Here is a 115,343-nt window from a genome sequence, read left to right as displayed (position 1 = left end):
TCAGGGCCCAGCACGACGTTTTCGACCCGTCCCTCCCGCACCCACTGTTTGAATTGCGAATAGGGCACCCGCTCCCGCTGGGGCTCGGCCATGTACCCCTGCAGCCAGGAGATCAAGAGGAGGGCCAGCATGAAGTACCAAAAGGAGAAATGGACTTTCCGCTGGGAGGAATCCTTCTGGGGAGATCCCCCTTCCCCGGAGGCATTTCTAAGGCGTTCCATCAGTTTTTCCAAAGGATTCATCTGTTCGTCGCTCTTCTTTGCCATCTCACCCCTTCCTCCCCGGTCAACAGGCCGGCTGGCAGGCTGAACACTTCCCGGCTCGCACGCCCCCCGTTTCGAAAGAAAACATCTATCAAATTTTCCTGGAATAATATAACAACTGCCAGGATATGCAAAGCTATCCCACCTGCCGTGGCCGACTTTTCCTTGCCAAGCGGGGTCAGGGTGTTAGAATATTTTTTGTCGATTCTGCGGGGTATATTGTGAAACAATTAGGACCTATTCTTCAAGGCTGGGTCCATGGATCGCTTTTTGCTAAGAGTTGTGGTCTACCGGAATTGTCAATTCATCGGGGTGAAGATTGAACCATTATAAGGGGGTAGGTATGCATCCAGCCGTGAAGGTGTCGAGGCTCTCGATCGTGTTGCTCGTGTTTGCACTGTGTACATTGTGGGGAGGAATGCAGGAAAAATCGGGCAGCCCCTTTTCCTTTGCTGCTCCAGCCTTCGCGGCAGAGAATAATAATTATGGGGATGAGGACGAAGAGCCCTTCGGAGAAGATCACATCGCCACGCGGGACCCCCTGGAGCCCATGAACCGGGCATTTTTTCACTTCAACGACAAGCTCTATTTCTGGTTTCTGAAGCCCGTGGGCACCTTTTACGGCAAGGTCATTCCGCCGGGAATTCGCACAGACATCAAGAATGCCTACGAAAACATCCAGTTTCCCATACGATTCGTCAACAACACCCTCCAGGGAAAATTCAAGCGAGCCGGAGTGGAGCTCTCCAGGTTCGTCATCAATTCGACCCTGGGTTTTGGCGGCATGTTCGACATCGCTAACACCCACTTCAACCTGCAACCCTACGATGAGGATTTTGGGCAGACCCTGGGCTTTTATGGAATGAGACCCATGATCTTTATCAACTGGCCAATTCTCGGGCCTTCCACCGGCCGGGACACCATCGGCTTTGCAGCCGATACCTTTCTCAACCCCATCTATTACCTTGCGCCGAATATGGCCGTAAGAGCCGGGGTGCAGGGAGGAGTAAAGCTGAACAACACCTCCATGCGGATCGGAGAATACGAAGACTTCAAGGCTTCAGCGCTGGATCCTTATGTCTCCATGCGTGATTTCTTTCTGAACTACCGGGCGCAGGCAATCAAGAGATAGGCCGGCCGCTCCCAGGGAGAGGCCCGGGTGAAATGTTGTTGCCTCAACGTCACCCCAGTGAAAACCGGGGTCCAGAACGGCCCTATTTTCCCGGATTCCGGCTTTCGCCGGAATGACGAAAGTTGCTTAAATCAACACCATTGAGGCTCGGGGGCAGGCAAGCTCGCACCCGTCGTCGGAGTTCAGGCGGCAAGGATCAGGAGCGTGTCATCCCCTCAAAGTAATCGCGGATGGACTTCACCAAGGCATCAATGGTGTATTCCGAAGGCATGATATGGATGTCCAGCCCGTGCTCCCGGGCCGTTTCAGCCGTAATGGGGCCGATACAGGCGATGGCCGTCTTCCTGAGGAGGGGCAGAATCTCGTTTTTGTCGAACAGGCTGAAAAAGTTGCTGACCGTCGATGAGGAGGTAAAGGTCACGCAGTCAATCCCCCCCTCCTGCAGGTGCTGAAGGATTTCCCGGCTGCCATGTTGGGGCAGGACGGTCTGATAGGCGGGAACGACGTCTACATGCGCCCCCTTCTTTCGGAGTGTATCGGGTAAAATATCACGCGCCACCAGCGCCCTCGGCATGAGGAAGCGTTTGCCGGCGACGTTTTCCCCGGCAAGCCCCTCCAAAACGGATTCTGCCCGATATTCCGAGGGAACCAGGTCGGGGCGCAACCCGAACCCTTCCAGGGCTTCGGACGTCTTGGGGCCGATCGTCGCCAGCCTGAGCCCGCTCAAAGCCCGCGCATCTCTCCCCGCGGCCCGGAGACGCTCCATGAAGAACTTGACTCCGTTCACACTGGTGAAGATCACCCAATGGTAGGTGGACAGCCCGGCCAGAGCGTCGTCCAGAGGCTCCCAGGAATCCGGCGGCTGAATTTCAATGGTGGGAAATTCGATGCAGTGCGCCCCCAACTGACTCAAGACCGCCTTGAAACCGCTGGTCTGCTCGCGCGCCCGTGTCACGACCACACGCCGCCCGAAAAGCGGTCGGTTTTCGAACCAGTTCAGCTCCTTCCTGAGCCCCACCACGCCCCCAACTACCGTAATGGCGGGGGGCTTCAATCCCGCCGTACGGACCTCATCCACGATGGTGGCCAAGGTCCCCGTCACGGTCTTTTGATCGGGCGTCGTCCCCCAGCGGATGACCGCCACGGGAGTTTCCGGGGCGCGGCCGTAGTCCACGAGATTCCGGCAGATTTGCGGGAGATTTTTTACGCCCATGAAGAAGACCAGGGTTCCCACCCCGGTTGCAAGCTTATCCCAGGCGATTTTGGAATCGTCGGAGTCTTCGCGCTCGTGGCCGGTGACAAAGGCCATACTGGCGGTATGATCCCGATGGGAGAGGGGGATACCGGCATAGGCGGGCACCGCGACGGCCGCCGTCACACCCGGAACGACCTCGAAGGGGATACCGGCCGCCACCAGCATCTGAGCCTCTTCACCGCCGCGCCCGAACACGAAGGGATCTCCCCCCTTCAGGCGCACGACGACATGCTGCCTCCCTTTTGCCACCAGGAGGTCATTGATGCCGTCCTGACCGAGGGTGTGATCCCCCCCTTTTTTGCCCACATAGATCTTCTCGGCCTCGGGGGGAGCATATTTCAGAAACTCCTGATTGGCCAAGTAGTCATAAATGACGACTTCAGCCTGCTCCAAAAGCTCTTTGGCCCTCAATGTCAAAAGACCCGGATCTCCGGGTCCAGCTCCCACCAGATATACTTTCCCTTTTCCCACTGACCCTTCCTTTTGTGACAGAAACGCGGCACGCCGGCCGACTTAACTGCTTGCCCCATCGCTGTATATTTCAGCGAGGACCTGCCGAGCCCCACGATCCAGCAGTGCCCGGGCGACCTCACGCCCCAGCACCTCAGCCTCCTGGCGCTCTGCAGAACGGGTGACGCGGAATACCCTCCGACCATCCAACGAGGCCACCAGGCCGGTCAAAGTCACGTGGTCCCCCTGAACAAGAGCATGCCCGCCGATGGGCACCTGGCATCCTCCCTCCAATTCCCTGAGGAGGCTTCTTTCCGCCTCGACCGCGACCGCCGTGTCCGCATCGTGCACCGGTGCGAGGATCTGCCGAACCTCCACATCCGCACTGCGAAGCTCGATGCCGATGGCCCCCTGCCCGATGGCGGGTATGAAGGCATCCCTGTCCAGGTAATGGGAGATTTTATCTTCCCATCCCATGCGGTGGATTCCCGCGGCAGCCAGCAAAATGGCATCGTACATGCCCTCGTGCAATTTTCGCAGGCGGGTATCGAGATTTCCCCTCAAATTCTGAATGTCGAAATCGGGTCGCAGAGTCTTGAGCTGAGCCGAACGTCTCAGGCTGCTGGTCCCTACCCGGGCGCCGGGGGGCAGCGCTTCCAGTCCTTCACCGCTGCGGGTGATAAGAACATCCCGCGGGTCTTCCCTCCTGGGAATAGCCCCGATCTCCAGCCCGGGGGGCAACAATGCGGGCACGTCCTTGATGCTGTGCACCGCCAGGTCCACCTCCTCCGCCAGCAGAGCGTCTTCGATCTCCTTGACGAAAAGCCCTTTCCCTCCGACCTTGGCCAGGGGGACATCGAGGATCTTGTCGCCGGTGGTCTTGATGATGTGGAGCTCCACCCGGAGCCCCGGCCAGAGGCTCTCCAGCGTTTCCTTCACCATCGTGCTCTGCTTCAAGGCCAGCAAGCTGCCGCGCGTTCCAATGCGAAGCGTTCGGTTTGTCAATGCGTCCTCATTTTCTTCCATTGAGACTCTCCCTGCAAAGGGGAGCAATGATATGCCGGACTGGGTGATCCTTCTGGCTGCACCATTTTAATGGCAGGAGCTGCAATTGCCCCCCGCGCATCCTGCACAGGAAGATGCCGTCGTGGACGCCACGCGACTGCTGGCAGCGCCCTTGTCTCCCCCGCTTTTGAATCCACAGACGGACATGACCTTTTGAACGTCCGACGAGTCGCACTTGGGGCAACTGACGGCCTCGTCGGTTCTAAAAACCAGGCACTCAAATTTTTCCCTGCAGCCATTGCACTCGTATTCATAAATAGGCATTTCACATCTCCCATTGTATCGATCCAATCGATTCGCATTGAAACCGAGAGGTCCCCTGCCACATGCCCTTTATTACGGAGCATGCTCCTCGGCGGGACCGAAGAGCATCTCATCCACCAGAAGGCAGAGGATATGGCCCACGGTGATGTGGCATTCCTGGATGCGCGCCGTTACCCGCGAAGGGGCACGCAGGAGGATATCGCAGTATGCGTCCATTTCTCCCCCTCCGGCTCCGACCCATCCCACCGTCTGGACGCGATGCTCCGCAGCCCATTTCAGGGCTTTGACGACATTGGGGGAACGGCCGCTCGTGCTGATCCCCAGCGCTACATCGCCCGGTTGAGCCAGGGCTCTCAGTTGTTTGACAAAAATCTCTTCAAAATCAAAATCGTTCCCGATGCTGGTGAGCACGGATGAATCCACCGTCAAAGCGATGGCGGCCAAAGGAGGCCGCTCCCTTTGAAAGCGATTCACAAACTCCGCCGCCACGTGCTGCGCATCCGCCGCGCTTCCCCCATTGCCGAAAAGAAACAGGCGGTGATTTCCCCGAAAGGCACGGCTGATCATGTCCGCCATATCGAGGATCGTGGCCGTGCTGTCACGCATCAAAGCCTCTTTTACCTCGATGCTTTCGCGCAACCCCTGCTCTGCCATCTCCCGGTAGCGTTCGCGCCGAACAGGATCCATTTCCAAGCTCTTCCTCTATCTTCCCACAGGCGTGAGCACGTCCCGACCGCTGCGCATGTCCTCGTGCATGAGAGCCAGAAATTTTCGAAAGCAGGGACCCGGGCGCCCGTCGCCGATGACATGATCATCGTAGCGCACAACGGGGAGGACATCGAAGGTGGTCCCGAACATCATGATTTCCGCAGCATCGTAGGCCTGCTCGGGGGTTATATCCGTTTCCTCCACACGGGTCAAATCACCCGAAGCCACCAGGGGCGCCACCAGCTCCATCAGGCGCGAAATCGTCGTTCCCCTCAAAATGCGGTGGAATTTCGGGACGAGGAATTCCCCGGTTCGGGAGACAATCCCCACGTTCTCCGTGGAGCCTTCCGCCAGGTGCCCGAAAGCATCCAGCGAGACGGTGAAATCCACTCCGGCATCTTCCGCTTCCTTCTTCATGAGGACATTGGGCAGGTAATTGCAGCTCTTGATCTTGGCGAAGTACTCGGACTTGGTGGGGATGGAGCTGGTCAAGAGGGTCACGCCTTCCTCGTACTTCTCGGGCCGGGGCATGTGAAGAGCCGTCACGACGATATAAAGCTGGCTCGACGGGCACTCATAGGGGCTGGTGGAGAAGCCCCCCGGCCCACGCGAAACAAAGAGGCGCACGAGGCAGTCGGGAGCTCCGGCGCGTCGCACCGTCTCGAGGATGGTCTGAACCAGCGTTTCCCTGCTCAACGGCAGTGAGAGGGCAGGCGCCTTGATGGATTGCTCCATGCGGTCCAGGTGCCGGTCCAGCATATACAGATTCCCGTTCAGGCACTTGAAAGCTTCAAAAATGCCGTCACCCCGGTGAACCAGGTGATCGTCGATGGGAACCATCATGAGGGCGGGATCCGTGATGATGCCCCCGTACCAGCTGGAATACATGGCCAAATAGTTTTGGTGATAGGGTACTTTCAAACGCAGGAGGCGGTCAACCACCTCGTCAAAGCTCAAAGTGCGAATTGTTTCAGACATCCAGGCTCCAGTTCCACTGTCTATGCGATACCATCCAAGCTCAGGCGGGGAAGGCCTCGTGACAAGCAATGATTTTCAAAGAAAACCCGGCAATTTGTTCGGCTCCACCTCGGAATTCCTTGCCCCTTTTGCATTTACATAATATTATTCCTTGCTTAATCAAACCGAAGGAGCGCTCGTAAACATAATCAACGGAACCCGCTTCTGCAAGGGAAAAGGACCGATCTTTCAGGGCAAAAACATGAGTGGATCAGGACTGCACCGACTGGGCTGCATCGTTTTCGATTTCGACGGAACCCTTGCCGAACTGCGACTGGACTTCGGAGAAATGAAGCGCCGTCTGGGACAGGTGGGAAGCCGCTACTTCTCCTTCGATCCCTGCCCCGATACGCTTCCCGCGCTGGAATGGCTGGAGACTCTCGTGGCGCAGCTGCGGAAGATCGATGCCGCAGCCGCCGTGGAGCTCCGGCATCGAGCCCACGCCCTCATTGTCGACATGGAGCTGGAGGCCGCACACCAGGGAGCCCTCTTCCCCTTCACCCGCAACGTGCTCACCGACCTTACAGCGAAGAACATCAAGCCGGTCATCATCACCCGAAACTGCGAGCAGGCGGTGCGTATCGTTTTCCCCGACCTGGACCGCTATTGCCTGGGGCTCCTGGCGCGTGACCACGTTCCGAGGGTCAAGCCCGATCCCGACCACCTTTTCCGTGCGCTGCAGCGCGTGGCAGCCCCTGCCCGCAACGCCCTCATGGTAGGTGACCACCCCCTGGACATTCAAACGGGGAAGCGTGCGGGAATCCTCACCGCCGGTGTCTGGAGCGGCAGGGCCTCGCAGCAGGACCTCATCGACAGCGGGGCTCACTGGACGGCCAGGAATTGCCTGGAGCTGATGCAAACCCTGGAGGCTCAGCAAAGAATCTGATGCCGTTCCGCCTCGCGACAGCCCTGGCTCATGACTTGTGCAATGCAACCCCTCCCGGGGAGAAAGGCCGGTGTAATCTCCGTCATGGACATTCAGACGTTTGTCGACCCGATTCGCATCCGCAGGGCTGTCCTGGGGTTTTCAGGCTGGCCTGACGCCGGCAAGACCATTCAACACGCCTTCGGGGAGCTGAGCAGCGTCTTGCAATGCCGCCCTGCGGCCGCCTGGGACCTGGACGGGTATTGGCACACCGAATCATCACGCCCCCTCGTTTCCGTCCACCACGGACGGATCAAGAGCCTGGACTGGCCCACATACCGTTTCTCTCTCTGCACTCCCCGACAATCGGAACCGATCCTCCTGGGGATGGGGCCGGAGCCCTCCATCCACTGGCGACCCTTTGCGCGAAAGTTTCTCAAGATCCTGGAGGGCTGGGGCTGCCGGGAAATTCTCCTCCTGGGAAGTGTCTACGACGACATTTTCCATGACGAGGTGCTTCTCACGGGCGTCGTGCAGGATGCCGAGGGATACAACCTGGTGCGGGATCTGGGGTGCAGCCAGATCGAATATTCGGGGCCGGGAGCCATTCATGCCGTCATCATGGAGATGGCGGCCGACCTGCAGATGAAAGCCTACAGCATATGGTCTCATTTTCCATCCTACCTGAATGCCTCTCATGAGCTCCTCATCGCACGGATCCTGCGGATGATGGGCGATTTTCTAAAGCTTGAATTCAAGACGGACCACCTGCTGCGGAGCTGGAAGAAGAGGGAAAAGGAGATCGAGGAGCTCATCGAGAATGACGAAGAAGTCCGGCAGGTGCTGGACAGCATCAGGCAGGCCGACACACTCGAGGCGCCGGTTCACACACCCGCCACGGTCATTCAGCTGGATGAGTTCATTCGGAGAAGGCAGGAACGTTTACTCAAAAAAGAGTAGCCGCCATTGCGACACCTCAAGGGGAGGCATCGGATTAGCCACGTCACGCTAATCCGCGAGGAACGGAAAGCGTTTGCCACGAGGAAGTCTATGACCCAGGAACAGGAATCTCTCCTCCAATACACGGTGAGTCACTTCGAGGACATCGCGCGGCAGAACCGGTTTCCCGAAAACGGCTCCATCGCCCACGATAGGGAACGATGTCTCGTCTGCCACCCTGAGCGAGCCACCATCCCCCCGTTTGCCGTATACCTGGAGGTGATCGCTCAGTCCGTCAAAGTGCGACGCCCTTCCCTGGACCAGGAACTGGTGGATGCCATCAACGGCGACAGACAGCTCATGGGCATTTCCAAGGATCTTCCCCTGGAGGATTTCCTCCTGGAGACCTCGGAAGCTCTCGATTGCTGGTCGGACTGGCTGCGGGATGCCCTGAATACCGGACTGAGTCTCCTGTCTATCCACAGCCCCAGCAGCCTGGACTTTGATCTCGATGACCCGGAGCTCGCTGAAGCCTTCAGCGACCTGATCCAGGAGAAAATTCAGGAGATCATGGACCATCAAAAGAGCAGCAGGGCAGCGGGTCCGGTGCCGGAGGCAGGCTTCTAATCCAGCAGGTCTCTCAAAGCCTCGGCGATCTGGGGAAACTTGAACTCAAAGCCTTCATCCAGCAGCTTCCGGGGCACAGCCCGCTGGCCTTTCAGGATGACATCGGCAAAATCCCCCAGCACAATGCGCAGTGTGAAGGCCGGAACTGAGGGAAGAAAAGCCATTTTGTGGAGCGCATCGGCAAGGGCACGGACCAATTCCCGGTTCCTGACGGGATGGGGCGCCGTGCAGTTGACCGGTCCGCTGATGTTCCGCCTTTCCATGAGAAAAACCATGATGCGCAGAAGGTCCTCCTGGTGAATCCAGGGGAACCACTGCTTTCCACTCCCGAAAGGGCTTCCGAAGTGAAGATTGAACGGGGGTACCATCTTACTCAGCGCTCCACCATGGCGGCCGAAGACAATCCCGAAGCGGCAGAGCGCCACGCGCACTCCGAACGAAACCGCCCTCCCCGCTTCTTCTTCCCAGGCGACACCGACCTCCGCAAGAAAATCACGGCCCGGCGGACTCTCTTCGTCCAAAATGGTGTCGTCCAGCCTTCCCCCGTAATACCCAACGGCTGAACCGCTCAGAAGGACCTTGTCTTTCCCCCCGCCGGAAAGGGCATCCACCACGTTCCGGGTGCTCATGACCCGACTTTCCAGGATGGATTGCCTGGTCTTTTTTGTCCAGGGGCTGAAGATGGAAGTGCCGGCCAGGTTGATGACGACGTCATGTTGGGCGACGGTTTCCTGCCATGGGCCGGGAGCCATGGGATTTCCGCTGACATACGAAAGCCCGGAATCCCCTTCGGGAGGCTGCCTCCGGGAGCGTGTGAGCACTGTCACTTCATGACCCAACTGGAGAAGCTCCCTGGTGAAATAACCACCCACAAAACCGGTTCCGCCCGTCATAAAGATTTTCATCATAAGCTCCTTGATCGAGAAGACGGTATTCTAGGCTAGCTGTTAGCTGTTAGCCGTTAGCATCATCAAAAAAATTATAACTTGTGATTGATACTCCAGGGCATCACTCAAACCGTTTAAGCCTGAGTATCGCTTGCAGCTAAAGGCTAAGAGCTAAAGACCAAACCCATGCCGTGTCAGCCCGATGCACTGATTTGACGAAGCGCCTGCGCCGCCACATCGGAGATGCGATAGGCGTTGACCTGCCCGTCTTCAAAAATTTTGACCGGGGTGAGATCGTTCAGTAAGGGCTGGAGGTATTTTTGCGATGCCGGGTCCTTGATGTGTCCCAATGCCCAGGCCGCATACCCTCGATGAACGGCATCCGCGGACTGGAGATAGGGCACGATATGGCGAACGGCCTCCTTCAGCAGATGAGGCCTTGCTTGAGCCAGGCGCCCGATTCCCCAGAGCACCCCCCGCTCCAGCATTCCGTTCTCCAGGAGGTTTCCGTTCTCATCGATATAGGACACCAGGATGCGGTAATACTCTTCCGCCAGTCGCTCATGATCGGCCATGATGGCTCCCATGGCCTCGGGCGAGCCCCATCCGGAACAGCCGCTTTCATCGTTCAGATTCCAGATGAAGCGCCGCATGATGTTGCGGGCGGATTCCATGTCTTCCTCCGCCATGCGGGCCATGACTCTGCCCATGGCGGTCACGGCGCGGCCCTTGATCCCTTCATCCGGGCTGTAGATGAAGGAAAATAACGGGTTGATCACCTGGCGCGCCGGGAACTGCGACCATTCCTCCAAACGTTCCTGGAAATCGTCGGCAGCCAGCATTGCGGCGACACGCCGCCGCAGGCCCACACTTTTCATTTCTTCAGAAGTCAAGGGATTTCTCCACAAATCACCGGCATCAATCCGAATCCTCCCAGGAAATGCAATCCGTCGGACAGCAATTGATGGCCTCCTGGATGCATTCCTCGGGAAAGGAATCGAGCTCAGCTACCTCGATATATCCGGCTTCAGCCATCTTGAACACATGGGGGCACAGCTCCAGGCAGGCTTCGCAGCCCACGCAACGGCCCATATCGACTACCGGGACTTTGGGCATGTCTTTGATTCCTTCCTCTGCAGGGAGCTATTTCTGATTCAGGAGATATTCATAAGCGGACAAAGCAGCCTTCGCGCCTTCCCCCACTGCCACCACCACCTGCTTGTAGGGCACATCGGTCACATCGCCGCAGGCAAACACGCCCGCCATGCCTGTCCGGCATTCCTTGTCCACCAGGATCTCACCCTTTCTGTTCGTGGCCAGCGTGTCGATGAAAATGCTCGAGTTGGGCAGAAGACCGATCTCTACAAAAACTCCTTCCACGTCGATGGTGTGGATCTCACCCGTCTTGAGAGACTGATATTCTATCCCCTGCACCATGTTATCGCCCAGGATTCTCGTGGGCCTGCATTCCGTGAAAATCTCCACTTTACCCGAATGGCGTACCTTTTCCTGGTAAAAGCTGTCTCCGGTCAAGGGAGTCAGAGAGATCAGATAGATTCTCCTGGCAATGTTGACGAGATCGAGCACTGCTTCCAGTGCGGAATTGCCTCCGCCCACCACGGCCACGTCGGCGTCGTCGAAAAGCGGCGCATCGCAGGTGGAGCAATAGGAAACCCCCTTGGCCAGCAATTCCTTCTCACCGGGCACATTCAGGGGCCGATGGCTTCCCCCTGTGGCAATGACCACCGTCTTCCCGTAGTAGGTCTTTCCATCCTCCAGGGTGACCCTTTTGATCCGGCCCGCCAGGTCGATGGCCCCCACATTTTTCCCGATCACCCTTTCGACGCCGAAGGTCTTCACGTGGCTCTCGAATTTTGCCACCAGCTCGGCGGCGTTGACCTGGCTGAATCCCAGATAATTGTCCACATCATTGGTCCAGGTGACCTGCCCCCCGACGTCCTTGCTGATGATGAGGGTTTTCATGAGCTTTCGGATGGTGTAGATGGCGGCGCTCAAGCCGGCAGGACCCGCTCCCAAGATGATGGCGTCATAGAGCGGCGTATCGGACTTCCTCCAGGTCTGCCCGAGCTTTTCGTAAAGCGCACCCGTTGCTTCCAGATGCACCAGATGAGCATACCCGCCTACATTTTCCTCCCCGATAAATATCTGAGGCAGAGAGCCACTCCCGGTTTTCTCCCTCATCCGCCCCCACTCCTCGGAGCCGGGAGTCACGACAATCTCCTGGAACGGGATATCCCTCTCCTGCAAAAAGGCCTTCGCATGCAGGCAGAAAGGACAACCGTACATGGTATAAATGAGAAGGTTCACAGCCGACCTCTATCAACGGCATCAAAGGAAATCATCCCCGCTCCGATTCACTTCAACGCTTTTTCTATTTCCTCACGTTCAAATCCAACAATGACCCAATCGCCGATGGAAATGACAGGCACACTGCGAGCCCCTCCAGAAATCTTTTTCATTTCCTGGAAGGCCGCTTTGTCCGCTCCCACATCGCAGGATTCAAATTCCACTCCCTTTTCGGTCAGAAATTCTTTGGCCTGCTGACAGTAGTGACATCCCGAAGTCGTATAGATCTTTACCTTTTTTTCCATGGAGCGCATCCTCATTTCAAAGGGTCTGTGGGGGGGTGAAGGACTGCCTTTTCGATAGCTCTGTCGCCGGGAAGCTCCGCATGGGAAACGATACAACAAAAGGGTGCGGACTCTGATTTCCCTGCAGACGGGGGATGGAGTCATTGCTCGCAGACCTTTGAGGGACATCAAAGCACCTGCATAGCATCCTGAAACAAACGAGGCGGGAGAAACCCCGCCCCGTATCGTTTAGAAGAAGAAAAAAACGGTGCGGTCCACTAACGGAGCTTGCTCAGATGCAGAGCGAGACGTCTCAGATGCTCCTGCTCTTCCTTCACCAGAGCATTGATCATGGACTTGCCCTTATGTCCCTCGGTGGCATCCTGAACCGTGAGGAAAAAGATGATGGAATCTTTTTCGAAGGTCATGGCCAGCTTTATGGCAGATCTTACATCCTTGACCGCCGCCAGTTGCTTATCGACGCCCTCGCTGGTCACGAAAACGTGCTGATCGGCCATGGCCTTGAGATAGGCATCCAGCTCGTTGTTTGCGTCGAACACAGTGGGCGTGGACGCTGACGCGGGGAGCTCATCCCTCAAAGCCTTGAACTTCGCCTTGTGTTCGATTTCCTGTGCACCCAGGTCTGCAAAAAGTTCTTTCACTTCTTTGTTGTCCACCATTTGCGTGGCGGCATCGTAAAACTTCTTTCCATTTTCTTCGATTTTTATGGCAACGTCGAAAATTTCAGCAGCATTAAAATTAAAGAGCATTCCTTCCTCTCCACTTCAGATCCTGATAGAGGATCATTCCCTTTCATCCACGGCGAACCGTGGCTTGCATAGAGGTACAGGGGTCCAGTGATATTCACGCATCGCATCAACTGCAGCACGGATGGACGTCTCATGGCACGTCCCGAGAGGCAGGGGCAACCCTATTCTTTCTCAAAGTCACTCTTGCCGGCACCACAAATGGGGCAGGTCCAGTCATCGGGCAAATCCTGGAACTTGGTTCCCGGAGCCACACCATTGTCAGGGTCGCCTTTGGCAGGATCATAAACATACCCACAGATCTGACATACATAACGGTCCATCGTATTCCCTCCTGATCATCGTCGGTTCAAAGAATATCCGTACTCTACAACACCCTCATCCGATGCAATCGCATGGCTACTATCGCACATCACGATGCACAATAAAACAAGAACTGTTCTTGAATTGAAAAAAATTTATACCGATCACTGCGCTTTTTGTTTCGACCAGACCCGCCTCAACCGAAGCGCGTTGCTCACGACGGACACGGAGCTCAAGGCCATGGCCCCTGCCGCAAACATGGGATTGAGTAGAATCCCCCACACGGGGTACAAAATCCCGGCAGCGACGGGAATCCCAAGAGAATTATAGAAGAAGGCCCAGAAAAGATTCTGTTTGATGATCCGCATGGTGGAAGCGGAAAGCCGAATGGCCGAAGCCACCAGTCTCAAATCATTCTGTATCAGGGTGATGTCACTCGCCTCCAGGGCAACATCCGTTCCGGCTCCGATGGCGATGCCCACGTCTGCCGCTGCCAGCGCAGGGGCATCATTGATGCCGTCCCCCACCATGGCGACCGTCTTGCCCTCATGCTGCAGCCTGCGAATCTCTCCCGCCTTGTCGGCGGGAAGCACCTCGGCCATGATGGCGCCGATCCCCACCGCCTTTGCAATGGCCTGAGCCGTTTCCACCCGGTCTCCAGTGATCATGGCCACCTGGAGTCCCATCTGCTTCAACCGAGCCACGGCCTCCCCAGCTGACTCCCTCGGAGCATCCGCCACCGCGAAAATTCCGGCCGCCCGGCCATCCACCCCAACATAAACACACGTCTTTCCGGAAGCAAGGAGATCTTCGGCCTTTTTGGCCAGTTCACTCAAATTGATTCCCTCTCCATGGAGGAACTTGCGGCTGCCCAAAAGAACGCGGGCTTCCCCGACACGCCCCCGCACCCCCCTTCCCGATACGGCTTCAAAGGCTTCCACCTGCTCCGGATGGATCCCTTCTTTCTGCCCCTTCTCCACAATGGCGCGGGCGAGGGGGTGTTCCGAAACCGCCTCCAGGGAAACCGCCCACCTCAGAACCTGCTCCTCCTCCAGGGAAGGGGCCGCTACAAAATGTGTCACCTCGGGGGTGCCCCGCGTGAGTGTACCTGTCTTGTCAAAAACGACGGTCGTCAGGCGGTAAGCCTTCTCCAGGCTTTCCCCCCCCTTGATGAGGATGCCGTTTTCCGCTCCCAGGCCCGTCCCCACCATCACGGCTGTCGGTGTCGCCAGGCCCATGGCGCAGGGACAGGAAATGATGAGAACCGACACAAAATTGAGGAGCGCCCGGGTAAAGTCCGCGTCGGGAACCAGGAAATACCATATGCAAAAGGTGAGGACGGCAATGCAGATGACTATCGGGACGAATATGGAGGCTACCTGATCGGCGAATCTCTGAATGGGAGCCTTGGACCCCTGCGCCTCCTCCACCAGCCGGATGATTTGAGCCAGGGCCGTTTCCGCTCCCACTTTGGTGGCTCCGAAGGTGAAGCTGCCGCTGCCGTTGATGGTGCCGGCAAAAACCTCACTGCCCAGCGTCTTGGGGACCGGAACGCTCTCCCCCGTGAGCATGGACTCGTCCACCGAAGAGCGCCCCGATTCCAGGACGCCGTCGGTAGGGATCCTCTCGCCGGGTCGAACGAGGAGCACATCACCCTTCAGGACCTCCTCCAGAGGGACTTCCCATTCCTGGCCGTCACGGAGGACCCGGGCTGTCTTGGGCGTCAGCTTCATGAGCTTCTTGATGGCCTCGGAGGTCCGTCCGCGGGCTTTCATTTCCAGGAGGCGGCCAAGGAGGACCAGGGTAATGATCATCGCCGCTCCGTCGAAATAGACGTGGAGATCGAGGCCCGCCCCCAAAAAATATTCCGGCCAGAAGGTCGCCAGGGTGGAATAGAGGTAGGCAGAAAGACTGCCCACGGCCACCAGGGTGTTCATGTCCGTCGTCTTCTGGCGGGCGGCTTTTAAAGCTCCCACCAGAAAACGGCTTCCCACCCAAAACACAGCCGGGGTGGTGAGTACAAAAAGGATCAAAAACATCTGCTGACGGGGAATGCCGTGGAGGAAGGGAAACCAGTGAGGCATGCTTCCCATCATGGTGAGGACGCTCAACACGGCCCCGACGGAGACTTTTATTTTGAGATCGCGGATCTCGCGCTTCTGGGCCGCTTCAACAGGGTCTTCCTTGGCCTCTTCCAGGAGGCCCAGGTATTGGTAGCCGGCTTCCTCAAGCGCTTTACGAAGCTCGGCCACGTTCAAGACCTGCGGGTCATAAGTCACCATTGCACGGGAAGACGCGAGGTTTACAGCCGCTTCCTCCACTCCGCCCAGGGCTTTCAAAGCATTTTCCACCCGACGCACGCAGGCCGCGCAGGTCATTCCTCCCACCAGGAGTGTCGTCTTCTTCAGGCCGCCTTCGCCGGAGCTCTCGGGCTCCAGGACTTCATAACCGATGTCCCGGACCTTTTCCTCAATGGCGGCCAGGGTGACCAGAGTGGGATCGTATTCCACGGTAGCCTTGGAAGTGGCTAAATTCACCGCTGCCGACTGCACCCCTTCCAGCTCCTGGATTCCTTTTTCCACCCTCCGCACGCACGCGGCGCAGGTCATTCCCTGTATGTGCAGGTCTTTCTTATCCAAGCTCGTAACCCGCCTTTTCAATTCGGTCGCGGATCAAAGCGTCATCCACAGGCTTCAGCTCCTCAAAGGTAGCTTCCCCTTTGGACAGGTCTACCTTTACTCCCTGGACGCCATCGATCCCGCTCAGTGTCTTGCTCACCGCATTGACACAATGCTGACAGCTCATTCCTTTGATTTTAATCGTTCGGGTCATAAGCTCTCCTCGATTCTCTTTATTTTAAGGAATATCAATAATCACCCTTTTCCAGAACGCCATGACGCCTTCTTTTCCAAAGGCCATCTGCACCAGCTCCCATCCACCCCGACCGCGCTCATTGAGAAGGGTTTTCATTTTCTCCACCTGACCTGACGGAATCTGCCCAAGATCGCAGGTTCCGTTTTCCGAACAAAAATAGACAACTTCCCTGAAAGAATCGGCTGGATGACTGGTGATTTCGTATTCGTATCGGCTCATATCGAGGTCCTTCTCTCCCTAACACAAAATAACATTTATTGTCTCCAGGTCCTGCCCAGGCTGCCGACAGGATCATAAGATAGGGCACCCTTTCCATCTTTCAAGGCGCTGCGTATGCAAACATAACAACCAATCCCCCGGGTCTGCAAGCCTCTTTCGGTTGGCAGCCCCTTCCCGAAGGGGGCTTTCGGCTGGGGAAAGTCCCACGCCTGCCGTCCGCAAACGTATCCCCTCCAGCAAATCGACTCAGCCTGGGAAAAATCCACTCAACAAATCAAGGAAACCGTCCGATGAGAAATCTAGCCCATTTTCCATGAAACATCTCGCACTCTCATGTGATTGGTCCTTGTGCAGCCGCTGGATTGCGAGAACAGACGAGGCGGTACCCCGCCAGCGCCCACCGACCAGGGGGTGGTGAATGGACAATACTTCGATTCTTTGCCGATGGAACTGAACGATGCATAAAGAAGCGGAACAACGAGACGACTTCGCAAAAAAATTCGAGCAGCAGGGCATCCTCCTCCAAACCCTCATGGACACCGTTCCCTATCCGATTTTCCATAAAGACCCGACCGGACTCTATGCGGGATGCAACCGGGCCTTCGAAAACCTGGTAGGCTGCAGTCGAGAAGAAGTCATCGGCAAGGAAGTGGGACAGCTTTTCCCTGAAGCACTGGCGAAGGTCTACGAGGCAAATGACCGCAAGGCCATGGAAAACCCCGGGCAGCACGCTTATGAAGCTCAGCTCGACCTGGGAAACGGAAACGTGCGCAGCGAAATCATCAATCTGTCCACGCTCACCGATGGCCATGGATCCGTGGCGGGCCTTCTGGGGGTCATCGTGGACACCACGGACCGCATGCAGATGGAAAAAACCCTCGTCCGCCTGGCGAGCGCCGTGGAGCAGGCCGGTGAAGCGATCTTTATCACCGATGTGGATGGCATGATTCGTTATGCCAATGCATCATTTCTCCAGGAGAGTGGATACGCACGGGCTGAGATTCTGGGAAGGCATGTTTCGGATTTCAAGATATCCATGGACGGGGAAGCGGCGCAGGAATCCCTCACCCCCCTCAAAACCCTGTTTCAGAGTGCATCCGTTTGGAAGGGCCGCTACCGGAGAGGCACAAAGCAAGGCAGCGACTATGACGTCCAGGCCACCATCACTCCCATCAAGAGCGGTCCCCGGGAAATCACGCATTACGTGGTCATCGAGCGCAACCTGACCCACGAGATGCAACTGGAGAGGCGGTTGAGACAATCCCAGAAGTTGGAATCCATCGGGACGCTTGCCGGAGGCATTGCCCATGATTTCAACAATATTTTGACCTCTCTGCTCCTTTACGCCGAACTGGCCCAAAATGAGGTTTCCCCTGGGGGATCCACATGGAAAAAACTGGACCAGATCGTCAAGGCGGGGCAGCGGGCAAGGGATTTGGTCCGGCAGATCCTCACCTTCAGCCGGGAAGGAGAAAAGGAGGTCCGCCCCATCACCCTTGCCGTCATCGTCAAGGAGGCCTCTCACCTCATTCGAGCGACCCTCCCCAGCACCGTTCTCATGCGTCATGACATTCAAGCCCCCAGGGACATGATCATGGCCGATCCGACGCAAATGCACCAAGTGGTCATGAACCTCTGCACCAACGCAGCCCACGCTCTCCGAGATAAGGGCGGCACCCTCCAGGTGACCCTCTCCGCCGTCGAGCTCAATGCAGAGTCGGCATCCTTCCAGCCGGGGCTCAAGCCGGGTCAATATCTAAAACTGACCGTCAGCGATACCGGCCAGGGCATTCCGCCTGAGCTGCTGGGCAAAATCTTCGATCCCTATTTCTCCACCAAGCCCAAGAGTGAAGGAACGGGGCTGGGCCTGGCCGTGACGCACGGCATCGTCAAGAGTCACCACGGCGCCATCAATGTTCAGAGCGTCTTGGGAAAAGGCACGGTGTTCGAAGTCCTGTTTCCCAGGCTCCCCATGCAAACCGCCGTCCAGCCGGAACAGAGCGCTCTTTCCCACCGGGGAACGGAGCGCATTCTGCTCGTCGACGACGAGCCCTGGATCGTCAAGGCACAGCAGGAGATCCTCCAACGCCTGGGGTACCACGTTACGGCAAAAACCAGCCCTCTGGAAGCACTGGAAACGTTTCAAAGCCACCCTCAGGATTTTGATCTCATGATCACCGATCAGACCATGCCGCGCATGACGGGCAAGGAACTGGCTGGAGAGATCCGGAAGACCCGCAGAGACCTTCCCGTCATACTCTGCACCGGCTTCAGCCCTCCCTTGATGCGGGAAGAAATGCAGGAGCTGGGAATTCGGCAGGTCATCCAGAAACCCGCACTGACGCAACAGGTGGCGGAAACGATCCGCCGGGTGCTGGACGGGAGAGAGCCGCAAGGATGAAAACTCTCGGGCGATTCATTCCCTCTCGACGGGAAACGTCAGCTGCGCGCCGAACCATCCGATGATACCGACGAGGGGCGTCAAGGACAGAATGAGTAAAAAATAGATGACGCTCCGCAGGCCAAACACGTTCAGCACGGCCGGATCGGCCACCCTCCATGTAAAAGCGACCATGGAAACGACGAACAGCAGCAGCGAAACGGTCAGCTTGATGATAACGGGCCGGATGGGTTTTGCCATGTAGTTGAGCCACCAGGTAAAAAGGCCCGTCAAGATCACCACGGGAGTGAACAGCACGCCTGCGCCGAGGCAGTGGAGAGCGGTCAGCTCTAAGGAGGAGATACCCGTGAGAAGATAGAGGAGGTTGAAGCAGCTGGTGGCGATCATGAAAACGATGGGGAAATGCACCGTCATGGGATGCGGGTGGCGCCGGAGGATGGGGAAGCGCTGGAGAAGCTGGGAAAGATACTCGGGCATGGGCATATCCAGGGATTTTTCCGGCTTCAGAACGCCCACTTGGGGATATCGCTCCAGGACTTCGACCCCGTGCGGAGCGGCGCCGATATCCACCGAAAGATCCGAAGCGGCATGGTGGCGCTTCATGTGAAGCCCCCCCTTCCACAATTTGCTCTGAGTCACATCGTAGACCTTGCCCCCGTGAGCGATATACACGGGCCTCCCGTCTTTGCCGTCAAACGCGGCCAGTTCGCTGAGATCGAATTCCTTCATGAGCATTTCCCTCGCTGACCAGAGTTGGAATGAGCTTCCGTGAGATTTTCCCGGGGATACCCCACCGCTGTTACCCGGGGACTTCCGGTTCGGTATCCCGACTACGAAACCGCGTTCCATTATAAATGGAGAAAAAATTTTGTCCACTTTTTATAATATTTCAAGATGTTATATGTATCTTGAAATTAGGTTTGTATTTATTTCTCAGTTCTTCTATTATCGACAGCGTATTGAGCATCTTCATTCACAATACGGCTCAACTTCTCCAACGCACTTCAAGAGGCTGTTTTGCTCGCACGAGCGGGATGGTATTGGAGCTGCACTAAAATCGCAGCAGGGGGTTTGCTCGCCAGGCTGGCCGTCGGCTTTTTTGCTGCACTCGATGACAATCATGACAATCCCCCAGTTTTGTTGCGCCAGGCTTCTCAGCACAGGGCAAGAATGCCTGATCGATCCGGCATGGGTGTGCTCACCATTGGGACGGGAAGTTTATGATGGCAGGTTGCAATCGGCGGGATTTTTTAAGGATTATGGGTCTGGCAGGAACAACGGCCCTGGTGGGCTGTTCGTCCGAGTCCGGCCGGACGTTGATTCCTTACATCGTTCCGACAGACGACATCATTCCCGGCCAGGCCACCTGGTATGCCACCACATGCAGGGAATGTCCGGCAGGCTGCGGTATATTGGCCAAGAACCGGGACGGACACGTCATCAAGGTGGAAGGAAATCCCCTCCACCCCGTCAATGCCGGGAAGCTCTGCTCGCGGGGCCAGGCCTCTCTGCACGGGCTTTACAACCCCGATCGGTTCTCCGGCCCCCATAAAATGACTGCATCCGGTGAGCCGGTCCCCATCTCCTGGGACGAAGGGATGGCAATTCTGACCCAGGGACTTGACGGAATCCTGGATCGAGGGAAAAAGGACCGCATCGTGGTGGTGTCCGATCTGGTATCGGGCACACTGAAGGATTTCATCGCCTACTGGCTCGGAGAAATGCGGTCCCGCGAGCACATCCTCTACGAACCCTTCGCTTATGAGCCGCTGCGCCGAGCCAACGCCATGGTCTTCGGCACCGAAGGTATTCCTTCCTATCGCCTGGATCGGGCGGATTTTCTCCTCTCCTTCGGGGCGGGCTTCCTGGAGACATGGCTCTCCAATGTCGAATATGCCCGACAGTTTGCCGCGTTCCGGACACCCCACGACCAGGGGAAAAACCGCTTCCTCTACGTGGGACCCCGCATGTCCCTGACTGCCGCCAATGCCGACTTCTGGGTCCAGGCAGCGCCAGGCGATGAATTCCTGGTAGCGGCGGGCATGCTGATGGTGCTCACGGGGGAGGGCCTTCTTCCAAATATTTCCGCCGAACAAAAAAAATCCGTCGCCTCGCTGGTGAGAGGCCTCACCCTGGAAGCCGTTGCGGCTGGAACGGGAGTTTCGGAGGAGACCCTGCGCCGGATGGCCTTAGAGTTTGCCCGGGCGGAGCACCCCCTCGCTCTGGCGGAAGGGCTTTCCTTTTCCAGTCCCCGAGCGACCGAAACGGCTGCGGCGGCCGGCCTCCTGTGCGCCCTCCACCCCGGGTCGAGGGAAACCATCGACTTCCAGGGCCTTTCGGAGCTGGGCCAGGTCGATTCCACTGCCCGCATGCAGGAGCTGTCGCAAAAAATGCAGGACGGGAAAGTGGAGGCTGTGCTGCTTTTTCAAGCAAATCCGGCTTATTCCCTTCCCCCGTCCTGGAATTTTCACAAGAGTCTCCAGAAGGTTCCCCTGGTGGTCAGCTTCTCTCCTGCCATGGATGAAACAACCCGGAGCGCACACCTCATCCTTCCCGCTCACAGCCCGCTGGAATCCTGGGGAGATTATTCACCCCGAAAGGGCGTCACGGGGATCATGCAGCCCGTCATGGGTCCGGTGTTCGATTCAAGGCATCCGGGAGACATCCTCCTGGCGGCGGGCCGGCAACTGAAGGGACCGGAACGTTTTCCCGCCGAAAGCTTTTACCACATCCTTCGGAATGCCTGGCAGTTGAAGGGGCAGGAACTGGCTCCGGGCGTTCCTCCGGAAACCTTCTGGCAGGAAGCGGTGAAAAGGGGCGGCGTTTGGGATGAAGTTAAAGGAAGCAAAGGAGAATCCTCGGGGAATCCGGTGCGTCCCTCCAAATTTTCATTCCCGCTTGTGGAGCTTGGAAACAGGAATAAAAAGGAGTTTCATTTCACGGGCTTTCCCACCGTGCAGTACTATGACGGCAGGGGAGCCAATCGGCCCTGGCTTCAAGAGATCCCGGACCCCATTTCCCAGATCACCTGGGGCGGGTGGGTGGAAATGCACCCCGACACGGCACGGTCCCTTGACCTGGCCAAAGGAGACCTGGTGGTCATCCGCTCCCCTTATGGCAGCATCGAGGCACCGGTTTTTCCCCTGCCGACGGTGCCGCCCGATACACTGGCCGTACCCATCGGACAGGGGCACAGCCATTACGGGCGTTTCGCCACGGCAGAATACGGAAACCCCATGGGATTGCTGCCGTCGGGCATCGACCCAATGTGCAACGGCCTGCTTCGCCCGGAGTTCAAGGTGACCGTGGAGAAGCTGGGACGGCGTGTTCCCATCGCCCACGTGGACGGCAGTCTCTTCCAGCACGACAGGGAGATGGCCCGTTCCCTGACGCTGGAGGCATACCGTGAGGGCAAAGCATCCGGAGCAAAACCGCATCTCTACCTGCCTTTGCCCGAGGGCTACGACCCAGCCCAAGACTTCTATCCACCCCATGACCATGTGGACTATCGCTGGGGCATGGTGATCGACCTCGACCGCTGCATCGGCTGCGGCGCCTGCGTGGCGGCGTGTTATGCCGAAAACAACGTGGCCGTCGTCGGCCGGGACCAGATCCTCAAAGGCCGTGAAATGTCCTGGCTTCGGATTCAGCGTTATTTCGGGCCTGACGCGGACGGCATCCGCTTTTTCCCCATGCCGTGCATGCACTGCGACAATGCCCCCTGCGAATCCGTCTGCCCGGTGTATGCCCCCCACCACAGCAAGGAAGGGCTGAACAACCAGGTGTACAACCGCTGCATCGGTACGCGCTTCTGCGCCCAAAACTGCCCGTACAAGGTGCGCCGTTTCAACTGGTTCACGTTCACACGCCCCGAGCCCTTGAACTGGCAGCTCAACCCCGACGTGACGGTGCGGCAGAAGGGGGTCATGGAAAAATGCTCTTTCTGCGTGCAACGGATCATTGAAGCGAAGTTCCATGCCAAAGACCAGGGGAGGAAAGTTCAGGACGGAGAATTCACAACGGCCTGTGCGCAGACCTGCCCTGCGGACGCCATCGTATTTGGGAACCTCATGGACCCTGAAAGCCGGGTATCGCGGCTCATCCAGGACCACCGGGCCTATCAGGCGCTGGAGCATCTGAACACCAAGCCGGCAGTATTTTACCTCAAGAAACTGACCCAGGAACCCTTAAAGGCATAGCGGTCTGCCCATGGAAACCATCAGTTACAGCCGTTTCAACGAAGACATTCTGCGCAACATGTCCCCTCCGGGGCGACGGTATTACGTGCTGCTGGCCCTCGCCTTTGCGGGAGTGCTTTTGGGCGCTTCGTGCTGGGCCTATCAGATCGCCACGGGACTCGGGAGCGCCGGCATCAACCTCCCGGTCTACTGGGGAACCTATCTCATCAATTTTGTCTTCTGGGTCGGTATCGCGCACTCGGGCACCCTCATTTCCGCCATCCTCTACCTCTTCCGGGCGCCCTGGCGCACGGCCATCGCACGGAGCGCCGAAGCCATGACGGTATTCGCCGTATCCGTCGCGGGACTTTTTCCCTTCATCCATCTCGGGAGGGTGTGGATTGTCTACTGGATCCTGCCCTATCCCAACCAGCGCAATCTCTGGCCCAATTTTCAGTCGCCCCTCGTGTTCGATGTCATCGCCATTTCCACGTATCTGACGGTCAGCGTCCTCTTCTGGTTCACGGGACTCATTCCGGATCTCGCCGTCGTACGGGACAGTTCCACGGGCCTTCGGCGCAAGATCTACGGCTTTTTCTCCCTGGGCTGGCTCGGCACCCATCGACAGTGGAATCACTATGGCACGGCCTACCTGCTGTTCGCGGCCCTGGCCACGCCTCTGGTCATTTCCGTTCACAGCGTCGTTTCCTGGGACTTTGCGCTTTCCATCGTTCCGGGTTGGCACAGCACCATCTTCGCGCCTTACTTTGTGGCGGGCGCCATTCATTCAGGCCTGGCCATGGTGCTCACCCTCCTCATCCCGCTGCGGCGCGTCTTCAAATTCGAGCACCTCATCACCTTGAAGATCCTGGAAAACATTGCCAAGACCATCATTTTTACGGGCCTCATCGTGGGATACGCCTACGGCGTGGAATACTTCATGGCTCAGTACAGCGGCAATATCGCCGAAAGAGACACCTTCATATGGAGAGCCGTCGGCCACTATGCCCTGGAATTCTGGATCATGGTCCTCTTCAATGCCGTTGTGCCGCTGGCCTTTTTCATCAAGAAGGTCCGCACGGACCTGAGATACCTGTTCGGCATTTCCATCTTGATCAACATCGGGATGTGGTATGAACGGTTCGTCATCATCGTGGGCTCGGCGGCACACCAATTCGATCCGTACTCGTGGGGGTATTACAGTCCCACCTGGGTGGAATTTGGAATCATGATCGGCTCCTTCAGCCTCTTCTTCTTCCTCTTCCTGTTGTTCGCCAGGTTCATTCCCACCATCTCCATGACGGAAATGAAGGAAACCGGGCGGCACTCCAGGAGGGAGAACCCATAGGTGAAAGTTCCAGCAGGGGAAAATCATGGCGCATGAAAAAAAGTTACTGGGCGTCTTCGCCTATCTGGATGAACTGGTGAATGCGCTGAAATTTGCCAGGGAGAAAGGGTTCACAATCCACACGGTTTATTCCCCTTTTCCACACCACGGCATCGAGGAAGCTCTCGGCCTGAAACCGAGCCCCGTTCGCTTTGTGACCTTGACCGGCGGAGTCCTGGGAATCCTGACGGGAATCGCTCTGGTGGTTTACACCTGCGTGCAATGGAAGTTCGTTGTGAGCGGCAAGCCCATCATCCCCCTTGTGCCGGCGGTGGTTGTCGGTTTTGAATTCTGTATCCTTTTTTCGGTCCTGTTCAATTTCGCGGCGATGCTCTTCAAAGCCAGGCTCCCCAAGCTGCACCGCCCGGAGCATTACGACAACCGGTTCAGCCAGGACCATTTCGGTGTCCTGGTGCTCTGTCCAGAAAATGAACGTGAGCACCTTTCCAGCATTCTCAAAGAAGCCGGGGCAAAGGACGTCCATGAAGTCAACGCGTGAGCCTTTTCCAGACTTTCTCGACCGTGTCGTCCGAGCGGACCGGCGCATCCTGATCCTGGCTTTTCTGGGCATGATTCTGGTGGGCGGGGCCTCCTTCTGGTTCGGGATCACGAGTGAAAGTCCTCAACGGACGTGGCAGGCATTTTTGATCAATTTCCTGTTCTGGACGGGTCTGGCATATGGTGCTGTTTTGTTTTCCGCTGCCCTCAACATGACCAATGCCCACTGGGCACGCCCCATGAAGCGACTGGCGGAAGCCCCCGGTGCCTTTCTGCCCTTCTCCTTTGTTTTCTTCCTGCTCCTTTACCAGGGCCGGGAGAGCCTGTTCCACTGGATTCACGAACCGGTGCCGGGCAAAGAATGGTGGCTGAATGTGGACGCGCTTTTTGTTCGGGATGGGTTGGGACTTTTTCTTCTCATGACCCTCTCCCTCACTTTGATTTACTTTTCCATACGGAGCGATTTCAAGTGGAAAGGGGCTCTGCGCTCCAATGCGATCAGCCCCTCCGAGACGCCTGTTCAGCACTCTGAAGCGCTTAGATCTTCTGGGGGATGGCGGGCTCAGCTGGTTTTGTCTCCTGTCCTGGGAATTGTCTACGCCCTGGTGCTGACGCTCATCGCCGTGGACCTCATCATGGCCCTGGATCCACACTGGGTGAGCACGCTTTTTGGAGCCTATTACTTCATCGGCAGTTTTTACTCCGCCCTGGCGGCCTTGCTGTTGATGACCGTCGTCGCCACGCGGTTGGAAGCCTTTGACGAGGTCATCCGTCCAAAGCACTTGCACGATCTGGGCAAGCTCCTCCTCGGGTTCTGCCTGCTCACCGGAGACTTTTTCTACTCGCAGTTCCTGGTCATCTGGTACGGCAACCTGCCCGAGGAAACCCGGTACGTGATTTTGCGGATTGGCCAGAGCCCGTGGGAACCCCTGGCATGGATCGTTCTTTTCGTCTGCTTCGCCATGCCGTTTGTGGTGCTTTTGAACCGCAGGATCAAGATGAAACCCTTTCCCATGCTGATCCTGACGACGGTCATTCTTGCGGGAATGTGGCTGGAGCGGCTCCTGCTGGTGGCTCCAGCCCTGTGGGCGGGGAGCGGCATTCCCCTTGGATTCACGGAGATCTTCATCACGGCGGGTTTTTTTGGCACCATGGCCTTGTGCCTCATGGCGTTTTTCAAGTTTTTTCCGCTGCTGCCCATTTCAGATCCACTTTATCACGAACAGTTGGAATCGACGCGGGCAGACGGCGAGCATTAGAACGACGGTACAACCGGCAGGAAGCCTCATTTGCCCGCCGGTACGGACGAACGGCATTGCATGGAGGCAGCGCTTCACTTCCGCCCATCCCTGGGATCGGGTCAGACATTTCGAGGGAACATGGCTGAAACCAGAGAAAAAAAATGGAACCTTGCCCTGCGCTACAGCGGGGTGGGAGTGGTGTTGCTCCTGGCGGCGACCATGCTCTATTTCTATTTCCTCTATCCTCAGCGGGAGCTGGGTCCCGAGCAGCCGATTCTGTTCAGCCACCGCCTGCATGCCGGAGTGAAGGAGATCAACTGCAAATTCTGCCACCCCTTTGCGGAACGATCCCGAAATCCGGGCATCCCGGAGCTCCAGAAATGCTTTTTCTGCCATGAGCACATCATCACGAAGCACCCGCAAATCCTGAAGGAACGGCAGCACTATGACACTAAAACCCCCGTTCCCTGGGTGAGGATCTTTTACGTGCCGGACCATGTCAAATTCAACCACAAACCGCACATCCAGTATGCGAAACTGGACTGCACCAACTGCCACGGGGAAGTGAAAACTATGGACCGCCTCCAGAAAGTGGATTTCCAGATGCATTTTTGCATCACCTGTCACCAGGAACGGAAGGCTCAGCTGGACTGCTGGCTGGCGTGCCACCATTGATTGTGTCCATGAGGACGGATAGCATCGAGTTGAGAAGAGAGGGGGAATCGCATTGGAATTGTTGAGGGAGGAGCCCCACGGCACCACGAAGGCCTTCTACCTGAGCTCGGCGGTCTGGATGGTTTTTGGAACCCTGGCGGGATTTACGGGGGCGGTGCAGCTCATCGCACCCGAACTGCTGGGGAATATTCCATGGATCGTCTTCGGGCGCATTCGCCCCATCCATACCAATGCAGTCATTTTCGGCTTTGTGGGATCGGCCCTCATCGGGTCCGCCCACTATCTCGTCCCGACCCTGGTGCGCACCCCGCTCTACAGTGAACGCCTGGGCAAGATCACCGTCTGGCTGTGGAACCTCGCCGTCGTCCTGGGGACACTCACCTTATCCCTCGGGTTCTCCCAGAACAGGGAGTATGCCGAATGGATCTGGCCCGTGGATGTCATTGTGATGGCTTCGTTGGGCCTGGGCTTTTACAATCTCCTCCAGACGGTAAAGCGCCGGGAAGAAGAGATCCTGTATGTTTCCGTGTGGTATATCTTCGGCGCCTTTGTTTTCACGGCCTTCATCTATTTTTTCGGGAACGCCATGTGGAACCCTTTCACCGGTTCCATCACGGGCATCCCCGACGGTATTCTGGCCTGGTTTTACGGACACGGCGTCGTGGGATTGTTCTTGACTCCTTTTGCCGTGGCCATCGCCTACTACATCATCCCCATCACCTGCCGGGCCCCTCTTTACAGCCACTCCCTCTCCCTGCTGGGGTTCTGGTCCCTGCTCATGATCTACACACACATCGGGACACACCACATCCTGCAGGCCCCAACACCGACGTGGCTCAAAGTCATCGCCATCACGGGCAGCATTGCCATGCTGGTTCCCGTGGCGGCGGTTTTAATCAATCTGTGGCTGACCATGCGGGGAAGGATCCCTTACATCCTGGGCGACACCGGAGGGAAATTCGTCCTTGCCGGGACCGTCTGGTATCTGCTCACCTGCATTCAGGGGCCGTTGCAGGCCCTGCCGGTGGTGCAAAGAATCACCCATTTCAACAACTGGGTCGTCGCCCATGCCCACATGGGGGTGCTTGGGTTTTCCGGCATCATCGCCCTTGGAGGCATCTATTTCATCCTCCCCCGCATCACGGGGCGCCCTCTTCACAGCAAATTCCTTGCGGACATGCAATACTGGCTGGTTCTCCTGGGTATGTCGGGGTTCTTCACCGTCCTGACGGCAGCCGGTCTGATCCAGGGACACGGGTGGCTGAACGGGGAAACCGTCTACCGGATGCTCCCGGAAATCCATCCTTACATGGTGCTGCGCTTGTCCGTCGGCATTCTCATCGTTTCGGGAGCCTTTATCGGCCTGTATAATATTTACATGAGCCTTTACGGCTTCAAGACCGGGAGGAAGGCCTCATGAAGATGACCCCTCCACTGCTGGTTCTCGGCGGCAGCCTCATTTTCGGCGTAGTGCTTTTTGTGGTGGTCATTCTTCCCTGGGCGACCATGACGGACCAGCCCTCGGACATCCATCGCCCCAGAACGGCTTTGGAGGAGCGGGGCCGGAAGCTTTACGTCAAGAACGGCTGCTCTTATTGCCACTCCCAGTTCATCCGGAGGATCGACTGGGATTTGGGAGCTGAGCGCATTGCCCAGGCCGGCGACTATATCGCGGAACAGCCCCACCTGCTGGGCACCGAACGGACGGGACCGGATCTCTCCCAGGAAGGCGGTGAGCATCCCGACGACTGGCACATGGCGCATTTCATCAACCCGCGCTATGTTCGCCCTGAATCCATCATGCCTGAATGGGCTTTCCTGGGCACGGAAAACATCACGGCTCTCATCGCTTACAAGCAGAGCCTGGGATACAAGGACGCAGACGCACGGATGCAGCGGCAGCGGCTGTGGAAGCCAAAATCCATCGAGGCCTATGAAAAGGGTACGGACGGCAATGTGGCGTGGCTGCATGATCTCGTCCCCGAACCCTGGAGGAAGCTGCCCAACCCTTACCCCACGTCTCAAGCCGGGTTGACGCGAGGACACAGGATCTATCAGAGCTTCTGCATCGGCTGCCATGGCCCCGTGGGAGACGGGATGGGTCCGGCAGCCCCTCACCTGTATCCGCCTCCTCTCAATTTTACGACCCTCAAGGGACGCGGAGTCTCGGGAGGCATTTTGTATTATCAGATCATGAACGGCATCACGGGAACCGCCATGCCTTACTTCAAGCGTGACCTGGAGTCTGAAAAGATCTGGGATGTGGGCAACTATGTAGCGGTCACTTTCATCGGGGAAACCGACGCCAATACGGAGCCGCGCGGCATCGATGCGTCTTATGAACCGGCGGATGGGGAGAAGCGATAGATGGCCTATTATGGAGGGTGGATTCTTCTCGTGGTCCTGAGCATATGGGCAGCCCTGATCGCCTTCGTGTGGGCGGTCCGGTCAGGACAGTTCTCCCAGCAGGGGCGCGCGAGATTTTTGCCCCTCATCGACGCAATGCCGGGGCAGGCCTCATCCCAGGAGCCACTCCCCCCCAGCCGTGGAGGCTATGTGCTCGTGTTCATCCTGGGGCTGGGCGCCGCAGGCATGCTGTGTGCCGTCATCCTGTCTCTCTACCACTTGTAACAAGAGGTGAATCAGCTCCATGAGATACTTTCCCATTCTGGATTTTCAATATGTAATCATCGGGCTTTTCCTCGGCATTATTGCGGTGGCTGTGCTTTTCACTGCCTTCTACACCTATGGCCGACCGGGTACGCCAGAGGGCGGGAAAAAGGACTTGGCGGAATATGCCGAAGGCATCCGGGGGGATCACAACCCTATCCCTCCCGTCGTGGCCCTCGTGCTCCTGGGAGTGGCCGCCTTTGCCCTGATTTATGCCTTCATGGTTGGGATCAAAGGACCGGCTTTTTAGAGCTCTCCAGGATTCATCCCTTCGGACCGTTGCCGGGCGGCGACGCCGGACACGCGCCTGCAGGACGTGCCAGGCCGAAGGGCTGAAGCTTAAGGTCATTAGCCGGTAAACACCAGGCTCAATCTTAAACAACCGGTTCAAATCAGGAAGCTGAAGATGAGAGCGATATTTTCAGACAGGGACAAGACATTCGACCTTCGCAGCTGGGGCATCGTATCCGCCATTGCGCTGGGCTTTCTCTGCTGGGGGATTTTTGTGTTCATGGCCGTTGGAGAGAAGGGGCCCCCTTCGTGGGATTTCAGCGTGGTCCAGGACATCCCGTCTCAGTCGGTCTATTCCACCCATCAATCGCGGCAGGTCTTTGGCGATCAGCCGCCTCTGGCGCCTCAGCATATCCCGGGGGTGACTCCACCCCCACCCCAATCGGCGGGGGGTGCCAAATGATGCGATCTCATCGAGGCATGATGAAACGGATTGGATGCATGGCCGTATGGCTCGTGCTCCTGTGCAGTCTCCCGGGCTGTGATTACGCCAGGATGAAGGAGCAGGAGGCGCTGCAGACCTATAAGACGGCACTTCCGGAAATGCCCGCAGGGACCATTCCCGTGGGAGGGGGGATTGAAACCCTCAAGAAGTCCGATCCCAAAAGCCTTCGGAACCCTCTCCCCTTCTCTGAGGAAACCACCAACAAGGGAAGGGAGAGCTACGCCGTCTACTGCATCATGTGCCACGGCCCCAAAGCCGACGGCAATGGCACCGTTGGCCAGAGCTTCCATCCTCTGCCCACCGCCCTCAGGGATCCAAAAGTTCAAGCCATGACGGACGGTGAAATCTTCTACAACCTGAGCTTCGGGATCAAACGTCAGCCGCCCATGGCCTATACCGTCTCCGCTCAAGACCTTTGGGCCATTGTCCACTATATCCGATTTCTCGGCAGCTCTTCCGGCAGCTAGATGAACCTCTGAGCATGTTTTCTCTCTTTCCCTTGAGCATCGGGTTCCTGGGGAGTCTTCACTGCCTGGGCATGTGCGGGCCTCTCGTACTGGCCTATTCCCTGCATTTGAAACCGGACGTCTCTTCCTCCGTCACCACACTTGCTTTTCCGCTGCGCCTGGGATTTTTCCATCATTTGGGTTTTCACCTGGGCCGGCTTTTGACCTACGGACTGCTGGGGACACTCGCCGCAGGGTTGTTCCGCGCCGTCGACCTCAGCCGGTGGTTTTACCATGGGCGGAGTGCCATGTCCTATGTGGCGGGCGGCCTGCTCGTCTTTCTGGGGCTCGTCCTGCTCAAAGCCATTCCGCTGCCCGAACGCCTCTCCGCTCTCTCCTCCCCCCAGGTCTCCCTTCTCGGCCGTTGGATGCATCCTCTCTTCCGCTCCAAGACCATCCCGTCCAAGGTCCTTCTGGGCATGGCCACAGGGCTCATTCCCTGCTGCCTCTCCTGGGCCATGATCGTAACGGCGGCCTCCACGGGGCATCCTGTCCAGGGATTTGTCACCATGGTGCTCTTTGGATGCGGAACGGTACCTCCCCTTTTCTTCACCGGTCTTTGCGCTTCGTTCCTTTCACAAAGAGTGCGCTTTCTGGGCGAAAAAGTCGCCGGCATCTCCATTGTCTTCATGGGCATCGTTCTTCTGTTGCGGGGATCCCGCATCCTTGGCTGACCCCCCGGCACATACCGTGGACCCGCCTCGGGAGTCGACTACAGAGCCCCACGATTCTCAACGGAGGTTCTGCAGCCTCTGTGGACTCCCCGTAGGACGTTCCCGAGCAGAGCGCACCCTCAAGGGGACACGTTACAGATTTTGCTGCATCGGCTGCATGCATGTCTTTGAAATTCTCTTCAACGACCCGCAGGCGCAGGGTGTGGATTTCCGGAGCACCGAGCTCTACCGCGTCTGCGTGGATTCAGGGATTATCCCGCGCAGCGAGGAAGACCTGCTCCAGATTCAAGATGTGCCCGAAAAGAGGCAGGGGAGCGCTCCCCTGCCGGAAGGTGGACCCCGGGAGTTCGAGGCGGGCCTGGCCAAGGAACTGGTGCTTCATGTGGACGGCATGTGGTGCACCGCCTGTTCCTGGCTCATGGAGGAGGTCCTGCGCAAGTCTCCCGGAATCGTGAAGGTCCAGGTTTTCTTCCTCTCGGATCTTGCCCGGATCGTCTACCTGCCGCACCGGATTCAACCGCGGGACATTCTTGCCGACATCGAGAAGCTCGGCTACACGGCGCGCCCGGCCGGCGAAGACCGCCCCCCCATGATGGAGGAGAGGAAAAATCACCTTCTGCCCCTGGGCGTGTCGGCCATATTGACCGCCAATATCATGATGCTTTCCTTCGTTCTCTATTTCGGGTTTTTCCAGGACCTGGGAGAGGGAGCCATCGGCTATCTTTCATATCCTCTCTGGCTCCTCGCCACCCCGGTGGTCTTCTACGGCGGATACCCCATCCTGAAGCGGGCGTTCCTGGGGCTGCGGCACATGAGCGTCTCCATGGATACCCTCATTGCGGTGGGCTCCCTTTCAGCATATTTCTACAGCCTTGGAGGACTCGTGACCGGCAGCCTGCATTTATATTTCGATACGGCCGCCATGCTCATCACCATCGTGCTTTTGGGAAGGTACATCGAGCTCCGGGCGAGAGATACCGTGTCACAGGGCATTACGGAACTCTATTCCCTCTCGCGGGGAAAGGTGCGGTTGTGCCTGGAAAAAATCGAAAAATGGGTCGCGTCGGAGGCCGTGGAAGTTGGAGACAGCTTCCGGGTTTCAGGGGGAGAACGGATTCCTCTGGATGCGTTGGTCCTGGCGGGTACGGGCGAAGTGGATGCCTCCTTCCTGACAGGGGAATCGCGTCCCATGAAGAAGAGCCCCGGGGAGACCGTCATGGGGGGCACCCTGCTTCTGGGAGGAGAGCTCCATCTCCAGGCTCTCCGCACCGGCAGCGAAAGCGCCATCGGCCAGATGATCGCCCTCATGCAGGAAGCCCTCTCGGCAAGAAATTCCTTCGAAGTCCTGGCAGACCGGTTGACGCGATTCTTTGTCCCCATCGTTCTGCTCCTGGCTGCAGGAACAGCTGGCTGGGGATGGATGGTGGGAGGATTGCCTTCCCATGAAACCCTCCTGCGCGCCGTAACGGTGCTGGTCATCACCTGCCCCTGCGCCCTGGGGATCGCGACTCCCCTCGCCAAGGTCGCAGCCATTGGAGCCGGCAGGTCCCGAGGGATACTCATCCGGGATCCCTCGGCTCTGGAAAGAGCCAGGGACCTGGACGTGCTCATCTGCGATAAAACGGGGACCCTCACGGAGGGCGTTTTCTCACTGCAGAAGATCGTCACCAGGGGAATGCCCGAGCACAAGGCTCTCGCCCGGGTAGCCTCCATTGAAACCGGCGCCGGGCACTTCCTGGCCAGGGAGATCCTGCGCAGAACCCGGGAGCTCTCCCTCCAGCTGGAGGAGGCGACCCGCCTCGAATACTTCGAGGGGCTGGGGGCAAGGGGGTGCATCCGCGGCACCCCCACCGCCGTTGGAAACCGGGCATTCATGAAGCGGGAAGGACTTACGTGCCCCCGCGACATGGATGATGCCGCAAGAAAACTGGAAAGCGACGGGAATACGGTCCTCTTTTTCGGCTGGGAAGGTGAGGTCCAGGGTTACCTGGCGTTTGGAGACAGCATCAAGGCAGGCGCGGCAGAATCCCTGAGGCAAATGCAGCAAAGAGGCTTGACTGTCCACCTGGTTTCGGGGGATTCTCAGGAGACCACTCAGGCCGTGGCCCAGCGCCTGGGTGTGGAGCATTTCCGGGGACAGTCTCTACCGGTAGACAAGGTAGAAATCGTTCGAAGGCTGCAGCAGGAGGGGCATCGGGTGGCCATGATGGGGGATGGAGTCAACGATGCCGCGGCGCTCGCTCGAGCGGATGTGGGAATCGCCCTCGGGACGGGCTCCAACATCCTTCAGGAAGCTTCAGACATCACCCTCATGACGGGACATCCCGAGAAGCTCCTGGAAGTGCTGGATCTGTCGCACATGACGGTGCGCATCATCCGCCAGAATCTCTTTTTCGCTCTATTTTACAATGTTCTCGGCATCCCCCTGGCTGTGGCGGGAATGCTGAATCCCATCATGGCTGTCGCGGCAATGTTTGCCAGCAGCCTCACGGTGATCGGAAACACGTTGCGCATTTCAAGAAAGCATCATGGAAGGAGAACCGTATGAACAGAATGCATCGGCTCGTATCGGGAATTTTTGTTGCTCTCATCCTTTTGTCCTTCGGCGTGAACGCCTTTGCCGCTGAAGAGAAAGCGAAGACACCGGCAAACCCCGTCGTTGTCATAAAGACCTCCCTGGGTGACATCCGGGTGGAGCTCTTTGAAGACAAGGCACCCGCCACGGTGAAGAATTTCCTGCGCTATGCCGACGAAAAATTTTATGACGGTACCATATTCCACAGAGTCATCGACGACTTCATGATCCAGGGGGGCGGCTTCGCCCCGGACATGAGAAAGAAGGACACCCACGAGCCCGTCAAAAATGAAGCCTCCGCGGAATTGAAGAATGATCGCGGCACCATCTCCATGGCCAGGACAAACATTGTGGACAGTGCCACATCCCAGTTTTTCATCAACGTGAAGGACAATGCCTTTCTGAACCACAAGGACAACACCCCGCAGGGATTCGGCTACGCAGTTTTTGGAAAAGTGATCGAAGGCATGGACGTGGTGGACAAGATCAAGAAGGTCGAAACGACCACCATGGGCAGCTACCAGAATGTGCCCAAAAATCCCGTCGTCATCGTGAGCGTCACCCGATTGAAATAAGCATTTCACTGCGGAAAGGGGATGAGGCCTTTCCGCCTGCGCCGGAAGGAGCTGACACCAGGGAGCCTGCGGCGTCATTTTTCCAGTGTAATGTGCATGTTGCGAAAAGATTTAGCATATGCTACAAAACGGCAGCTTTCGACACAGACTTTTTCGAGTGCGGGAGGGGATGGAAAGCCCCGGAAGAAATCGTTCCGCACCGTTCCGGATTCATGACTGAAGGGTGACGCATGGAAGCCAAGTATTTACCGAAAACACTGGAAAAAAAATGGCAGGATTTTTGGGAGAAGGAAGAGCTCTTCAAGGTACAGGAAGACCCCTCCCGTGAAAAATTTTACCTTTTGGAAATGTTTCCCTACCCTTCGGGCAGGATCCACATGGGGCACGTGCGCAATTACTCCATTGGGGATGTCCTGGCCCGATTTCTGAGAATGCAGGGCTACAACGTTCTTCATCCCATGGGCTGGGACGCTTTCGGGATGCCCGCGGAAAACGCCGCCATCAAAGCCGGCACACACCCGGCCAAATGGACTTACGAAAACATCGACTACATGCGCGGCCAGCTCAAAAAGCTCGGCTTCTCCTACGACTGGTCGCGTGAAATCGCCACCTGCCATGTGGACTATTACCGCTGGGAGCAGCTCTTTTTCCTCAAGATGTACGAGCAGGGGCTGGCCTATCGTCGGAGTGCCTACGTCAACTGGTGCGAAACGTGCCACACCGTGCTGGCCAACGAACAGGTCGAAGGCGGCGCCTGCTGGCGGTGCGATCAACCCGTCATCCAAAAAGAGATGGACCAGTGGTTTTTCAAAATCACGGACTACGTGGATGAGCTTTTGGATTACACCCACAAGCTTCCCGGCTGGCCGGAGCGGGTCCTTGTCATGCAGCAGAACTGGATCGGCAAGAGCTACGGCAGTAAGCTGATTTTTCCCCTGGAATCCGGTGACGGCGAGATCACGGTTTTCACCACGAGGGCAGACACGTTGTTCGGGGCGACCTTCATGAGCATTGCACCGGAGCACCCCCTGGTGGAGAAGCTCAGCCGGGGAACACCTCAAGAAGAGGCTGTGCGGCAGTTCGTGGAGCATGCCAAACTTTCCAAGCGCAGTGACCGTGAAACGGAGCTCATGGAAAAAGAGGGTGTTTTCACGGGAAGCTGCTGCATCAATCCGGCAACGGGCGAGAAAATGCCCATTTACGTGGCCAATTTCGTGCTCATGGCCTACGGAACGGGGGCGGTCATGGCCGTGCCTGCCCACGATCAACGGGATTTCGAATTTGCGCGCAAGTATGACCTCCCCATGAAAGTCGTCATCAAGCCTCAGGACGCCGCTGAGCCGCCCCGGCTGGAGGATCTCACAGCAGCCTTTGAAGAGGACGGCGTCCTGATCCATTCGGACCGGTTCAGCGGGATGGCCTCAGCCCAGGCGAGGGAAGCCATCACGGCGGAACTGGCGGAAAAGGGGCGTGGTGAGCGCACCGTCCAATACCGTTTGCGCGACTGGGGAATATCCCGCCAGCGCTACTGGGGAGCGCCGATTCCCATCATTTACTGCGACAAGTGTGGTGCGGTTCCGGTTCCGGCCGAAGATCTCCCCGTGGTGCTTCCCACCGACGTGGCCCTCCTCCCCAATGGGGCATCGCCTCTGCCCGTTCACGAGCCCTTCTTCAAGACCACCTGCCCCCGATGCAAGGCTACGGCGCGGCGGGAAACCGACACCATGGACACCTTTGTGGAATCCTCGTGGTATTTTGCGCGCTTTGCTTCCGCAGGATATGAGGATGGCCCCCTGGACTTCGACCGGGTGAAATACTGGCTGCCGGTCAATCAGTACATTGGCGGCATCGAGCACGCGGTGCTGCATCTGCTGTATTCCCGCTTCTTCACCAAAGTTCTGAGAGACATGGGATACCTGGCCGTGGACGAGCCCTTCGAAAATCTGCTCACCCAGGGGATGGTCATCAAGGACGGTTCCAAGATGAGCAAATCCAAGGGCAACGTGGTGGATCCCGATGAAATGATTCAGGCTTACGGGGCCGATACCGTTCGCCTTTTCTGCCTCTTTGCCGCACCTCCCGAGAAGGACCTGGAATGGAACGATCAGGGGGTCGAAGGCTCCTTCCGATTCCTGTCGCGCGTCTGGCGGATGGTTTCGGACAACGAAGAAACCCTGCTGAACGTTTCGGCCTATTCCGGCAACGGAGAATTGCCCAAAGCTCTGTCGGATCTCCATCGCAAGACCCATCAGACCATGAAGAAGGCGACGGAAGACATCCGGGACCGCTTCCACTTCAACACCGCCATTGCCTCGGTCATGGAGCTCGTGAACCAGGTCTACCAGGTCCTGGAGTCTCCACCGAAGGAAGATTCGCTCTGGCCGGTGGTGAAGGAGGCCGCCGAAACCGTGGTTCTACTCATTTCGCCCATTGTTCCTCACATCGCCGAGGAACTTTGGCGGGCACTGGGCCATACCACGAGCATCATGACCGCTCCCTGGCCGCGCTGGCGCGAAGAGTCTCTCCAGGCGGAAGAGATCGTTATCGTCGTACAGGTAAACGGGAAGCTCCGAAGCCGCATCATGGCGTCGCCGGATGCCTCGCAGGAGGAGTTGAAGGCTGCGGCCCTTCAGGACGGACGGATCCAGGACTTTATCGCCGGGAAATCCGTTAAGAAGGTCATAGTCATTCCCGGGAAGCTCATCAACATCGTCATTTGACAGGAAGATCAGCGGGGAAGAAGAGATCGAATGAAGCTTTCTACGAGGCTACCAGCCACTCTGGGCATCGTTCTCCTCCTGGCGAGTGCCTGCGGCTACCATTTCACGGGCGAAGGCGCGGGGCCCCGCCCGGGAATCCACAAGGTCTCCATCCCCGTTTTTGCCAACAACACTTCGGAGCCGGACCTGGGGAGCATTTTTGCGGGGGCTCTGCGCAGTGAATTCCTTCAGAAGGGGGATATCCAGGTCGTTCCGCAGGATCAGAGCGATGTGGTGTTCCGTGGACGCATCCGCAACATTTATACATCGGAAGTGGCCCACAAGGCTTTTGAGGAAACGATCCTGAGCCGGCTTTATGTGACCCTGGAAATACGCTGTGAGGATACTCGAACGGGGGAGATTCTCTGGCAGGATCCGCAGTTCACTTACTACCAGGTTTACATCCAGGATCCCGATCCCATGGTCAGCTATGACAATCGACGCCGCGCCGAAGAATTCCTGGCGAAGGAAATGTCCTCCCGCATCCATGACCGCTTCCTCAGCAACTTCTGATCATGCTGCTCAATGAATTTCTAAAGCATGTGGAAACGGCCCCTCCCGCACCCGTCTACCTGTTTACGGGCAACGCGGAATTGCTCATGGAGGAAGCGTGGAACCGGCTGGTGGCAAAAATTGTTCCCCCAAAAGCACGAAACTTCAACGGCGAACGATGGACCGCCAAGGAGCACACCGCTGAGGAGGTCCTGGAGCGGGTGAGCACCCTGCCCATGTTCGGTGGTAAGCAGCTCCTGCTGGTTCAGCATGTGGAAGAGTGGCCGAAGGAGCAGCGCCAGAGCCTGGAAGCCTATCTCCGGCGTCCCCACCCCACCGCCTGCCTGGTTCTGAGTGCTTTCCAGAAAAAAGGAATGGACAAGCTGGAGGAGGCCGTTCAGGCTGCGGGCGTTGTGGTCCAGTTTACCGCCCCCACCGAAGGGGAAGCCCCCCGGTGGCTTCAGGAGCGCGCCAAGGCACAGGGGAAGCAGTTGACTCCCCAAGCGGCTCTGCTGCTTTTTGAGCAGGTGGGACTGGATCTCGCCTGCCTGGAAATGGAACTGGAAAAGCTCTCCATCTATGTGGGAGAGCGCTCAGTCATCGACATTTCCGACGTTCAACAGGTGGTCAGCATGCAGAGGAGCCATTCCGTCTTTGAGCTCCTGCAGCATGTGGGGCAGAATGAAACCCACCGGGCGATTCACAGCCTGAGGAACCTCATGCTTTCGGGGGAATCACCCCTGGGCATCCTGGCTCTGCTGGCCAGGCAGATTCGGCTCGTCTGGCAGGTGAGAGACGGACAACAACGGAGGCTGCCCCTGCCCCAGATCGGCCAGGGCATCGGCCTCTCTCAGTTTGTCGTCAAGAAGTACCTGCAGCAGGCCTCCCAGTTTTCTGAAAGCGAATTGTTCAACGCTTACCGCGCCCTGCGCCACGCCGATCGAGCCCTCAAGGGCAGCGGCACGTCTCCCGAGCGAATCCTGGAATCCCTCGTCCTGGAGCTCTGCCGCATCAAGCAAAAAAACCCCTGAGGACTGGTTCCTCAGGGGCGTGTCGGGCCATAGCAACAGCAAAGCTTTAAGCTTTTTTCGCAGCCAGAAACTCCTGAACTCTCCGGGTCAATCGGGAAATCTTGCGTGCTGCGTTGTTCTTATGAATAACGCCCTTGCCGGCGGTGCGATCGATGGTGGAGACGGCTTGTCGCAGACGTTCCATTACAAGCTCGGTCGAATTGGAAGAAATGGCTTCCTGAACATCCTTGATTACGTTCTTCATGCGGGTTTTTCGCATCCGATTGCGCAGGCGCCGCGCTTCGCTCTGTTTTGCCCGCTTAACGGCTGACTTGTGATTGGCCAAGGTTTAACCTCCTCTAGAAATATGGATTTCAGTGTTCCAAACTATAAATGAAGTCTTTCCTTCAACACGCAGAAGGACAAATTTTCAAGAAAACCCACTTTATAACGTCAAAGGAAAGGCTGTCAAGGCAATTCATAACGGTGTTTTTATTTGATACACTCGTACACTTGCTTTTCGGTCGGAGCAAAACGGATCAGGTCCGGACCTCGAGGATTTCAAGATTGCGGATTCCCTTGGGAGTTTGCACGCGGACCTCATCGCCTTCTTCCTTCCCGATGAGGGCTTTCCCCAGCGGAGACGTCACCGAAATGGTTCCGGCCTGGACGTCCGCTTCATAAGGCCCCACCAGGGTATAGCGGGTGACTTCTCCTGTCTCCAGATCCTCCATCACGACGGTAGACCCGAAAATCGCCTTCCCGTCTTCCGATTCCGAGCCCTCGATGATCTCACAATGTCCCAGTTTCTCGCAAATATCCTGGATACGGCCTTCGATGAGGGACTGCTTGTCCTTGGCGGCCTCATATTCGGCATTTTCCGAGAGATCTCCGTGGCCGCGAGCCTCTTCAATCGCTTTGATGACGGCAGGTCGCTCTTCTTTCTGCAGGCGCTGTAACTCGATTTTCAAACGTTCAAAACCGCTCTTGGTGATGGGTACTCTTTGCATCTACTTCTCCCTTCATGGAATCAATGGAGAGACCATTTAATGATATTCGCCAAACATGTCAAGACGGATCGCACCTGCCGGCAAGCCCGTTCTTGACACTGATTTTCGCTATCCCTGCTTCATCGGGGAGCGTCTGAAGCCGGCGCCGTCCCTGGAAATTCTTTTATCATATCCACACCAGCCTGACGAGGGCTTCCAGCAAAATCCCCCGGGGAACGGCACGACTTTCGCCGGAAAGAGTTTCGACGCCGATTCAATTTTCTTGCCGCCGCCGGTGCATCTCATGGTAAAGTAGCGGCATTCTCAATGAGGAAGGAGCGGTTTCTAACGAGAAGAGGGTGAACATGCCATTCAAGAGAAAAGATATTCTTGGGATTCGAGAACTTGAAGTCCATGAAATGGAGCATATCCTGGAGATGGCTTCTTCACTGAAGGAAATCAACACTCGAGCCATCAAAAAAGTCCCCACCCTCCGGGGCAAGACCGTCATTCATCTCTTCTACGAGCCAAGCACCCGCACGCGAACTTCCTTCGATATCGCCGCCAAACGTTTGAGCGCGGACACCTTCAGCATCACGACTTCGACCAGCTCCATGGTCAAGGGGGAAACCTTTCTGGACACGGTGAAAAACCTTGAATCCATGAAGCCCGACATCTTTGTCATAAGGCATTCGGCTTCGGGGGCGCCGCACCGCATTGCGGGCCGGACGGAGGCTTCCGTCATCAATGCGGGCGACGGCATGCATGAGCATCCTTCTCAGGCATTGCTGGACATGATGACCATTCGGGAGCACAAAGGGCGGCTGGACGGGCTGAATGTGCTCATTGTCGGCGATATCGCTCACAGCCGCGTGGCCCGCTCCGACATCTGGGGACTCACCAAGATGGGAGCCAGAATCGCCGTGTGCGGCCCCACCACGCTCCTTCCTTCCGACATCGATCAAATGGGCGTCCAGGTGTGTCTGCACCCGGAGGAGGTCATTCCCGACGCGGATGTCATCATCGTTCTGCGTCTTCAAAAAGAGCGACAGCAGCAGATGCTGCTGCCCTCCCTGCGGGAATATGCCGTTTATTACGGGATCAACGCAGAAAGACTGAAGCGGGCGAAGCCGGATGTCATCGTCATGCATCCCGGCCCCATCAACAGGGGGGTGGAACTGAATCCCGACGTGGCCGACGGACCGCATTCCGTCATCCTGGATCAGGTGACCAACGGCGTCGCCGTGCGCATGGCTCTGCTTTATCTGGTCTCTCAGAAATAGCCCTCCAGTCTTCAGTCGAGAGCCATTGGCCATCAGTAAAAACAGCAACTCAAGCCGATCGAATCATAGGCTGTCTGCCAGGGATGGGGACACAACCCAGGGGTTGTTCCTTCCCAGGGAGTATGAACGCATGCAACGGGGGAAATCTGGAAATTTTCTTTTCAGGAACGGGCGGGTGATCGATCCTCTCCAGGGGATGGACGCCCTGGCGGACGTATTGATTTGGGAAGGGCGCGTGGCGGAGATACGGCCGCGCCTGGAAATCTCCCGCGAGAGGCTGGCTGAGCTCCAGGAAATGGACATGACGGGCAAATGGATTGTTCCCGGTCTCATCGATATGCATGTCCATCTGCGGGAACCCGGCGAAGAGTACAAGGAAACCATCGCCTCGGGCACCCGTGCCGCCGTGGCTGGAGGTTATGTCGCCGTCGCCTGCATGCCCAATACCCGGCCTGTGAACGATTCCGCCACGGTGACCCGCTTCATCCTGGAGAGAGCGGAGCGTGAAGGCGCCTGCCACGTGCTTCCTGTCGGAGCGATCAGCAAGGGGCTCCAGGGGGAAAGCCTTTCTGAAATCGGAGAGCTCAGGGCGGCGGGAGCCGTAGCCGTCACGGATGATGGCCGACCCATCATGGACAGCCTCCTCATGCGAAGGGCACTGGAATACGCTCGCATTTTCGACCTCCCGGTGATCAGCCATGCCGAAGACAGCCGCCTTTCTCATGGCGGCCTCATGAACGAGGGCACCGTCTCCACCATGCTGGGCCTGCGCGGCATTCCCAGCGCCGCCGAGGAAGTGATGATCGCACGGGACCTGATCCTGGCGGAGCTGGCTCAGTGCCGCCTGCACATCGCCCACGTGAGCACGGCGGGCTCGGTGCGTCTCATCCGTCAAGCCCGTGAAAGGGGTGTTCCCGTCACGGCCGAGACGGCTCCGCATTATTTCACCCTCACGGACGAAGCTCTCATGGGCTTCGATCCTGTTTTCAAAGTAAATCCACCTCTCCGGACCGAAGATGACGTGCAGGCCATCAAACGGGGCCTCCGCGACGGGACCCTCGACGCCATTGCCACGGACCACGCCCCTCACAGCGTGCTGGAAAAGGACACGGAATTCGAGTTTGCCGCCAATGGAATGATCGGTCTCGAATCAGCCCTTCCCCTCATTCTGGATCTGGTGCGAGCAGACATTCTGACTCCTTCCGAGGCCATCGCCAAGGTTTCCTGCAACCCGGCCCGAATTTTGGGGGTCCCTTTGGGAACGCTCCAGACCCGGGAGCCGGTGAATTTGACCGTCATCGATCCCGACAAGACCTATATCCTGGATGCCGGCCAGTTCGAATCCAAGAGCCGCAACTGCCCATTTCATGGCCGTCACATGCAGGGACAGGCACTCATGACCCTGGTGAAAGGCAGCATTGCCTATTCCAGAATAACCCCATGAAGGCAGGCTCGGACGAACCCCCTAAAATTCTCGTTGTGGATGACGAACGGAGCATGCGTGAATTTCTTGAGGTCATGCTCCTGAAGGAAGGATACCAGGTCCGTTGTGCAGCCGGGGGGAAGGATGCGCTGGAAGCCATCCGGCAGGAGCCCTTCGCGCTCGTCATCACCGACATCCGCATGAAGCCCATCAATGGGCTGGAAGTGCTCAAGCAGTGCAGGCACCTCTCTCCCCAAACGGTGGTCATCATCATCTCTGCCTATGCCAGTGCGGAAACTGCCGTAGCGGCCATGAAGGAAGGGGCCTACGACTACCTCCCCAAGCCTTTCAACATCGATGAAATGCGGTCTGTCATTCGCCATGCGCTCCAGAGTGACGCCGGCGAAGAGAAGGTTCCGGAAAAACCCGAAGGGCCGTATTATTTCGGATGCCTCATCGGCGAAAGCCCTCCCATGCGCCGCCTTTATGAGCTCATCCAGCGTGTGGCATCCACCGGCAGCAATGTCCTCATCACGGGCGAAAGTGGAACGGGCAAGGAACTGGTGGCCAAGGCGATCCACCGGCAAAGCCCGCGCCAGGACAAGCCCTTCGTCGTCGTCAACTGTGGAGGGGTGCCGGAGCACCTCATTGAAAGCGAGCTGTTCGGGTACAAAAAAGGGGCCTTCACGGGGGCTGCGGCCACCCGCAAGGGATTGGTGGAAGCAGCCCAGACCGGAACGCTTTTTCTGGACGAAATCGGGGAGCTCTCCCCCACCCTTCAGGTAAAGCTGCTGCGCCTGGTCCAGGAAAAGACCATTCGCATGATCGGCGATACCGAAGACATTGCCGTCAATGTGAGGATCATTTCCGCCACCAACCGCAATCTGGAAAAAATGGTCATCGAGGGAACCTTCCGCGAGGACCTCTACTACCGCCTCAACGTGCTCCCCGTGATGCTCCCTCCCCTGAGAGAGCGCAAAGAGGATATTTCCATCCTGGCTCAGCACTTTCTTGCCAAATTCAGGGATCAGTTCGGCAAAGATGTACGAAAAATTTCTTCCTATGCCATGGATATCCTCAACCACTACGACTTCCCGGGCAACGTGCGCGAACTGGAGCACATCATCGAACGTGGTGTCGCCATGGAATCGTCGAGCATCATCCTTCCCGACAGCCTGACGCTTTCCACCTACAAGAAAAGCCGAAACGATCCCCTGGCGATACCTGCGGAACTGCCCCGGGGGATCGATCTCGACGGCTACCTGGCGGACGTGGAAAAAAAGCTCCTGCAGCAGGCACTGCAACAGGCTCACGGAGTGAAATTCAAGGCTGCGGAGCTTCTCGGAATCAGTTTCCGTTCCTTCCGGTACCGCCTCCTCAAGTATGGACTCGACACGGGAGAAGATTAGGCGAGCCCGGGGCAACCTGCACTGGTGTCAGGTCACCCCGCTTAAAGGCTTGCCCACGGACCTGCGGAAGCTGCGGAGGCCCAGCCAGGTCTCCCGTGCCTACCCGGCAAAGAGTGTGAGAATCAGGCTGTAAGTGAAAGCGGATATCAGAGTAAAAATGGAGACGCTTGTGGCCGCCAGCTCGGGATGCCCACCCAGCTCCATCGCCATGATGTAGGTGACGGTGGCAGGGGGTGCGGCCAGCAGGATGATGCCGGGCAGAAGGAGGTTTTGAGGAACCCCGGCCAAAACCATGAACGTGTAACCCAGCAAAGGCAGACAGAGCAGCTTTATGATCCCTATCCCGATGATCTCACGCACCATGAGGCGGAACGCGCCGAAGGAAAGGCTTGCTCCGATGAGCAGGAGCGCCGTGGGAAAAGCCATGCCGCCGAGAATGTCGAGTCCCTTCTGGAATGGCTTGGGGATGGAAAAGCCCAGGGCTGAATAAATGACCCCCAACAGGACTGTCACGAGGATGGGGTTGCGCAGAAGGTGCTTCAGCAAATCCCAGCCCGGCCTGCCCTGACGGAATTCGGTATTAAAGGTCGTGAGAGCCCACACGGCCAGAAAATTCTGTCCCATCATGACAAAACTGCTCAGAATCGCCATGCGGGCGAAAGGCTCTGCCCCGAGGGCATAATAAGCGATCGCATAAGACAGGTACCCGATATTCCCGTGAAAGCTGCTTTGAATGAAGGTGCCCCGCCGGTTGGGAGAGACCTTCAGGAGGAGCATGAGCCCCAGGCTGGCGAGCGCAGCGGTAACGAGAGCGGCCAGAACGCAGAGTACCGCTCCCAGATTGAAATTTTCTCCAAAGGGAGCTTGAGCGATCTCATTGAGGATCATCGCGGGTATGGCGACGCTGAACACGATCTGGTTGGCCGTCCGGGCATAGTCGGCACCGATGATTTCCCTCATCTTCAGAAAATAGCCCAGAAAAATGATGCTGAAGATAGGTAGGATGGTTTGGATCAGGACATCGAACATGGAAGATTGATCTCGCCGGTTCCTGCAGGGAGGCTTGTTTCCTGCAGCCGCTGATGACCATGGTGGCAATACTGTCGCCCGGCTGGTCCCAATGACCTCGGAGGGCGTGCACAAACTACACCGAAGGCGTTATCATTTCAATGTCCAACCCTTGGGGAGACAGCATTTCGCCATTCCATGAAAGCGCCCGGCAGGGAGCCGCCTGGCGGAAACCGCTGAAATTAACTTGACGTTTGGAATCAGTTCTAATAGACGCAATGATGATGCGGTCAATATTCAAAGAAACCAACGGAGAGAAGTCATGACGAAGAAAGATATGGATAACGATCAGTTGATTGAGGAATTCGACGACGAGGGGGACCTCAGTTACGACCAGGGGGAAGAGCTGGATTTCAGCGGAGAAGATGACCTGGACCTGGAAGAAGGGGAGGAGGAGGACCTCATTCCCTCCGTGCTGTACAAAGGCGTATCCAGGCCCAAGACAGAGGATGATTGGCGTCAGCTCCTCATGGAAGCCAGCAGGGACGGCGTTCCGGAATACCACTACACGGACAGCTACAAGGATGGGGATCTGATCATCCACAGCCAGTTCGGTTTGGGCGTCGTCAGCAAGGTCATTTCCCCCAAGAAAATGGAAGTGGTCTTTGACACCAGCAAGAAGCTCATGGCCATGAATCTCACCCCGCCCCAATAATGCCCATCCAGGAGCAAGCTGGAAGGGCACCTTTTCCTTGTGGGAAAGGTGCCCTTTTTCCACACGCCAAGGCAGCACAGAATGTAGGGTGCGTTTTACGCACCATTGTCGACACAAGCAGTCCTTCAATACGGATAGGGCATAAAGTGGACCAGCCCCCCAGGTGAGGGATGCCGATGCATTGCCTTTTGCCTCAGAATGAAGAAGCCGGCAGCCACAGGAGGGACGCTTTCGCCGTGCGGGCGGAAGCGCGTCGCAATCCAGGGGCGTGATATGCTCAGGAGGGTTACAGGGCCGGCACCAGGAAGGTTTTCACCTGGCCCAGCAGGAAACCGTGAGTCAGGGCCGTCCCTGCAACGATATGCCCATTGCTCAGATAACCCTCCAGTCCCCAGAAATCGGAAATGATACCGCCGGCTTCCTGCACCAGCAATGCCCCGGCGGCAATGTCCCAGGCTTTCAGCCCCGCCTCCCAGAACCCATCCACCCGCCCCGCAGCCAGGTAAGCCAGGTCAAGGGCTGCCGCCCCTGCCCGCCGGATGCCGCTGGTTTCCAGGAAGACATTTTTAAAAACCTCCAGGTAAGGATCGATGAGGCGCCGTTCGCGATGGGGGAAGCCCGTGGCGATCATCGTTTCCCGCAAGTCCTGGTGGTCTCGCAGAAAGATGCGCGCCCCGTTCAAGAAAGCTCCCTCCCCTTTTCGTGCCGAAAAAAGCTCCCTGTGCACGGGATCCAGAACAAAACCCAGAATGGGCAAACCGTCCTGACAGACCGCCACGGAGATGGCCACAAAGGGAAATCCATGGATAAAATTCGCCGTGCCGTCGATGGGATCGATGACCCAGGTGAATCCCTCTTTCAACCCATCGTTTTCCGATTCTTCCGCCATGATGTGATGCTGCGGGAAATGCTCCTGGATGACTTTCACGATCATGGCCTCACTCTCCATGTCCACATCGGTGACGTAATCGGAGATCCCCTTGGTATGGACAGCTCCCGAGGAGACATTGCCAATGCCCTCCCGGATCAATTCACCCGCCTGCTCTAACGCCAACCTTGCCACACGCTCCATTTCACGGATCATCATGCTCCTCGACTTTCTCATCCTCAGCGCTATCACCTGTGCCGAAAACTTCCACCAGTCACGCTCTACCAGGCCATGGAACCGCCTTCCTCTGTTTCATCTCCCCATGCCCGGACGATTCATCCACAGAATCACGGCAATCATTATCGAGGCCCTTGTGGACAGTGGCAAACAATTTTGGTATCTTTCCCCATTGAAAATCTCATACATTGGATTTTTATACTTTTTTTTCATTCTCATATGCCAACCGCCACGAGGCCAGCCATGAAAATCGATGTGCACACTCATATTTTCCCGCCCGATATCGTCCAGTCACGTCAACACTTTTTTGAGGGAGAGAACGTCTTCCAGCAGCTTTATGATTCGCCCAAAGCCAAACTGGCCGGAGCGGAATCTCTTTTGGAGGTGATGGATCGAGACGGGATCCAGCGTGCAGTGGTCTTCGGTTTCCCCTGGCAAAACATGGAGCTGGCCAAACGCCACAACGACTACGTGCTGGAAATGGCCTCGAAGTACGCCCCTCGGCTCATTCCCATGGCCTGTTTCAATCCTATGGACGCAGCAGGGCCGAGGGAGGCGGAACGGTGCTTCGGGGGGGGAGCCAGAGGGCTGGGGGAGCTGGCATTATACGCCTCCTGCGCGGAAGATGCGGCCCTCAACTTTTATAAGGAACTGGTGGAATGCTGCAGATCTCACAAGGGCATCCTCCTGGTCCACGCCAACGAGCCCGTCGGACACATGTACCCGGGGAAGGCACCGTTGGGGCTGGGCTTTTACTATTCCCTCGCCAGGATGGCGGCCGGAATCCCCTTGATCCTGGCGCACTGGGGCGGAGGCTTGTGCTTCTATGAACTGCTGAAGCGGGAAGCGCCTGAAGTGTTGGCCGATGTCTACTACGATACGGCCGCATCGCCTTTTCTCTATACTCCTGCCATCTACAGCCACATGTCCAGGATCCTCGGCAGGGGGAAAATCCTTTTCGGAAGTGATTACCCCCTCCTCGCCCCCGCTCGTTATTTTAAGGAACTGGAACAGGCGGACCTAGCCCCGGAAGAGGTAGCAGACATAATGGGGGAAAATGCGACCCGACTTTTTGGAGACGACCTGTGAGTCCCCCATGCCCCAGGAGAGCCACTGAGGGATTGTCTCCTCTCAGAGGCTGTCTAAGAATTCATCTCCTCGGGAGCCAAATCTGCTTCGATTCCCCTCTTGAGCAAGCGGGGAATTTTAAACGGCATACTCTTAGCCTCATTGGGTCGGGCTGATCTTGTAAAAGATTTCATCTGCCGCGCCCAGGAGGACTATGGGAGGTTCAAAGCCGATGATTTGGGCCGTCTCCATGTTGATGGCGATTTGGGAGGGCTGTTCGAAGCACTGAGTGAGCTGATTGGGCTTTGCACCGTTGAGGACTTTGGTCATGGTTTGAGCGTGAAATTCACCGAAGTATCTGTATCCAGCCGGTGCAATACTGGTCAGAAAACCATACTTTACCTCCTCGGAGCCAGCCTGTGAAAAGGTCGGGATGCGATATTGGTTCGCAATCTTCACGAGGTCGGGGATACTTTCCAGCCTGACGCCGCTTTGTTGAGTGACATAAATTGCATCGGCTTCCTTGCCGAATTTATGGAAGCACTCTTTCACACTTTCCACCTCTGCCGGTATGTCACCAATATCACTGACCGTGAAGCATCGAACGATTTCAAATCCACACTCTTTGGCAACTTTTTCGATCTTCCTGATGGCCGCGTAGCTCCTCCCATCGTCAGTGTCCTCATAGGCCACACCCAGTCTTTTGAAATGCATTATCTCGTGAAAGACGCGAATTTGCCTCTCATAAACATAGGGATCGATGGCGGCATTGACATGCTCAAAACCCGAGTCCTCGATGCTTTTGATGATCCCCGCAGACACCGGGTCGCTGCTGGAAAAAACCAGGGTGGGAGTGGAATGGTTGTCATTGGCCAAGTCTTTTCCCGCCCAAGTGCCCATGGCTATGACCAAATCCACATCCTTTTTGTGGTTCAATCGCTCCATGATTTTCTGAACAGTCAGGCTCCGCAAGTCTTCATCCCAATTGGCCGAATAATGACCGTCAGGCAAAAAAACCAGGTAGTCGCTTTTGGCTTCGTAGACCAGCCAGTCCCAGAGCGGCTTTGTCTCTTCACCTTTCTGTGCGGGTAAATCCGCCGTTTCAATCCAGCCGAGCTTCATGAGTCCACGAACCGTCTCTCCCAGTATTTTCTGATAATCCACATAGGGCCCCCCTTCATAGTAGGCAATCTGCCATTTCTTACCGTCCTTCGTGACGGGTGCCGTACTGAAGACCTGCTTGTCCTGAGCCGCTGAAGGAGCGCTCACGGTTAAAATATAAGTGGCTAAAACTAATATTATTTTTAACAATATTTTCATCATGACCTCCGTAGCTTCGGGGATTCTTCAAATCCACTTCAAGAAGCTTGGCAACGATTTTTTATATATCGATATAGACCAGATCAGGCACCTGATCCGGTTTGGCGAAAAGCCTTTTTCACATGCGATGATTCAGGATCACCGCCTGTGGAGAATAAAGGGGCAAGCGGATCACATCCGGATCCAAGAAATCGCTCAGAAGAATTCTTTCCACACAAGCAGCGATTTCAGGTTTGATTTCCCCCTTTCGACCCATTTTTAAGGCACGTTCCCGTGCTCTTTTCAGCATGGACTCATCAAACCCTTTGACGACGCATCCACAAACCTGCTGATGAACGGGCCGATGTATACTGCGAACGGTTCAAATCTTGACTTTCGTAGGAGCGGCCTCCAGCCGCGATTCTACTGGGAGCTCGCTATTTCTGTCGCGGCTGGAAGCCGCTCCTGCAGGATCAACAATAAGTCAAGACCTCAACCGTTTGGAGTATAAATCATGCTGACACCGTACATCATCAGGATCCTGCCGACGCTCGACTGAGAGGTCCCAACACTGTCCAAATAGACGGGGCTGACGTGATCACCATGAAAAAGATCGTCGAGCTTCTATGCCTCGAAAAGCCTGTGCCGCCCTCTTTCCGTGGACGTGGAATCAGCACCAGGAGAAGCAGGAGGGAGGCCCCGCAAGCAACGACAGTTCCCAACCGTTTGAGAGCCCTGAGAAGGATCGTTTGCAGGGTTCCGGAAAAAAGGGCCTGATCGAGGCTGAAAACGACTGTCGCAATCGTTTTTTTGGGAGTCCAGAACCTGAAAGCACCGAAGGACCCGATTCTGATGGGTGGTATAGTGAAATGCAGCGCCTTTCGCTCCTGCCCCCTGACTCTTGCAGCAGTCTTCCCAGAACGCTTTCGGCATCGCAGTGTTCAAAAGTCGTTTGTCAGAGCTGTAGAGAATGGAGCCGTCCGGCAATGTAACAGAAACCCGAACCGGAGGTTTCGAGAATGTCGCCGGTACGTCACGGATGCCTGGAATACGGCCCTTCAGTACACCCTCGATTTTGCGCTCCGCCCTTTCCAGTTCGTCGGTAATTCCATGGAACTGGTGGACCGATTGGCCATTTTGCATGGAAATCTGAAGGCTTTTTTGCAGGTTTTCCCGAAGGACCGAAAACCTTGAGAGACTGGATTCCAGGTAGAGCTTTTCCAGAGCCGCCCAATGAAACAACGCGCTGAAGCTCAGGCAGATCAGGAGCAAAGCCACGCCGCCGGCCACAACTCTCAGTTTTGGGGATTTTTGGGGGTGTCGAGGTGGCAGCTCATGCAATGAGCTTGCACTGCTTGGCGGCATATCGATTCCTCATGGAGCAAAATGTTCAGTGGCGGGAACCTGTTCTCAGGATACCATCAACTGTAAGCCATGTGTCCATATCGGCAGCGGCTCCCGACAACTTGAACATTAAAGGGCAAGATGCGCCCTTTTTCTTTAACTTCCCAATCCTGGAGAGCAAACATCCCTTCAAAAAGCATCACGGGTCTGCCATGTATCTGCCAACCTTCATGAACGGCGGCAATTTGTATTTCTGCCTTTTCGTCGTGCCATCGACAGCGGTGCGGCAGGACAGTGATGCGGTCCGAATCGATCCTGCCCAGTCTGTGGGCGACAAAAGCCGTTGCCAGCGCACCGGTGCCGCATGCCAGGGTCTCGCGATTGATCCCCCGCACGAAACAACGGTATTCGAGAGCACTGTTCTCTTGAATGCAACGAGTAAAATTGATGTTGATCCCCGCAGGGAACAAATTCGAATAAACCCGTCCAAAGTACTTGCCGATGAAATGCACCAGTGAAGAACTGGTGCTCTTCCGCTTTTCCACAACAATACCCGTATCGTTTCGTTCGCCTCCGGGGGTGAAGATGGCCTCCGCAGGCTGTTTCAAGGAAAAGCCATTTTCAGCAAAGATGACAAGATGAGGCTCACCGGTGAAGACGAGATAACCGCTCAGAGTGAGCGATTTTGCATCGCCAAAGAAGCTGGCCCCATCAGATTGCCGAAACCTGGTGATTTCAACTTCCCGCACCATGTCAATTACATAGTCATAGGGCTCGATCATGGACCGGTCCACCAGGTTGGCGGGCATACGCTGCGGATGCCCCAGGTTGACCCAGCTGACTCCCCGCTCCAGCTCCAGTTCCCTGCCGATGGGGACGACTTTGGGGGAAGCCGTGGGAATCTGTGTCATGATCCGAGCCGTTTTACGCCGTATCGGTGATACAGGTAGTCCGCCATCCCGGCCGGCTTGAAGCAGGGTTTCACGAGGTAGGCGGCCGCGGCAAAGGTCCCCCGTTTGCTTCCGTGATACTTTTTTTGCAGGATCGAGGGAAAAATTTTGCATCTCCCGCAGTCCGAAAGACAATGGAAGGAAAAAGATCCTTCCGCCGAGCTCCGGATCAGACGTGAAAAATATAATCCAACCAATGTCTTAGCGCCACAACCCCACCTATTGACATCCCTTGGCACTGCTCTTGCTCATAAGCACAGCAACGACAGTATGAAGAGTCGATTCAGCAGAGACCATACAGAGTTCACCCTACGAAGGAGGGGGAGAGGTAAAAGGGAATGTAGACGACGAACGCATCCATAGTGCATGGCGGAATTCCGCCAAGTGAGTTTCAATGGGCTCAATAACCAATACGATCTCAAATTGCATACCAGGAGAATGAAATGAAAAAAATGGTTTCCATTTTCGGCATCGGCGCAATGGTCATGGTGATTGGTGTAGGTTCCGGATTTGCACAGCCCCAGGCTGCAAGCACTCAGCCGGCCGTGAGCGCGGGAGCGGAGCAGTCCAGCCCGGGCGCAGGCACCGTAGCAGAAAAGGCCAAAGCCGGCGCTATGAAGGCTGTCGAAGGCGCCAAATCCCCGAGCCTGGGAACAGCCAAGCCGGCTGTGCCGGGTACTGAAGAGAAAGCCGCACCCGCAGCTGCCGACAAGGCCAAGACTCCTGACGTGAAGCCGGTCGAAGGCGTTAAAACCGAGGCGGCAGGAACAGCCAAGCCAGCTGTGCCGGGCACTGAGGAGAAAGCCACACCCGCAACTGCCGACAAGGCCAAGACGCCCGACGTGAAGCCGATCGAAGGCGCACAAACCGAGGCGGCGGGAACAACCAAGCCGGCTGTACCGGGTACTGAGGAGAAAGCCGCACCCGCAGCTGCCGACAAGGCCAAGACTCCCGACGTGAAGCCGGTCGAAGGTGCCAAGCCCGATGTTACCAAGGCCGTGAAACCGAAGATCGATGAAATGAAGGACAAAGCCACCGCCCCTGTAAAACACAAGTAACGGTAATGAAGACAGCACCCTTTTGTGAAGGTCTGCGCGAAGGCACCGAGCACCTCATACTTGACATTTCCAGTAGGAAAGGTAGAATTCGCAACCACAAAAGGGAGTAGCCGGAAAGGGTAAAGTCACCAATACGGCACCCGTTATGCCTGGCTTTACCGTTGGTCCATACCAATTGGCGAGACTTTTGACATGAGTGATCGTGCTGAAAGTCTCGCTTTTTTTTGAGAGAACGAGAGACTTCGGCAGTATGTTTTTTCAACACTTCCATAGCCTGACGGGTTTCAGGAAAGAAAGGATGCCAGATGAAATGTCCAGTCTGTAGCGTGGATCTGATGATCACTGAAAGACAGGGAGTCGAAATCGACTATTGCCCGCAGTGCCGGGGTGTATGGCTTGACAGAGGTGAGCTTGACAAGATCATCGATAGAGCGGCCATCTATGAACCTCAGAACGTCGGAAGAGAACCGTTGGACAGGGGCGGCCCTCCAACACCACCCCCCTACCAGGAAGAACGGCATCGATCCTACGGCGGCTACCGGGAAGAGCGGCATAGACCGTATGGTGAGCCGAAACACAAAAAACGAAGATCGATTCTGGAAGACCTTTTTGACTTTGATTGAGCAACCCCCTGGAAAACCCCGATCGCGTACTTATCATGACTTCCAATGGAAATAATAAGGAGGATCTCTATGGTGCGTCGGATCATTCGAATCGGTCTGGGCAGTTTCTTCATCCTGCTGGGTCTGGCGGGTCTGGTACTTCCGATTCTTCAGGGGTGGCTTTTTCTGGGGCTGGGTGCCCTGGTACTCTCCCGCGATGTGCCTTTCTTTTCTCGGATCGTGCACGCCATAGCCACGCGATTCCCACGAGTGGGGCTGGCGGTGCAGCGTTTGAGTAAAACTCTCCCTGCCATGGGAAACTGAATGCGAGGGGAAAGCCACTGCGGCAGCCACAACTGATCGTTCCACGGGAAAATGTCAAGCATGATGCTTTGGGCTGTTTTATCCGGTTTTATTGTCGCTCCTGCAGCACCATGGCTCTGCCGCATCTCGGGAAAGCGAGGTGGGTGGCTCATGGCTTCACTCCCCGCACTCCTGACCCTGTACTTTGCCCAATACGTCCCGCGGACCGCCGCGGGGGAATGTTTCATCTTCAAGACCCCGTGGGCATCAGCGGCAGAAGTCAGCCTGAGCTTTTCCCTGGATGGACTGAGCGTGCTTTTCGCCCTGCTCATCAGCGGTATCGGGACACTGGTCTGCATCTATTCCGGCGATTACCTGAAAGATCACCCCCAACGCGGGCGTTTCTTCTGCACCCTCTTCCTCTTCATGGGTTCCATGCTGGGGGTTGTGCTGGCGGATCATGGCATCGTCCTCTTCGTCTTTTGGGAGCTCACCAGCATCAGCTCTTACCTGCTCATCGGCTTCGATCACAGGCGGGAAGCTGCCAGAAGCGCAGCCCTTCAGGCCCTGCTCGTGACCGGAGCCGGTGGACTGGCTCTCCTGGCGGGCTTGATCCTGCTGGGCCAGGCAGGAGGGAGCATGGAGCTCTCCACCCTCGTTCATCGAGGGGAGGCTGTTCGGTCTCATCCTCTCCATCTTGCCATATTCCTGCTCATCCTCGTCGGCGCCTTCACCAAATCAGCCCAGTTCCCATTTCACTTCTGGCTCCCCAATGCCATGGAAGCCCCAACACCGGTCAGTACCTATCTCCACTCGGCAACCATGGTCAAGGCGGGAATCTATTTGCTGGCGCGCCTTGCCCCCATCTGGGAGGGTGCTTCCATCTGGTCGCAGGTGCTCATACCGGTAGGAGGATTGACCCTGCTCACGGGCGCTGCCCTGGCCCTGGTGCAAACAGACTTGAAGCGTCTCCTCGCCTACACAACAGTCAGCGCTCTCGGCATCATGACGCTTCTCCTGGGCATAGGCAGCGTGAGCGCCCTGCAGGCGGCCACGGCCTTCCTTCTCGCTCACGCTCTCTACAAGGGCGCACTCTTCCTGGTGGTGGGCATTCTGGACCACGAGGCGGGAACGAGAGAGGTGACTGAACTGGGCGGTCTTGGGGGAGCCATGCCCGTCACGGCGTTGGCTGCCGCTTTGGCTGCGCTCTCCAGTGCGGGATTCCCTCCCTTTCTGGGTTTTCTGGCCAAAGAAGGGATGTACAGCGCCACCCTCCAGGCACCCGGGGCCTGGCTGCCCACCGGAATGGTCCTGCTGGCAAGTGTTTCCTTCGTGGCAGCGGCCGGCCTCGTCGGATTCAAGCCGTTCCTGGGACCCAAAATCACGGCCTCCCGCACGCCCCACGAAGCTTCCTTCAGCCTCTGGATTGGGCCTTTAACGGCAGGCATCCTTGGCCTGCTGCTGGGTTTGATGCCGGGGGCGGCTTCTGAATACCTCATCGGTCCCGCCCTTTCAGCGATTCATCCCGGTACCGTTTCCTCAACTCTGGCACTATGGCATGGTTTTGACATCAAGCTCCTTTTGAGCGGCACTGTGTTTCTCCTGGGAACAGCCGTGTACTTCCATTGGCCCCGAGTATGCCGCGGCTTGAATTTCTTGAATGCGTCGGGGGGCTTCGCTCCCAGCCGCTGGTATGCCTTCGGGCTGGAAGCCCTTCTCCGGGTGTCCCGCTTCCAGACGCGCATTCTGCAGAGCGGGCATCTGCATCTTTATCTGCTCATCGTCATTTTGACAACGATCGGCCTGGTGGGGGCTTCACTCCTGGATCACGATGTCCACGTCGGGCTTGGGAGATGGAAGGACATTCGCCCCCATGAGGCCATACTGGTCGCGGTAATCCTTGCAGCCACCGTCATGGTGGTGCGGTCCCCTTCCCGCCTGACGGCGGTTGTGGCCCTGGGAGTCGTCGGCTACGGTGTCGCCATGATATTCCTTCTTTTCAGCGCACCGGATCTGGCCATGACCCAGCTTTCCATCGAAACCCTTTCCGTCATCCTGCTGGTCCTGGTCATTTTTCGACTGCCGCGGTACAGCAGTTATTCCAACAAGCTGGAACGCATGCGGGACGCGGGCGTGGCTCTGACGGCCGGGGCGTTGATGACGGCTTTAATCCTGGCGGCTACCGCTCTTCAGAGAGAAGCCCGCCTGGTGGACTTTTTTGCAAAAAATACGCTTGAACTGGCTCAGGGACGCAACGTGGTGAACGTCATCCTGGTGGATTTCCGGGGGGTTGATACACTCGGTGAGATCACGGTTCTTTCGGTAGCCGCCATTGGCGTCTATGCTCTGCTCAAACTGAAAGATATCCGTACAAACGACACGACACCGCGTAATGACTGAACATCCACCCTTGTCCCTGCAATCCGGGGCATTCTGGAGGAGATCCCTCATGTCCACTCTCATCTTGTCCACGGCGACACGTTACTTGATGCCGCTGCTCCTGCTGCTGTCGGTGCATCTCCTCCTGAGAGGACACAACGAGCCCGGAGGCGGCTTCGTGGGAGGCCTCGTGGCTTCCGCCGCCTTCGCCCTTTACACCATCGCCCACGGAGTGGATCAGGCAAAACGAATGCTGCGGGTGGATTCCAAAACCCTTATTGGAATGGGACTGTTCCTGGCGCTGGCATCAGGAACCTTTTCTCTCTTCGCCGGTGATCCTTTCATGACGGGGCTCTGGATGAAGGAAAAGCTGCCCACCATCGGAAAAGTAGGCACTCCTGTCCTTTTCGACGCTGGAGTCTACTGCGTGGTGGTGGGGGTCACTCTGACGATTCTTTTTGCACTGGCGGAGGACTGAAGTGGAAGTGGTGCTGGCTTTCGTCGTTGGGGGACTCTACGCAGCGGGACTGTATCTCATGATGCGGAGAAGCATCGTCAAGATCATCCTGGGGCTGGCCCTCCTCGGGCATGCAGCAAATCTGCTGCTCTTCACCATGGGGCGGCTCACACGGGGGCATCCTCCCGTCCTCCACGAGGGCGACACTCAGCTCCTGCATCCCTTCGCCGACCCGATTCCCGAAGCATTGATCCTTACGGCCATCGTCATTGGCTTCGGCATCCAGGCCTTTGCCACCGCACTGATTCGGCGCTCCCATGAAATGATGCAAACCGATGACTTGGACAAAATGCGAGCCAGCGACTCCTCTGACTGAACAATTGCTCAAAACCGCAACCCCACTATGGAATTCCATCGGATGAGCCAGATACTCCTCCTGCCCATTTTGATTCCCCTCCTGACGGCCATTCTCTCGCTCCTGGCATGGCGCCGCCCTGCCCTCCAGCGACTGCTGAGCCTGGCCGGCGCCGCCGCCCTGCTGTTCGCGGGACTGGGCCTCTTCACACATGTTTGGAAGGAAGGCATTCAGGCGGTCCAGGTGGGCAACTGGCCCGCCCCCTTCGGCATCACGCTGGCCGCCGATTTACTCAGCGCGTCCATGGTCGTCCTGACGGGCCTGGCCGGGCTTGCGACGGCGGTCTATTCCCTCGCCGGTATGGACAGGCAGCGAGAAAGCTTCGGATATTATCCTCTGCTGCATGTGCTGCTCATGGGCGTCAGCGGGTCATTCCTGACGGGCGACATCTTCAACCTGTATGTATGGTTCGAAGTACTGCTCATCGCCTCTTTCGTGCTCCTCGGCCTGGGCAGCGAAAAGACTCAACTGGAGGGAACCCTCAAATATGTCACCCTGAACCTCATTTCTTCGGCGCTCTTTCTCGCTGCCATCGGCATGCTCTACGGCGTCGTCGGGACGTTGAACCTGGCGGACTTAGCTCTCCAGATGCAATCGGCCCGGCAGCCGGCCCTGATCTTCACCCTCAGCATGCTTTTCCTCATCGCTTTCGGCATCAAGGCGGCCATTTTTCCGCTCTTCTTCTGGCTCCCGGCTTCTTATCACACTCCTCCGGCCGCTGTTTCAGCCATCTTTGCAGGGCTCCTCACGAAGGTGGGAGTCTACGCTCTCATTCGGGTCTTTTCCCTCATGTTCGCCCAGGATATGGAGCGCATACGCCCTGTCCTCCTCACTCTGGCAGCCCTCACCCTCCTGACGGGCATCCTGGGAGCTCTGGTTCAGAAGGATTTTCGCAGGATACTCTCCTTCAACCTCGTCAGCCATATCGGCTACCTGATCATGGGGCTCGGGCTCATGACCCCCCTTGCCCTTGCGGGCACCATCTTCTACATGTTCCATGACGTCATCGCCAAGACCAACCTGTTCCTGTTCAGCGGAGTCATCCACCGCATGCGAAACACGTACAGAATCACTCGCCTGGGCGGCTTCTATGCTTCGCACCCCGGCCTTTCCATCCTTTTCCTCATCCCTGCCCTTTCCCTGGCGGGAGTCCCCCCCCTCTCGGGCTTCTGGGGAAAGCTGGTCCTGGTTCAGGCCGGTCTGGAGGAAGGCCAATACCTTCTCGTCGCCGTTGCACTGGGAGTGGGACTCTTGACTCTCCTTTCCATGGGACAAATCTGGGCCGAGGTCTTTTGGAAGGATGCCCCCATTGCATCGGAATCGGAGTCTGCCGGCGCGAAAGTCCTGGAGCCCGGTCCCTGGCTTCTCTTCCTCATCCCCATGGGAGCACTGGCCCTTCTGACCTGCCTCATGGGTCTTTTTCCTCAGCCTGTTCTCAAGCTGGCGACGCAGGCCGCCGGACAGTTGATCTATCCCGAAGCCTACATCCGCACGGTATTGGGGGGCCGGCCATGAAGACCTTTCTATCCAATATTCTCCTGACCTTCTGCTGGATGGTCGTGACAGGACTGTTCGAGCTCTCCAACTTCCTGTTCGGCTTCCTCCTCTCTTACGGCATCCTGAGGCTCTTTTTCGGGATTGAAAAGTCCGAGAGCTACTTCTCTAAACTCAATCAATCTATTGGATTCATTTCATTTTTTCTGTGGGAGCTCTTCAAGGCGAATTTGAGGGTCGCCCATGATGTTCTGACACCCCGCCATCGTATGAAACCGGGGGTCATCGACGTTCCCCTGGATGTGGAAACAGACGCGGAAATCACCCTGCTCGCAAATCTCATTACTCTCACACCCGGTACTTTGAGCCTGGACGTTTCCACGGACCGCAAAGTCCTCTACATTCATTCCATGTACATAGACGATGTGGAGGGGTTCAGGCGTGACGTCAAGGATGGCTTCGAACGCCGCGTGAAGGAGTTGCTCCGATGAGCCTGCATGAATTGATTTTTTACTCGGTTGTCGCCGTCCTCACCCTCTCCATCCTGCTGGCTTTCATTCGCCTGATGAAGGGGCCAAGCCTGCCGGACCGCGTGGTGGCACTGGAGGCCATTTCCACCATGGGGATCGGAGTGATCGCCGTTTACACCGTCACCACGGGAGAAGGGGTATTCCTGGATGTCGCCATGATTCTGGCCCTGGTTTCCTTCCTGGGGACGGTGGCTCTGGCCTATTACATACAAAAGCCTGCCTCGTCGGAAGAAGGGGACTGAATATGAGCGAAATCATCTCCACCGTGCTCATGGGAGTGGGCGCACTCTTCATGGGACTGGCGGGAATCGGTATTTTGAGGATGCCGGACCTTTTCATGCGCATGTCCTGCAGCACCAAATCTTCCACCCTCGGTGTCGGATTCCTGATGCTGGCAGTCTGTTTTCGGTTCCCTCACCTGAGCATCATCAGTCGGGCGGCGGCGATCGTCGTCTTCGTTTTTCTGACGGCCCCCATAGCCGCGCATATGATTGGGCGGGCGGCTTACATCTCGGGCGTTCCCCTGTGGAGCAAATCCGTCATAGACCAGCTCTGCAACCGGTATGACCGCTGCACCCTTCACCTGGAGAGTTATGCTCTGTCCGAGCCGACTTCCCCGGCATCTGAAGAAGAGGCAAGCCATCAGGATCCCGCAGTTCCCGGGTGAGCTCAAAAGAACGCACCGGCGCACACCACGGCAAGCATGGCCAGAGGATAATAACTGGCGCGATTGAAAAGAGCGGAAGCCTGCCGTGCCGACCTGCCTTTATAAAGCCCGTATGCGGGCACCAGAAGCAATGAGACCCCACACAGCAACGCCCCCAAAAGATAAATGGGGCTGAGGTCCGCGGGGGTCACCCAGTAAAGCAACAGGCTCAAGGCAATGGCGAGGGCCAGGGAACAGAGAATGATCTGCAGCATCCCCTCTATGCCGAAGCGCATGGGAACGGTTTCGGCTTGCAGGTTGCTGTCCTCCTTCAAATCGCTCCAGTCGTTGGGCACGTTCTGGCCCCCGATTTCCCAGAAAAACAGCCAGAGGAAGAGACAAATCATAAAGAATGGTGAGGGATCGGGGGTAACGGCGAAAACGGCGGCCATGGCCCCGGCCGTTTTGACGGCTCCACTCACCAGGACACGCAGATAACTCACCTGAAGCAGGAGACAGTAAACGGCCTCGGCAAGGCAGGCCGCGGCAAAAACAGCAGCACACGTGGGGTTGAGGGCATAGGCACCCAGCAATGCCACGGCCCCCCAGCCTGCGGTCCAGAGGATGCCCTCCCTCAGACTCAGCAGGCCCTGCGCCAGAGGATGGCGTGCATACACCGCATCCAGGTCGTTGGCCGCATGCAGGAGTCCGGTCTCCCGGATTTTCTCTCGATCCACCCTGTAGTCCACAACATCATTCAACGCATACACCGCCGTATAGCCGGCAAAAGCCGTCAGAATCCCCAACAGCAGAACGGGCAGGGAAGGCATTTTCCCCAGCCAGAGCATGGCGGCCAGGCCTGGGGTGGCCATATCGATCAGCCCATGGGGTGTTCTGGAGAGAGCCATGAAGAGCTTGAGGCGTGAGAGTCCCGGGTGTGTGGCGTTGTTCGCGCTGGATGTCCTGGTCAACGAAATGTCCTCCCTCGTCTAAAGATGTTTGGCTGCATTCAGAGCTCAAGTCCGGCTATTTGCCGACGTGCATTTCCCGAAACAGCGCCTCCAGCTGCTCCTCGGGCAGAATCTTTTCCTCCAGGACGATCTCTCGAACCGTCTTCCCCCTCCGGTAAGCCTCCAGGGCGATCTTGGACGATCGATCATAGCCCAGGATGGGAGTCAGGTAGGTGGCGAGGGCCAGGCTTTGTTTAATATTTGCAGCACATTTTTCACGATTGGCCGTAATGCCTGCAACACAGCGATCGGCAAAGAGGCCCGCTGCGGCCGTCAAGATATCGATGGACTGCAAAAGATTATGGGCAATGAGAGGCAGCATGGTATTGAGTTCGAAGACTCCCCCTTGAGCTCCCATGCCGATGGCGACATCGTTTCCCATCACCTGGGCCGCAACCTGGATGACGACTTCCGGAATGACGGGATTGATCTTTCCCGGCATGATGGAGGAGCCGGGCTGAAGGGAAGGAAGGTTGATTTCCCCCAGGCCGCATCTCGGACCGGAGGCCAGCCAGCGCAGATCGTTGGCGATTTTCGACAGGCTGAGGGCAACGGTCTTCAAGGCCCCGCCGGCCTCGGATGCGGCGTCTTGAGCAGCCTGAGCTTCAAAGTGATCGACCGCCTCGCGAAAAGAGCAGCCCGTTTCCTCGGAAAGCAGGGCAATGACACGGGGGGCGAATTCCGGATGCGTGTTCAGGCCGTTTCCCACGGCGGTACCGCCCAGGGCCAGCTCAGCCAGGGAGTCTTCCGTTCGCCGAATTCGCTCCATCGCCAGCTCCACCTGCCGGGCATATCCCCCGAATTCCTGCCCCAAAGTGATGGGCACCGCATCCTGCAGGTGCGTTCTGCCGATCTTCCAGATGTCGGAAAAAGCCTCCGCTTTCTGCGCCAGCTCCCGGTGCAGGCGTTCGAGGGAGGGAATCAACTGCTGTTTCATGGACAGAAGGGCTGCCACGTGGAGGGCGGTGGGAATGACGTCGTTGCTGGATTGCCCCAGGTTCACATGGTCATTGGGATGCACGGGGGATTTTCCTCCACGCTTTCCCGTGAGCATCTCATTGGCACGTCCGGCAATGACTTCATTGGCATTCATATTGGTGGACGTTCCCGAGCCCGTTTGAAACACGTCCAGGACAAACTGGTCATCCAGCCTTCCGTCCACCACTTCCAGAGCCGCGTGGACAATGGCATCCGCCAGTTCCGCGTCCAGGAGCTCCAGCTCCCGGTTCACCCCGGCCGCACATTTTTTGACCCGTCCCAGGGCGCGGAGGAACGCACGGGGAAACCTCAGACCGCTGACGGGGAAATTGTCCACCGCCCGCTGGGTCTGGGCTCCGTAATAGGCCTCTTGAGGCACCTGCACGCTTCCCAAAGCATCTTGTTCCGTTCGGTAATGCATGGGCAGTCTCCAACTGTTTGAAATTCATTAATGCGAGCTCTCGGGAAAGGTTTTTTCGATTTCTCCTTTCATGATATTGATGGACTTGGTCACGGGAATGCTCTTGGGACAGACCCGGGTGCATTCGAAGTAATTCTTGCACGACCACACCCCATCGGCGAAATCCACAGCTTTGAGGCGCTCGCGAAAAGCGTCGTCCCTGGAATCGTGGATGAATCGATAGGCCCACATGAGGACGGCAGGCCCGACATATTTCGGATTCTCATCCATGGCCGGGCAGGCTGCCGTGCAGCACGCGCAGAGGATGCACCGGATGACATGGTCAACTTTCTTCCGATCCTCGGGACTCTGCAGCCTCTCTTTTTCCAACGCCGGTCCCGTGCTGATGAGATGCGGCTGAAACCTCTTGATCCCCTCCAGAAAACCGTCCATATCCACAATGAGATCCTTGAGGACTTTGAAGTGAGGCAGAGGCTCTATCAGGATTTCGGACCCCTCGTACTCGCGGACGAGCTTCTGGCATGCCAGACCACAGACACCGTTGATGCGCATGCCGTCGGACCCGCAGACACCGTGACCACAGGACATGCGATAGCCGAGCGTCCCATCCTGCTCCCACTTGATCCTGTTGAGGCAATCCAGAATGCGATGGCCGGGTTCGGCTGAAACCACATAAGACTGGAAACGAGGCTCCTGGTCCACTTGGGGATCAAACCGGAATATTTTGAATTTCACTTCCATATCAATAGGTCCTCGGCTTGGGTTGAAAGCGGGTGATATGGACGGGCTTGTAGAAAACCCGCACCTCGCCATCGGTCTTTTGAATCAAGGTGTGCTTGAGCCATTCCTCGTCATTCCTTTCGGGATAATCATCCCTGGAATGGGCTCCACGGCTCTCTTTCCGGTTGAGTGCCGAAACGGTGATGGCCTCTGCGAGCCCGAGGAGCGCTTCCAGCTCCAGGGCGTCCAGGAGATCCGTGTTGAACCGGGCACCCCGATTGTCGATGACGACTTTTCCATAGCGCTCTTCCAGGGAACGAATCTCCGAGAGGGCCTGGACCAGGGTTTCCTCGTGGCGGAAGACAGAGCATCGCAGCGTCATGGTTTCCTGGAGACGGCTGCGGAGATGCGCCGCCTTCTCACCGGCCTTTCTTTCCTTGATCTTTCGGATTCTCTCCAGAGCCGGCCTCTCGGGATTCCGGGGCAGTTCCTGCCAGGGCAATCCGGCCAAATCCCGCCCAATCTGCAGGCCCGTTCTGCGTCCAAACACCACCAGATCCAGGAGGGAGTTGCAGCCCAGGCGATTGGCCCCGTGGAGCGAGAGGCAGGAGCATTCTCCCGCCGCATACAGGCCGGGCACCACCTCCTGACTCCCGCCGAGCACATGCCCGTCCACGTTGCAGGGAATTCCCCCCATCATATAATGGCAGGTGGGCTGTATGGGAATGAGCTCTTTGGCTGGATCGATCCCCAGGTAGATCTTCACGAAGGAGGTGATGTCCGAAAGCCTTTCAGCCAGCTTTTGCTCACCCAGGTGCGTCAGGTCCAGATGGACATAGTCCTTGCCGCCGATCCCCCTGCCCTCGAGAATCTCCGTCCGGATGGCCCTCGACACCATGTCCCGCGGTGCCAGGTCCTTGATGGTGGGAGCATAACGCTCCATGAAGCGCTCACCGCTCCCATTGCGCAGGATTCCCCCTTCCCCCCTGGCCGCCTCACTCAGGAGAACGCCCATGCCGTATATGCCCGTGGGATGAAACTGCACAAACTCCATGTCTTCGAGAGGAATGCCGGCACGGTAGGGGATATAGACCCCCTCCCCCGTATTGGCGAAAGCGTTGGAAGTTGTCTTGTAGACTTTTCCGTAGCCGCCTGTCGCCAGCATGACCACCCGGCTGTGAAAGACGTGCACGTCCCCCGTCGCCAGTTCATACGCCACCAGGCCCGCCACCTGGCCATCTTTGAAGATCAGATCCAGCATCTGGAGCTCGGGGTAGACCTTTATCCCTTTGCGCTCCGCCTGAAAATAGAGGGTATCCATCATGACCCGTCCAGTACGGTCGGCGGCGTAGCAGGCCCTCTTGACAGGCGCCTTGCCGAAGTCTCTCGTGTGCCCTCCAAAGGCCCTTTGAGCGATCTTCCCGTCCGGTGTACGGTTGAAGGGAACCCCCAGATGCTCCAGCTCATAAACGGCCCGCGGCGCATCCGTGGCGAGGATTTCGGCCACATGTTGATCCGTGAGGTAGTCTCCCCCTTTGACCGTGTCGTACATGTGCCATTCCCAGGAGTCGGGCTCTTCGTTGCCGAGGGCTGCGGCGATTCCCCCCTGGGCGGCACCGGAATGGGATCGCGTGGGGTACACCTTGCTGATGAGAGCCACATCCACATTCCCGGCCACCTCCAGGGCCGCCCGCAAACCTGCGAGGCCCGCCCCCACAATCACGACATCATGCTTGAACACCATCCTTCATTCCTCCTCTGCTCCCCCAAAAGGGGACTTCAAAACCTCCCGGACCAGATGATGACTTTCGTTGCGATGGACTAACGTTCCGCCAGAGGCTTGAACTCGCACCCGATGGGACCGCAGTAATCTCCCACGTATTCCGCCTGAGGCCTGTAAAGCGCCGGTTTTCCCTGGGCTTCGCCGAATTTTTCTTCGATGATGTGCGCACACCAGCCCGAAATCCTCGAAATGGCAAAAACGGGGGTCATGATGTCCACGGGTATGCCCATCATGGCGTAGACGGACCCGCTGTAAAAATCGACATTGATCTTGATGCCCATCTTCCCCCGGCTCTCGAAGGCTTTGATGCCCTCGTCCTCGATGCGGGTGAGGAGATCGTACCAGTGCTTATGACCGGTTTTGCCTCCAAGACGTAGAGACATTTCCTTCAGAATGGTGGCCCGTGGATCATAGGTTTTATAGACGGCATGCCCCATACCCATGATTTTTTCACCGCGATCGATACGGCTTTGAACCCAGTTCCCCACCTCGTCCACGGACTTGACTTCCGCCTCCACCTGGCTGAGCATCTCCATGACCCGGGCATTGGCCCCGCCGTGCAGACTTCCCGAGAGGGCTCCCACCCCCGCCGCCACCCCGGCATACATGTGGGCCTGGGTGGAAACCACCTCACGGCAGGCAAAGGTAGATGCATTGAAGGTATGATCGGCGTGCAGGATGAGGCAGATGTCGAAATCGCGCGCCGTGCCTGCGTCGGGCTTCTGTCCCGTGAGCTGCCACAGAAAATTGGCTGCATGCGACAGGCTGTCGTCGGAAGGCAGGGGTTCCAGGCCCTGGCGTATCCTGTGCCAGGCGGCCACCGCCACGGGCAGCCGGGAAATGAGGCGCATGGCTTTGCGCACATTGGCTTCCCTGGACTCATCCAGCAGGTCGGGATCGCTCACAGCCAGGAGTGCCACCGAAGCCTGCAGCACGTCCATGGGGTCCGCCGTTGGAGGCAATCGTTTCAAAGCATCCAGGAGGTACTCAGGCAGCCGCCGAGCCGCAAGGAGCTCCTTTTCAAATTGCTCCAGGGCCGCTTTTCCAGGCAGAGAGCCGTTCAAAAGGAGATAAGCGGTCTCGGGAAAAGTGGACCGCTCCGCCAGTTCCTCGATGCGGAATCCGCGGTAAATCAAAATTCCGTTTTCCCCATCGATATAGCTTATTTTCGTATCCGCTACGGTAACGCCTCTCAAGCCGATATTCTTCGCACGAATTTCCTTTTCCATATCTCACCTCCCGTGAGGGTTCATGGTGACATTGAGCCTTCGACGGCGCCATCGCTCAGGATGAGCCCGCTCCGGCCTGGAGCTGCTGCTTCACAAAATTGAGGGCACCACCTTCCAGCAGATGCCTACGCTGGCGTTCGGAGACCTGCAGAATCGTCACGACAGTCCGACCATCCACTTCCACTGGAATTTCAACACTTCCCCTCTCAATATGGCTCCTCACATCTGTAAAAACCACTTTGGCCCCTTCCCGGAAAAGATCGTAATGGGACGGGTCCTTGAAAATGAGGGGAAGGATTCCGAAATTGCAGAGATTGGCTTTATGAATCCGGGCAAAGCTCAGAGCGATTTTAGCACGCACCCCCAGGGAGCGTGGAGCCAGCGCTGCATGCTCCCGGCTCGAGCCCTGCCCGTAGTTCTCTCCTCCCACAACGACCGCCGCCCCCACCGCCTTGCACTTGCTGTAGAATTCAGGATCGATCTGAGCATAAACAAACCTGCTGATGGCCTCGATGTTGGATCTCAACGGAAGGACCTGGTTTCCGGCAGGCATGATGGTGTCGGTGGAGACATTATCGCCGACCCTGAGGACGACCTCCGCGCGGAGGGTCTCCGGCAGAGGGTCCATGAGAGGAAGAGGCCGAATATTGGGGCCCCGAACCACTTCGGTGCCTCTCAAATCCTCCGACGGCGGAATGATGGAGGAAGCATCGATCCGGTACTTTTCCGGGTCCCTGATGCGGGGGTAATCCATCTCCTTCCCCAGTTCCCTCGGATCGGTGATCACCCCCTTGAGGGCTGCAGCCGCGATGGTTTCCGGAGAGCAGAGGTAGACCTTATCGTCTTTTGTACCCGAGCGTCCCGGAAAGTTCCGGGGCATGGTGCGAAGGCTGACTTCTCCCGTGCCGGGAGCCTGGCCCATGCCGATGCAGCCCAGGCAGCCGGGTTCATGGATGCGAGCTCCCGCATGGAGCAGGGAAATGACCCCACCCTGGGCGGCAACATTTCCCAGAACCTGCCGGCTCCCGGGATTCACGTGAAAAGAGGTGTAGGGATGAGCGTGTCGCCCTTCGACGATTTTCGCCACCACCATGAGGTCGCGAAAAGAGGAGTTGACGCTGCTCCCGACAATCACCTGATCCACTTTGGTCCCGGCCACATCCTTGACGGTCACCACGTTTCCCGGAGAGGAAGGACACGCAATGAGGGGTTCCAGGGCCGAAAGATCGATGCTGTCATTTTCATCATATTCCGCGCCTTCATCCGCACTCAGCTCCACCCACTGATCACCCCTGCCCTGTGCCTGGAGGTACGCCCGGGTATTTTCATCCGAAGGGAAGATCGAGGTGGTGGCTCCCAGTTCCGTTCCCATATTCCCGATGGTTTCCCGGTCCGTGGCCGACAGGCTTTTTACTCCCGGCCCATGGTATTCCACGATCTTGCCCACGCATCCCTTGACGTTATAGCGCCTGAGCATTTCGAGGATAACGTCCTTGGCGCTTACCCAGTCGGGAAGCGCTCCCGTCAGCCGCACGCCCAGGACTACGGGGCATGGAAGGTAGTAGGGATATCCGGCCATGGCGAGAGCCACGTCCAGTCCCCCCGCACCGATGCCGAGCATGGAAACGCCTGCTGCCCCCGGCGTGTGGCTGTCGGCTCCCAGCAAGGTCTTCCCCGGCCGTCCGAAACGTTCCATGTGCACCTGGTGGGAAACACCGTTTCCGGGAGGGCTGAAGTGAAGGCCGTAGCGCGCGGCGGCCGTCTGGAGATACTTGTGATCGTCGGCGTTCTTATTGTCCGTTTGCAGGATATTGTGGTCCACATACTGCACGGCGATCTCGGCACGAACGGAATCGATGCCAAGGGCTTCGAACTCCAGCATGGCCATGGTCCCTGTCGCATCCTGCAGGAGGACATGATCGATCTTCAGGGCGATTTCTTCACCGGGGACCAACCGCCCCTCCAGAAGATGCGCTTCCAGGATCTTGTGCGTAAGATTTTTTGCCACCGTTTCCTCCCTCTGATTTCCTGATTTTCCATGAGAATGCATTGCGACGGAAAAAGGGGAATGACTGTCGTGTCGCGTCGTCTGGTTATTTTTGAAGATACTTCGACTCGGGAGAGTGGTCAATGATCAGGTTGTTGGAGCCAAATTGGAGATGGAGGAAATACGGCAAAAAATCGAGCTATTCGGGATGCGACAGGAAAGGTTCCTGGGGGAGCTGAGAGGCTGTCCAAAAATTCATATGCTCGGGAGTCAAACCTGCTTCGTTTCCCCCCTCGATGGAGGCCAATGCTGTTGATTTAACATCACCCCGGTGAAAACCGGGGTCCAGAAAGTCTTTATTTTCCTGGATTCCGGCTTTCGCCGGAATGACGAACGTTGGTTAAGTCTACAACATTGTCGAGGGGGGCAGGGGGATGTTTCTTGGGTTTGCCAAATCCTGCCCCCCTGCTCCCCTCAAGGGGGCACATTTTTAGACAGCCTCTAAGGGAAGCGATTCTATTTCACTTTATCACTCAGGCTCTTGCCGGGTTTGAACTTTACAACCTTGGAGGCGGGAATACTGATCTTTTCTCCGGTTCGTGGATTCCTCCCTTCACGTGCGGTGCGTTCACCGACACTGAAGGTTCCAAAGCCCACCAACGTCACTTTATCCCCATTGGTCAAAGCTTCGGCAATTGCACCGACCATAGCATCCACGGCCTTTTCGGCCTGAACCTTCGTGATTCCCCCGTCCCCAGCCACTTTAGATACCAATTCAGCCTTCGTCATACTCTTTCCTCCTCATGTCACTGATTTCCAGATCAAGAATACACGATACTCCTCCAAGCCCCTGGATTCCCACCCCCTTTCGACATCGAAAATGAGCCCCTTCCAGAACATGTTGAACCCATCAACTCTCCAAAACAAACTGCGTGAAGGTATCCACCCCTCAATTCCAGGCGGGTTTCCGACAGAGCGCCTCATAGCCCCAGAGAAAGGCCCGTCGTCAAACCACTGGATGTTCTGTCAGGATCAGTCTCGCTATTCACTTCATTCCAGGAAAAGCATGCCGGTCTTGCCAGCCCCACCGGCCTTGCATCAGATCGTTTGAGCAATGGGCCGTATTCTAAGTCCAAGCTCTGCTAAATACAACATTTTTTAATAGCCAAAAGCACATAGCCCATGTTCTGCTCCACTTTTTGAAGGGAGCTCTCCGGGGAGCCGCCTCTCACCAGGCCCACCAAGTCCCATGCCTGTGATGGCATTTCCTGTGCATAATTTTATATGTACTTGTAATTATTATTCATATTTTCAAGAGATCGGCCCAGCCCAGCCGACGAACATTGACTTTGAAAAGGCATCTGCTATACTCCTTTCGGTCTTAAAGTGGATAGTATTCATGCACGTTGACCTCCAAAAAAGTCATTCCTGACAGAAGGGGCATAGAGCTTGCGTCAGCCAAAGTTTATTTTTATCACCGGTGGAGTGCTTTCATCCCTGGGGAAAGGACTCGCGGCCGCATCCATTGCAGCACTCATGGAGAGCCGCGGCCTTCGCGTGACGCTGCAGAAGCTGGATCCATACATCAACGTGGATCCCGGGACAATGAATCCTTTGCAGCATGGGGAAGTGTTCGTTACAGACGATGGTGCGGAGACGGACCTGGATCTGGGGCATTATGAACGGTTCACTCATGTGTGCATGTCCAAGAAGAACAACTTCACCTCCGGAAGCATCTACTATTCCGTCATCACCAAGGAACGGAGAGGCGATTACCTGGGGGGAACGGTCCAGGTCATTCCCCACATCACCGACGAGATCAAATCCTGCATCCGCGGAGCGGTGGACGATTTCGATCTCATGATCGTGGAAATCGGCGGCACGGTGGGCGACATCGAGAGCCTGCCTTTTCTGGAAGCCATCCGACAGTTCCGCAATGATGTGGGCAGGGAAAATGTTCTGTATATCCACGTGACCTTAGTGCCCTACATGAAAACATCCGGTGAAGTGAAGACCAAGCCGACGCAGCACAGTGTCAAGGAGCTCCGGGGCATTGGAATCCAACCCGATATCCTTCTTTGCCGCACGGAAAAGAACCTTTCCACCGATATCAAGGCCAAGCTGGCCCATTTCTGCAATGTGGAGCCCGACGGGGTCATCACGGCCATAGACGTGGAAAGCATTTACGAAGTCCCCATTCAGTTCCACCAGGAAGGACTGGACGAAAAGATACTCCGGCTCCTCAACATATGGACGCGAACCCCCGTTCTGGATCCGTGGGAACAACTGATCCACCGGTTGAAAGAGCCCGCCTACCAGGTGCGTATCGCCATAGTGGGAAAATACATCGACCTCACCGAATCCTACAAGAGTTTGAATGAAGCCCTCGTCCACGGGGGAGCGGCCCACAGCACCCGCGTTCTTCTGGACTACGTGGATTCCGAAAATGTCGAAAAGGAAGGCGGGGAAGCCCTCATCGAGGGGGCGGACGCCATTCTGATCCCGGGGGGGTTCGGTCAGCGCGGCGTTGAAGGGAAGATCAAGGCCATCACTTACGCCCGGGAGAACAGAGTCCCCTTCCTGGGGATTTGCCTTGGAATGCAGTTGGCCACCGTGGAATTCGCTCGGAACATCGCCGGCATGGAAAAGGCACACAGCATGGAATTCGACAAGCACACCCCCTATCCGGTGATTTACCTCATGCGGGAGTGGTTCGATTACAAAAACAATCAGACCATTCGCCGGGATGAAAATTCCGATTTCGGAGGCACCATGCGGCTGGGGGCTTATCCCTGCGTGCTGGAGCCACAAACCTTCGCTTCCCAAGCCTACCAGCAGCCGGAGATCTCTGAAAGGCACCGACACCGGTATGAATTCAACAACGAATTTCGTGACATCCTGGCCGGCCACGGCCTGCGCTTCAGCGGCCTGTCTCCCGACAGAAATCTCGTGGAGATCATAGAAATTCCCGACCATCCCTGGTTCCTGGGCTGCCAGTTCCACCCCGAGTTCAAATCCAGGCCCATGGAGCCTCATCCTCTCTTCAAGGCTTTTGTGGGAAAAGCTCTGGAAGAAGCCAGGAAGAAGCGTCCCGAGGATTTCCAGAAAGAGTGCATCTGTTAGACTTCCGGAGGAGCGCGTGGCAGGTTTTGAAGTGCTGGGGCAACCCATAGGAACTGAACGATTTTTCGTCATCGGCGGACCGTGTGTCATTGAGAATCGCGAGCAGGTCCTGAAGACGGCCCTTTTTCTGAAGGAGACCTGCAGGAAGCTGGAAATTCCCTGCATATTCAAGAGCAGCTACGACAAGGCCAACCGTACCTCTCTCCAATCCTACCGCGGCCCCGGCATCGAGGCAGGGCTGTCCATCCTGGCCGAGGTTCGCAAAGACCTGGGTATCCCCGTGCTGACGGATATTCACAGCCCTCCCGAGGCGGCTCGGGCTGGTGGAGTCGTGGACGTGCTGCAGGTACCGGCATTTCTGGCGCGCCAGACGGATCTCCTGCGGGCTGCAGGAGCAACGGGCAAACCCGTCAATATCAAAAAGGCCCAGTTTCTCGCTCCCTGGGACATGGCCCAGGTGGCGGAGAAAGTCCGCCGGACGGGAAACGAACGGATTGTCCTGACGGAACGAGGCAGTCAGTACGGCTATAACAACCTGGTGGTGGACATGCGAGCCATTCCCATCATGGCCGGCATGGGCTATCCGGTGGTTTTCGATGCCACCCACAGTGTTCAACTGCCCGGGGGGCAGGGCACGAGCTCGGGCGGGCAACGCGAGTTCGTCGCCCCTCTCGCGTGTGCGGCGGTAGCGGCCGGAGCCCACGGCGTCTTTCTCGAAATGCATGAAGACCCCGATCACGCCCTCTGCGACGGTCCCAATTCCCTGCAGCTGACTCAAGTTCCGGCCCTCCTGGAAAAACTGTTAAAAATCTACCACACGGTGCGGAGTGACGAGCCACCAGGATCGTTCCACCCCAGGGAGAAACCATGATTCCAGAGGATATGAGGGAAGAGCTTCAGGCGCGCATCCGCCCCATTCGCTTGCTGATTTTCGATGTGGACGGCGTTCTCACCGACGGGCGCATCATCATCCATGACGATGGATCCGAAACCAAAGCCTTCGATGTTCAGGACGGACACGGGATCAAGCTGCTCCAGCGGGCGGAAATCGAAGTGGCCCTGGTCACAGGGCGCCATTGCAGGGCCGTGGATCACCGAGCCCAGGGGCTGGGCATCACGCACGTCTACCAGGGCATCCATTACAAGGTGGAGGCTTACGAGAAGATCCTCTCCGAGACACACCTCAAGGACGAGGAGATAGGCTACGTCGGGGATGACCTCATCGACATCCCCGCCATGCGGCGAGTGGGATTTGCAGTGGCCGTGCCCAATGCATCTTCCCATGTCTTTCCTTTCGCACACTATGTCACGAAAGCGCCGGGAGGCCATGGAGCCGCCCGGGAGGTTTGCGAGCTGATCCTGCACGTTCAGGGGCGTTGGGAAAAAGTGACACAACGCTATTTTGCCTGAAGGACGCAAATGCAGCACCCTGCCCATAATCCTTCCATTTTTTCCAACCATACAGCGAAAAATACCCGGATTACACCTTTACAGGCACACCTGATGCATGTTACATAGGGAATAACATTGTAATTCACTAATTTAACTATATAAATTTTTCCAAATTGGGAAGGATGGGATGGTGCTTTCGCGTAAGATAGCCCAAGGACTGATACTGGCCCTCGCACTGGGCCTCACGGCAATGCTCGTGCTGGGCATTTGGCGGGGGAAAACCCAGCAGAAGGAGCAAGTGGCCCAGCAAGGCGAATCCACGGATGCCGCCATGAAGCTCTCCGACATGGAATACACCGAAATGCAGGAAGGCAGGCAGCTGTGGACGCTCAAGGCGACGGAAGCCCGTTATTTTCAAGACGAGCAAAAGACGGAGCTCTCAGCAGTGCATCTGACTCTTTACCTGGAAGACGGCGATCAGGTCCTGCTTGAAAGCAAAAAGGGCATCCTGTTTGCGGGAACCAAGAACATCGAGTTGTCGGACACCGTCCGGGCGACCCTCCCTCGGGGATACACACTGTCCACCGAGAAGGCTTTTTACGATCACCAGGTCAAGGCCATTCACTCGGACACCCTCCTGCATCTGAAGGGCCCGGACATCGACCTGCAAGGCAACCAGTGGCGATTCCAGATCCCCGAGCGCCAGGGCACGGTGGAAGGGCAGGTCCAGGCAACGGTAGTCTTGCTGCCACCCAACACTCAACCCAGTCAATGAGGCCATCATGAAGCGAAACCCCAGGACATCCAAAGGCTTTTCACTGATTCCACTCACCCTCTGCCTGTTTTTTTTGAGCGCGGCGATTCATCCTGCCCTTGCCGCTCCACCAAAGGCGGGCTCGCCCATACCGGGAGGCAAGGCCATCAAGAGTGACGCTCCCCTGCACATTGCCAGTGACCGCCTCGAGGTCAAGCAGAATGAAAAGACCATCTTTTTCGAGGGCCACGTCGTCGTGCAGCAGGAGGACCTGACCATCACGGGGAAGATCTTGAAAGTCTTCGCCGCAGCCTCGGCGGGTAAGGATAAGAACTCTGAATCCAGCATGATGGATAAAATCGATCGCATCGAGATCGAAGGGGACGTGAAAATTTCTCAACAGGATAAGGTCGCGACTGCCGATAAAGCAGTGTACTACCACGATGAACAGAAGATCGTCCTCACCGGCAATCCCGTGGTCTCCCAGGGGGCGGACAAGGTCCAGGGGCGCATGATCACTCTGTACATCGAGCAGGGTCGCAGCGTCGTGGAAGGCGGAGCCCAGACGCCCGTCCAGGCCGTTCTGCATCCGTCGCGGAAGGATTGAACGGTGGTCGATCAACAGAAAATCTTACAGGTCCAGGACCTGGTCAAGCGATACGGTGGAAGGTTCGTCGTCAACCGGGTGAGCCTGGAAGTCCGGGAGAGCCAGATTGTCGGCCTGCTGGGGCCCAATGGGGCGGGCAAGTCCACGACTTTTTACAGTGTCGTGGGGATCATCCGCCCCGATTCCGGAGCGGTGTATCTGAACGGCGAAAACATCGTCGATATTCCCATGTATCTCCGGGCCAGGAAGGGAATCACCTATCTTCCGCAGGAGGCTTCCATTTTCAGGAAGTTGACGGTGGAGCAGAACATCATGGCCATTCTGGAGACCCTGCCTCTTGGCAGAGAGCAGAGACAGGCCCGCCTCCAGGAACTGCTGGCGGACCTGAACATCACTCACATTGCCCGCAACAAGGCAGACCGTCTTTCGGGGGGGGAGCGCAGGCGGGTGGAGATCAGCCGAGCCCTGGTAACCCAACCGAGCTTCATCCTCCTGGATGAGCCCTTTGCGGGCATCGACCCCCTCGCGGTCCTGGAAATCCAGGGACTCATCCGATCCTTGAAAGCCAAGGGTATCGGCGTGCTCATCTCGGACCACAATGTGCGTGAAACCCTGAAGGTCTGCGATTGGGCCTATATCATGCACGAGGGGAAAATTCTGGAAGCAGGCGATCCGGTGAGCATTGCTCAGAGCGATCTGGCTCGCAGGACTTACCTTGGAGATCAATTCAGTCTTTCGTGACAGGATAGAATCATGGCGGCATTGGAACTGCGACAACAGTTAAAACTGAGCCAGCAACTGATCATGACTCCTCAGTTGCAGCAGGCGATCAAGCTTCTTCAGCTTTCCCGTCTCGAACTGCTTGAAACCATCAACCAGGAATTGGAAACCAATCCATTGCTGGAAGAGGGGCAGGAAGAGGCCACCCAGGGGGAAGAAGCCGCCACAGCCGAACCGGTTACGGAAGAAGGCTTCGAGTCTGTTGAAATCACGGAAAAGATCAGGGAGGATTTCGACTGGGAAGGCTACCTGGAGGAATACAGCTCAGGGAGTCCCGTGGTGGTGGAGACGGATCCCAACCAGGAATGGACCTCCTATGACCACAGCCTGACCCTTCCCAATACGCTGGAAGACCATGTAGCCTGGCAGCTGCGACTCTCGGACTGCACAGAGGCCGAGCAGCAAATCGGAGGCCTCATCCTCGGGAACCTCGATAAAGACGGCTACCTCGATGCAACGATAGACGAAATCGCTCAAATGGCCGAGGCGACCCCGGAACAGGTAGAGGCGGTCCTCACGAAAGTGCAGCGCCTGGACCCTCTTGGAGTTGCCGCTCGAGACCTCCGGGAATGCCTTTCCATCCAGGCAAAGATCCTATACCCCGACAACGAGCTCCTCCTCCAGATCATCGAACAGCATCTCCACTTCCTGGAGACGAAGAATTACCAGGCTCTCGTACGTGCCCTGAAGAGGTCACCCGACGAGATCAAAACCGCCATCGATATCCTCCTGCAGCTCGATCCCCGCCCTGGAAGCGCCTACAACGAGGAATCGGTGGAATACATCAGCCCGGACATCTATGTTCTGAAGGTGGACGATGAGTTTGTCATTGTCCTGAACGAGGACGGGATGCCGAAGCTCCGCGTCAGCTCCTACTACAAAGAAGCGCTGAGCGAGGATGCAGTGCTTCCCACCGAGGCCAAGGACTACATCCAAAACAAATTGAGATCGGCCGCCTGGCTCATCAAGAGCATTCATCAACGCCAGCGGACGTTGTACAAGGTCGCCCAGAGTATCATCAAACTGCAGGCCGATTTTTTCGACAAAGGGGTGAGCCACCTCAAGCCCATGGTCCTGCGCGATGTTGCCGAAGACGTGGGAATGCACGAATCCACCATCAGCAGGGTAACCTCCAGCAAATACATGCACACACCTCATGGGATTTTTGAGTTGAAATATTTCTTCAACAGTTCCATAAATAGCGTTCGGGGTGAAGCAGTCGCCTCCGAGAGCGTCAAGGAGAGAATTCGGCAGCTCATAAAGGAAGAGGATTCCAAGAAGCCCTACAGCGACCAGGAAATCGTCGCAATCCTCAAAAGGGAAAACATCGACATTGCCCGGCGCACGGTCGCCAAGTACCGGGAGATGTTGAATATCCTGCCATCGAGCAAGCGCAAGTCTTCTTTCTGGGAACCTTGAAAACCGGCATGTTCCACTCAGTATCCCGACACAATGGAGCCTTTGAACCATGCAGATCAACGTTACTTTTCGTCATATCGAGCCATCCCCGCCCCTGCGGGACTATACGGAAGAGAAAATTTCCCGCATCAAGAAATATCTGAAAGAACCCATTGAAGCCCATGTAGTTTTGAAGGTGGAGAAATTCCGGCATATCGCCGAGGCCACCATTGATGCCGGTGGTTCCCGCATCAATGCGACGGAAGAGACGGAGGATATGTACTCGGCCATCGACAAACTGGCGGACACCCTGGAGGGGCAGGCGAAGAAGAGCAAGGAAAAATCCACGCGCCACAAGGGGGGAAATCATACCAGGAGCTTTGCAGCTCCCGCCGAGCCGGCTGCTCTGGAAGGCCATGACGACGAGGAAGCCCGTGTCATCCGCGTGGAGCAGGTACACGCCAAGCCCATGGATGTCGATGAGGCGGTCATGCAGTTGAAGCTTTCCAATGGGGAATTCATGGTTTTCAACAATCGAGATACCCGTCAGGTCAATGTCCTGTACCGCCGCAAGGATGGGCACTTCGGGCTCATAGAGACTCTCCCGTAAGAGTTGGGGCAGGGGAACGCGAGGGATAGATGAAAATTGTGGATATTCTGACAGAGCAGTCGATCGTTACGGAGCTCAAGGGCAGCACCAAGAAGCAGGTCATGGAAGAGCTCATCGATGCGGTACTGGAGTACAAGCCCCAGCTGGATCGCAAGCGTCTCATGAGCGTTTTGTTGGAAAGAGAGCGACTCGGAAGCACCGGAATCGGAGACGGCATCGCCATCCCCCACGGCAAGCTCAAGGACCTGGACCAACTGGTGCTCTCTTTCGGGAGATCCAGCCAGGGGGTCGATTTCGAATCGATGGACGGCAAGCCGGTCCATCTTTTCTTCCTTTTGGTGGCCCCTGAGAATTGTGCGGGGATTCACCTCCGAGCCCTTGCGAAGATCGCCAGGCTGCTCAAAAACAGCGCCATACGGAAAAAGCTGGGGAGCGTGGTGAGCAGGGAGGAAATCTATTCCATCATTCGCGAGGAAGATGAAGACTTCTGACCAGTGCCCCCTTCCATGAATCGGTGAGGGGTGGATCGCCCCCTCTTCCGCTTCTCAATTCGTCCATTTTTCCAGCAGATCCGTGTGAGTACACCGCTTAACCCATTCATTTTACCCCGTTTTCAATCCCCTTTTTGACTTCTGGCAAAGTTTGTACGAAAATAAACAAATTGCGTTTGAGAGTGTCTGACACACCTTCCACGGCGGCGACCCCGGCATCTTCCAACAGGAACCCATGGACGATGAACGTTGATGGAAATTTTAAACTATTTTATGGATATACCATATGCCCCAAATAAAGGTTCACGTCGTGATTGTCACCGGGTTGTCGGGCTCGGGTAAGAGTACGGCCATCAAGGCCTTCGAAGATCTGGATTACTTCTGCATCGACAACCTGCCGGTCCCCATGCTCCCGGACTTTCTTTCTCTTTGTGAGAGGGATATGCCGGACATCAGCAAAATCGCCCTGGGGATCGACATTCGGGAACGCAAATTCCTCAAGGACTATGAAACGATTTTCAAAAAACTGGAAGACTCGGGCTACCGCTTTGAAATGCTCTTCCTCGAGGCGGCTACGGACATTCTTCAACGGAGGTACAGCCAGACCCGGCGGGTGCATCCCGCGGGTTCTTCCGATTCACTGCTGCTGGACGCCATACACAACGAACGGGAGCAACTGAAAGCCCTGCGAAACCGTGCCACGCGAATCGTGGATACGGGCAATCTCTCTGTTCACCAGCTCAAGGCACTTATCACCCGTAGTTATTCCATGGTGAGTGACAAAGAAATGCTGGCGGTGCAGGTGCTTTCCTTTGGGTTTAAATACGGCCTGCCCTTCGAGGCGGACGTGGTCATGGACGTTCGGTTCCTTCCCAATCCCTATTTTGTGGAGGCATTGAGAGAGAAGGACGGTTGCAGCACGGAGATCAGCTCCTGGGTCCTGCAATGGCCGGCTGCACTGCGGTTCATCGATGCCTTCAGCCGCCTGGTCCTGGGAATCCTCCCCGCCTATGTGGCGGAGGGAAAGCGTTATTTGACCATCGCCGTCGGATGCACAGGGGGCAAGCACCGCTCGGTGGTCATCGCCAATGAAATTGCAGCTCAGCTGGAAAAGAACGACTACTTCGTCAACGTTTTTCATCGAGACATCCATCTGGAATAAATGAGGAAGAGATGTCAAAGGACAACGATCAAGCACTCATTGGAATCGTAGCCATCTCTCACTGCCACCTTGCCGAAGAAATGCTGAAAGTAGCGGAACTGATTGTCGGCCGCCTGGAAAGGGCCAGGGCCTTTTGCTTCAGGGCCGACCAGCCTGTCGAAGAAATGTTGAAGCAGGTGAGCCAGGCCATCAAGGAATTGGATCAAGGCAAAGGGGTCTTGATCCTTACGGACCTCTTCGGAGGCACTCCGGCCAACATCAGCCTTTCTTTCCTGAGCCCCCGGGTCGAAATCGTCTGCGGCATGAACCTGCCCATGCTCATCAAGCTCGCTTCCTGCCGCGCCGACCACACCCTCAATGAAGCGGCAAAACTGGCCAAGGAATACGGGCAGCGCCATATCTCCCTGGCCAGTGAAGTCCTCTCGCGCTCCGTGAAGACGGAATGAACGGAGGCGCTCGGCAGCAAAGAACGGACTCTCGCGGGGCCCGCCGAAAAAGGCGGAGGGCAGGAGGTTCTACAGGCATTGAAACAGACTGAGGACTGCGAGGCCGGCGGTTGTTTGCAACTGCGCATCGATTTCCTGCGGGAAGAGGATCTGTCGGGCATTGCGGCCATAGAAATGGAAAGCCATGTGGAGCCCTGGTCTGAAGCATCGATGCGGGAGGAGCTGCATCGCCCTATTTCCCGTTTCTGGGTGGCGCACCTGAGCAGGTTCTTAGACCACCCGCCGGCAGAGGGCCCGGAAATCCAGACGCGAAGGGAGGCATGCGGCCACGGTGCGAACCCCATCGCGGGCTATATCTGCTGTTGGCTGGTGGCGGATGAGCTCCAAATTCTGAATGTAACCGTGCACAGGAGATGGCGCAGATGTGGAATCGGAAAAGCGCTGCTTGCGCACGCCCTCGAATGGGGACGCACCCATGGAGCCTGCTCGGCCGTTCTGGAAGTCCGAAAAAGCAACCTGCCTGCACAATTGCTTTACAGGAAGATGGGATTCCAGGCGGTGGGAGAGCGACCCGAATACTATGGAATCGTGAAAGAAGCGGCCGTTATGATGGAAAGGGTCATATCACATGAATCATCCACTGCAATCGAACAGCATCCAATCCGACGCCCTGACGAAGAACATGGACCTGACCAACATCCAGGTGGAAGTACCCCCCCTTTTCGAGGTTCTCATTGAAGCCGTCCATGGCTTTGCGGGCAAAGAGCAGCAGACACGGGAATTCCTCGTCGAATACCATCATCGCTATCGCAACTGGCAGTTTGTCATTCAGGAAACCTGGAGATATGCCACAGCGAATCTCCGTGTGTACCGACAGCATCCTCGCAACGGCATGGTCGTCTACCTGATCTCTCATATTTTGCTGGACGCCCTCCGGCAGTCCGAACGCTCCGAGATCCGCAACCTTGCGGCAGACCATCTGCTGGCTTTCTGGTTAAAAATCGTGGAGGAAATGCCCGAGCAAATGGCCTTGCCGGTCCCTGAGGGAACCGCTGTCGAGACGCTCCATGAGACCCTCCCCAGCCTCACATCCTGCCATGGAGGGATCCTGCGCTTCTATCTCAGGGAGCTCTCCCGACTGGAGGAAGAGCCCTTTGAGCATCTCATGCGGAGCTACTATCAACCCAAGAAGCTCGCCGCAAAGCTGCTCAAAATCTGGCCGGACGCCGCTTCCTTTGGAGAGATGCGAGCGCTTCTGCAGCGGCTGACGGAGGAGACCTATCACTTCTGGCTCCTCCGGGAAGACCCCTGTCAATGGCTGCAGCAGCAGGAAGAACAGCCTGCGTCCATGCCCCCCTGGAGCCAGATCTGTTCGTTCATCACCCATGAAAAGTACCAGGGGTACCTGGGGGCCCTCAAGACAGAAATCGAAAAGGAGCCGGATCACCGGGAAGCGGTCGCCCGACTGGTGGAGCTTCCGGATTTCCACGAAGTCGTTCGCCACTACTTCCGACTGCCTGAAGAGCTGAAGGCCTATGAATCCGCCCAGGACGGCTCCCATCTGAGCATGCTCATGCGCCTCAAAATCATGGAAGTCAGGGGATTGGAAGGCATTCACGAGGAAACGCTGCGGGAGATCAACTTCGACATCGCCCGGCTCATTCAGCAGGAGCCGGCCGAAAAGCTGCAGACTTTCCTGAACAGGATCTTTGACGTCCTGGAAGTCTGCATGATGAACTACCCCGAAGCCGCTCTGCAGATCATTCGAACCATCGGGATCGAAGTCATCAACACGGGAATTCCTCCCCTCATCGATTTCTTCCTCAATCGCATCATCCAGATGGGGTTCCAGACGCCCAAACTGGGAGGGGTGAGCCAGCACTGGCAAAAGGATGTCAACCCCGCGCACCTTCCCAATATCCGCATCTGGATCGAGATCATCAAAAAGAATCCTGCCAGGACGAAGACCCTCCTTTCGGCCCTCATCGTCAATCTTTCCCTGGGAGGGATTTTCATCCGGGATACGGATCTTTTTCAGAAAGATGTCAGCCAGCTGCTGCACGCTCCCATCCGCAGCGCCTACAATCTCGTGAAGCAGTTGGCCAAGCTCTTTCCCGTCTACTTCAATCAAATCGGGGCCGAGGGGCAGCTGCGTACCGTCTCCACCGAAGTGGATGAGCTGACGGGGAGAAGCGATCGCCTCATCCATTTCCTCCGCAAGCAGAGTCACGTAGAGAGCAACAATGTCGTGGTGTCCTTCATCGAGGCCATCATCGATTTCTGGCGGACTCTAGACAAGGAGAAGCTCAAGGACCTGGTTCCTGCTGAGATTTATGCCGAAATCGTGACTTCCGGTCCCCTGGTGGACGAGGTTCACAAGATTTTCACCTCCCTTTTCAACACCAACACCATTCATCATGTTCAGGACCTCCTCGATCTGTCCGAGGCGGAAACGCAGTCCCTCATCGAGCAGCTCTCGGATCTTTCCGAAAGAGAGCGTCGGAGGGCCTTTCTCCTCGTCCAGCTCTATCAGCTCCTCCATGAAAAATATGCTCTGAGCTTCAAGGACATTCACATTCACCTGCAGCGCGCAGCGACCCTGGGCCTGCCCGACCCGACAGCCCTGCTGGCGGCTGTCGACAGCCAGGATCCTTACAGGAAACTGGAAGCCATCCTGGACTATCTCCTGGAGCTCAAAGACGTCATTCACACGCCGAGCGAGCTGCACATTCAGGAAAACATCTATTACAAACGTCACATCGCCGTAGACATTCCCTCCATGTACGGGACTTACAACGAAAGGAAATTCGACGCACTGGGGCTGACCTTTCGCCTGGAGAACCTTGCCAATGTTCTCTTTGAAGAAATCATCTATTCCTTCAACCTCACCTTCATCACGCGCGCCACATTCTTTCGCATTGCCAAGTTTCTCCCCTTGTTCAGCAAAGCGCTGGCCATCGATGGAATCACTTCCAACCGACTGGAGCGTCAGACGGAGCTGTTCCTGAAGTCCATGGAAGTGCGGCGGTTTTCTCATTCCCAGTACCTGGACATTTTTCGCGGATTTTCCGAGGCTATCAAACAGATCATCCAGACCAACTACCATTCCGTTCACGAGGGAAATCTCGACCTGGTCATCAAACAGCTGGCCCCCGATAACCTCCTGCCCCGCTACCAGCGGGAGGGGCACGTAGAGACTCCGACGGAGCTCAATCAGCGGGTATCCGAAAGCTTCCTGCGGGACATCATTGCACGCACCTTCGGCTTGCAATATTTTGACCATTTCATTGGGAGCATCTTGACGACTCTATTGAATCAGCGGGAGGTCCTCAGCACCGAGAAGCTGGACCTGCTCATGAGCTACGATCCGGAAAAGACCACCTCCCTCGTCTACAAGCCCAACCCCATGACCTACGATCTGATCCACCTGGGCAACAAGGGCTACAACCTGGCCAAATTGTATTCCATCGGCATCAATGTGCCGCCGGCTTTTGTCATCACGACGGAATATTTCCGCTGTCGCAGCGTCATCTCCTCCTTTGCCCAGTCACTGGAGGACTTCGAAGAGCGGGTAATGGCCCACATCCATATGCTGGAGGAAGAGACGGGCCGGGGATTCGGTTACCCGGGCAACTCCCTCCTGCTCTCGGTTCGAAGCGGGGCGGCCGTATCCATGCCCGGCATGATGAATACCTTCTTGAACGTTGGAATCAATGAAGCAGTGGTCGAAGGACTCATCAAGGAAACCGGCCAGGCGTGGTTCGCCTGGGACAACTACCGCCGTTTCATCCAGTCGTGGGGAATGTCCTTCGGCATGGAGCGGGACGTTTTCACCTCCGTCATGAGCCGCTTCAAAAAGCTGCATGGCCGGCACGTGAAGAGAGAATTCGAGCCCGAAGAAATTCGCCGGCTGGCCCTTGCCTATAAGGAGGAGCTTAAGAACCACCAGATCGAATTTTCGGAGGATCCCCGGGACCAGCTCTTCACAGCCATCGGCAAGGTCATGGAATCCTGGGGTTCAGAGAAGGCAAAAACCTACCGGGAGATCATGATGCTCTCGGAGCACTGGGGCACAGCGGTCACCATACAGACGATGGTCTTCGGAAACCTGGACAGTCGGTCGGGGGCCGGGGTGATGTTCACGCACAATCCCAGGACTGCCGAAGACGAGATCGACCCTGTGGGGGATTTCACGCAGGGCAACCAGGGTGAAGACGTCGTGGGAGGACTCGTGAAAACACTCCCCCTGTCGGAAAAACAAAGGCTGACGGAAGGAGGCCGGGAAGAGTCATCCCTGGAGACACTCTTCCCCCGGGTTTACCGACGCCTGGTGGACATTGCTCGGGATTTGACCCAGCACCACAGCTGGGCGCCCCAGGAAATTGAATTCACTTTTCAGGGGGACGGAGAAGAGGGTGTCTATGTCCTGCAATCCCGGAACATGGCTCCGCGTGTGCGCCGCGTGTATCCCGCCTTCAAACCATCCCCGGCGCTGCAGGCGGGATACGTCGGCAATGGGATCGGCGCCAGCGGTGGCGCCCTGTGCGGTCTGGTGGCCTTTGACCTGGATTCCATCGTGCGGTTGCGGAAGGAACGCATGAACCAGCCCGTCATTCTCCTGCGCTCGGACACGGTCCCCGACGATATCGGGGAAATCTCCATTTCTGACGGAATTCTCACCGGGAAGGGCGGTGCGACCTCCCACGCCGCCATCGTCGCCCACCGCCTGGGGAAGACCTGCGTGGTGGGATTCAGCAAGATGAAGGTGTGGGTCAAAGATAGAAAATGTCGGATCGTTGCCCCCGATCAGACCGAGCATGTTCTCGAGACGGGGGACCCCATCGGCATCGATGGACGCAGTGGAGCCATCTATTTGGGACACCATGACATAGTGGAAGTGGACCTTTTGAGTTGAACACAACATGCAACGATGTGAATGTGAAGAGATCGGTTGCAAAACTTCGCCATCCTGAAACAGCTGGCAATGGAGAGCTCCCTGGGACAGGACACGTAGGGGCGACGCCGTGGAACGGGAAAAAACCATTGAAGGACTTGAAGTTACCGCTCGGAATGCCTAATGTATTGGATGTTGTGCGGCATCCTGGCCCTTTGGCGTCAGCGAAGCAAGTCCGTACTGGAGCATTGGACTGTGGCTGTTTGAGGATGAGTCGATCGTAAGGGGAGGCAATATGAGTGATCAGGAAAAAATGGTGCCCATGAAACTGGGGATCAACGGTCTGGGAAGAATTGCGAAGCTCTCCATCTGGCACCATGTAGAGCGCCAATACTTTTCTGAACTTGTGGTCAACATCGGCCGTGATGTCGGCACCAGTCTTCAGGATATTGCCGGTTTCCTCGAGAAGGACTCCACGTACGGAGCATTGCACACTTATCTGTATGGCTGCCGGGCCGGGCGGGTCATCGAAGAGCTGGACGAAGCCTCCGGAAGCATGCGCATCAATGGAATCAAAACGACGTTTCTGTGCAAAGAGCGCAATCCGTCCAAAATCGGATGGAGAGACCACAGGGTAGACCTGGTGGTGGATGCAACGGGCGCCTTTCTCGACCCCACCGTTCCACCCGACGACCCCAAGGGCTCCCTGCGAGGACACCTCGCTGCCGGGGCCAAGAAGGTCATTGCGTCCGCCCCCTTCAAGATAAAGGACAAGAGCCGGGAAATGCCCGCGGATGCGGTCACCACCGTCATGGGGATCAACGATTCCGACTACGACCCCACGCGGCATTTGGTGATTTCCAACGCGTCCTGCACGACAACGTGCCTGTCCTACATGGTGAAGCCCCTCCTCGACTATTTCGGAGCGGACCGCATCCTGTCGGCATCCATGACCACCGTGCACGCGGCAACGAGCTCCCAGCAGGTGCTGGACCGCTCCCCCAAGAGCAAGGCCACGGACCTGAGGAAGAGTCGATCGGTCTTCAACAACATCATCCTGACGAGTACCGGCGCAGCCAAAGCTCTCGGCCTGGTCATCCCCGAAATGAAGCGCATCGGGTTCATTGCCGAGTCGGTGCGCGTCCCCGTCACGGCCGGATCTCTTATCATCCTGGTCATGATGATCCAGGACGAAAGCCTGAGAAATCCCATCAACCGGGAGAAAATCAACGGTATCTACCAGCAGGCGGTGAAGCACTTCCCCGAGGGGTACCTCGTTTACTCGGACGATCAGAATGTTTCTTCGGACATTATCGGTCTGCCGAGAGCTGCGGCTGTTATTGAAGGGCATGAAAATCATACTCGGACTTCCGCAGTGCGCATCAATATGGAAAGCATTTTGAGCGCATGCGCTTATATCGATTCCCTGGGTGAAGGCGGTGCCGGAGCCTCCTTCGACGTGACGCAGATTGGCAAGGCGACGGCGGAAGGAAAGGCATCCCTCAAGGACAAGGTTCTGGAAATTCCGGTTACCCAGGCAGTGATCTACGGCTGGTACGACAACGAACTGGGCAGCTACACCAATATGCTTGGAGATCGAACGGTCAGTATCGCGAAAATGTTGTAGTTGGAGTGCTTTGGGTCAATAAAGGAGAGAGAGAATGTCTATTCGAGTAGCAATCAATGGATTCGGGCGTATTGGGCGTACTATTTTCAAAGCCTTGATCGATAGAAACGCTCCACTGGAAGTGGTGGCTTTGAACGACATGGCTACCCCTTCAGAGCTGGCTTATCTGCTGAAGTATGATTCGGTCCACGGGGTGTGGCACCGTGAGGTTTCCAGCACCGAGGACAGCATCATCGTCGACGGGAAAAACTACAAGTGCCTCAAAGTTTCCGATCCCGCCCAGTCTCCCTGGCACGAGCTGAAAGTGGATGTAGTTCTTGAGAGCACGGGCCGCTTCGCAGACCGCGACAACTGCCAGAAGCACATCAATGCCGGCGCCCGCAAAGTGCTCCTTTCCGCTCCCGGCAAGGGGATGGACGCCACCTTCGTCATCGGGGTCAACGAGAGCACCTATGATCCCCGGAAGCATCACATCGTTTCCAATGCATCGTGTACGACCAACTGCCTGGCGCCCATCGTCGCGCTCCTGCACGACCGTTTCGTGGTGGAGCATGGCCTCATGACCACCATTCATTCCTACACCATGGATCAGCGCCTTCTGGACGCCCTCCACAAAGACCGGCGCCGTGCGCGGGCAGCCGCCCTTTCCATGATCCCCACCACAACGGGTGCGGCACGGGCCGTGGCCGAAGTCATTCCGGAGCTGAAGGGCAAGCTGGACGGCATTTCCATCCGCGTTCCCACTCCCAATGTCTCCCTCGTGGATCTGGTGGTTCGGGTGGGCAGAGACGTGACCGTCGACGAAGTCAACAAGGTCCTCGAAGATGCGGCCAATGGACCGCTCCACGGGATTTTGAACTATGTGACGGAGGAGCTGGTTTCGAGTGATTTCAACCACACCTCCTTTTCGTCCAGCATCGATGCGAAGCTGACCAACGTCATGGCAGGCCGCATGGTGAAGGTCTTCAGCTGGTACGACAACGAATACGGTTATTCCAGCCGGCTCGCAGACCTGGCAGTGATCGTGGGCAAGAGCCTCGACTGATGGCATTCCAAGCGGACATCGAGCGTGTACCGACGCTTCCTACCATAAGAAATGGAAAGGATGTGGAGACATGAAGACCCTGGAACAGCTGAATCTCTCAGGAAAACGCGTTTTCATGCGGGTGGACTTCAATGTTCCTTTGGATAAGCAGCAGCGCGTGACGGATGATCTACGGGTTCAGGCCGTCCTGCCAAGCATCAGGAAAGTCGTGGACGCGGGAGGAAAGCTCATCCTGGCATCGCATTTGGGAAGGCCCAAGGGCAAAGTCGTTCCGGAGCTCTCTTTGAATCCCGTGGGCAGTTACCTTGCGGAGGTCCTGGGCAGGCCCGTAAAAATGGCGCCCGATTGTGTCGGGGAAGCTGTGCAGGGTCTTGTTGCCGGCCTCGGGAATGGAGAGATCCTTCTCCTGGAAAATCTCCGCTTCCATGGGGAAGAAGAAAAAAATGACGAGGCTTTTTCCAGGCAGTTGGCAGCCCTGGCGGACATTTACGTGAACGACGCCTTTGCCGTTTCCCACCGGGCCCACGCCTCGGTTCACGGCATCACCCGCTATGTGCCACTGTGCGCCGCCGGTTACCAGCTTGAAAATGAAATCAAGTATTTCCACCAGGCGATGGAGGAGCCCAAGCGTCCTCTGGCCATGATCATCGGCGGGGCCAAGGTCTCGTCCAAGATCGGAGTCCTGGAAAACCTCCTCTCCCGGGCCGACCACCTCGTCATCGGGGGAGCCATGGCCAACACTTTTCTGAAGGCTCAGGGAAAGGATGTGGGCAAATCCCTCGTGGAAGACGATCACCTGGAAACGGCAACTCGCCTTCTGAAGGCCGCGGCTGAAAAAGGGGTACAAGTCCATCTCCCCCTGGATGCCGTCGTAGCGCCACGCATGGAAGCCTCCGTGGAAGTCCGGGAGGTGCCCGTGGATGCGGTGCCGGCCGATGCTCAGATCCTGGATGTGGGGCCCAAGACCATCGCAGCCTTCGAGGAAGTACTGAAGGGCTGCAAGACCGTCGTCTGGAACGGACCCCTCGGAGCCTTCGAGACACCGCCCTTTCATAAAGGCACGTTCGCCATCGCTGAATTTCTGGGGACCCTCGACGCCCTCACGGTGGTGGGAGGGGGAGATTCCGCCGCGGCCGTACGTCAGGGGGGCATGACGGACAAGGTGAGTTATGTGTCTACCGGCGGTGGAGCGTTTCTGGAGATGCTGGAAGGAAAAATCCTGCCGGGAGTCGCCGCGTTGGAAGAATGCAGCGGACGATCCTGAGAGATCATACGAGGAGCTATGGAAAAGCGCATACCGTTCATTGCAGCCAACTGGAAGATGTACAAAAACCAGGCTGAAACCGTTTCCTTTCTGAAGGAGCTTCAAAGCGCCGTCGGCCCCTGCACCGACCGCGAAGTCATGATCGCCCCTCCCAGTACGGCCCTGGCGGCTGCGAGAGGAGCCATGAACCTGCCGGGTTACCACCTCGCCGGGCAGAACTGTCATTGGGAGGAAAAAGGGGCCTTCACGGGAGAAGTCTCCGGACCCATGCTGAAGGAGGTCGGGTGCGACTGCGTCATCCTGGGGCATTCCGAACGGAGGCATATATTCGGCGAAACTGATGACATGATTCAGAAAAAGCTGACTGCCGCCTTCCGATGGGACCTGCTGCCCATCCTGTGCGTCGGGGAGCTCCTGCCGGACAGGGAAGCGGGCAAAACCTTCGATGTGGTCTCCCTTCAGGTGAAAACGGCGGTCCAGGGGCTCACCAGGGAACAGTCCCAGAAGCTCATCATCGCCTATGAGCCCGTCTGGGCCATCGGTACGGGGAAGACGGCCACCCCCGAGCAGGCGCAGGAAGTGCACGCCTTCATCCGGGGTTTATGCGCCTCCTTGTTCGACAAAGCGATTGCAAACCAGACGAGAATATTGTATGGAGGTTCGGTTAAACCGGACAATGTCGATGCGCTCATGGCGCAGCCGGATATCGACGGGCTGTTGGTAGGCGGTGCGAGCCTGGAAGTGAGCTCCTTCCAGCGCATCGTGCAATTTCAATCCGTGGAGAAATGAGACCACCGATGTACACTGCAATCATTATTGTTCATTCCCTGGCTTGTGTCGCTCTCATCCTGATCGTCCTGCTTCAGACGGGAAAGGGAGCCGACATGGGAGCTGCCTTCGGCGGCGCCTCTCAAACCCTTTTCGGTGGGAGCGGGGGAACGACATTCCTGAGCAAGCTCACGACGGGCGCCGCCGTGATCTTCATGCTGACCTGCCTGACTCTCACGGGTTTGTCGTCGGGACCCCGGACGAAATCCATCATGGAAAATCTTCCCGCTGAGAAGCCGGGACCGGCCATTCCCGAAGCGAAGCCCGTGCCGGCGCCCGCAACGCCTCCGGCCGCTGCTACCGAAGCGACGCCCAAAGCCCAGGAGAGTGCGGCAGCACCTCAGGCTCCGGCCCAGCAGCCTGTAACACAGCAGGCCCAGGAACCTGCGGTGCCCGCCCCGGCGGCGGCTCCTCCGGCCCAGCCTGCGGAAAAGCCTTAAGGGGAAAACTGCTCAATTTGTGCTTGCTAAAAGACGCGATTTGAGTATAATCCACCCTGCTTGCCGAAGTGGTGGAACTTGGTAGACACGCCATCTTGAGGGGGTGGTGGGGAAACTCGTGCCGGTTCGAGTCCGGCCTTCGGCACCATGCGAACAAAACGAGCCGTAATCCTAAAGGGGGTTGCGGCTTTTGTTTTTGGCAAGTCCATAGTGTCCCCGCCCGCCTCGAAAGAAAGGATAGATTGGATAAAATGGTACTGCAACAGAGCTGTTGGCGCCCAAAACAGTGGTGGATTGCCCGGGACGCGGGGGTAAATTGTTAAAGGTTAAAATTCAATAGGGAACATATCTGACTCACACATGCTAAACAAAAACAAAAGATGAACCTAACGAAAAAATTTTATTCGTTCTCCGGCCACGAGACTTTTCCCCTCCGTGTAGCCTGGCTGCCGAAAGCCGTAGCCGCAGTATCCCGGGGACAAGATCCTTTTTCCAATCCACGTAATGGAATGCGGATCCTGGGGCTGGGCAAAAATATGGTCACGGCCCTTCAGTGCTGGAGCGAATACTTCGGCGTGATCGAGCGTGCAGAGGGGCGGTTGAAGGTGACGGAATTTGGAGAAATCATCTTCGGCGCCAGCGGCACGGATCCCTTCTTGGAAGACAGGCGTACCCTTTGGCTTCTCCATTGGCAGGCCTCTACGAATACGTCCGGAACTTTTTTCGCATGGCACTGGATTGTCAACCTCTGCCAGGAGCCTGAGTTTGCCATGAGCGAAGCACTGGAGGCGTTTCAAGCCGAATCCGACGCCTACGCGAGGCCCCTTTCCCTTGTCACCCTACGCCAGCACTTGGATGTCTTCCTGAGAACCTATGTGGCGTCAGAGAGGATGGGAAACCAGATTCCCGAGGACACCTTGGATAGTCCGCTGTCCAGCCTTGGCTTCATTCGACGACTCGGCGAGCGTCGGGGAGAGCGCGGGCGTGACCCTCTCTTTTTGATCGATGTTCGAAGGAAGAATTCTATCTCCAATGACTTATTCAGGTTTTGCCTGCACGATTGGTGGAATCGTTTCGCCAAACACGAGGAAACAGTGCTGTTTTCGGACGTCGCTTTCGGCCGATGCAGTCCGGGGCGCGTCTTTCGGATGCCGGAAACGGAGATTCGAGATCGCCTTGCTCACTTGTCCCAGGAGAAACCTGATGAATTCATCGTTCTGGAAGGCGCAAACCAAAGGATGATACGACGGCTTAGCCCAACGAACGACCTCAATATGCTTTTGCCGGAAGCATTCGGGAGGCATGCGTGATAGAGCAGCAGCCTGTCTCCAGTTTGTTTCGAATTCGAGGGGCCTTCCTACGGTCCGTGGACATCGCAGAAGACTACGATGATCCTCACTCCAGCGACCACTACGTCATGACAAATCTGGTTCGGGAGACCCTTCGGCGCGTATCGAGCGGTCTCCAGCCGTTTTCTTCCCAGCGCGCCTGGCGACTGACAGGCGATTATGGAACGGGTAAGTCGAGCTTTGCCCTTGCCCTGGCGCGAGTTGCCGCGGTACATGACGAAAGACTTCCGTCGGATCTCCGAAATTGGATGGATGACAAGATGAAGCTCGAGCCGATCTTGGTGACGGGCGATCTCGAGTCACTGCGAAGCGGCATCCTGAGAGGTATCCGAGAAACGGAAAAGAGAGCATTTGGAAAGAGTGAGTGCCCATCTACTGTCGGTTCCAGCGAAGAGCTCCTGGAGCTTCTGAACCGCCTAGGAGATCGAATCCGGGCAAAAAAGACCGGTGACGGCTTGCTGCTTGTGCTCGATGAGCTGGGACAGAATCTTCGCTACGCCGCACAACACCCGGATGAGGATGACATCTATCTATTGCAGCGTCTGGGAGAGAAGGCGGTCCGAAGCAACGGAAAACCGCTCATGGTATTGGCGTTGCTACACCAAGGGTTTGCTTCCTACTCGGCCGCCGCCGATGCCGTTGCAAGAAAAGAATGGGACAAAGTAGCCGGCCGATACGAGGAGATCGTGTTTGCCCAGCCGATCGAGCAGGCCGCCGTTTTGTTGACCGAGACTCTGGGAATTCAGGAAGATCTACTGCCAAAGAAGTTCCAGGAGCTCATGCAAAGCCTAATGCGCCGGGCTATCAAAGCCGGCTTCTACGGATCGCTTGCCGCTGAAAAGTCTCTCGTGTCCCTTGCCCCACGGCTGTTTCCCTTGAATCCGATTGTCTTACCGGCTCTGGTCGCACTGCTTCGAAAGTTCGGTCAGAACGAGCGTTCTATCGTGAGCTTTCTGACATCCTTCGAGCCCTTTGGCCTTCGGGCGTTTGCAGATCGAGTTGCAATCGGCGAAAGACTCTACCGGATTTCCGACCTTTATGACTACTTCAAAGGAAATCTCTCGCAGCTATCCACAGGTCCCCACCGTGCGCGCTGGGATATTGCAGAATCCGTGGTCGATAAGGGGATGTCATACGGAGAGGCAGCGGAAAAGATTCTCAAGGCGGTAGCGCTCTTGAACATGATCGACGATCCCGCGCTCCCATCGACGCGGGAAGTTCTTCTGGCTTCAGAATCAGAGCCCGAAACCGCCGGGGTCGTAGAGCAACTCTTATCGGAGCTGCGGTTGCTGCACGAGCGGGGAACGGCGAAGGGGCTGTCTCTGTGGCCGCACACCAGCGCCAGTCTCGAGGATCTACTGCGGCAGGCGGATGAAGCCGTTGGAGGTTCCAATTCCTCAGCTCTCGCCCTCTTGAGCTACCTTCCGGAAAAGCATTTGGTGGCCCGGCGCCATTACGTTCAGACTGGAAACTTGCGTCATTTCTCGGTTCACTACGTTCATGCCAAGGATGCGGAGAAGGAGCTGCAGCAGGCAGATAGAGAGCTTTCCGCGGATGGAACGGTGCTCGTTGTCATTCCCTTCTCGAATGAGGAGCAGCAAACCGTAATCCAGATGCCGATGCTTAAAGCTCTGCCAAGGCATATCGTTTGTGGTGTCAGCGCTCCTGTCGCCGGCGTGTCCCACCTTCTCTCAGAGTTGAAGCGCTGGGAGTGGGTCAGGAAGAATGCCCGGGAGCTTTCTTTCGACCAATTTGCCCGCGAATACGTGCGCGATGAGATCGAACGATTGAAAGCCTCTTTAGGTCGAGAGCTGGAATTCCTTACAGAATTTACGGTTGATCGGAATCGCCCGATTCGTTGGTTTCATGGTGGTGATGAGATTGAGATAGAGGAGCACCGCGGGATTGCCGGCTACCTGAGCGTTGTCTGCGAGCAGCTCTATCCGGACTGTCCGATTGTTCTGAACGAGCTCATCAATCGCAGAGTGACCCAATCCGCCGCTTCGCGAGCCCGAACGCTTCTGATCGAAGCCGTGGCAAATCACTCGACTGAGGAAAATCTTGGCCTGGATGGCGATCGTAATCCACCGGAATTGGCGATTTACTTGTCGGTGCTCAAAGAGGGCAATCTTCACATCAAGGATGGAAGCTCATGGCGGTTTGCTTCCCATTCGGAGCTGAAGGAAGATCCCTGCCGCCTGGCGCCAAGCCTTAAGCGCATCCATGATCTGCTGCTGGAGGCGGATTTGAATTCGGTGTCGGTGGACCGGATTTACGAGGAGCTGCGTCAGCCCCCATTCGGTGTGCGAGACGGCCTGCTGCCTCTGCTTGTCGCGGTCTACCTGGCGGCACACTGGCAGGAAACGTCCGTTTACGAGGAGGGCACGTTCCTTTTAAAGGTTGGCGGCGACGAGTTCCAGAAGCTGAACAAGGAGCCCGAAGCCTTCACGCTTCAGCATTGCTCTGTGAGCGGCATCCGCCTGGAAGTGTACAGTCAAATGGCAAAGGTGCTCGGTGCCGAGACGAACCAGCGTCCGGACGTCCTGACAGTAGTTCGACCCTTGGTGACTTTCGCTGTTTCGCTTCCGGAATATGTGAGACACGCACGCGAGACTCTGTCTCCACAGGCGCGCAAGGTGAGAGACCTCCTTCTCTCATCGCGGCAACCCGTCACCTTGCTTTTTAGAGAGCTTCCGGAAGCATTGGGACTGCCTGCGGTACGAACGGAAGCCTTTGGCAGCGATCATGTCACTGCTCTCGTAAGAGGGCTCACCGAATCGATAACCGAGCTGCGAGAGGCCTACCCGTGCCTCTTGTCGCGCATTCGTAAGGGGCTCCAGGATGCTTTCGGTTTGAAGGGAAACTTCGATGAATTCCGTAAGGCGATCACCACGAGATCGGCGGCAATGGGTAATCGCATCGTTGATATGGATCTCAAGACTTTTGTGCTGCGCCTGAGAGACACTGCCCTTCCGAACACGCAGTGGATCGAGTCCGTGGCGACTTTGGTTGCCAGGAAGGCGCCCGAACGGTGGAGAGATATAGACGAGGTATTCTTCTTCGAACGCCTGGCCTCGCTCGTGCCCCGTTTCAAGCGAGTCGAATCGATCGGTTTCAACGGAGATGCCGAGGACGCTGAGAGATTCCAACGCTGCATCCGACTGACGGTGACACGTCCGGACGGCTCCGAAGTCGAGGAAGTTCTGCACTGGAGTCATGAAGAGGACCGAAGTTTGCGTTCCGTTGAAAAGGCGCTGAGCAAGCTGATTCAGGACCATGGCAAGATTGCTTTGGCGGCTGCAGCCCGTTTGTTTTGGCAGCAGCAGGCTGGCAATATAGAAGACGCTCAACCCGAGGAATGAATGGCTGATTTAAGGGATAACAAGAAGGTAAGGCACATCCTTAGCCTCTCCGGAGGTAAAGATTCTGCGGCCCTGGCCGTCCATATGCGCGGTCGAGTAGAGGGAATGGAGTACATTTTCCACGACACTGGAAAAGAGCTACCAGAAACCTATGAGTACCTGGATAGGCTTGAGGCTTATCTGGGCGTCAAGATTGTCCGCACCACCTTCGGCACCACCTTTGATGATCTTCTGAGGCGATACGGAGGCATGCTCCCATCAAACAATAGAAGGTGGTGCACCAAGATGATGAAGCTCAAGCCTTTCGAGGATTATGTTGGCTCCGATCCCTGTATCAACTATATTGCCATACGGGCTGATGAGGATCGCGTCGGCTATATCAGTCACAAACCGAATATCAAAGCCATTTTTCCATTTCGGGATGAGGGAATCTCCTATCCCGACGTTATTCGAATTCTCAAGGATTCAGGGATTGGGTTACCCCCGTTTATGGAATGGGGGCGCAGCCGGTCCGGCTGCTACTTTTGTTTCTATCAGCAGAAGATCGAGTGGGTCAGGTTGAAGCATAAACATCCTGACTACTACGAGATGGCCAAGGCTTATGAGAAACCAAACCGTGTGAATGCCAACATTTTCTTCTGGTGCAAAGATGAGTCACTTGAGAGCCTGGAACGCCCGGAAAGAACTCGGCAAATCATTGAAAACTGGAAGAAGACTCAGGAAAGAGAACGCGGGCGCAGGAAAAACATTCCGCTGGCAGCAGTGCTCGCCGGAATGGACTTTGAGCCGCCAACCCGCGAGGGATGCCTGATTTGCCAACTTTAGGTGAAAGGAAATGAGCGATCAACCTTTAGGTCAGCGATGGATTCAATTTCTCAGAGGGTACACGCCCACGACCAGAAACGACAGCATGGTCACCGAGAAGATCGGAAATCTCGTGTCTCGCTACCAGGTAGCCCCAATCAGCTTCGAGCATCCTTTGCAAAAGTTGCTGGTTGCTCTGTTTTTCGACGAGGATGGTGGCCGTAAGCCCCGAGGTGCTCTGAAGAACGTGATTTTGACAGGTATGGCAGGGGATGGGAAAACCGCCCTCTGCTATGCCTTATGGAAGAAGCTTTTCGATTCGGAACCGCCAAAGGGAAAATGGGTCAAGCAGGATCTGAATTGGGACGGAAGCTCCCTCACCATCAGCTTTATTTTTGATTTCAGCGCCTTCTTTACTCCGCGAGACAATGAACCGCTTCCCCCAGAGGTACTCGCGTTTCTTGAGGATTTTTCGAGCTCGGTTTTTGACGGAGATGTTCCTAAAACGATTTACGTCATCGCCATAAATGATGGGCAGTTTGCCGAGCTCTGGCGACGACTACCCGAGTCCTCACCTGCAAATCAGCTGGCAGGCCTGATCACGGATCTGCATGCGACGAACAGGCAAGACTCGGAGTATCGACTGAGCTTTTTCAATCTGAGCCTGATCTCAACTCGAGAGCTTTTTGCCAGAGTTTATGAATCCTTTGTCTCCCGGACTGAGTGGGACGATTGCCTGGCCCATCCCGAGCTCAAAGAATTTGGATCCTTTTCGCCCCTCATACGAAACCTGCATGCGCTGCGGAGCCTTCCGTACAAGCGTCGATTGCACGATCTGGTAAGTCTCTGTGATGGCTGTAAACGGCACATCCCCATCCGAGAATTGCTCATGTGGATGGCAAACGGACTTCTCGGGCTGAAGAACGCCCCACACGGAGTAGCTCGCCTCAATGAACTGCGGAGCTGCCTTACCATGGAGGACGCCCACCGCGGCGCTCTTCATAGAAATCTCCTCGGTGAGAATCTGACCCAGAACCAACGTGACCGCTTTGCGATTTTCCGCTTTCTCCAAGGCCTGAAACTGGGTAATGAAACAATCAACGATCTCGATGAGCTCATCATTTTTGGGGAGCATCTCGATCAGCTTCGGGATGCCTATCAGTCGTTGGTGAAACAGGATGCTTTTCAGCAGCGCGATCCTTCCCTTGAGCATAGACTGAAAAGCTATATCCAAGGCAGCACGGAAGACTATACGGAGGTCCTGGACGCTCTTTCTTCTGAGCGAAGACGGATTTTTTTCTCATCTGAAGAAGAATCTTTGAAGAAAGCACTGCCAAGTCGATCCATTTGGGCGACAACAGTCTTCCATGGAGCCGAAGATTATCTGAAGCACCTTTTGGATGGCGAGGTGCAAGACCCTGTCCCAACTGTACTGATTCGGAAACTGATTCTCGGGCTAAATCGGGTATGGACCGGTCTGCTGGCTGAAGATGATGAACGGCTTTTCCTGGCAAAGGGGCTCAATCTGTCCTCTGCGGCCATCAGTGATATTTTTGTTGTGGGCGTGCCGATAACAGACGATTTCGGAGAGACACGTATCTCGATTGTGAAGCCCGGACCGACTATTCTGGTTCCCCAGCTACAGGTTATTTGGCGGTCGGGGCAAGAGCCCTTTCTATTCGACCTGACACTCGAAAGGTTCGAGTTTCTAATGCGAGTTGCTGACGGCGTGATGCCGAATGCCTTCTCAAAAGAATGCTGGGAAGACATCATCACGCTGAAAACGAAGTTCCTGCGACACATGCAGCGAGCTGGATTCAAGCTCGCGGGGATTCGCACTATCGAAACCGATTCGACGGGCAAATTGAAGTCGATTGCGATCGTCTAGGAAAGCGCTATGAAGACTCTCGAAATCCATGCGATTCTTGGCTCAGACAACCTTCTGGGCTATCCACAAAGCCCGCGCGGGATGTGGGTTGATGAGGCCATCTGGGGGCATCGGATTCGCTCTACTTCGTCCATCGGGAATTTTCAGTTCCTGGAATTCCTTTCCGTAGTCGAGAGCCTCTTTCGTCAGGACCCCGCCGCACTCTTTTCCCATGGAAGTGATGGCAAAGCTCTGACCTATGAGCCCCGAAGGAGTATTCTGCTTCGCAACCTGATTTTCAACAACGTGGCATTGAACCGCATGGAGAGCAGATCTCTTCCGGATGAAGAGAAATGGAGCGAATGGGTCGAAGGATTCCGTGCTTCCTTTCAGCCCGTGGATAGATTTCCTGACTTTGCATACCTGCGCCCGCGCTTTGTTGGATTCGATAATTTCAAGGAGCATATCCGGCTCCTTCAGCGTCTTTCTCTCGATCCGAACACATCGATCCGGTGGACTTCGCGATTCATTTTTCCTATTGGGATGGACGCCATGTTTACGGATTTGGGCAAGGATCTTACGCGTGAAGCGGTTAACTTCATGCGGAATGGGGAAATCATATACCTGATGCTCTCACGCTCTTCAGTTGCCGCGGAGCTTCGATCTGGATTCACAAAGCTGCTCGAGGCATCCAAAGAGAAAAACAAGCTACTGGAAAAGCTGCTGCCGGACGATGAGCGCAATAACCCTGATATAGCAAAAGCGGGTGCGGGAAACATGCCGGCGTTCCTCCCATATCTCAGCCATCCCGCCTACGACAGATTTGCCGAGGACGTGCTGGCGTTATTGGCGTTGGATCTTCCAGATCAGGACTGTTTTCAGTTCCTCATACCCCTCTTCTCATTTCACCTCGTTCTCTTTTATCTGGAAACTGCACGAGCATGCACTGGAAAAGAAGGGCTTGGAGCCATTGTTTGCGAAATTGTGGCCCCTCGCCCAGACCAGGTGCGCCAGGCCTCGTTGGAGTCCTTCGCGGGCAATGATTCCGAAGGTATCGTCGCGGTCGAGGAATTGTTGACTGAGTTTTTCGGGCGGGAAGAGATCATCCAGATCACGGAGGCGTCAATCTCTCCCATCGATAAGGTGAAGGAAATGGCTCAACTTTTCAATAAGGCGCCAACGAAATCCTGGCGTTTCTGTTGGAACATTGATGAGCACTCAACTCCAGGCAATTGTCCTGAAGAGTTCTTCCGGGAGTTTCTCAATGACGCGAAGCTAGAATTCAAAAACAAATCCGGCGAGATCCACCGGGGCCTGGGAAAGGAATGCGGTCTGGTGTCACGTCGGGGGACTCGAAGCCTCAGATATGCTCCGACCGATGATTTCCTGCGGATGCTCGTGGTTACCCGTGTGCGAGGCCGCGTTGAATTGAGCGAGTTTCTCGTCGAGCTCTTTGCTCGCTACCGCCTTGTCATTGGTCATAAGGAGGCATTGCGGTCCCCAGAAATACAAGACAGCCACAAGTCAGAAAATCCATTTCGGAAAAATACGGATCGGCTGATCCGTCGCATGGAAAGCATGGGGTTGGCGAGACGCATGTCAGACGGATGCACCTATGTCGAGAACCCCTTTTTTGAAGCGGAAAGGTGAAGGTAATTGTATTCCAGAGAAACTGCCATGAGCACCTCGATCTTCCAGCCAAAGATCGCCACCAAGTTTATCGGAACGGTAGCCTACCGGCTACTCAAAGAGAAGATCATTTCCGATCAGCCCGGCGGAGCCCCCGAAGGCAACCTCATCTTGTCACGCCTGGAGAAGGAAGTGGTTGCCGCCCTGGTGCTTGCAGCCGAAGCGGACGATGATCGCCCCAGCACCTTGCAGTTTTGCCTCAACCGGGTGGAGATGAAGGACTTTGGCCTTAATGATCAGCACTTGACTGACGTGAATGCAGTCGAAGTACGAGGCTGGCCGACGAATGGGCGTTTTTTCGTCTCCTCCGAGTTCGAGCATGAAACTCAGTCCAGCGGATCCACCGCAAGCCTGGATGCCCAAGACCTGGAGGATCGGGCCAACGCCAAGGTCTGGGTGGAGGCGTTCAAAGAGCTCAGTCCGAGCATACTCAACGAAAAGGCTTTCGGCTCACCCGAACAGGAGGGGCAGGCAGAGGCTCTGGTGCAGGCGCTATTTGGCCTCTACAGAGTGAGCCTTCCAATTGCGGCGCTTTACCTGTGGGATGTGTTCAAGGGCGCCAGGAATGACTCACTCCAGAATGTGGCCGGGCGAAATTTGCCGACTCTTTCAGTTCCTCGATTCGACAAATTGTTTGACAAAGTAATCGCCACACAGCCGTCAAGCTGGGCAAAGAAGCTGGCAAGCCACTGGCGGACGGATAATTATCTGCGTAAGCGGGATGAGCGCTCGAATCTTCTCGAGACGCAGGATCTGGAGGAAGCACTTCAAAAGTTCGAGGAGGATGGAAAGATCCAGGACGAATCCTTCCGAGAAGCGTTCCTTGACTATGCTCACTCGAAGCCGGAACGAACAGCGGCCAGTACGCGCCTTTTCTCTGAATACGACTGGTCCACAATTTCGGCGATACTGAATCGGCGGAAAAAGAAAGCTTCGCAGAAGCTGGGTCAAGCGACGAAGCGTGTTTTCGAAGCCGAAAGCCTCGAGCTGGATGCCGGCGACGAGGAGTTGCTGGATCGTCTGGATACAAGACGCAAGCTCGTGGAGCCGGATGAAATGCGCGAGTTTTTTGATCAGCATCGTCCGACTCTGGAGCAGGAGCCGGCAGTTCTTCGCCGTTGGGAGAAGGAGATTTACGACAAGGAGGTTTCTTGTGACGACCTCTGGCAGGGAATCCTTGAGTGCCTGGAGCAATCCCCCGGGGGAGCCGAGCACAAGGGGAAACCGCTTTCAATTCTCTTGATCGGACATAAGCAGCACAAACCGAACCAGTTCAAGGCAATGAACCTGCGCGCCTGCAGGTTCTTCGAGCATCAATACAAGCAGCTGGAATCTTTTCTGCCTGATATGGTTTTCTTCAAGGATACTCTGGCGCCTGCTTTCTCGAACAAGGTCCTGCCTCATATCGAAAAGGAGAAGATGACATCTTCGTCCAAGGCTGCGAACACCCTTGAGTTCACAGTGAGAATACAGGCACGGGAAGGCGAAACATATGAGGCGGTCTCCGAGCACAAACTGATTTGGCGATTTCGCCTGTCCTCCGTCTATTCCGAGTACCTGGGGGACTTGGAGCGCCTCGCTCGAAACGATTCCGGAAGTGCTCTTATCCGCTGCCTTGCCGATCGGGATGCCGCCGGGGCCAAAGGAGTCCCTGCGCCTATCAGCTTGGCAGAAACGGCGGGATTCCAGACCGGCGCAGGAGGCAAGGGCTCATTTGTTCCCGCAAAATCCAAAGGAAAAGATTACTCACTATCTCTTGAATGGAAGAGGGAAGTAGATGAGGCTGCTCAGCAGGGATTGGAGAAAAAGTGGGTAGCCAAGGCGAAAGAAATATTCGACCATTTTGATTCAGAATACACTTCACTCATCAGGACCCTGGTGGAAAGTGAGCTGAGCCCGATTGATAGCGGGAATGTTGCTGAGCTTTTCGGAAATCTTTTGAAACGCATCGCGTTACTTCCGAACGAATCCCTCCGTCGCCGCCTGTTAAAGCCGATCTTGCAGATAGGAGTCGTCCAAATTCCCGCTTCTCTGGGTGAGGGTAGTGCCACCATCATCTGCCCATGGCATCCGCTCCGCCTCCAGGCAACCTGTGCACGGCGTGAGCAGCTCAAGAGGATCATCAAGTCGTTGCTTTCGCCCGAAAGAGGTGATTTCAGCGACGAAACGGGAAACCTCTTTTTCTCGGATACGGCACAACTCGTCTCCGACCCATTGCGTCCCGATATCTCAATCAGCTGGGAAGGCTCAAGCGAGCAGAAACCGGTTGAGCATGTCGTCAGCCAATCCTTGGGCGGGTACTCTCTTCACGAGTACCCTTTTTCGGAATCCAAGAAGAAGAACACGCTGCATGACGACCCGAAGAAGGCGGCCACGGTAGTTCGAGGCCTGGTCGAAGAGTACCTGCGTCTTCAGCCACACGAGCAGGACAATCTGTCGGTGGCTTTATACAATTCCGATTCCAATGCTTTGCCGTTGGCGGTCGTGGAAGAAATCAACAAGCTCAACCAGGACCGAAAAAAAACAGTTCGTGAGAACGGAGATTCAGACGAGATCACCTGCCAGGTGGTGATGACGCATCGGGATGCGAATCGTCTGCGGGATGCCTACAAGACGCTGATAAGCCGTACATCCGATCCCGACGAAATACTGGGGACCGAGGTTACGGGCGAGTTTTTGTCCCGTGTTCGAATCAATATTGTTGCGGCGGCGAACATTCCTTCGCCGGGGAACTCCAAGCCAATCGATATCGTGCTCTGCAAAGACGTGGTCTCCCGCCTGGCAAAGCCCGACTGGCACCGAATCCCACGATCTGACCTGCCTGCCGAATCCATCATGCCTCACCAGTGGGGTCGCCGTGAGCCGGTGGCTGCTGCAAGTGACGTATCAAAGCTTTACCTGACTTGCCCTGCTCAGCCGTCTGCAGGATGGGACTACCTGCTTGCAGTCGCAGCATTGTTCAAGAATGAAGCTGCCGATACCTGGCAGAATGGCCAATGTCATATCCTTGCGCGTAAGATCGATTTCACCGAGGAAGATCTGGGAAATATTTTTACGGATACGCATCGCATCGGCACCTGGGTAGCCAATTACGATGAGCTTTTGGACCGAAGGCTCCTGGAGGAGCAGGGTGTCAGGGTTATCCGCTATGAACAGAACGCAACCCATGGCCGCAATCTGGTGATTTCTTCGACGGATTCGAATGCCTTTTTGGAAGCATCCTTGAGAGAGAAGGTTGCGGATATCCTGGATGTCACGGCGGCCGATCCACTCGTGATGCCAATAGTACAAAGGATGATGGCAGACGCCAACCAGCTCTCTGGGGGATTGGTACTGAAGGCGGCTCGCCGGTTGCGTAACACCCATGAGCTGATAGGTTGCGTTTTGAGCAAGTTCATCCTGGAGCAGCAGATTGCAGGCGCCGGAATCGGAAATGCCTGGTGCATGCTCGATGACTATGCACGTTGGCTCGGGAAGAGGCCCGAGACCGGGGTTGCCGACATCCTTTCACTCACCCCTATCATCGACGCGGACGGGAATCGGCACCTGGAAGTACTTGTTTCCGAAGCGAAGTTCATCGACTATGCGGCGCTTGCCGAGTCAAAGAAGAAATCGGAAAGACAGCTGGTCGACACCGTAAAGCAGTTGCATCGGTCAACCGATCCAAGCCTGGCCACGCTGGATGGCGCCCTGATCCTGGCTCGACTCTCCGAGCTGCTGGCCAATAATCTTCGGTCACAGCAATTCCTGGGCGCTGAGAAATGGAAGGCAGCTATTCGGGCCGGCAACTGCTCCATCAGGGTTCGCGGATACTCGCACATCTTCTGCCACGGGCCAAAGAGCCACCTTTCTCAAAGGCATGAGTTCACCATGTGCCTGCGGGCTGACGGGACCCAAAGCTATCAGGAAGTATTCAATCATCAATCCCTGGCCGAGCTGCTGCGGATTTACGCCGGAGCTCCCGAAGAGGCCCCGGCCAAAGTGCACCAGCTTCGACTTCAGGGGAACGCAGCACCGAAGGAAATCGAGGGAGTGAAGCCTACTGCGGGGCAGGTCCCGAAGGTTGAACCGACAAGCCTTACGAGCCAGGAAGAGCCCGCAGACGATGCGAGCAACGAGGATTTACCATCGATGATCGTCGCTGCCGCCGCCCCTGAGCCTCAGGAGACAACTTTACCAGCGCAGCCGGATCTATCCGGCAGCAAGAAAGAGCGCATTGCTGAGGGCACCCCGTCGGACATTGAAAGAGCGGTGCCCAAGAAGCAGCCGGATCACGGACTTGTCTGGGGGTTCTTATCCTCCAAGGCCGCCGCTTTGGAGAACAGCTCTTCGGAGGCGGTGATTTGGGCAAAAGAAACGGCTGAGAAGACCCGTTCGGCCTTTATCAGCCGCGGCATGCCTTTCCATCTCGACTGCGATCCGATCCTTTCTCCCAATTCTTTGATTTTCAAGGTCAAGGGCTCATCCGATGTCACGGAATCGATCATAAACAAGTACCGCGCAGAGATTAGAACCACGGACGGGGTGGACATCCTTTCTGTAGTCGGTGAAGTCGGCCGGATTTCAGTTGCTATTCGTCGTTCACCCCGAGCGATCCTGCATTCCACGGAGATGTTTTTGCGCTACCTGTCAGAGATTGATGAGGGCAAGGCTGCTGCTCATGATATTCCCGTAGCCGTTCGGGAGGATGATAATTCGCTCGTGTACTTGAAACCTTTCGAGCAGCCCCATTCGCTGGTCGCTGGCGCAACGGGAAGCGGGAAATCTGTTCTGCTGCGAAACATGGTGGCCGCTATTTGTTTGGCGCAGAGACCCAATGAAGTTCAAGTGACTTTGATCGATGCCAAAGGTGGCCTGGATTTTAACTGCCTTTACCCCTTGCCTCATGTTCTCGATCACGAAGGGAGCAAGCTGGTCGACGATCCGAATGTCGCTCTGGAACTGCTGCAGCACATCAACGAGGAAATGGATGAAAGATACTCACTCTTCAAAAAGCACGTCGTGGACAACCTGACGAGCTATCGTAGGAAAACAGGCAACAAGCTCCCGATTCGCTGGCTCATCTTCGACGAGTTCGGGATCTGGGTGCAAGATGATGATTTTCGAAAAGCCATCGAGCCCCCGATCAACACCTTGGCGAAGAAGGCGCGAGCTGCCGGCATCTTCCTGGTTCTTGCGGACCAACGTCCCGATAACCGCGACTTCCCCATGCAAACGCGCAGCAATTTGGCCAATCGGCTGGCTTTGAAGGTGGCAGACAAGGGTACATCCAAGATAGCCCTGGAGGAGGAAGGCGCCGAGAACCTGCTGAAGCACGGCCACATGATGGCAAAGACTGCCGATTACCCCTACCCGGTTTACTGCCAGATTCCCTTCATCGATACGGAGGAGATGAGAGAGCTGGCCGAGACCATCAACGCCCAATTTACAGAGATGAGCACCGCGGAACCGCTGGTCAAAATATGATTTACCTGGATAACAACGCAACCACAAAGCCATTTCCGGAAGTGGTGGAAACCATGACGAGGTTCATGACCTCCCGCTTCTGGAATGCGTCTTCCGCATATGGACAGGTCGACGGCCTGGAAGGAACTGTTGAGTCGGCCAAAGCTGCGATTCGAAAGCTGAGCGGGGTTGGCTCCGAAGATGAAGTGATTTTCACTTCAGGCGCCACCGAATCTAATGTGTGGGCTGTAACAGAAGGCGCAAGAAAAGCTGCCGGTGGCGGGTGGGTGCTGAGCTCGCAAATAGAGCACCCGTCCGTGCGGGAGACCCTTGAGCATTTTCGAGAGCAAGGGCTCTGCGTCCGTTGGGCCTCTGTAACGAGAGAGGGAGCCCTCGACCTGGATGAGCTCAAGGGGCTCGTTGACCCGGATCTTCGGTTTGTCTCCCTGATGCTTGCGCACAACGAAACCGGCATCATCCAACCCGTGAGTGAGGCTACAGCCCTAATCCGCGAGCGCTCACCGGAATGTCTCATTCATACGGATGCTACACAGGTACTCGGAAAGATGCCGATTTCGTTTTCGGATGATCTCGATGAAGTAGACCTGATCTCCCTTTCCGGTCACAAATTTCACGGTCCGAAGGGGATCGGCGGACTGATCGTTCGAAACGGAGTACTTATCGAGCCTCTGATCCGGGGCGGGGGGCAGCAGAACGATCTTCGTTCCGGCACTATGAATACACCCGCGATTGCAGGCATCGGTGCTGCTGCCAACAAGTGCTGGGAGCTTCTCAGGGAAAGACAGCCCGAGGCCGTTCGAGCCGTAAGAGATCATTTCGAGGAGCGTATCAGCTCGGTTTTCCCAGGTGCGCTCATCCTGGGAAGGCTGGCCCCAAGACTTCCTAACACCAGCTTCTTCGGGATTCCAGGGACCGATGCCGACGATCTTGTGCTCGCCTTGGCCGCCAAAGGCATTGCCGTCAGCAAAGGGTCTGCATGCTCGGCTCAGAGTATCGAGCCGTCACGGACGGCAGCCCAGATGGGATATAGCTATGAGGAGGCTTCCTCTTTGATTCGATTCTCCGCTTCGTGTGAGACAACATTTGAAGAGGTGAATCTGCTCGCCGATGAGCTACAGGGTCTCTGCCGCCATGCGGGAATTGCGAAAAGGTCCGAGTAGGCACCTTATTGATAGGCCAGCATTCAACGGTTTGCACCAGCGCTCCGATGTCTTCAATGGAAAACCTGGGAATATTCAGCATCTTCGCTTGTGATCCATTGGTCGAATTTGAAAGTCTTCCATCTTTTTGACCAGTCCAGTTCGTCATAGTTCCTCATGCATCTCCACCATTGGTAGATTTTGCAGGAAAAAGCCACGATTCCATGCTCTTCATCGAGCAGCCACATGGGAGTTTTGTTGGAGATCGGGGCTCTAACAAAGTCGAAAAGATCCAGGATACGGAGGGGCAAAATCGCATTCTGCCGTTCCACTACCTTGACGCAGCCGTTCGTTGGGATTGCCGTAAATTCGTTATTCTGTTTCCTTTTGCAAATCGGATAGCACAGACTATACCACCAGATGAGGATCCAATCAATTCGGATGGAATTTGGGATTCAGGCAGATTCTCGGCCAGATGCGGGCCGGCCATGCCTGAACACCTGTCGCGTAGGGAAAAGAAGCAGCATCTTTGAGGTTCCCAAAAAGAAGACAAGGTGGTACGCTCAAACGGCAACAAGCGAAAGAATGCTAACAGTAACAGGTGAATGGAGCATGACGAAGGAAATTGCCAATCCGCATGACGCGTTCTTCAAATCGGTCTTCGGCAATCTGGAGATAAGCCGCCAGTTTTTCCATGCCTATCTTCCACAACCACTTGCCAAAGAGCTCGATCTCGATCATCTGCAGGTCGAGAAGGGATCTTTCGTGGACGAAAGGCTCCATGAGCGTCATTCCGACCTGCTCTTTCGCACGGTTCTGAAGAACGGCAAGAGGGCCTGGCTTTACCTTCTATTCGAGCATCAAAGCACGCCCGAGCCGGACATGCCTTTCCGGCTGCTTCGCTACCTGGTGAGAATATGGGAACAGCATAGGGCGCAGCATCCCGGCGAGCACCCCCTGCCATTCATTGCACCGGTCGTCCTCTACCACGGGCAGATTCCGTGGACGACGCCCCGCCGGTTCTCCGAAGCGCTCGACATCCGGGAGGACTTGGGAATCCGCCCCACCGAAATGGAATACATCCTGGTGGACCTGAGCGCCATCCCGGACCAGCTTCTGCGGGAAAGATTGGAGCTGGAAATTGCCCTCAGTCTATTCCGCCACATTCGCGATGAGAACCTCCTGGAATCCTTCACGAGGATTTTGCCGCTCCTTGCGGAGCTCAGGCACCGGAAAACCGGCCTCGAGTATATTGAAACTATCCTGCGATACGTCTATTATATGAGAAGTAGCGACGAATGGGATGAGCTGACCGGGCTCGTTGATCAGATAGATCCGGTGATAGAGGAGATGGTCATGAAGACAGCCGCAGAGCACCACTTCCAGCAAGGTGAGACGGCAGGCTTGCAAAAGGGTATCAGGCAGGGGCTGGAAGAAGGAAAGCTTTCCGAGGCTCACGATGTCCTCCTTGAACTCCTGGAGGAACAATTCGGAGTACTCCCCCTGAGCCTGACGGAAAAACTACGCGAGATCCAAAGTCACGGCGTTCTCCGGATGCTGAGGCGGCAACGAAAAACCTGCCAGACACTGGATGAATTCGATCAATTGCTGGCGAAAGCTCTGCAATGAGGCTGATTACCTTGTGCTTCAGGTGAAACCAGGAATTTTGAAGGGATTGGGTTTCTGCTGCTGTTCTATCAGCAGAGACACAAGGTCTGTGACAAACTCCATGACATTCGGTAGCATTCAGTGATACTCCATGATGTGTTCGAGAAAATCCCAAGCTCAAGAACTTCGCCGACAGGATCATGATCAAGGTGGGCAAGAAGCCGCCATGAAGGGGTAGTTGTCCCTTGCGATGCCGCCCAACCCGCGCTTCAAGGGGAGCGGCCGGTCATGTGCTCAATGAAAACCCGCCTTGCAGGACGTATATCCGGCAACGTTTCTCGCGTCAGGGCACTATGAGCACGTGGCCGGCACAGTGGTGGACGACGAAGTAGGATATCTGGCCCAGGCCCGTCTCCCCCGGTTCGGTGAGGGCGCGGCGAGTCATGACGATGAGCTCGAAATTCTCCTCGGAGTAGACGCGGCAGAGAGTTTTGCCAGGAGTGCCTTCCTCGACGCGGGTGTTCACCGGGAAGACATGCCCCTGAAGCCTGCTCGAGACCTTTTGCAGAAGATCCTCACCGCTCCCCTTGAGGCCGGCCAGTGCCGCATCCCGGGCCGAACCGGCCAGGTACTCCAGCCCATGCCGGTTCGGGTTGACCACATGCAGCAGGGTCAACTCCATCCCTGTGGAGTACCCGGCGCTCGATGTCAGCCAGTCCAGGCAACGCTGCGTGGCCTCGGATTCATCGACCGCCATCAGGACCCTGAGCGGGCGGGCCGCATCATCCCCCAAAGAGATAGGTCCCCGTCTCTTGATGACCAGCACAGGTTTTGGGCTATATTGCAGGACATGGTTCGATACGGAGCCAAACAGCCAGTCCTGCAGGTCGCCATGGCCCCGCCGCCCGATGACGACCAGCGATGCCCTCTCCCGTTCGGCCGCGTCGCAAATCGCCTCGCCGGGCGCCCCTTCCAGAAGGCGCACCTCGGCTTTCACTCCGGACTGTTCCAGAAAAAGCCGTTCCTTCTCGATCATCCCTTCCGCGGCACGCCTGGCGCCTTTTCGGATCATCTCGATCTCCAGGTCGGAGATGCTCTTATACTCGAGCTTTCGTAGATCCACCACGTGGACGAGCATGACGTGAAGCGAAAGCGCGCGGTTGAGGCGCAGCACGAACTCCTCCACCTTGCGGCTGGCCTCCGAACCGTCGGTGGTGACGATGGTGCGAACAGACATAGGGATTTCTCCTCTCTGATCTTACAGGCGCTCAGCCTGTCGCCCGTTCCGAATTCTGCGCCAGGCCCGGCTCAAATGCCGCCGCTCTCGTCCACCCCTACCGCGTAGCCGGCTTCCACGGCCTCTTTGTAAAATACCTTGGGCAAGGAAAGGCTGAGGTCAGGCACGTAGGTGAGGAGAGCCAGAATGATGATCTGCAGGATGATGAAGGGGAGCACCGCGCGCACAACGAACATGAGATCCCTTTTTGCGATGGCCGAGGCGATGTAGAGGCTGCCCCCCACCGGCGGCGTCACATACCCGATGCCGAGGTTCACGGTCATCAGAAGCCCGAAATGCAGGGAGTTGATGCCGAACTTCGCCAGCATGGGCAGCATGATCGGCGTGATGATGATCGTTGCCGAAACGATGTCCATGAACATGCCGACGACGAGCAGGAAAAGGTTCACCACGAGCAGAAAAGCCCAGGCGGACGTGATGTTGGAGGTCACCGCCCCGGCGATGATCTCGGGGAGCCTCTCCACGGTCAGGTATTTCCCGAAAACGCTCGATCCCGCCACGATGATCAGCAGCGTGGCGGTGGTGACCGCCGAGGAGACGATGATCTTTCTCGCCTGCCCGAAGGTCATATTCTTGTGGATGAAAAGCTCCACGACGAATGCGTAGACACAGGCCACCACCGCCGCCTCGTTAGCCGTGAACATGCCGGAATAGATGCCCACGAAGATCACGACTGGGAGGAGAATGGCCCAGATGCTGTCCCTCAGGATGGCCATGAACTCGCGAAAGCTGGGGCTTTTCTGCCTGACCATCCCGCTCCTTCTGGCGATGACGTAGGTGTAGAGACACATGCTCGCGATGATCAGTATCCCGGGTACGTAGCCCGTCATGAAGAGCGCGGCGAGGGAATCGTTGGTCACCGCAGAGTAGAGGATCATCGATATGCTGGGCGGGATGATGATCCCGAGGATGGGTGCGGTCGTCATGGAGCCGATGCTATAGGACTCATCGTAGCCCTCCGCAATGAGCGCCGGGATCATGAAGCCCCCTATGGCCACCACGGTTGCAACAGTGGAGCCCGAGATGGCGCCGAAGAGCGCGCAAGCCAGGATCCCGGCCATGCCGAGGCCGCCGGGCATGAACCCCACCAGCGACTTGGCGAAGCGAAGGAGCTTCTCCACGATGGAGCCCGCCGTCATGATGTTCCCGCAGAGCACGAAGAACAGGACGGCCACCAGGGAGAAATTGTCCATGCTTTTGTAGAACCCTTCCAGGAGAAGCATGGACTGCCTTTCGAAAGACAACACGGTTTCGGCGAAGAATGCCATCCCGATCACGCCGGCGATGAAGAGGCTCAGGGACACGGGGATGGTCACGGCCAGGGCCCCGAGGAAGATCAGAATCACGTAAAGGATGGAATTGTCCATAGGTGTCCAGTCCCTTGCTGCAAGGATTCAATCTATTCCGCGACTTTCCTGCCTGTGAGGTCTTCCACGATGACCTGTATTTGCCGCAGTATCATCAGGCTGCCCATGAGAGGCAGGACGCTGTAGAGTATGACCGTGGGGATCTTCAGGACGGTGGTCACCTGTCCGGTCATCGCCTGGAGTCCAACAAGCTTGAGGCCGACATGGATCAAAAAATATGAAAAGGCCAAAATGGATGCATGATTGATGAAGTCGAGGGGTTTCTTGAGTCTCGGGAACAGGTTCGGTAATGCGTCGATGCGGATCATGGCCCGGTTGCGTACCGCCACCGAAATCCCGATGAATGTGGTGACCATGATGACCTGCCGGACATACTCCTCGGGCCAGGTCATCGTGTAGGTCATCAAGTACCGCGTGGTGACGTTAAGGAACATCGCTATCATGGCAGTGAAGACCGTCAGGAATAGTATCCAGTCTTCCAGAAAATAGAGAATCTTGTCCAAACGGCGAAGGACGCTTCGAAACATTCTCCGGTTCCTCCCGAGAGCCGCCCGGGTTCGGGCGCGGATGTGATGTGAGCCATTCTAACTGGAAAACGGTGTGAGAAGGGCTATTCCAGTTAAAAGCCGGGCCGCGCCGTGAAGCGCGGCCCTCGCAAACTGCATCATTGCTTGTAGCCCAGCAGATTCTCGACCTTCTTGAGATACTCCGCACCGATCTTCGGCTGCCACTCCTTGAAGACGACCTGGCCCTCTTTCCTCATACGTTCCATGTCCTCCTTCGGCAGCGGAATGAACTCGACTCCCGACGCTTTCGCCTTCTGGATTTCAGTTTCCTCCTGCTTGCGCGTGAGATCGCGGGTCTTCGCACACTCCTCGCGGATCACTTCGACGACCGTTTTCTGAAGGTCGGGCGGGAGCGAATCGTAAAAGCTCTTGTTGATCATGTGGATGAGGAGACCCTGCGCGTAGTTGACAGGTGTCCAGTATTTCGCCACCTCAAACTTCTTGGTGATGTTGCAGACCATCGCGGTCTGGTCCAGGGCGTCAATGACCCCGTTTTTCAAGGCGATCTGCACCTCGGGCCACGGCATTGGCACGATATTGAGTCCCCATGCTTTGTAGATGCTCTGGTTCACGTCCGCTTCCGCGATACGGAACTTCAAGGGCTTTGCGTCTGCGAGCGTCTTGATGGGCTTTACGGAGGCCCAACCGTAGTTGCCGTAGCCGCTGATTTCAACGGCCATGACACCGTTGGATTCGGCGGCGGAAAGGAAATGGTTGAAGATCTCCTTGTCGCCCACGAATTTGTCGAGCTTATCGAACGAGTCCACCAGGAAAGGGAGATTCACCACGCCGAACCGGGGGCCGATCTTCGGCGCCACGACGAACGAGCAGAGCATGCCCTGGACCGCCCCCATGGTGAGCTGGTTCAGGACTTCGATTTCGCCGCCCAGCATGGAAAGAGGGTAATAGTCGTAAAAGACCTGCCCGTTCGTTCGCTTCCAGAGCTCATCCCGGATTCGGAAGCCGACTGCGAAGCCCTCTATGGCCGGACTGGAAACGATCGAGACTTTCATGACGAACTTGGCACCCGAGGGATCAAATTTGGGCTTCCATGCCTCCCGGGGGTCCTTCTGTTGGGCAAAACCGATTCCGGTGACCGTCAAAACCAGGCTGACGGCGACTGCAAGGCACAGTTCGGCTACCTTCCCACGCACGACTTTTCCCACGCAGAAAAGCCGTGCCCCAATACCTTTCACTATCAGCCCTGTGAATAAACCTCAACAGTGACACAATGACTTCCCGCCGCTTCGTCGAAGCGAGCAGGATTGCACCCGGGGCACCGGCGATGACCGTGCCGGCCACTTGTCAAGCTTTAATGATGAATGCCTTTACGAACGGACTGCAGGGCGGGTGAAAGTGGAATTGTGAGATTGAATAGCGAGCGGACGAGAGAAGGATCTTCAGAGTCGAGTAATGATGAATGAGCGAGCGCGGGTAAGAGTATTCAGACAGCAATCTAAACATGAAACATGGGCTGGAAGGTCATCAGGATGCCACCCTCTACCCACGATGGCACCGCATCCAACACCAGCCGAATGATTCTTCAAAGAATCCTTCAAGTACCCGCGCACAAGATGCTCAGGCCTCCCAAAACGCTCTCTGGGCTATTCGCTGCCTGCTTGCAGCTAAATCACAGCTAACTACGAGCAAATGTCATACAATAGTCAACCAGAAACTGATAACGGGAAAAAGTATCTCCGCACTGCCGAAACATCTTCCCTCAAGGGAATACGAGTTGACAAAGACACAGGCCACCCGAAACTGCAGTGTGAAAGCGACTGTAAGCCGCTGAATGCAGGGGGCTGCCACCAACTGCTCGACACTCGATAGGACTCTGTGATACTCGTTGATTCATGAAACCCACAAGCGAGCAAGAGGCCATCCTGGATTCCAGGGGGCGAGTCATTCGGATCAATGCACGGGCAGGAACGGGAAAGACGACGACTCTGCTGATGCTCGCCGAAAAGCATCCGGATAAGCGAGCGCTTTACCTGGTCTTCAACCGCAAGGCCCGGGAGGCCGCTCAGAAGCAGTTCCCGACCAGCGTCCAGGTCCACACCGTCCATTCCCTCGCCTACCGGAGGGAGGGCTATCGCTGGAAGGAGAACCTGGGTGTCTTCAGTCCCGTCGACATGCTTCCCGCATTCGGCAGGGAGAAGGCCGCCCACCACCTTGCCGGCATCAGCCACCAGTACCTCACATATTTTTTGAACTCGCAACATACCAGGCTCGAGAGCGCCGTAGAGGATTTCTACCGGCATCTCTCCCCCGAATTGAAGCCATTTTTCGAGAAGCAGGCAGGCAGGATCATCCAGGCATGCCGGGACATCGCAACCGTCTGGAACCGGCGTGAAAAGCCGTGCCCTCACGATTTCTATCTGAAGCTTTTTCATAAGTCCGGGCAATTCCACCAGGAGCTCGACCGCTACGACCTCATCCTGGTGGATGAGGCCCAGGATCTCTCCCCCATCATGCTCCATGCGCTCCAAGGGTGTCGAAGGCGCATCGTCCTTGTGGGAGACTCCCATCAGCAGATCTACAGCTTCCGCTATGCCACCGACGCCATGGAGAGGCTTGCCTGTGACGAGGACTTCCATCTGACGCTGAGCTTTCGATTCGGCAGCGCCATAGCCGAGTTGGCCAGCCTCTTCATCCAGGAGGCCAAGCAGGAGAAGAAATTCCACATCTCCGGGAATCCCGAGAAATCATCCTGCGTCTCCCTCTCCCCGGTGCAGCCCTCAAGAACAGGCACCGCCTCCCGGGCCATATTGACTCGAACCAACCTGGCACTCTTTTCAAAGGCCATACAGCTCCGTTCGGAAGGGAAGTCTTTTCATTTCGAACGTGACCTGCAGCATGTCCTCTTCCGGACCCTGGATGTTTACTGGCTCTCGAGGGGCCAAAAAGACAGGATCAGGGACGTTTTCATCGGCTCTTTCGCATCCTTCGGGCAGCTGGAAGACTATGCAGAATCCATGGGGGATTTCCCCCTGACGGGCATGGCCCAGATTGTCAAACGGCACGGCCATGATGCCTTTCCTGCCCTGGTGTTCGAAATGTCCGATCTCGCCCGAGGCAGGACTACTTCCGAGACCCCGAAGGATATCACTCTCTCCACCATTCATACGGCCAAAGGCCAGCAGTATGACGAAGTGACCATCGATGTGGATATCGCGGAAAACATCTCTGCCGCGGCTCAGCATGAATCCCCTCAGTATGAAGAGGAGATCAACATAGCCTACGTCGCCTTCACACGGGCTGTGCAGCGGCTCCATTTGCCGTCGGCCTTCCAGCGGCTCTTGACCGTCAGGTGGAAAGACTACCTGGCGGGATTTATGGACCAGCCGGCACCGAAGAAGCCGGGATTCTTCAGACGCTCCCCGAAGCCTGCCGGGCACAAAGGGAAACTATGAGGATCCTGCAGGTCTCCCGGCAATGTGGAACTTCAAAAACCTCGGAAAAGGGGATGACTTTCCCCGCGTTGCAGCAGTGTCCCGCCCAAATCGAAATTCAGGAGTTGACATTTCAGATCATAATCACATAAACAATAATTGATATGCTTTTGGCCTGACTCAAGAGCTGATCGACGGTTTGTGCTCAGGCTTGCTGAACAGGCTGAAAGGCAACGCATCCACCTCTTCAGGTCAACAATATCGAGGGGGGAGAGGTGGGGGGGTGAGCGTCATGGCACATTCCCTGGATCCCCCTTCAGAGAGGGATTTCCAAACCTCCCGTGCCAGGGGATGACTTCCGCCCCCATGTACAGCGTCTCCCGGCTCCACACAGTAAGAACTGGACGGATACCCATGGGAAAGACAGCCCGAGAAAAGTCTCTGAGGGATCTCGACAGCCATCAGGCAAGTCAGGAGCCTCTTGAAGGTCGGCACGTGCCGTTACTGCAGGACGAACACTATCATTCCGTGGCGTTTCTGGCCAAGAGTCTTTCAGACGAAAACCGGCTGCGGATCATCCTTTGCGTCAGCAGCGGCAAGAAATCCGTTTCCAGCATCGTGGAGGAGCTCGGTCTCTCACAGCCCCTCGTATCCCACCACCTCAAGGAGCTGAAGCGCTCCCTCCTGGTCAAGATCGAGCGCAATGGTCCTTTCATCTACTATGAGCTCGTCGATCCCAGAATCCTGGAAGTCATTCGCACCCTGAGCACCGTGGCGACAGATCTGCTGACGGCAAGGAAAACCTTTTGAGATGGGAAGTGTCATCAGTATTCACATGGATGAGATGTTGAGAGCCATCCGCCGCCTGGACCCGGAGGAGGCGCTGGAAGGAATCGCCGGGGTACTGAAGGTGCTTTTCTCCACGCTGGGCGATGAGGCGCGCTCCCAGTTTCTTTGGGAGCTCATGGGAGAATCCAGGAACGATAAGGTCTCGAGCCTCGTTCACCTCTGACTGGCTGAATGCATGGGCGAAGGTGTCGACCCGACGCAAATGTGCCAGAGATTGGTGGAGAAGGTGGCTCAATCGCGGCAGCTGATGGCCATGACCGACCCGGATCTCCTGGTGCTTTTCGAAGACTGGTTTGAAGAACTGGAGGAGGAGATTGTGTCCCTCCTGAGAACGCATGGTCCTCTCGATCCAGCAGAGCTGGCGGAAAAAGCAGGCCTCTCCATGAGAGGAGCCACGTTTCTCCTTTCCAAGCTCAAGCGTGAAGGCAAGCTCTAGGACAGACTGGCGAAAGTTTTTATCCCATGGGGCGGTGCGATTCCGCCCTCGAAGGGGGACTTCCCCCCCCGGACCAGGTGATGATTTTCGCCGCAGGGTACCAGTTCCTCGTGCGGAGGGCGGAAATACACAAAGTCGGCAGACAGGAAGCAAAAAGGAGACACAACCATGCTGAAGGTAAGATTTTTTCTGAATGAGCCGAACGGAAAGCCCTGAAAGAATTTCCTCTCGATGATGCCCAGGTTGGGCGAAAAGTACAAAGACATTGAAATTGAGGTGACCTCCAAACCCATCGCAGAATACCAGAACGATGAATATTTCGAACTGGATCTGCCCGTCGCTCCCGCCGTCATGGTGGGGGATGAGATCGTAGTGGAAGGTTCCAATGTTTCACAGGAGAAGGTCGAAGGGGTGATCTGCCGAAACCTGGGACTGCCCGAACCCGGCACTTCAAAGAAGGGCATTCTTGGCAGAATCTTTGGGCAATGATGGATGGAAGCGCAAGCGAATAAAACCCGCAAGAGGTCAGCCATCAAAGCGGCCTTTCTGCTGGCCTTCATTGCTGCAGCCATTGTCACGGCACGCTTCACGCCGCTGAGGGAGCACCTTACGGCCGAAAGGCTGGGGCTTTTTCTGGAAATGGCGGGACCATGGGCTCCCGTGGCCTACATCGGCGCCTACGCGGCAGGCGTCTGCCTTTTTTTGCCCGGAACACTTCTCACGATCGTGGGGGCTGCCCTTTTCGGCCCCTATTTCGGTTTTCTCTACGTGTGGCTGGGAGCGATGCTGGGAGCAAGCCTGGCCTTCTTCATCGGACGTTACCTGGGAAGGGATTTTGCCGCCTCCCTCATTGGAGACAGGCTCAGGAGATATGATGAAGCCATCGAGCGCAACGGATTCGCAACGGTCCTTTACCTCCGCCTGGTCTATTTCCCGTTTACTCCCATGAACTTCGGGATGGGACTCACCCGCGTCCGCTTCAGAGACTATTTCTTCGGAACCGCCCTGGGCATTGTGGTGGGGACCTTCATTTTCACCTTCTTTGTGGGAACGGTCAAAGAGGTCTGGTGGACACGCCAATGGAGCGGGCTGCTTTCCTGGAAGGTTTTTTTCTCCCTCGGACTTTTTATATTCTCCTTTTTTATCCCCAAAATAGTAGAAAAGATGAAGGCATCACAGCGGGTGGGCCTGGAATGAACGGTCCAAACCCGAGGCTTCAGCTGCCCGCAGAGACAGGCGCTAAGGGCAGAGCCACACCATAGGGACTGTGGAGGACTTCGACGTGACGGCCAGTGAAACATCCATACGCCTGGGATTTTTCTTCGGCATCTTTTTTGTGGTTGCTGTCTGTGAAATCCTTGCGCCGCGCCGCCCTCTCACCACCTCCAAGGCGGCTCGATGGGGTGCCAACCTCGTCATCGTCGGCCTCAATCCCCTCTCGGTTCGGGCTCTCTTCCCGGTTCTCCCCGTGGCGCTGGCTCATTTGACGGCTGAGCACCAATGGGGACTCTTCAGCCAAATCCTCCTCCCCTACCGGCTCCAAGTGGTCCTGGGAGTGCTGGCACTGGATTTGACCATCTATCTCCAGCATGTCCTCCACCATGCCGTTCCTACGCTGTGGAGGCTGCACATGGTGCATCACGCGGATCTCGATTATGATGTGACGACGGGCCTGCGCTTCCACCCCCTGGAAATTGTCGTTTCCATGGGCATCAAGCTGTCAATGGTAGCAGCCCTTGGGCCGCCCCCACTGGCCGTGCTCATCTTCGAGGTAGCCCTCAATGCCACCTCCATGTTCAACCACAGCAATATCCATATCCCCGCAGCCGTGGACCGATTCCTGCGGCTTCTGGTGGTGACGCCCGACATGCACCGGGTGCATCACTCGGTGATCCTCCGAGAAACCAACAGCAATTACGGCTTCAATTTCCCCTGGTGGGACAGGCTTCTCGGCACTTAAGTACCCAAGCAAAAGTTTCACAACATTCTAGGTGGAGAAGTTGATTGTGTATTTCGTTCCAAAGTTCTTCAATATGTGATCAATGGCCTCCTGTAGTAAACTAAAGGAGAGATAGGCTGAGAA

At 56.4% G+C, this 115,343-nt stretch carries 103 protein-coding genes and 1 tRNA gene (1 of these 104 running past the window's edge); 70 read left to right on the top strand and 34 right to left on the bottom strand.

Annotated features, from left to right (window positions below; all coding sequences use genetic code 11):
* Nucleotides 1-266, bottom strand: the 5' end (the start) of a protein-coding gene (gene ftsH / locus MWC30_RS08825; RefSeq protein ID WP_244083802.1) for an ATP-dependent zinc metalloprotease FtsH. 1,669 nt of this gene lie to the left of the window's left edge; only the first 266 of its 1,935 coding nucleotides appear in the window; the start codon lies at nucleotides 264-266; its stop codon lies beyond the left edge, outside the window.
* Nucleotides 267-606: 340 nt separating this feature from the next.
* Here ftsH and MWC30_RS08820 point away from each other — a divergent pair, with 340 nt between their 5' ends.
* Nucleotides 607-1,395, top strand: a complete 789-nt coding sequence (locus MWC30_RS08820) for a VacJ family lipoprotein (protein WP_244083801.1) — start codon at nucleotides 607-609, stop codon at nucleotides 1,393-1,395.
* Nucleotides 1,396-1,591: 196 nt separating this feature from the next.
* On the opposite strand, the gene cobA is transcribed toward MWC30_RS08820, so the two are convergent.
* The 5 genes from cobA to MWC30_RS08795 form a co-directional block, all read right to left on the bottom strand.
* Complete coding sequence (gene cobA, locus MWC30_RS08815; protein ID WP_244083800.1) at nucleotides 1,592-3,121, bottom strand: uroporphyrinogen-III C-methyltransferase; 1,530 nt, start codon at nucleotides 3,119-3,121, stop codon at nucleotides 1,592-1,594.
* Between the two features lie 42 nt (nucleotides 3,122-3,163).
* Nucleotides 3,164-4,126 (bottom strand): hydroxymethylbilane synthase, encoded by a 963-nt coding sequence (gene hemC / locus MWC30_RS08810; RefSeq protein ID WP_244083799.1) that lies wholly within the window; start codon nucleotides 4,124-4,126, stop codon nucleotides 3,164-3,166.
* Between the two features lie 66 nt (nucleotides 4,127-4,192).
* Complete coding sequence (locus MWC30_RS08805) at nucleotides 4,193-4,429, bottom strand: zinc ribbon domain-containing protein (protein WP_244083798.1); 237 nt, start codon at nucleotides 4,427-4,429, stop codon at nucleotides 4,193-4,195.
* 72 nt (nucleotides 4,430-4,501) lie between these two features.
* Nucleotides 4,502-5,116, bottom strand: a complete 615-nt coding sequence (locus MWC30_RS08800; RefSeq protein ID WP_244083797.1) for an SIS domain-containing protein — start codon at nucleotides 5,114-5,116, stop codon at nucleotides 4,502-4,504.
* A gap of 15 nt (nucleotides 5,117-5,131) precedes the next feature.
* Nucleotides 5,132-6,115, bottom strand: coding sequence for an aminotransferase class IV (locus tag MWC30_RS08795; RefSeq protein ID WP_244083796.1), 984 nt, complete (start codon nucleotides 6,113-6,115; stop codon nucleotides 5,132-5,134).
* Nucleotides 6,116-6,356: 241 nt separating this feature from the next.
* On the opposite strand from MWC30_RS08795, the gene MWC30_RS08790 reads away from it, so the two are divergent.
* The 3 genes from MWC30_RS08790 to MWC30_RS08780 all read left to right on the top strand — a co-directional run bounded on the left by MWC30_RS08790 (nucleotide 6,357) and on the right by MWC30_RS08780 (nucleotide 8,585).
* Complete coding sequence (locus tag MWC30_RS08790; protein ID WP_244083795.1) at nucleotides 6,357-7,040, top strand: HAD family hydrolase; 684 nt, start codon at nucleotides 6,357-6,359, stop codon at nucleotides 7,038-7,040.
* Between the two features lie 84 nt (nucleotides 7,041-7,124).
* Nucleotides 7,125-7,979, top strand: coding sequence for a PAC2 family protein (locus MWC30_RS08785; protein WP_244083794.1), 855 nt, complete (start codon nucleotides 7,125-7,127; stop codon nucleotides 7,977-7,979).
* Between the two features lie 90 nt (nucleotides 7,980-8,069).
* Entirely contained in the window at nucleotides 8,070-8,585 is a 516-nt protein-coding gene (locus MWC30_RS08780; RefSeq protein WP_244083793.1) for a hypothetical protein, read from the top strand.
* Here MWC30_RS08780 and MWC30_RS08775 read toward each other — a convergent pair.
* The 10 genes from MWC30_RS08775 to MWC30_RS08730 form a co-directional block, all read right to left on the bottom strand.
* Nucleotides 8,582-9,493: a TIGR01777 family oxidoreductase gene (locus MWC30_RS08775; protein WP_244083792.1), complete on the bottom strand. Its 912-nt coding sequence runs from the start codon at nucleotides 9,491-9,493 to the stop codon at nucleotides 8,582-8,584. The genes MWC30_RS08780 and MWC30_RS08775 overlap by 4 nt on opposite strands.
* Nucleotides 9,494-9,666: 173 nt before the next feature.
* Nucleotides 9,667-10,365 carry a DVU0298 family protein gene (locus tag MWC30_RS08770; protein WP_244083791.1) on the bottom strand — a complete coding sequence of 233 codons (699 nt, stop codon included), beginning with the start codon at nucleotides 10,363-10,365 and terminating at the stop codon, nucleotides 9,667-9,669.
* 25 nt (nucleotides 10,366-10,390) lie between these two features.
* Nucleotides 10,391-10,588: a ferredoxin gene (locus tag MWC30_RS08765; protein WP_244083790.1), complete on the bottom strand. Its 198-nt coding sequence runs from the start codon at nucleotides 10,586-10,588 to the stop codon at nucleotides 10,391-10,393.
* 27 nt (nucleotides 10,589-10,615) lie between these two features.
* Complete coding sequence (locus tag MWC30_RS08760; RefSeq protein WP_244083789.1) at nucleotides 10,616-11,800, bottom strand: FAD-dependent oxidoreductase; 1,185 nt, start codon at nucleotides 11,798-11,800, stop codon at nucleotides 10,616-10,618.
* Between the two features lie 47 nt (nucleotides 11,801-11,847).
* Nucleotides 11,848-12,084, bottom strand: a complete 237-nt coding sequence (locus MWC30_RS08755) for a glutaredoxin family protein (protein ID WP_244083788.1) — start codon at nucleotides 12,082-12,084, stop codon at nucleotides 11,848-11,850.
* A 257-nt stretch (nucleotides 12,085-12,341) separates the two neighbouring features.
* A complete protein-coding gene (locus MWC30_RS08750; RefSeq protein WP_244083787.1) occupies nucleotides 12,342-12,833 on the bottom strand; it encodes a ferritin family protein in 492 nt (163 codons plus the stop codon).
* Nucleotides 12,834-12,994: 161 nt separating this feature from the next.
* Nucleotides 12,995-13,153: a rubredoxin gene (gene rd, locus MWC30_RS08745; protein WP_244083786.1), complete on the bottom strand. Its 159-nt coding sequence runs from the start codon at nucleotides 13,151-13,153 to the stop codon at nucleotides 12,995-12,997.
* Between the two features lie 144 nt (nucleotides 13,154-13,297).
* Nucleotides 13,298-15,772 (bottom strand): heavy metal translocating P-type ATPase, encoded by a 2,475-nt coding sequence (locus MWC30_RS08740; RefSeq protein ID WP_256461233.1) that lies wholly within the window; start codon nucleotides 15,770-15,772, stop codon nucleotides 13,298-13,300.
* Nucleotides 15,765-15,965 (bottom strand): heavy-metal-associated domain-containing protein, encoded by a 201-nt coding sequence (locus tag MWC30_RS08735; protein WP_244083785.1) that lies wholly within the window; start codon nucleotides 15,963-15,965, stop codon nucleotides 15,765-15,767. The genes MWC30_RS08740 and MWC30_RS08735 overlap by 8 nt, the downstream gene beginning before the upstream one ends.
* Before the next feature lie 24 nt (nucleotides 15,966-15,989).
* Nucleotides 15,990-16,226: a hypothetical protein gene (locus tag MWC30_RS08730; RefSeq protein ID WP_244083784.1), complete on the bottom strand. Its 237-nt coding sequence runs from the start codon at nucleotides 16,224-16,226 to the stop codon at nucleotides 15,990-15,992.
* A 457-nt stretch (nucleotides 16,227-16,683) separates the two neighbouring features.
* Here MWC30_RS08730 and MWC30_RS08725 point away from each other — a divergent pair, with 457 nt between their 5' ends.
* On the top strand, nucleotides 16,684-18,627 hold the full coding sequence (locus MWC30_RS08725) for a PAS domain S-box protein (protein WP_244083783.1): 1,944 nt from the start codon (nucleotides 16,684-16,686) through the stop codon (nucleotides 18,625-18,627).
* Between the two features lie 15 nt (nucleotides 18,628-18,642).
* On the opposite strand, the gene MWC30_RS08720 is transcribed toward MWC30_RS08725, so the two are convergent.
* Entirely contained in the window at nucleotides 18,643-19,356 is a 714-nt protein-coding gene (locus MWC30_RS08720; protein WP_244083782.1) for a DUF2231 domain-containing protein, read from the bottom strand.
* A gap of 530 nt (nucleotides 19,357-19,886) precedes the next feature.
* On the opposite strand from MWC30_RS08720, the gene MWC30_RS08715 reads away from it, so the two are divergent.
* The 17 genes from MWC30_RS08715 (at nucleotide 19,887) to holA (ending at nucleotide 38,624) form a co-directional block, all read left to right on the top strand.
* The gene (locus tag MWC30_RS08715) at nucleotides 19,887-22,826 is read left to right on the top strand and encodes a 4Fe-4S dicluster domain-containing protein (RefSeq protein WP_244083781.1); all 2,940 of its coding nucleotides are present in this window, start codon (nucleotides 19,887-19,889) and stop codon (nucleotides 22,824-22,826) included.
* A gap of 10 nt (nucleotides 22,827-22,836) precedes the next feature.
* Complete coding sequence (gene nrfD / locus MWC30_RS08710; protein WP_244083780.1) at nucleotides 22,837-24,153, top strand: NrfD/PsrC family molybdoenzyme membrane anchor subunit; 1,317 nt, start codon at nucleotides 22,837-22,839, stop codon at nucleotides 24,151-24,153.
* A 25-nt stretch (nucleotides 24,154-24,178) separates the two neighbouring features.
* On the top strand, nucleotides 24,179-24,691 hold the full coding sequence (locus MWC30_RS08705) for a DUF3341 domain-containing protein (RefSeq protein ID WP_244071782.1): 513 nt from the start codon (nucleotides 24,179-24,181) through the stop codon (nucleotides 24,689-24,691).
* Entirely contained in the window at nucleotides 24,675-25,949 is a 1,275-nt protein-coding gene (gene nrfD, locus MWC30_RS08700) for an NrfD/PsrC family molybdoenzyme membrane anchor subunit (protein WP_244083779.1), read from the top strand. Before MWC30_RS08705 ends, nrfD (MWC30_RS08700) begins: the two co-directional genes overlap by 17 nt.
* 30 nt (nucleotides 25,950-25,979) lie before the next feature.
* On the top strand, nucleotides 25,980-26,606 hold the full coding sequence (locus tag MWC30_RS08695; protein WP_244083778.1) for a cytochrome c3 family protein: 627 nt from the start codon (nucleotides 25,980-25,982) through the stop codon (nucleotides 26,604-26,606).
* A gap of 52 nt (nucleotides 26,607-26,658) precedes the next feature.
* Nucleotides 26,659-28,026, top strand: coding sequence for a cbb3-type cytochrome c oxidase subunit I (locus MWC30_RS08690; protein ID WP_244083777.1), 1,368 nt, complete (start codon nucleotides 26,659-26,661; stop codon nucleotides 28,024-28,026).
* Nucleotides 28,023-28,973: a cbb3-type cytochrome c oxidase subunit II gene (locus MWC30_RS08685; RefSeq protein ID WP_244083776.1), complete on the top strand. Its 951-nt coding sequence runs from the start codon at nucleotides 28,023-28,025 to the stop codon at nucleotides 28,971-28,973. The genes MWC30_RS08690 and MWC30_RS08685 overlap by 4 nt, the downstream gene beginning before the upstream one ends.
* Nucleotides 28,974-29,237, top strand: coding sequence for a hypothetical protein (locus MWC30_RS08680; protein WP_244083775.1), 264 nt, complete (start codon nucleotides 28,974-28,976; stop codon nucleotides 29,235-29,237).
* 19 nt (nucleotides 29,238-29,256) lie between these two features.
* Nucleotides 29,257-29,526, top strand: coding sequence for a hypothetical protein (locus tag MWC30_RS08675; protein WP_244083774.1), 270 nt, complete (start codon nucleotides 29,257-29,259; stop codon nucleotides 29,524-29,526).
* 156 nt (nucleotides 29,527-29,682) lie between these two features.
* Nucleotides 29,683-29,970 carry a hypothetical protein gene (locus tag MWC30_RS08670; RefSeq protein WP_244083773.1) on the top strand — a complete coding sequence of 96 codons (288 nt, stop codon included), beginning with the start codon at nucleotides 29,683-29,685 and terminating at the stop codon, nucleotides 29,968-29,970.
* A 38-nt stretch (nucleotides 29,971-30,008) separates the two neighbouring features.
* Nucleotides 30,009-30,479 carry a cytochrome c gene (locus MWC30_RS08665; protein WP_244083772.1) on the top strand — a complete coding sequence of 157 codons (471 nt, stop codon included), beginning with the start codon at nucleotides 30,009-30,011 and terminating at the stop codon, nucleotides 30,477-30,479.
* Nucleotides 30,480-30,493: 14 nt separating this feature from the next.
* Complete coding sequence (locus MWC30_RS08660) at nucleotides 30,494-31,192, top strand: sulfite exporter TauE/SafE family protein (protein WP_244083771.1); 699 nt, start codon at nucleotides 30,494-30,496, stop codon at nucleotides 31,190-31,192.
* Entirely contained in the window at nucleotides 31,185-33,740 is a 2,556-nt protein-coding gene (locus tag MWC30_RS08655; protein WP_244083770.1) for a cation-translocating P-type ATPase, read from the top strand. The genes MWC30_RS08660 and MWC30_RS08655 overlap by 8 nt, the downstream gene beginning before the upstream one ends.
* A 5-nt stretch (nucleotides 33,741-33,745) precedes the next feature.
* Nucleotides 33,746-34,342, top strand: a complete 597-nt coding sequence (locus MWC30_RS08650; RefSeq protein ID WP_368860821.1) for a peptidylprolyl isomerase — start codon at nucleotides 33,746-33,748, stop codon at nucleotides 34,340-34,342.
* Nucleotides 34,343-34,572: 230 nt separating this feature from the next.
* On the top strand, nucleotides 34,573-37,062 hold the full coding sequence (leuS, locus tag MWC30_RS08645) for a leucine--tRNA ligase (protein ID WP_244083768.1): 2,490 nt from the start codon (nucleotides 34,573-34,575) through the stop codon (nucleotides 37,060-37,062).
* Nucleotides 37,063-37,092: 30 nt separating this feature from the next.
* Nucleotides 37,093-37,614: an LPS assembly lipoprotein LptE gene (gene lptE / locus MWC30_RS08640; RefSeq protein ID WP_244083767.1), complete on the top strand. Its 522-nt coding sequence runs from the start codon at nucleotides 37,093-37,095 to the stop codon at nucleotides 37,612-37,614.
* 2 nt (nucleotides 37,615-37,616) lie between these two features.
* The gene (gene holA, locus MWC30_RS08635) at nucleotides 37,617-38,624 is read left to right on the top strand and encodes a DNA polymerase III subunit delta (RefSeq protein WP_244083766.1); all 1,008 of its coding nucleotides are present in this window, start codon (nucleotides 37,617-37,619) and stop codon (nucleotides 38,622-38,624) included.
* 46 nt (nucleotides 38,625-38,670) lie between these two features.
* Here holA and rpsT read toward each other — a convergent pair whose 3' ends face one another.
* Together rpsT and greA are read right to left on the bottom strand one after the other, a co-directional pair.
* The gene (gene rpsT / locus MWC30_RS08630) at nucleotides 38,671-38,949 is read right to left on the bottom strand and encodes a 30S ribosomal protein S20 (protein ID WP_244083765.1); all 279 of its coding nucleotides are present in this window, start codon (nucleotides 38,947-38,949) and stop codon (nucleotides 38,671-38,673) included.
* Between the two features lie 193 nt (nucleotides 38,950-39,142).
* Nucleotides 39,143-39,613 (bottom strand): transcription elongation factor GreA, encoded by a 471-nt coding sequence (gene greA / locus MWC30_RS08625; protein WP_244083764.1) that lies wholly within the window; start codon nucleotides 39,611-39,613, stop codon nucleotides 39,143-39,145.
* 344 nt (nucleotides 39,614-39,957) lie between these two features.
* Between greA and MWC30_RS08620 the strand changes: the two genes are divergently transcribed.
* The 3 genes from MWC30_RS08620 (at nucleotide 39,958) to MWC30_RS08610 (ending at nucleotide 43,707) form a co-directional block, all read left to right on the top strand.
* On the top strand, nucleotides 39,958-40,875 hold the full coding sequence (locus MWC30_RS08620; protein WP_244083763.1) for an aspartate carbamoyltransferase catalytic subunit: 918 nt from the start codon (nucleotides 39,958-39,960) through the stop codon (nucleotides 40,873-40,875).
* A 130-nt stretch (nucleotides 40,876-41,005) separates the two neighbouring features.
* Nucleotides 41,006-42,319 carry a dihydroorotase gene (locus tag MWC30_RS08615; protein ID WP_244083762.1) on the top strand — a complete coding sequence of 438 codons (1,314 nt, stop codon included), beginning with the start codon at nucleotides 41,006-41,008 and terminating at the stop codon, nucleotides 42,317-42,319.
* A complete protein-coding gene (locus MWC30_RS08610; RefSeq protein WP_244083761.1) occupies nucleotides 42,316-43,707 on the top strand; it encodes a sigma-54 dependent transcriptional regulator in 1,392 nt (463 codons plus the stop codon). The genes MWC30_RS08615 and MWC30_RS08610 overlap by 4 nt, the downstream gene beginning before the upstream one ends.
* Before the next feature lie 99 nt (nucleotides 43,708-43,806).
* Here MWC30_RS08610 and MWC30_RS08605 read toward each other — a convergent pair whose 3' ends face one another.
* Nucleotides 43,807-44,736: an AEC family transporter gene (locus MWC30_RS08605; protein WP_244083760.1), complete on the bottom strand. Its 930-nt coding sequence runs from the start codon at nucleotides 44,734-44,736 to the stop codon at nucleotides 43,807-43,809.
* Nucleotides 44,737-45,037: 301 nt separating this feature from the next.
* Here MWC30_RS08605 and MWC30_RS08600 point away from each other — a divergent pair, with 301 nt between their 5' ends.
* A complete protein-coding gene (locus tag MWC30_RS08600; protein ID WP_244083759.1) occupies nucleotides 45,038-45,430 on the top strand; it encodes a hypothetical protein in 393 nt (130 codons plus the stop codon).
* Nucleotides 45,431-45,716: 286 nt separating this feature from the next.
* On the opposite strand, the gene MWC30_RS08595 is transcribed toward MWC30_RS08600, so the two are convergent.
* Entirely contained in the window at nucleotides 45,717-46,517 is an 801-nt protein-coding gene (locus MWC30_RS08595; protein ID WP_244083758.1) for an inositol monophosphatase family protein, read from the bottom strand.
* 261 nt (nucleotides 46,518-46,778) lie between these two features.
* Here MWC30_RS08595 and MWC30_RS08590 point away from each other — a divergent pair, with 261 nt between their 5' ends.
* Nucleotides 46,779-47,624, top strand: coding sequence for an amidohydrolase family protein (locus MWC30_RS08590; protein ID WP_244083757.1), 846 nt, complete (start codon nucleotides 46,779-46,781; stop codon nucleotides 47,622-47,624).
* A 138-nt stretch (nucleotides 47,625-47,762) separates the two neighbouring features.
* Here MWC30_RS08590 and MWC30_RS08585 read toward each other — a convergent pair whose 3' ends face one another.
* Nucleotides 47,763-48,926 (bottom strand): ABC transporter substrate-binding protein, encoded by a 1,164-nt coding sequence (locus MWC30_RS08585; protein WP_244083756.1) that lies wholly within the window; start codon nucleotides 48,924-48,926, stop codon nucleotides 47,763-47,765.
* 1,397 nt (nucleotides 48,927-50,323) lie between these two features.
* Nucleotides 50,324-51,157, bottom strand: a complete 834-nt coding sequence (locus MWC30_RS08580) for a hypothetical protein (RefSeq protein WP_244083755.1) — start codon at nucleotides 51,155-51,157, stop codon at nucleotides 50,324-50,326.
* Between the two features lie 482 nt (nucleotides 51,158-51,639).
* On the opposite strand from MWC30_RS08580, the gene MWC30_RS08575 reads away from it, so the two are divergent.
* The 10 genes from MWC30_RS08575 to mnhG all read left to right on the top strand — a co-directional run bounded on the left by MWC30_RS08575 (nucleotide 51,640) and on the right by mnhG (nucleotide 59,101).
* Nucleotides 51,640-52,254 carry a hypothetical protein gene (locus MWC30_RS08575; RefSeq protein ID WP_244083754.1) on the top strand — a complete coding sequence of 205 codons (615 nt, stop codon included), beginning with the start codon at nucleotides 51,640-51,642 and terminating at the stop codon, nucleotides 52,252-52,254.
* 305 nt (nucleotides 52,255-52,559) lie between these two features.
* A complete protein-coding gene (locus tag MWC30_RS08570; protein ID WP_244083753.1) occupies nucleotides 52,560-52,877 on the top strand; it encodes a zf-TFIIB domain-containing protein in 318 nt (105 codons plus the stop codon).
* Between the two features lie 69 nt (nucleotides 52,878-52,946).
* On the top strand, nucleotides 52,947-53,180 hold the full coding sequence (locus MWC30_RS08565) for a hypothetical protein (protein ID WP_244083752.1): 234 nt from the start codon (nucleotides 52,947-52,949) through the stop codon (nucleotides 53,178-53,180).
* 51 nt (nucleotides 53,181-53,231) lie between these two features.
* Nucleotides 53,232-55,559 (top strand): putative monovalent cation/H+ antiporter subunit A, encoded by a 2,328-nt coding sequence (locus MWC30_RS08560; RefSeq protein ID WP_306423195.1) that lies wholly within the window; start codon nucleotides 53,232-53,234, stop codon nucleotides 55,557-55,559.
* A 49-nt stretch (nucleotides 55,560-55,608) separates the two neighbouring features.
* Nucleotides 55,609-56,016 carry a Na+/H+ antiporter subunit B gene (locus tag MWC30_RS08555; protein ID WP_244083751.1) on the top strand — a complete coding sequence of 136 codons (408 nt, stop codon included), beginning with the start codon at nucleotides 55,609-55,611 and terminating at the stop codon, nucleotides 56,014-56,016.
* Between the two features lies 1 nt (nucleotide 56,017).
* Entirely contained in the window at nucleotides 56,018-56,371 is a 354-nt protein-coding gene (locus tag MWC30_RS08550; RefSeq protein WP_244083750.1) for a Na+/H+ antiporter subunit C, read from the top strand.
* Nucleotides 56,372-56,413: 42 nt separating this feature from the next.
* Complete coding sequence (locus MWC30_RS08545) at nucleotides 56,414-57,925, top strand: Na+/H+ antiporter subunit D (protein WP_244083749.1); 1,512 nt, start codon at nucleotides 56,414-56,416, stop codon at nucleotides 57,923-57,925.
* Nucleotides 57,922-58,395, top strand: a complete 474-nt coding sequence (locus MWC30_RS08540; protein ID WP_244083748.1) for a Na+/H+ antiporter subunit E — start codon at nucleotides 57,922-57,924, stop codon at nucleotides 58,393-58,395. The genes MWC30_RS08545 and MWC30_RS08540 overlap by 4 nt, the downstream gene beginning before the upstream one ends.
* Nucleotides 58,392-58,676 (top strand): cation:proton antiporter, encoded by a 285-nt coding sequence (locus MWC30_RS08535; protein WP_244083747.1) that lies wholly within the window; start codon nucleotides 58,392-58,394, stop codon nucleotides 58,674-58,676. The genes MWC30_RS08540 and MWC30_RS08535 overlap by 4 nt, the downstream gene beginning before the upstream one ends.
* A gap of 2 nt (nucleotides 58,677-58,678) precedes the next feature.
* Complete coding sequence (gene mnhG, locus MWC30_RS08530; RefSeq protein WP_244083746.1) at nucleotides 58,679-59,101, top strand: monovalent cation/H(+) antiporter subunit G; 423 nt, start codon at nucleotides 58,679-58,681, stop codon at nucleotides 59,099-59,101.
* 2 nt (nucleotides 59,102-59,103) lie between these two features.
* Here mnhG and MWC30_RS08525 read toward each other — a convergent pair whose 3' ends face one another.
* The 7 genes from MWC30_RS08525 to MWC30_RS08495 all read right to left on the bottom strand — a co-directional run bounded on the left by MWC30_RS08525 (nucleotide 59,104) and on the right by MWC30_RS08495 (nucleotide 67,997).
* On the bottom strand, nucleotides 59,104-60,051 hold the full coding sequence (locus MWC30_RS08525) for a UbiA family prenyltransferase (RefSeq protein ID WP_244083745.1): 948 nt from the start codon (nucleotides 60,049-60,051) through the stop codon (nucleotides 59,104-59,106).
* Nucleotides 60,052-60,106: 55 nt separating this feature from the next.
* Nucleotides 60,107-61,489 carry an aspartate ammonia-lyase gene (locus tag MWC30_RS08520; protein WP_244083744.1) on the bottom strand — a complete coding sequence of 461 codons (1,383 nt, stop codon included), beginning with the start codon at nucleotides 61,487-61,489 and terminating at the stop codon, nucleotides 60,107-60,109.
* 27 nt (nucleotides 61,490-61,516) lie between these two features.
* Nucleotides 61,517-62,230 (bottom strand): succinate dehydrogenase/fumarate reductase iron-sulfur subunit, encoded by a 714-nt coding sequence (locus tag MWC30_RS08515; protein WP_244083743.1) that lies wholly within the window; start codon nucleotides 62,228-62,230, stop codon nucleotides 61,517-61,519.
* 1 nt (nucleotide 62,231) lies between these two features.
* Entirely contained in the window at nucleotides 62,232-63,953 is a 1,722-nt protein-coding gene (gene sdhA / locus MWC30_RS08510; protein WP_244083742.1) for a succinate dehydrogenase flavoprotein subunit, read from the bottom strand.
* A gap of 77 nt (nucleotides 63,954-64,030) precedes the next feature.
* Nucleotides 64,031-65,221, bottom strand: coding sequence for a citrate synthase (locus MWC30_RS08505; protein WP_244083741.1), 1,191 nt, complete (start codon nucleotides 65,219-65,221; stop codon nucleotides 64,031-64,033).
* Between the two features lie 55 nt (nucleotides 65,222-65,276).
* Complete coding sequence (locus MWC30_RS08500) at nucleotides 65,277-67,229, bottom strand: aconitate hydratase (RefSeq protein ID WP_244083740.1); 1,953 nt, start codon at nucleotides 67,227-67,229, stop codon at nucleotides 65,277-65,279.
* 495 nt (nucleotides 67,230-67,724) lie between these two features.
* Nucleotides 67,725-67,997 carry an HU family DNA-binding protein gene (locus MWC30_RS08495; RefSeq protein WP_244083739.1) on the bottom strand — a complete coding sequence of 91 codons (273 nt, stop codon included), beginning with the start codon at nucleotides 67,995-67,997 and terminating at the stop codon, nucleotides 67,725-67,727.
* Nucleotides 67,998-68,657: 660 nt separating this feature from the next.
* Between MWC30_RS08495 and MWC30_RS08490 the strand changes: the two genes are divergently transcribed.
* The 27 genes from MWC30_RS08490 to MWC30_RS08360 all read left to right on the top strand — a co-directional run bounded on the left by MWC30_RS08490 (nucleotide 68,658) and on the right by MWC30_RS08360 (nucleotide 105,374).
* A complete protein-coding gene (locus MWC30_RS08490) occupies nucleotides 68,658-70,331 on the top strand; it encodes a CTP synthase (RefSeq protein WP_244083738.1) in 1,674 nt (557 codons plus the stop codon).
* Between the two features lie 16 nt (nucleotides 70,332-70,347).
* On the top strand, nucleotides 70,348-71,202 hold the full coding sequence (gene kdsA, locus MWC30_RS08485; RefSeq protein ID WP_244083737.1) for a 3-deoxy-8-phosphooctulonate synthase: 855 nt from the start codon (nucleotides 70,348-70,350) through the stop codon (nucleotides 71,200-71,202).
* Nucleotides 71,199-71,741, top strand: coding sequence for an HAD family hydrolase (locus tag MWC30_RS08480; RefSeq protein ID WP_244083736.1), 543 nt, complete (start codon nucleotides 71,199-71,201; stop codon nucleotides 71,739-71,741). Before kdsA ends, MWC30_RS08480 begins: the two co-directional genes overlap by 4 nt.
* Nucleotides 71,742-71,910: 169 nt before the next feature.
* Nucleotides 71,911-72,498, top strand: coding sequence for an LPS export ABC transporter periplasmic protein LptC (gene lptC / locus MWC30_RS08475; protein WP_244083735.1), 588 nt, complete (start codon nucleotides 71,911-71,913; stop codon nucleotides 72,496-72,498).
* 7 nt (nucleotides 72,499-72,505) lie between these two features.
* Nucleotides 72,506-73,084 carry a lipopolysaccharide transport periplasmic protein LptA gene (gene lptA / locus MWC30_RS08470; RefSeq protein ID WP_244083734.1) on the top strand — a complete coding sequence of 193 codons (579 nt, stop codon included), beginning with the start codon at nucleotides 72,506-72,508 and terminating at the stop codon, nucleotides 73,082-73,084.
* A 3-nt stretch (nucleotides 73,085-73,087) separates the two neighbouring features.
* On the top strand, nucleotides 73,088-73,825 hold the full coding sequence (lptB, locus tag MWC30_RS08465; RefSeq protein ID WP_244083733.1) for an LPS export ABC transporter ATP-binding protein: 738 nt from the start codon (nucleotides 73,088-73,090) through the stop codon (nucleotides 73,823-73,825).
* Between the two features lie 12 nt (nucleotides 73,826-73,837).
* Nucleotides 73,838-75,283 (top strand): RNA polymerase factor sigma-54, encoded by a 1,446-nt coding sequence (rpoN, locus tag MWC30_RS08460; RefSeq protein WP_244083732.1) that lies wholly within the window; start codon nucleotides 73,838-73,840, stop codon nucleotides 75,281-75,283.
* A 49-nt stretch (nucleotides 75,284-75,332) separates the two neighbouring features.
* Nucleotides 75,333-75,872, top strand: a complete 540-nt coding sequence (gene raiA, locus MWC30_RS08455; RefSeq protein ID WP_244083731.1) for a ribosome-associated translation inhibitor RaiA — start codon at nucleotides 75,333-75,335, stop codon at nucleotides 75,870-75,872.
* A 29-nt stretch (nucleotides 75,873-75,901) separates the two neighbouring features.
* The gene (locus tag MWC30_RS08450; RefSeq protein WP_244083730.1) at nucleotides 75,902-76,363 is read left to right on the top strand and encodes a PTS sugar transporter subunit IIA; all 462 of its coding nucleotides are present in this window, start codon (nucleotides 75,902-75,904) and stop codon (nucleotides 76,361-76,363) included.
* A gap of 286 nt (nucleotides 76,364-76,649) precedes the next feature.
* The gene (rapZ, locus tag MWC30_RS08445; RefSeq protein WP_244083729.1) at nucleotides 76,650-77,525 is read left to right on the top strand and encodes an RNase adapter RapZ; all 876 of its coding nucleotides are present in this window, start codon (nucleotides 76,650-76,652) and stop codon (nucleotides 77,523-77,525) included.
* 11 nt (nucleotides 77,526-77,536) lie between these two features.
* The gene (locus MWC30_RS08440; RefSeq protein ID WP_244083728.1) at nucleotides 77,537-77,971 is read left to right on the top strand and encodes a PTS sugar transporter subunit IIA; all 435 of its coding nucleotides are present in this window, start codon (nucleotides 77,537-77,539) and stop codon (nucleotides 77,969-77,971) included.
* Nucleotides 77,972-78,049: 78 nt separating this feature from the next.
* Nucleotides 78,050-78,709 carry a GNAT family N-acetyltransferase gene (locus MWC30_RS08435; protein WP_244083727.1) on the top strand — a complete coding sequence of 220 codons (660 nt, stop codon included), beginning with the start codon at nucleotides 78,050-78,052 and terminating at the stop codon, nucleotides 78,707-78,709.
* A complete protein-coding gene (locus tag MWC30_RS08430; protein WP_244083726.1) occupies nucleotides 78,600-82,886 on the top strand; it encodes a PEP/pyruvate-binding domain-containing protein in 4,287 nt (1,428 codons plus the stop codon). The genes MWC30_RS08435 and MWC30_RS08430 overlap by 110 nt, the downstream gene beginning before the upstream one ends.
* Before the next feature lie 274 nt (nucleotides 82,887-83,160).
* On the top strand, nucleotides 83,161-84,492 hold the full coding sequence (locus tag MWC30_RS08425; RefSeq protein ID WP_244083725.1) for a type I glyceraldehyde-3-phosphate dehydrogenase: 1,332 nt from the start codon (nucleotides 83,161-83,163) through the stop codon (nucleotides 84,490-84,492).
* Between the two features lie 34 nt (nucleotides 84,493-84,526).
* Nucleotides 84,527-85,537, top strand: coding sequence for a type I glyceraldehyde-3-phosphate dehydrogenase (gene gap, locus MWC30_RS08420; protein ID WP_244083724.1), 1,011 nt, complete (start codon nucleotides 84,527-84,529; stop codon nucleotides 85,535-85,537).
* A gap of 70 nt (nucleotides 85,538-85,607) precedes the next feature.
* On the top strand, nucleotides 85,608-86,801 hold the full coding sequence (gene pgk / locus MWC30_RS08415; protein WP_244083723.1) for a phosphoglycerate kinase: 1,194 nt from the start codon (nucleotides 85,608-85,610) through the stop codon (nucleotides 86,799-86,801).
* Nucleotides 86,802-86,819: 18 nt separating this feature from the next.
* The gene (gene tpiA / locus MWC30_RS08410) at nucleotides 86,820-87,590 is read left to right on the top strand and encodes a triose-phosphate isomerase (RefSeq protein ID WP_244083722.1); all 771 of its coding nucleotides are present in this window, start codon (nucleotides 86,820-86,822) and stop codon (nucleotides 87,588-87,590) included.
* An 8-nt stretch (nucleotides 87,591-87,598) separates the two neighbouring features.
* On the top strand, nucleotides 87,599-88,069 hold the full coding sequence (gene secG / locus MWC30_RS08405; protein WP_244083721.1) for a preprotein translocase subunit SecG: 471 nt from the start codon (nucleotides 87,599-87,601) through the stop codon (nucleotides 88,067-88,069).
* A gap of 62 nt (nucleotides 88,070-88,131) precedes the next feature.
* Nucleotides 88,132-88,217 (top strand) — tRNA-Leu (locus MWC30_RS08400).
* A 232-nt stretch (nucleotides 88,218-88,449) separates the two neighbouring features.
* A complete protein-coding gene (locus MWC30_RS08395) occupies nucleotides 88,450-89,379 on the top strand; it encodes a DUF4007 family protein (RefSeq protein WP_244083720.1) in 930 nt (309 codons plus the stop codon).
* Between the two features lie 56 nt (nucleotides 89,380-89,435).
* Entirely contained in the window at nucleotides 89,436-92,780 is a 3,345-nt protein-coding gene (locus tag MWC30_RS08390) for a hypothetical protein (RefSeq protein WP_244083719.1), read from the top strand.
* Entirely contained in the window at nucleotides 92,781-93,605 is an 825-nt protein-coding gene (locus MWC30_RS08385; RefSeq protein WP_244083718.1) for a phosphoadenosine phosphosulfate reductase family protein, read from the top strand. It abuts the gene before it with no gap.
* A gap of 10 nt (nucleotides 93,606-93,615) precedes the next feature.
* Nucleotides 93,616-95,472 carry a hypothetical protein gene (locus tag MWC30_RS08380; protein WP_244083717.1) on the top strand — a complete coding sequence of 619 codons (1,857 nt, stop codon included), beginning with the start codon at nucleotides 93,616-93,618 and terminating at the stop codon, nucleotides 95,470-95,472.
* A 9-nt stretch (nucleotides 95,473-95,481) separates the two neighbouring features.
* Nucleotides 95,482-97,101 (top strand): hypothetical protein, encoded by a 1,620-nt coding sequence (locus MWC30_RS08375; RefSeq protein WP_244083716.1) that lies wholly within the window; start codon nucleotides 95,482-95,484, stop codon nucleotides 97,099-97,101.
* A gap of 27 nt (nucleotides 97,102-97,128) precedes the next feature.
* Entirely contained in the window at nucleotides 97,129-102,606 is a 5,478-nt protein-coding gene (locus tag MWC30_RS08370; protein WP_244083715.1) for an FtsK/SpoIIIE domain-containing protein, read from the top strand.
* Nucleotides 102,603-103,766: a cysteine desulfurase family protein gene (locus MWC30_RS08365; RefSeq protein WP_244083714.1), complete on the top strand. Its 1,164-nt coding sequence runs from the start codon at nucleotides 102,603-102,605 to the stop codon at nucleotides 103,764-103,766. Before MWC30_RS08370 ends, MWC30_RS08365 begins: the two co-directional genes overlap by 4 nt.
* Before the next feature lie 591 nt (nucleotides 103,767-104,357).
* Nucleotides 104,358-105,374 carry an Rpn family recombination-promoting nuclease/putative transposase gene (locus MWC30_RS08360; protein ID WP_244083713.1) on the top strand — a complete coding sequence of 339 codons (1,017 nt, stop codon included), beginning with the start codon at nucleotides 104,358-104,360 and terminating at the stop codon, nucleotides 105,372-105,374.
* A 322-nt stretch (nucleotides 105,375-105,696) separates the two neighbouring features.
* Here MWC30_RS08360 and MWC30_RS08355 read toward each other — a convergent pair whose 3' ends face one another.
* The 4 genes from MWC30_RS08355 to MWC30_RS08340 form a co-directional block, all read right to left on the bottom strand.
* Nucleotides 105,697-106,590 (bottom strand): universal stress protein, encoded by an 894-nt coding sequence (locus tag MWC30_RS08355; RefSeq protein WP_244083712.1) that lies wholly within the window; start codon nucleotides 106,588-106,590, stop codon nucleotides 105,697-105,699.
* Between the two features lie 71 nt (nucleotides 106,591-106,661).
* A complete protein-coding gene (locus tag MWC30_RS08350) occupies nucleotides 106,662-108,017 on the bottom strand; it encodes a TRAP transporter large permease (protein ID WP_244083711.1) in 1,356 nt (451 codons plus the stop codon).
* A 32-nt stretch (nucleotides 108,018-108,049) separates the two neighbouring features.
* Entirely contained in the window at nucleotides 108,050-108,544 is a 495-nt protein-coding gene (locus MWC30_RS08345) for a TRAP transporter small permease (protein ID WP_244083710.1), read from the bottom strand.
* A gap of 137 nt (nucleotides 108,545-108,681) precedes the next feature.
* Nucleotides 108,682-109,779, bottom strand: coding sequence for a TRAP transporter substrate-binding protein (locus MWC30_RS08340; RefSeq protein WP_244083709.1), 1,098 nt, complete (start codon nucleotides 109,777-109,779; stop codon nucleotides 108,682-108,684).
* Nucleotides 109,780-110,436: 657 nt separating this feature from the next.
* Here MWC30_RS08340 and MWC30_RS08335 point away from each other — a divergent pair.
* From MWC30_RS08335 to MWC30_RS08305, 6 genes are all read left to right on the top strand, one after another.
* Nucleotides 110,437-111,996, top strand: a complete 1,560-nt coding sequence (locus MWC30_RS08335; RefSeq protein ID WP_244083708.1) for a UvrD-helicase domain-containing protein — start codon at nucleotides 110,437-110,439, stop codon at nucleotides 111,994-111,996.
* Nucleotides 111,997-112,389: 393 nt separating this feature from the next.
* On the top strand, nucleotides 112,390-112,785 hold the full coding sequence (locus MWC30_RS08330) for an ArsR/SmtB-type metalloregulator TsoR (protein WP_244083707.1): 396 nt from the start codon (nucleotides 112,390-112,392) through the stop codon (nucleotides 112,783-112,785).
* Between the two features lie 25 nt (nucleotides 112,786-112,810).
* The gene (tsoA, locus tag MWC30_RS22915) at nucleotides 112,811-113,260 is read left to right on the top strand and encodes an LULAXC motif (seleno)protein TsoA (RefSeq protein ID WP_368860820.1); all 450 of its coding nucleotides are present in this window, start codon (nucleotides 112,811-112,813) and stop codon (nucleotides 113,258-113,260) included.
* A 168-nt stretch (nucleotides 113,261-113,428) separates the two neighbouring features.
* The gene (tsoC, locus tag MWC30_RS08315; protein ID WP_332369996.1) at nucleotides 113,429-113,749 is read left to right on the top strand and encodes an NEPxGxxU motif selenoprotein TsoC; all 321 of its coding nucleotides are present in this window, start codon (nucleotides 113,429-113,431) and stop codon (nucleotides 113,747-113,749) included.
* 3 nt (nucleotides 113,750-113,752) lie between these two features.
* Entirely contained in the window at nucleotides 113,753-114,457 is a 705-nt protein-coding gene (locus tag MWC30_RS08310; RefSeq protein WP_244083703.1) for a TVP38/TMEM64 family protein, read from the top strand.
* An 85-nt stretch (nucleotides 114,458-114,542) separates the two neighbouring features.
* A complete protein-coding gene (locus MWC30_RS08305) occupies nucleotides 114,543-115,220 on the top strand; it encodes a sterol desaturase family protein (RefSeq protein ID WP_244083702.1) in 678 nt (225 codons plus the stop codon).
* The last annotated feature ends 123 nt before the right edge of the window (nucleotides 115,221-115,343 follow it).

It is taken from the genome of Desulforhabdus sp. TSK, from assembly GCF_022836495.1.
Lineage (GTDB): Bacteria > Desulfobacterota > Syntrophobacteria > Syntrophobacterales > Syntrophobacteraceae > Desulforhabdus.
The sequence above is the reverse complement of the archived record's forward strand: the minus strand, read 5'-3'. Positions and strand labels throughout refer to the sequence as shown.

Coding starts and splice junctions, on each gene's coding strand:
- gap (WP_244083724.1), top strand. CDS start 84,527: ATGTCTATTCGAGTAGCAATCAATGGATTCGGGCGTATTGGGCGTACT.
- MWC30_RS08820 (WP_244083801.1), top strand. CDS start 607: ATGCATCCAGCCGTGAAGGTGTCGAGGCTCTCGATCGTGTTGCTCGTG.
- lptA (WP_244083734.1), top strand. CDS start 72,506: ATGAAGCGAAACCCCAGGACATCCAAAGGCTTTTCACTGATTCCACTC.
- MWC30_RS08650 (WP_368860821.1), top strand. CDS start 33,746: ATGCATCGGCTCGTATCGGGAATTTTTGTTGCTCTCATCCTTTTGTCC.
- raiA (WP_244083731.1), top strand. CDS start 75,333: ATGCAGATCAACGTTACTTTTCGTCATATCGAGCCATCCCCGCCCCTG.
- MWC30_RS08805 (WP_244083798.1), bottom strand. CDS start 4,429: ATGCCTATTTATGAATACGAGTGCAATGGCTGCAGGGAAAAATTTGAG.
- MWC30_RS08450 (WP_244083730.1), top strand. CDS start 75,902: ATGAAAATTGTGGATATTCTGACAGAGCAGTCGATCGTTACGGAGCTC.
- MWC30_RS08365 (WP_244083714.1), top strand. CDS start 102,603: ATGATTTACCTGGATAACAACGCAACCACAAAGCCATTTCCGGAAGTG.
- MWC30_RS08355 (WP_244083712.1), bottom strand. CDS start 106,590: ATGTCTGTTCGCACCATCGTCACCACCGACGGTTCGGAGGCCAGCCGC.
- MWC30_RS08765 (WP_244083790.1), bottom strand. CDS start 10,588: ATGCCCAAAGTCCCGGTAGTCGATATGGGCCGTTGCGTGGGCTGCGAA.
- MWC30_RS08375 (WP_244083716.1), top strand. CDS start 95,482: ATGAAGACTCTCGAAATCCATGCGATTCTTGGCTCAGACAACCTTCTG.
- hemC (WP_244083799.1), bottom strand. CDS start 4,126: ATGGAAGAAAATGAGGACGCATTGACAAACCGAACGCTTCGCATTGGA.
- MWC30_RS08730 (WP_244083784.1), bottom strand. CDS start 16,226: ATGAGCCGATACGAATACGAAATCACCAGTCATCCAGCCGATTCTTTC.
- MWC30_RS08790 (WP_244083795.1), top strand. CDS start 6,357: ATGAGTGGATCAGGACTGCACCGACTGGGCTGCATCGTTTTCGATTTC.
- MWC30_RS08575 (WP_244083754.1), top strand. CDS start 51,640: ATGAAAAAAATGGTTTCCATTTTCGGCATCGGCGCAATGGTCATGGTG.
- MWC30_RS08755 (WP_244083788.1), bottom strand. CDS start 12,084: ATGGAAAAAAAGGTAAAGATCTATACGACTTCGGGATGTCACTACTGT.
- MWC30_RS08505 (WP_244083741.1), bottom strand. CDS start 65,221: ATGGAAAAGGAAATTCGTGCGAAGAATATCGGCTTGAGAGGCGTTACC.
- greA (WP_244083764.1), bottom strand. CDS start 39,613: ATGCAAAGAGTACCCATCACCAAGAGCGGTTTTGAACGTTTGAAAATC.
- holA (WP_244083766.1), top strand. CDS start 37,617: ATGCTGCTCAATGAATTTCTAAAGCATGTGGAAACGGCCCCTCCCGCA.
- MWC30_RS08715 (WP_244083781.1), top strand. CDS start 19,887: ATGGGTCTGGCAGGAACAACGGCCCTGGTGGGCTGTTCGTCCGAGTCC.
- MWC30_RS08750 (WP_244083787.1), bottom strand. CDS start 12,833: ATGCTCTTTAATTTTAATGCTGCTGAAATTTTCGACGTTGCCATAAAA.
- MWC30_RS08395 (WP_244083720.1), top strand. CDS start 88,450: ATGAACCTAACGAAAAAATTTTATTCGTTCTCCGGCCACGAGACTTTT.
- MWC30_RS08495 (WP_244083739.1), bottom strand. CDS start 67,997: ATGACGAAGGCTGAATTGGTATCTAAAGTGGCTGGGGACGGGGGAATC.
- MWC30_RS08600 (WP_244083759.1), top strand. CDS start 45,038: ATGACGAAGAAAGATATGGATAACGATCAGTTGATTGAGGAATTCGAC.
- MWC30_RS08380 (WP_244083717.1), top strand. CDS start 93,616: ATGAGCGATCAACCTTTAGGTCAGCGATGGATTCAATTTCTCAGAGGG.
- MWC30_RS08670 (WP_244083773.1), top strand. CDS start 29,683: ATGAGAGCGATATTTTCAGACAGGGACAAGACATTCGACCTTCGCAGC.
- lptE (WP_244083767.1), top strand. CDS start 37,093: ATGAAGCTTTCTACGAGGCTACCAGCCACTCTGGGCATCGTTCTCCTC.
- MWC30_RS08330 (WP_244083707.1), top strand. CDS start 112,390: ATGGGAAAGACAGCCCGAGAAAAGTCTCTGAGGGATCTCGACAGCCAT.
- MWC30_RS08555 (WP_244083751.1), top strand. CDS start 55,609: ATGTCCACTCTCATCTTGTCCACGGCGACACGTTACTTGATGCCGCTG.
- MWC30_RS08440 (WP_244083728.1), top strand. CDS start 77,537: ATGTCAAAGGACAACGATCAAGCACTCATTGGAATCGTAGCCATCTCT.
- MWC30_RS08370 (WP_244083715.1), top strand. CDS start 97,129: ATGAGCACCTCGATCTTCCAGCCAAAGATCGCCACCAAGTTTATCGGA.
- leuS (WP_244083768.1), top strand. CDS start 34,573: ATGGAAGCCAAGTATTTACCGAAAACACTGGAAAAAAAATGGCAGGAT.
- MWC30_RS08430 (WP_244083726.1), top strand. CDS start 78,600: ATGAATCATCCACTGCAATCGAACAGCATCCAATCCGACGCCCTGACG.
- rpoN (WP_244083732.1), top strand. CDS start 73,838: ATGGCGGCATTGGAACTGCGACAACAGTTAAAACTGAGCCAGCAACTG.
- secG (WP_244083721.1), top strand. CDS start 87,599: ATGTACACTGCAATCATTATTGTTCATTCCCTGGCTTGTGTCGCTCTC.
- MWC30_RS08610 (WP_244083761.1), top strand. CDS start 42,316: ATGAAGGCAGGCTCGGACGAACCCCCTAAAATTCTCGTTGTGGATGAC.
- lptC (WP_244083735.1), top strand. CDS start 71,911: ATGGTGCTTTCGCGTAAGATAGCCCAAGGACTGATACTGGCCCTCGCA.
- MWC30_RS08615 (WP_244083762.1), top strand. CDS start 41,006: ATGCAACGGGGGAAATCTGGAAATTTTCTTTTCAGGAACGGGCGGGTG.
- MWC30_RS08595 (WP_244083758.1), bottom strand. CDS start 46,517: ATGATGATCCGTGAAATGGAGCGTGTGGCAAGGTTGGCGTTAGAGCAG.
- MWC30_RS08735 (WP_244083785.1), bottom strand. CDS start 15,965: ATGACCCGAACGATTAAAATCAAAGGAATGAGCTGTCAGCATTGTGTC.
- MWC30_RS08345 (WP_244083710.1), bottom strand. CDS start 108,544: ATGTTTCGAAGCGTCCTTCGCCGTTTGGACAAGATTCTCTATTTTCTG.
- MWC30_RS08565 (WP_244083752.1), top strand. CDS start 52,947: ATGGTGCGTCGGATCATTCGAATCGGTCTGGGCAGTTTCTTCATCCTG.
- MWC30_RS08360 (WP_244083713.1), top strand. CDS start 104,358: ATGACGAAGGAAATTGCCAATCCGCATGACGCGTTCTTCAAATCGGTC.
- MWC30_RS08800 (WP_244083797.1), bottom strand. CDS start 5,116: ATGGATCCTGTTCGGCGCGAACGCTACCGGGAGATGGCAGAGCAGGGG.
- MWC30_RS08520 (WP_244083744.1), bottom strand. CDS start 61,489: ATGCATTACCGAACGGAACAAGATGCTTTGGGAAGCGTGCAGGTGCCT.
- MWC30_RS08590 (WP_244083757.1), top strand. CDS start 46,779: ATGAAAATCGATGTGCACACTCATATTTTCCCGCCCGATATCGTCCAG.
- MWC30_RS08350 (WP_244083711.1), bottom strand. CDS start 108,017: ATGGACAATTCCATCCTTTACGTGATTCTGATCTTCCTCGGGGCCCTG.
- MWC30_RS08570 (WP_244083753.1), top strand. CDS start 52,560: ATGAAATGTCCAGTCTGTAGCGTGGATCTGATGATCACTGAAAGACAG.
- MWC30_RS08335 (WP_244083708.1), top strand. CDS start 110,437: ATGAAACCCACAAGCGAGCAAGAGGCCATCCTGGATTCCAGGGGGCGA.
- MWC30_RS08385 (WP_244083718.1), top strand. CDS start 92,781: ATGGCTGATTTAAGGGATAACAAGAAGGTAAGGCACATCCTTAGCCTC.
- MWC30_RS08705 (WP_244071782.1), top strand. CDS start 24,179: ATGGCGCATGAAAAAAAGTTACTGGGCGTCTTCGCCTATCTGGATGAA.
- MWC30_RS08605 (WP_244083760.1), bottom strand. CDS start 44,736: ATGTTCGATGTCCTGATCCAAACCATCCTACCTATCTTCAGCATCATT.
- MWC30_RS08660 (WP_244083771.1), top strand. CDS start 30,494: ATGTTTTCTCTCTTTCCCTTGAGCATCGGGTTCCTGGGGAGTCTTCAC.
- MWC30_RS08480 (WP_244083736.1), top strand. CDS start 71,199: ATGATTCCAGAGGATATGAGGGAAGAGCTTCAGGCGCGCATCCGCCCC.
- MWC30_RS08620 (WP_244083763.1), top strand. CDS start 39,958: ATGCCATTCAAGAGAAAAGATATTCTTGGGATTCGAGAACTTGAAGTC.
- nrfD (WP_244083779.1), top strand. CDS start 24,675: ATGAAGTCAACGCGTGAGCCTTTTCCAGACTTTCTCGACCGTGTCGTC.
- tpiA (WP_244083722.1), top strand. CDS start 86,820: ATGGAAAAGCGCATACCGTTCATTGCAGCCAACTGGAAGATGTACAAA.
- nrfD (WP_244083780.1), top strand. CDS start 22,837: ATGGAAACCATCAGTTACAGCCGTTTCAACGAAGACATTCTGCGCAAC.
- MWC30_RS08425 (WP_244083725.1), top strand. CDS start 83,161: ATGAGTGATCAGGAAAAAATGGTGCCCATGAAACTGGGGATCAACGGT.
- MWC30_RS08685 (WP_244083776.1), top strand. CDS start 28,023: ATGAAGATGACCCCTCCACTGCTGGTTCTCGGCGGCAGCCTCATTTTC.
- MWC30_RS08785 (WP_244083794.1), top strand. CDS start 7,125: ATGGACATTCAGACGTTTGTCGACCCGATTCGCATCCGCAGGGCTGTC.
- MWC30_RS08545 (WP_244083749.1), top strand. CDS start 56,414: ATGAGCCAGATACTCCTCCTGCCCATTTTGATTCCCCTCCTGACGGCC.
- MWC30_RS08535 (WP_244083747.1), top strand. CDS start 58,392: ATGAGCCTGCATGAATTGATTTTTTACTCGGTTGTCGCCGTCCTCACC.
- MWC30_RS08585 (WP_244083756.1), bottom strand. CDS start 48,926: ATGATGAAAATATTGTTAAAAATAATATTAGTTTTAGCCACTTATATT.
- rd (WP_244083786.1), bottom strand. CDS start 13,153: ATGGACCGTTATGTATGTCAGATCTGTGGGTATGTTTATGATCCTGCC.
- mnhG (WP_244083746.1), top strand. CDS start 58,679: ATGAGCGAAATCATCTCCACCGTGCTCATGGGAGTGGGCGCACTCTTC.
- MWC30_RS08580 (WP_244083755.1), bottom strand. CDS start 51,157: ATGACACAGATTCCCACGGCTTCCCCCAAAGTCGTCCCCATCGGCAGG.
- MWC30_RS08515 (WP_244083743.1), bottom strand. CDS start 62,230: ATGGAAGTGAAATTCAAAATATTCCGGTTTGATCCCCAAGTGGACCAG.
- MWC30_RS08680 (WP_244083775.1), top strand. CDS start 28,974: ATGGCCTATTATGGAGGGTGGATTCTTCTCGTGGTCCTGAGCATATGG.
- MWC30_RS08775 (WP_244083792.1), bottom strand. CDS start 9,493: ATGATGAAAATCTTTATGACGGGCGGAACCGGTTTTGTGGGTGGTTAT.
- MWC30_RS08725 (WP_244083783.1), top strand. CDS start 16,684: ATGCATAAAGAAGCGGAACAACGAGACGACTTCGCAAAAAAATTCGAG.
- sdhA (WP_244083742.1), bottom strand. CDS start 63,953: ATGGTGTTCAAGCATGATGTCGTGATTGTGGGGGCGGGCCTCGCAGGT.
- MWC30_RS08720 (WP_244083782.1), bottom strand. CDS start 19,356: ATGAAGGAATTCGATCTCAGCGAACTGGCCGCGTTTGACGGCAAAGAC.
- rapZ (WP_244083729.1), top strand. CDS start 76,650: ATGCCCCAAATAAAGGTTCACGTCGTGATTGTCACCGGGTTGTCGGGC.
- MWC30_RS08560 (WP_306423195.1), top strand. CDS start 53,232: ATGTCAAGCATGATGCTTTGGGCTGTTTTATCCGGTTTTATTGTCGCT.
- MWC30_RS08780 (WP_244083793.1), top strand. CDS start 8,070: ATGACCCAGGAACAGGAATCTCTCCTCCAATACACGGTGAGTCACTTC.
- MWC30_RS08795 (WP_244083796.1), bottom strand. CDS start 6,115: ATGTCTGAAACAATTCGCACTTTGAGCTTTGACGAGGTGGTTGACCGC.
- MWC30_RS08675 (WP_244083774.1), top strand. CDS start 29,257: ATGAGATACTTTCCCATTCTGGATTTTCAATATGTAATCATCGGGCTT.
- pgk (WP_244083723.1), top strand. CDS start 85,608: ATGAAGACCCTGGAACAGCTGAATCTCTCAGGAAAACGCGTTTTCATG.
- MWC30_RS08540 (WP_244083748.1), top strand. CDS start 57,922: ATGAAGACCTTTCTATCCAATATTCTCCTGACCTTCTGCTGGATGGTC.
- MWC30_RS08665 (WP_244083772.1), top strand. CDS start 30,009: ATGGCCGTATGGCTCGTGCTCCTGTGCAGTCTCCCGGGCTGTGATTAC.
- MWC30_RS08310 (WP_244083703.1), top strand. CDS start 113,753: ATGGAAGCGCAAGCGAATAAAACCCGCAAGAGGTCAGCCATCAAAGCG.